Annotated in this window: 104 protein-coding genes, 5 tRNA genes, 3 rRNA genes and 1 pseudogene (1 of these 113 running past the window's edge); 65 read left to right on the top strand and 48 right to left on the bottom strand. The window is 52.2% G+C overall.

Features of this window, described 5'->3' with window-relative positions; all coding sequences use genetic code 11:
- Positions 1-523: 523 nt before the first annotated feature.
- Both crfC and WHR59_RS21825 read left to right on the top strand, forming a co-directional pair.
- Positions 524-2,881 carry a clamp-binding protein CrfC gene (gene crfC / locus WHR59_RS21830; protein ID WP_338843458.1) on the top strand — a complete coding sequence of 786 codons (2,358 nt, stop codon included), beginning with the start codon at positions 524-526 and terminating at the stop codon, positions 2,879-2,881.
- Positions 2,878-3,771, top strand: coding sequence for a diguanylate cyclase regulator RdcB family protein (locus WHR59_RS21825; RefSeq protein ID WP_181230877.1), 894 nt, complete (start codon positions 2,878-2,880; stop codon positions 3,769-3,771). The genes crfC and WHR59_RS21825 overlap by 4 nt, the downstream gene beginning before the upstream one ends.
- 30 nt (positions 3,772-3,801) lie before the next feature.
- Here WHR59_RS21825 and kdgT read toward each other — a convergent pair whose 3' ends face one another.
- Complete coding sequence (gene kdgT, locus WHR59_RS21820; protein WP_043018129.1) at positions 3,802-4,800, bottom strand: 2-keto-3-deoxygluconate transporter; 999 nt, start codon at positions 4,798-4,800, stop codon at positions 3,802-3,804.
- A 699-nt stretch (positions 4,801-5,499) separates the two neighbouring features.
- Between kdgT and proP the strand changes: the two genes are divergently transcribed.
- Together proP and pmrR are read left to right on the top strand one after the other, a co-directional pair.
- Entirely contained in the window at positions 5,500-7,002 is a 1,503-nt protein-coding gene (gene proP / locus WHR59_RS21815) for a glycine betaine/L-proline transporter ProP (protein WP_043018130.1), read from the top strand.
- An 81-nt stretch (positions 7,003-7,083) separates the two neighbouring features.
- Entirely contained in the window at positions 7,084-7,173 is a 90-nt protein-coding gene (gene pmrR / locus WHR59_RS21810) for an LpxT activity modulator PmrR (RefSeq protein ID WP_008321468.1), read from the top strand.
- Here pmrR and pmrB read toward each other — a convergent pair.
- The 7 genes from pmrB to melR all read right to left on the bottom strand — a co-directional run bounded on the left by pmrB (position 7,167) and on the right by melR (position 16,682).
- Complete coding sequence (gene pmrB / locus WHR59_RS21805; protein WP_419144757.1) at positions 7,167-8,198, bottom strand: two-component system sensor histidine kinase PmrB; 1,032 nt, start codon at positions 8,196-8,198, stop codon at positions 7,167-7,169. The two genes, pmrR and pmrB, sit on opposite strands and share 7 nt — an antisense overlap.
- A 51-nt stretch (positions 8,199-8,249) precedes the next feature.
- Positions 8,250-8,918 (bottom strand): two-component system response regulator PmrA, encoded by a 669-nt coding sequence (gene pmrA, locus WHR59_RS21800; RefSeq protein WP_043018133.1) that lies wholly within the window; start codon positions 8,916-8,918, stop codon positions 8,250-8,252.
- Between the two features lie 4 nt (positions 8,919-8,922).
- Positions 8,923-10,560 (bottom strand): phosphoethanolamine transferase EptA, encoded by a 1,638-nt coding sequence (gene eptA / locus WHR59_RS21795; protein ID WP_338843457.1) that lies wholly within the window; start codon positions 10,558-10,560, stop codon positions 8,923-8,925.
- Positions 10,561-10,703: 143 nt separating this feature from the next.
- Entirely contained in the window at positions 10,704-12,041 is a 1,338-nt protein-coding gene (gene adiC, locus WHR59_RS21790) for an arginine/agmatine antiporter (RefSeq protein ID WP_003031853.1), read from the bottom strand.
- A 127-nt stretch (positions 12,042-12,168) separates the two neighbouring features.
- Positions 12,169-12,930 (bottom strand): AraC family transcriptional regulator, encoded by a 762-nt coding sequence (locus WHR59_RS21785; protein WP_087051822.1) that lies wholly within the window; start codon positions 12,928-12,930, stop codon positions 12,169-12,171.
- Between the two features lie 314 nt (positions 12,931-13,244).
- Positions 13,245-15,512 carry an arginine decarboxylase gene (gene adiA, locus WHR59_RS21780; protein ID WP_101706151.1) on the bottom strand — a complete coding sequence of 756 codons (2,268 nt, stop codon included), beginning with the start codon at positions 15,510-15,512 and terminating at the stop codon, positions 13,245-13,247.
- Between the two features lie 237 nt (positions 15,513-15,749).
- The gene (gene melR, locus WHR59_RS21775) at positions 15,750-16,682 is read right to left on the bottom strand and encodes a transcriptional regulator MelR (protein WP_043018137.1); all 933 of its coding nucleotides are present in this window, start codon (positions 16,680-16,682) and stop codon (positions 15,750-15,752) included.
- A 269-nt stretch (positions 16,683-16,951) separates the two neighbouring features.
- Between melR and melA the strand changes: the two genes are divergently transcribed.
- From melA to WHR59_RS21760, 3 genes are all read left to right on the top strand, one after another.
- Entirely contained in the window at positions 16,952-18,307 is a 1,356-nt protein-coding gene (gene melA, locus WHR59_RS21770; RefSeq protein ID WP_100193850.1) for an alpha-galactosidase, read from the top strand.
- A 92-nt stretch (positions 18,308-18,399) separates the two neighbouring features.
- Entirely contained in the window at positions 18,400-19,830 is a 1,431-nt protein-coding gene (gene melB / locus WHR59_RS21765; RefSeq protein ID WP_043018139.1) for a melibiose:sodium transporter MelB, read from the top strand.
- 2 nt (positions 19,831-19,832) lie between these two features.
- The gene (locus WHR59_RS21760; RefSeq protein ID WP_043018140.1) at positions 19,833-20,087 is read left to right on the top strand and encodes a SemiSWEET transporter; all 255 of its coding nucleotides are present in this window, start codon (positions 19,833-19,835) and stop codon (positions 20,085-20,087) included.
- Positions 20,088-20,113: 26 nt separating this feature from the next.
- Here WHR59_RS21760 and WHR59_RS21755 read toward each other — a convergent pair whose 3' ends face one another.
- From WHR59_RS21755 to WHR59_RS21730, 6 genes are all read right to left on the bottom strand, one after another.
- Positions 20,114-20,731 (bottom strand): DUF2238 domain-containing protein, encoded by a 618-nt coding sequence (locus tag WHR59_RS21755; protein WP_338843456.1) that lies wholly within the window; start codon positions 20,729-20,731, stop codon positions 20,114-20,116.
- A gap of 148 nt (positions 20,732-20,879) precedes the next feature.
- The gene (gene fumA / locus WHR59_RS21750; RefSeq protein WP_075145326.1) at positions 20,880-22,526 is read right to left on the bottom strand and encodes a class I fumarate hydratase FumA; all 1,647 of its coding nucleotides are present in this window, start codon (positions 22,524-22,526) and stop codon (positions 20,880-20,882) included.
- Between the two features lie 96 nt (positions 22,527-22,622).
- On the bottom strand, positions 22,623-23,963 hold the full coding sequence (dcuB, locus tag WHR59_RS21745; RefSeq protein WP_003031873.1) for an anaerobic C4-dicarboxylate transporter DcuB: 1,341 nt from the start codon (positions 23,961-23,963) through the stop codon (positions 22,623-22,625).
- 118 nt (positions 23,964-24,081) lie between these two features.
- Positions 24,082-24,384: a hypothetical protein gene (locus WHR59_RS21740; protein WP_141110930.1), complete on the bottom strand. Its 303-nt coding sequence runs from the start codon at positions 24,382-24,384 to the stop codon at positions 24,082-24,084.
- 297 nt (positions 24,385-24,681) lie between these two features.
- The gene (gene dcuR, locus WHR59_RS21735) at positions 24,682-25,401 is read right to left on the bottom strand and encodes a two-component system response regulator DcuR (protein ID WP_043018143.1); all 720 of its coding nucleotides are present in this window, start codon (positions 25,399-25,401) and stop codon (positions 24,682-24,684) included.
- Positions 25,398-27,029 (bottom strand): sensor histidine kinase, encoded by a 1,632-nt coding sequence (locus WHR59_RS21730; RefSeq protein WP_043018144.1) that lies wholly within the window; start codon positions 27,027-27,029, stop codon positions 25,398-25,400. The genes dcuR and WHR59_RS21730 overlap by 4 nt, the downstream gene beginning before the upstream one ends.
- A gap of 601 nt (positions 27,030-27,630) precedes the next feature.
- Between WHR59_RS21730 and WHR59_RS21725 the strand changes: the two genes are divergently transcribed.
- From WHR59_RS21725 to rrf, 4 genes are all read left to right on the top strand, one after another.
- Positions 27,631-29,172: ribosomal RNA gene (locus WHR59_RS21725) — 16S ribosomal RNA — on the top strand.
- An 85-nt stretch (positions 29,173-29,257) separates the two neighbouring features.
- A tRNA-Glu gene (locus WHR59_RS21720) sits at positions 29,258-29,333 on the top strand.
- Between the two features lie 211 nt (positions 29,334-29,544).
- Positions 29,545-32,450, top strand: a 23S ribosomal RNA gene (locus tag WHR59_RS21715).
- Positions 32,451-32,548: 98 nt separating this feature from the next.
- Positions 32,549-32,664, top strand: a 5S ribosomal RNA gene (rrf, locus tag WHR59_RS21710).
- The 16S, 23S and 5S rRNA genes sit together here with 1 tRNA gene alongside, the layout of an rRNA operon.
- Positions 32,665-32,946: 282 nt before the next feature.
- Here the strand turns inward: rrf and WHR59_RS21705 are convergent.
- The 8 genes and pseudogenes from WHR59_RS21705 to aspA form a co-directional block, all read right to left on the bottom strand.
- Positions 32,947-33,042 (bottom strand): annotated as a pseudogene (locus tag WHR59_RS21705) (GNAT family N-acetyltransferase); the annotation flags it as partial.
- Between the two features lie 146 nt (positions 33,043-33,188).
- Positions 33,189-33,264 (bottom strand) — tRNA-Phe (locus tag WHR59_RS21700).
- A gap of 115 nt (positions 33,265-33,379) precedes the next feature.
- On the bottom strand, positions 33,380-35,392 hold the full coding sequence (locus tag WHR59_RS21695; RefSeq protein WP_338843454.1) for a DUF1176 domain-containing protein: 2,013 nt from the start codon (positions 35,390-35,392) through the stop codon (positions 33,380-33,382).
- A gap of 67 nt (positions 35,393-35,459) precedes the next feature.
- Entirely contained in the window at positions 35,460-36,035 is a 576-nt protein-coding gene (locus WHR59_RS21690) for a transcriptional regulator (RefSeq protein ID WP_043018146.1), read from the bottom strand.
- Between the two features lie 36 nt (positions 36,036-36,071).
- A complete protein-coding gene (locus WHR59_RS21685) occupies positions 36,072-37,781 on the bottom strand; it encodes a protein-disulfide reductase DsbD (protein WP_338843453.1) in 1,710 nt (569 codons plus the stop codon).
- Positions 37,757-38,104 (bottom strand): divalent cation tolerance protein CutA, encoded by a 348-nt coding sequence (gene cutA, locus WHR59_RS21680; protein WP_003025447.1) that lies wholly within the window; start codon positions 38,102-38,104, stop codon positions 37,757-37,759. The genes WHR59_RS21685 and cutA overlap by 25 nt, the downstream gene beginning before the upstream one ends.
- Before the next feature lie 132 nt (positions 38,105-38,236).
- On the bottom strand, positions 38,237-39,538 hold the full coding sequence (gene dcuA / locus WHR59_RS21675; RefSeq protein WP_003025449.1) for an anaerobic C4-dicarboxylate transporter DcuA: 1,302 nt from the start codon (positions 39,536-39,538) through the stop codon (positions 38,237-38,239).
- A gap of 115 nt (positions 39,539-39,653) precedes the next feature.
- Positions 39,654-41,090 (bottom strand): aspartate ammonia-lyase, encoded by a 1,437-nt coding sequence (gene aspA, locus WHR59_RS21670; protein ID WP_043018148.1) that lies wholly within the window; start codon positions 41,088-41,090, stop codon positions 39,654-39,656.
- A gap of 338 nt (positions 41,091-41,428) precedes the next feature.
- On the opposite strand from aspA, the gene WHR59_RS21665 reads away from it, so the two are divergent.
- A complete protein-coding gene (locus tag WHR59_RS21665; protein ID WP_043018149.1) occupies positions 41,429-41,908 on the top strand; it encodes an FxsA family protein in 480 nt (159 codons plus the stop codon).
- A 60-nt stretch (positions 41,909-41,968) separates the two neighbouring features.
- Here the strand turns inward: WHR59_RS21665 and yjeH are convergent, their stop codons facing one another.
- Entirely contained in the window at positions 41,969-43,234 is a 1,266-nt protein-coding gene (gene yjeH, locus WHR59_RS21660; RefSeq protein ID WP_100193855.1) for an L-methionine/branched-chain amino acid transporter, read from the bottom strand.
- 274 nt (positions 43,235-43,508) lie between these two features.
- Here yjeH and WHR59_RS21655 point away from each other — a divergent pair, with 274 nt between their 5' ends.
- From WHR59_RS21655 to WHR59_RS21645, 3 genes are all read left to right on the top strand, one after another.
- Entirely contained in the window at positions 43,509-43,802 is a 294-nt protein-coding gene (locus WHR59_RS21655) for a co-chaperone GroES (RefSeq protein WP_000027827.1), read from the top strand.
- A gap of 43 nt (positions 43,803-43,845) precedes the next feature.
- Positions 43,846-45,492 (top strand): chaperonin GroEL, encoded by a 1,647-nt coding sequence (groL, locus tag WHR59_RS21650; RefSeq protein WP_047406775.1) that lies wholly within the window; start codon positions 43,846-43,848, stop codon positions 45,490-45,492.
- 252 nt (positions 45,493-45,744) lie between these two features.
- The gene (locus WHR59_RS21645) at positions 45,745-46,098 is read left to right on the top strand and encodes a DUF4156 domain-containing protein (protein ID WP_003025468.1); all 354 of its coding nucleotides are present in this window, start codon (positions 45,745-45,747) and stop codon (positions 46,096-46,098) included.
- 179 nt (positions 46,099-46,277) lie between these two features.
- On the opposite strand, the gene yjeJ is transcribed toward WHR59_RS21645, so the two are convergent.
- Complete coding sequence (gene yjeJ / locus WHR59_RS21640; protein WP_075145323.1) at positions 46,278-47,141, bottom strand: YjeJ family protein; 864 nt, start codon at positions 47,139-47,141, stop codon at positions 46,278-46,280.
- Positions 47,142-47,324: 183 nt separating this feature from the next.
- The gene (epmB, locus tag WHR59_RS21635; protein ID WP_047406765.1) at positions 47,325-48,353 is read right to left on the bottom strand and encodes an EF-P beta-lysylation protein EpmB; all 1,029 of its coding nucleotides are present in this window, start codon (positions 48,351-48,353) and stop codon (positions 47,325-47,327) included.
- 41 nt (positions 48,354-48,394) lie between these two features.
- On the opposite strand from epmB, the gene efp reads away from it, so the two are divergent.
- The 3 genes from efp (at position 48,395) to ecnB (ending at position 49,407) form a co-directional block, all read left to right on the top strand.
- The gene (efp, locus tag WHR59_RS21630) at positions 48,395-48,961 is read left to right on the top strand and encodes an elongation factor P (RefSeq protein ID WP_003025478.1); all 567 of its coding nucleotides are present in this window, start codon (positions 48,395-48,397) and stop codon (positions 48,959-48,961) included.
- A 57-nt stretch (positions 48,962-49,018) separates the two neighbouring features.
- Positions 49,019-49,153, top strand: coding sequence for a lipoprotein antitoxin entericidin A (gene ecnA, locus WHR59_RS21625; RefSeq protein ID WP_043018154.1), 135 nt, complete (start codon positions 49,019-49,021; stop codon positions 49,151-49,153).
- 107 nt (positions 49,154-49,260) lie between these two features.
- Positions 49,261-49,407, top strand: coding sequence for a lipoprotein toxin entericidin B (ecnB, locus tag WHR59_RS21620; RefSeq protein WP_016151395.1), 147 nt, complete (start codon positions 49,261-49,263; stop codon positions 49,405-49,407).
- 29 nt (positions 49,408-49,436) lie between these two features.
- Here the strand turns inward: ecnB and WHR59_RS21615 are convergent, their stop codons facing one another.
- Positions 49,437-50,036: a LuxR C-terminal-related transcriptional regulator gene (locus WHR59_RS21615; protein ID WP_338843452.1), complete on the bottom strand. Its 600-nt coding sequence runs from the start codon at positions 50,034-50,036 to the stop codon at positions 49,437-49,439.
- Positions 50,037-50,292: 256 nt separating this feature from the next.
- On the opposite strand from WHR59_RS21615, the gene sugE reads away from it, so the two are divergent.
- Positions 50,293-50,610 carry a quaternary ammonium compound efflux SMR transporter SugE gene (sugE, locus tag WHR59_RS21610; protein ID WP_000118520.1) on the top strand — a complete coding sequence of 106 codons (318 nt, stop codon included), beginning with the start codon at positions 50,293-50,295 and terminating at the stop codon, positions 50,608-50,610.
- Here sugE and WHR59_RS21605 read toward each other — a convergent pair.
- The gene (locus WHR59_RS21605; protein ID WP_043018157.1) at positions 50,607-51,140 is read right to left on the bottom strand and encodes a lipocalin family protein; all 534 of its coding nucleotides are present in this window, start codon (positions 51,138-51,140) and stop codon (positions 50,607-50,609) included. The genes sugE and WHR59_RS21605 overlap by 4 nt on opposite strands.
- Positions 51,141-51,233: 93 nt before the next feature.
- A complete protein-coding gene (gene blaCMY, locus WHR59_RS21600) occupies positions 51,234-52,379 on the bottom strand; it encodes a CMY-2 family class C beta-lactamase (protein ID WP_100193856.1) in 1,146 nt (381 codons plus the stop codon).
- Positions 52,380-52,510: 131 nt separating this feature from the next.
- Between blaCMY and ampR the strand changes: the two genes are divergently transcribed.
- On the top strand, positions 52,511-53,386 hold the full coding sequence (gene ampR, locus WHR59_RS21595; RefSeq protein ID WP_043018159.1) for a LysR family transcriptional regulator AmpR: 876 nt from the start codon (positions 52,511-52,513) through the stop codon (positions 53,384-53,386).
- A gap of 40 nt (positions 53,387-53,426) precedes the next feature.
- Here ampR and frdD read toward each other — a convergent pair whose 3' ends face one another.
- From frdD to frdA, 4 genes are read right to left on the bottom strand one after another with little or no spacing between them, the layout of a single operon-like run.
- Positions 53,427-53,783, bottom strand: a complete 357-nt coding sequence (frdD, locus tag WHR59_RS21590; protein WP_338843451.1) for a fumarate reductase subunit FrdD — start codon at positions 53,781-53,783, stop codon at positions 53,427-53,429.
- Positions 53,784-53,793: 10 nt separating this feature from the next.
- Positions 53,794-54,189 carry a fumarate reductase subunit FrdC gene (gene frdC, locus WHR59_RS21585; RefSeq protein ID WP_003025537.1) on the bottom strand — a complete coding sequence of 132 codons (396 nt, stop codon included), beginning with the start codon at positions 54,187-54,189 and terminating at the stop codon, positions 53,794-53,796.
- A 10-nt stretch (positions 54,190-54,199) separates the two neighbouring features.
- Positions 54,200-54,934, bottom strand: coding sequence for a fumarate reductase iron-sulfur protein (frdB, locus tag WHR59_RS21580; protein ID WP_003025540.1), 735 nt, complete (start codon positions 54,932-54,934; stop codon positions 54,200-54,202).
- Entirely contained in the window at positions 54,927-56,717 is a 1,791-nt protein-coding gene (gene frdA / locus WHR59_RS21575) for a fumarate reductase (quinol) flavoprotein subunit (protein ID WP_338843450.1), read from the bottom strand. Before frdA ends, frdB begins: the two co-directional genes overlap by 8 nt.
- A 324-nt stretch (positions 56,718-57,041) precedes the next feature.
- Here frdA and epmA point away from each other — a divergent pair, with 324 nt between their 5' ends.
- Together epmA and yjeM are read left to right on the top strand one after the other, a co-directional pair.
- The gene (epmA, locus tag WHR59_RS21570) at positions 57,042-58,019 is read left to right on the top strand and encodes an elongation factor P--(R)-beta-lysine ligase (protein WP_043018161.1); all 978 of its coding nucleotides are present in this window, start codon (positions 57,042-57,044) and stop codon (positions 58,017-58,019) included.
- 214 nt (positions 58,020-58,233) lie between these two features.
- On the top strand, positions 58,234-59,736 hold the full coding sequence (gene yjeM, locus WHR59_RS21565; RefSeq protein ID WP_193145877.1) for a glutamate/gamma-aminobutyrate family transporter YjeM: 1,503 nt from the start codon (positions 58,234-58,236) through the stop codon (positions 59,734-59,736).
- A gap of 94 nt (positions 59,737-59,830) precedes the next feature.
- Here the strand turns inward: yjeM and mscM are convergent, their stop codons facing one another.
- From mscM to rsgA, 3 genes are all read right to left on the bottom strand, one after another.
- Positions 59,831-63,145, bottom strand: a complete 3,315-nt coding sequence (gene mscM / locus WHR59_RS21560) for a miniconductance mechanosensitive channel MscM (protein ID WP_047406746.1) — start codon at positions 63,143-63,145, stop codon at positions 59,831-59,833.
- Between the two features lie 17 nt (positions 63,146-63,162).
- A complete protein-coding gene (gene asd, locus WHR59_RS21555; RefSeq protein ID WP_016155504.1) occupies positions 63,163-64,131 on the bottom strand; it encodes an archaetidylserine decarboxylase in 969 nt (322 codons plus the stop codon).
- Between the two features lie 92 nt (positions 64,132-64,223).
- Entirely contained in the window at positions 64,224-65,276 is a 1,053-nt protein-coding gene (rsgA, locus tag WHR59_RS21550) for a small ribosomal subunit biogenesis GTPase RsgA (RefSeq protein WP_170928034.1), read from the bottom strand.
- Between the two features lie 105 nt (positions 65,277-65,381).
- Between rsgA and orn the strand changes: the two genes are divergently transcribed.
- The 4 genes from orn (at position 65,382) to WHR59_RS21530 (ending at position 66,707) form a co-directional block, all read left to right on the top strand.
- Positions 65,382-65,927, top strand: a complete 546-nt coding sequence (orn, locus tag WHR59_RS21545) for an oligoribonuclease (RefSeq protein WP_016151407.1) — start codon at positions 65,382-65,384, stop codon at positions 65,925-65,927.
- Between the two features lie 241 nt (positions 65,928-66,168).
- A tRNA-Gly gene (locus tag WHR59_RS21540) sits at positions 66,169-66,244 on the top strand.
- 155 nt (positions 66,245-66,399) lie between these two features.
- Positions 66,400-66,475 (top strand) — tRNA-Gly (locus WHR59_RS21535).
- Positions 66,476-66,631: 156 nt separating this feature from the next.
- A tRNA-Gly gene (locus WHR59_RS21530) sits at positions 66,632-66,707 on the top strand.
- Positions 66,708-66,977: 270 nt separating this feature from the next.
- Here WHR59_RS21530 and queG read toward each other — a convergent pair.
- Entirely contained in the window at positions 66,978-68,117 is a 1,140-nt protein-coding gene (gene queG, locus WHR59_RS21525) for a tRNA epoxyqueuosine(34) reductase QueG (RefSeq protein ID WP_193145878.1), read from the bottom strand.
- Between queG and nnr the strand changes: the two genes are divergently transcribed.
- The 21 genes from nnr to WHR59_RS21420 all read left to right on the top strand — a co-directional run bounded on the left by nnr (position 68,116) and on the right by WHR59_RS21420 (position 90,108).
- Positions 68,116-69,663: a bifunctional ADP-dependent NAD(P)H-hydrate dehydratase/NAD(P)H-hydrate epimerase gene (gene nnr, locus WHR59_RS21520; protein WP_080625824.1), complete on the top strand. Its 1,548-nt coding sequence runs from the start codon at positions 68,116-68,118 to the stop codon at positions 69,661-69,663. The two genes, queG and nnr, sit on opposite strands and share 2 nt — an antisense overlap.
- On the top strand, positions 69,635-70,096 hold the full coding sequence (gene tsaE / locus WHR59_RS21515) for a tRNA (adenosine(37)-N6)-threonylcarbamoyltransferase complex ATPase subunit type 1 TsaE (RefSeq protein WP_008786002.1): 462 nt from the start codon (positions 69,635-69,637) through the stop codon (positions 70,094-70,096). The genes nnr and tsaE overlap by 29 nt, the downstream gene beginning before the upstream one ends.
- Positions 70,097-70,112: 16 nt before the next feature.
- Positions 70,113-71,444, top strand: a complete 1,332-nt coding sequence (gene amiB, locus WHR59_RS21510; protein WP_047406733.1) for an N-acetylmuramoyl-L-alanine amidase AmiB — start codon at positions 70,113-70,115, stop codon at positions 71,442-71,444.
- A gap of 9 nt (positions 71,445-71,453) precedes the next feature.
- Complete coding sequence (gene mutL, locus WHR59_RS21505) at positions 71,454-73,322, top strand: DNA mismatch repair endonuclease MutL (protein WP_193145880.1); 1,869 nt, start codon at positions 71,454-71,456, stop codon at positions 73,320-73,322.
- A complete protein-coding gene (gene miaA / locus WHR59_RS21500) occupies positions 73,315-74,265 on the top strand; it encodes a tRNA (adenosine(37)-N6)-dimethylallyltransferase MiaA (RefSeq protein WP_043018171.1) in 951 nt (316 codons plus the stop codon). Before mutL ends, miaA begins: the two co-directional genes overlap by 8 nt.
- An 84-nt stretch (positions 74,266-74,349) precedes the next feature.
- Entirely contained in the window at positions 74,350-74,658 is a 309-nt protein-coding gene (gene hfq / locus WHR59_RS21495) for an RNA chaperone Hfq (protein WP_003025584.1), read from the top strand.
- A gap of 74 nt (positions 74,659-74,732) precedes the next feature.
- The gene (gene hflX / locus WHR59_RS21490; RefSeq protein ID WP_003025589.1) at positions 74,733-76,013 is read left to right on the top strand and encodes a ribosome rescue GTPase HflX; all 1,281 of its coding nucleotides are present in this window, start codon (positions 74,733-74,735) and stop codon (positions 76,011-76,013) included.
- 187 nt (positions 76,014-76,200) lie between these two features.
- Positions 76,201-77,454: an FtsH protease activity modulator HflK gene (gene hflK, locus WHR59_RS21485; protein ID WP_043018172.1), complete on the top strand. Its 1,254-nt coding sequence runs from the start codon at positions 76,201-76,203 to the stop codon at positions 77,452-77,454.
- A gap of 2 nt (positions 77,455-77,456) precedes the next feature.
- Positions 77,457-78,461 (top strand): protease modulator HflC, encoded by a 1,005-nt coding sequence (gene hflC / locus WHR59_RS21480; protein WP_338843449.1) that lies wholly within the window; start codon positions 77,457-77,459, stop codon positions 78,459-78,461.
- Positions 78,462-78,543: 82 nt separating this feature from the next.
- On the top strand, positions 78,544-78,741 hold the full coding sequence (locus tag WHR59_RS21475) for a DUF2065 domain-containing protein (protein WP_043018173.1): 198 nt from the start codon (positions 78,544-78,546) through the stop codon (positions 78,739-78,741).
- A gap of 102 nt (positions 78,742-78,843) precedes the next feature.
- Complete coding sequence (gene purA / locus WHR59_RS21470; RefSeq protein ID WP_043018174.1) at positions 78,844-80,142, top strand: adenylosuccinate synthase; 1,299 nt, start codon at positions 78,844-78,846, stop codon at positions 80,140-80,142.
- 216 nt (positions 80,143-80,358) lie between these two features.
- Positions 80,359-80,784, top strand: coding sequence for a nitric oxide-sensing transcriptional repressor NsrR (gene nsrR, locus WHR59_RS21465; protein ID WP_003025609.1), 426 nt, complete (start codon positions 80,359-80,361; stop codon positions 80,782-80,784).
- Between the two features lie 154 nt (positions 80,785-80,938).
- Positions 80,939-83,401: a ribonuclease R gene (rnr, locus tag WHR59_RS21460; RefSeq protein ID WP_338843448.1), complete on the top strand. Its 2,463-nt coding sequence runs from the start codon at positions 80,939-80,941 to the stop codon at positions 83,399-83,401.
- Between the two features lie 70 nt (positions 83,402-83,471).
- A complete protein-coding gene (gene rlmB / locus WHR59_RS21455; protein ID WP_003830482.1) occupies positions 83,472-84,203 on the top strand; it encodes a 23S rRNA (guanosine(2251)-2'-O)-methyltransferase RlmB in 732 nt (243 codons plus the stop codon).
- A gap of 124 nt (positions 84,204-84,327) precedes the next feature.
- Positions 84,328-84,732: a YjfI family protein gene (locus WHR59_RS21450; protein WP_043018176.1), complete on the top strand. Its 405-nt coding sequence runs from the start codon at positions 84,328-84,330 to the stop codon at positions 84,730-84,732.
- A 15-nt stretch (positions 84,733-84,747) separates the two neighbouring features.
- Positions 84,748-85,446: a PspA/IM30 family protein gene (locus tag WHR59_RS21445; RefSeq protein WP_338843447.1), complete on the top strand. Its 699-nt coding sequence runs from the start codon at positions 84,748-84,750 to the stop codon at positions 85,444-85,446.
- A 57-nt stretch (positions 85,447-85,503) separates the two neighbouring features.
- Positions 85,504-86,163: a YjfK family protein gene (locus WHR59_RS21440; RefSeq protein WP_043018178.1), complete on the top strand. Its 660-nt coding sequence runs from the start codon at positions 85,504-85,506 to the stop codon at positions 86,161-86,163.
- Between the two features lie 19 nt (positions 86,164-86,182).
- Positions 86,183-86,581 carry a DUF350 domain-containing protein gene (locus WHR59_RS21435; RefSeq protein ID WP_003830474.1) on the top strand — a complete coding sequence of 133 codons (399 nt, stop codon included), beginning with the start codon at positions 86,183-86,185 and terminating at the stop codon, positions 86,579-86,581.
- A 9-nt stretch (positions 86,582-86,590) separates the two neighbouring features.
- Positions 86,591-87,232 carry a DUF1190 domain-containing protein gene (locus WHR59_RS21430; protein WP_043018179.1) on the top strand — a complete coding sequence of 214 codons (642 nt, stop codon included), beginning with the start codon at positions 86,591-86,593 and terminating at the stop codon, positions 87,230-87,232.
- A 2-nt stretch (positions 87,233-87,234) separates the two neighbouring features.
- On the top strand, positions 87,235-88,401 hold the full coding sequence (locus WHR59_RS21425) for a glutathionylspermidine synthase family protein (protein ID WP_043018180.1): 1,167 nt from the start codon (positions 87,235-87,237) through the stop codon (positions 88,399-88,401).
- 84 nt (positions 88,402-88,485) lie between these two features.
- Positions 88,486-90,108, top strand: a complete 1,623-nt coding sequence (locus WHR59_RS21420; protein WP_338843446.1) for an isovaleryl-CoA dehydrogenase — start codon at positions 88,486-88,488, stop codon at positions 90,106-90,108.
- An 85-nt stretch (positions 90,109-90,193) separates the two neighbouring features.
- Here WHR59_RS21420 and yjfN read toward each other — a convergent pair whose 3' ends face one another.
- Entirely contained in the window at positions 90,194-90,469 is a 276-nt protein-coding gene (yjfN, locus tag WHR59_RS21415) for a DUF1471 family protease activator YjfN (RefSeq protein ID WP_016151420.1), read from the bottom strand.
- A gap of 147 nt (positions 90,470-90,616) precedes the next feature.
- The gene (bsmA, locus tag WHR59_RS21410; RefSeq protein ID WP_338843445.1) at positions 90,617-90,946 is read right to left on the bottom strand and encodes a biofilm peroxide resistance protein BsmA; all 330 of its coding nucleotides are present in this window, start codon (positions 90,944-90,946) and stop codon (positions 90,617-90,619) included.
- A 181-nt stretch (positions 90,947-91,127) separates the two neighbouring features.
- Here bsmA and yjfP point away from each other — a divergent pair, with 181 nt between their 5' ends.
- On the top strand, positions 91,128-91,877 hold the full coding sequence (gene yjfP, locus WHR59_RS21405; RefSeq protein WP_338843444.1) for an esterase: 750 nt from the start codon (positions 91,128-91,130) through the stop codon (positions 91,875-91,877).
- On the opposite strand, the gene ulaR is transcribed toward yjfP, so the two are convergent.
- Positions 91,874-92,629, bottom strand: coding sequence for an HTH-type transcriptional regulator UlaR (gene ulaR, locus WHR59_RS21400; protein ID WP_003025646.1), 756 nt, complete (start codon positions 92,627-92,629; stop codon positions 91,874-91,876). The two genes, yjfP and ulaR, sit on opposite strands and share 4 nt — an antisense overlap.
- 107 nt (positions 92,630-92,736) lie before the next feature.
- A complete protein-coding gene (gene ulaG, locus WHR59_RS21395) occupies positions 92,737-93,801 on the bottom strand; it encodes an L-ascorbate 6-phosphate lactonase (protein WP_003025649.1) in 1,065 nt (354 codons plus the stop codon).
- 367 nt (positions 93,802-94,168) lie between these two features.
- Between ulaG and ulaA the strand changes: the two genes are divergently transcribed.
- The 6 genes from ulaA to WHR59_RS21365 are packed head-to-tail and all read left to right on the top strand — an operon-like array spanning position 94,169 to position 98,579.
- Positions 94,169-95,566 carry a PTS ascorbate transporter subunit IIC gene (ulaA, locus tag WHR59_RS21390; RefSeq protein ID WP_043018184.1) on the top strand — a complete coding sequence of 466 codons (1,398 nt, stop codon included), beginning with the start codon at positions 94,169-94,171 and terminating at the stop codon, positions 95,564-95,566.
- A 15-nt stretch (positions 95,567-95,581) separates the two neighbouring features.
- Positions 95,582-95,887 carry a PTS ascorbate transporter subunit IIB gene (gene ulaB, locus WHR59_RS21385; RefSeq protein WP_003025655.1) on the top strand — a complete coding sequence of 102 codons (306 nt, stop codon included), beginning with the start codon at positions 95,582-95,584 and terminating at the stop codon, positions 95,885-95,887.
- A gap of 11 nt (positions 95,888-95,898) precedes the next feature.
- Positions 95,899-96,366, top strand: coding sequence for a PTS ascorbate transporter subunit IIA (ulaC, locus tag WHR59_RS21380; protein WP_006686330.1), 468 nt, complete (start codon positions 95,899-95,901; stop codon positions 96,364-96,366).
- Between the two features lie 12 nt (positions 96,367-96,378).
- Complete coding sequence (gene ulaD, locus WHR59_RS21375; protein WP_100193865.1) at positions 96,379-97,029, top strand: 3-keto-L-gulonate-6-phosphate decarboxylase UlaD; 651 nt, start codon at positions 96,379-96,381, stop codon at positions 97,027-97,029.
- A 9-nt stretch (positions 97,030-97,038) separates the two neighbouring features.
- Positions 97,039-97,893 (top strand): L-ribulose-5-phosphate 3-epimerase, encoded by an 855-nt coding sequence (locus tag WHR59_RS21370; RefSeq protein WP_043018185.1) that lies wholly within the window; start codon positions 97,039-97,041, stop codon positions 97,891-97,893.
- Positions 97,893-98,579, top strand: a complete 687-nt coding sequence (locus WHR59_RS21365) for an L-ribulose-5-phosphate 4-epimerase (RefSeq protein WP_043018186.1) — start codon at positions 97,893-97,895, stop codon at positions 98,577-98,579. The genes WHR59_RS21370 and WHR59_RS21365 overlap by 1 nt, the downstream gene beginning before the upstream one ends.
- Before the next feature lie 132 nt (positions 98,580-98,711).
- Here the strand turns inward: WHR59_RS21365 and yjfY are convergent, their stop codons facing one another.
- Positions 98,712-98,987, bottom strand: a complete 276-nt coding sequence (yjfY, locus tag WHR59_RS21360; RefSeq protein WP_003025668.1) for a DUF1471 family protein YjfY — start codon at positions 98,985-98,987, stop codon at positions 98,712-98,714.
- A 298-nt stretch (positions 98,988-99,285) separates the two neighbouring features.
- Between yjfY and WHR59_RS21355 the strand changes: the two genes are divergently transcribed.
- The 6 genes from WHR59_RS21355 to WHR59_RS21325 all read left to right on the top strand — a co-directional run bounded on the left by WHR59_RS21355 (position 99,286) and on the right by WHR59_RS21325 (position 102,714).
- Positions 99,286-100,050 carry a TSUP family transporter gene (locus WHR59_RS21355; RefSeq protein WP_043018187.1) on the top strand — a complete coding sequence of 255 codons (765 nt, stop codon included), beginning with the start codon at positions 99,286-99,288 and terminating at the stop codon, positions 100,048-100,050.
- A 158-nt stretch (positions 100,051-100,208) separates the two neighbouring features.
- A complete protein-coding gene (rpsF, locus tag WHR59_RS21345; protein ID WP_003025672.1) occupies positions 100,209-100,604 on the top strand; it encodes a 30S ribosomal protein S6 in 396 nt (131 codons plus the stop codon).
- A gap of 6 nt (positions 100,605-100,610) precedes the next feature.
- The gene (gene priB, locus WHR59_RS21340) at positions 100,611-100,925 is read left to right on the top strand and encodes a primosomal replication protein N (protein ID WP_003025674.1); all 315 of its coding nucleotides are present in this window, start codon (positions 100,611-100,613) and stop codon (positions 100,923-100,925) included.
- A gap of 4 nt (positions 100,926-100,929) precedes the next feature.
- Entirely contained in the window at positions 100,930-101,157 is a 228-nt protein-coding gene (rpsR, locus tag WHR59_RS21335) for a 30S ribosomal protein S18 (protein ID WP_000135199.1), read from the top strand.
- A gap of 41 nt (positions 101,158-101,198) precedes the next feature.
- Positions 101,199-101,648, top strand: coding sequence for a 50S ribosomal protein L9 (gene rplI / locus WHR59_RS21330; protein ID WP_003025676.1), 450 nt, complete (start codon positions 101,199-101,201; stop codon positions 101,646-101,648).
- Positions 101,649-101,790: 142 nt separating this feature from the next.
- Positions 101,791-102,714 carry a DMT family transporter gene (locus WHR59_RS21325; protein ID WP_043018189.1) on the top strand — a complete coding sequence of 308 codons (924 nt, stop codon included), beginning with the start codon at positions 101,791-101,793 and terminating at the stop codon, positions 102,712-102,714.
- A 64-nt stretch (positions 102,715-102,778) separates the two neighbouring features.
- On the opposite strand, the gene WHR59_RS21320 is transcribed toward WHR59_RS21325, so the two are convergent.
- Positions 102,779-103,429, bottom strand: a complete 651-nt coding sequence (locus WHR59_RS21320) for a LysM-like peptidoglycan-binding domain-containing protein (protein WP_100193867.1) — start codon at positions 103,427-103,429, stop codon at positions 102,779-102,781.
- Between the two features lie 219 nt (positions 103,430-103,648).
- Here WHR59_RS21320 and fklB point away from each other — a divergent pair, with 219 nt between their 5' ends.
- Both fklB and cycA read left to right on the top strand, forming a co-directional pair.
- Complete coding sequence (fklB, locus tag WHR59_RS21315; protein ID WP_003025685.1) at positions 103,649-104,269, top strand: FKBP-type peptidyl-prolyl cis-trans isomerase; 621 nt, start codon at positions 103,649-103,651, stop codon at positions 104,267-104,269.
- Positions 104,270-104,578: 309 nt separating this feature from the next.
- Positions 104,579-105,988 carry a D-serine/D-alanine/glycine transporter gene (gene cycA / locus WHR59_RS21310; RefSeq protein WP_043018191.1) on the top strand — a complete coding sequence of 470 codons (1,410 nt, stop codon included), beginning with the start codon at positions 104,579-104,581 and terminating at the stop codon, positions 105,986-105,988.
- A 147-nt stretch (positions 105,989-106,135) separates the two neighbouring features.
- On the opposite strand, the gene ytfE is transcribed toward cycA, so the two are convergent.
- Entirely contained in the window at positions 106,136-106,798 is a 663-nt protein-coding gene (gene ytfE, locus WHR59_RS21305; protein ID WP_003025690.1) for an iron-sulfur cluster repair protein YtfE, read from the bottom strand.
- A gap of 244 nt (positions 106,799-107,042) precedes the next feature.
- Here ytfE and WHR59_RS21300 point away from each other — a divergent pair, with 244 nt between their 5' ends.
- Positions 107,043-108,614 (top strand): methyl-accepting chemotaxis protein, encoded by a 1,572-nt coding sequence (locus tag WHR59_RS21300; RefSeq protein ID WP_047406696.1) that lies wholly within the window; start codon positions 107,043-107,045, stop codon positions 108,612-108,614.
- Between the two features lie 61 nt (positions 108,615-108,675).
- Here the strand turns inward: WHR59_RS21300 and WHR59_RS21295 are convergent, their stop codons facing one another.
- The 3 genes from WHR59_RS21295 to WHR59_RS21285 form a co-directional block, all read right to left on the bottom strand.
- Entirely contained in the window at positions 108,676-109,644 is a 969-nt protein-coding gene (locus WHR59_RS21295) for a DMT family transporter (RefSeq protein ID WP_199995009.1), read from the bottom strand.
- A gap of 76 nt (positions 109,645-109,720) precedes the next feature.
- Entirely contained in the window at positions 109,721-110,545 is an 825-nt protein-coding gene (locus WHR59_RS21290) for an AraC family transcriptional regulator (protein WP_087051792.1), read from the bottom strand.
- A gap of 81 nt (positions 110,546-110,626) precedes the next feature.
- A complete protein-coding gene (locus WHR59_RS21285) occupies positions 110,627-111,475 on the bottom strand; it encodes an SDR family oxidoreductase (protein ID WP_338843443.1) in 849 nt (282 codons plus the stop codon).
- An 89-nt stretch (positions 111,476-111,564) separates the two neighbouring features.
- On the opposite strand from WHR59_RS21285, the gene WHR59_RS21280 reads away from it, so the two are divergent.
- Positions 111,565-111,945 carry a winged helix-turn-helix transcriptional regulator gene (locus tag WHR59_RS21280; protein ID WP_043018516.1) on the top strand — a complete coding sequence of 127 codons (381 nt, stop codon included), beginning with the start codon at positions 111,565-111,567 and terminating at the stop codon, positions 111,943-111,945.
- Positions 111,946-111,992: 47 nt separating this feature from the next.
- On the opposite strand, the gene cpdB is transcribed toward WHR59_RS21280, so the two are convergent.
- The gene (gene cpdB, locus WHR59_RS21275; RefSeq protein ID WP_087052268.1) at positions 111,993-113,936 is read right to left on the bottom strand and encodes a 2',3'-cyclic-nucleotide 2'-phosphodiesterase; all 1,944 of its coding nucleotides are present in this window, start codon (positions 113,934-113,936) and stop codon (positions 111,993-111,995) included.
- 188 nt (positions 113,937-114,124) lie between these two features.
- Between cpdB and cysQ the strand changes: the two genes are divergently transcribed.
- On the top strand, positions 114,125-114,865 hold the full coding sequence (gene cysQ / locus WHR59_RS21270) for a 3'(2'),5'-bisphosphate nucleotidase CysQ (RefSeq protein ID WP_043018196.1): 741 nt from the start codon (positions 114,125-114,127) through the stop codon (positions 114,863-114,865).
- Here the strand turns inward: cysQ and WHR59_RS21265 are convergent.
- A protein-coding gene (locus tag WHR59_RS21265) for a YtfJ family protein (RefSeq protein WP_043018197.1) crosses the window boundary here: on the bottom strand, positions 114,855-115,343 show its 3' portion. Its footprint extends 69 nt past the window's final position; only the last 489 of its 558 coding nucleotides appear in the window; the start codon falls outside the window, past its right edge; its stop codon occupies positions 114,855-114,857. The two genes, cysQ and WHR59_RS21265, sit on opposite strands and share 11 nt — an antisense overlap.

The following is a 115,343-nucleotide window of genomic DNA, read 5'->3' as shown; positions in this document are numbered from 1 at the left end:
TCAGCAGGGGCAAATGCGCCCAAAAAATGGCAGATTGCCGAAAAAGGCCGCAATTATACATAAAATCCCTGCATTTGTCGGGACTACTGCGCGATTACGCAAAATGATCTGCTGTAAAGACCCTTTGCTTTCACCTCAATGAAAGTATGGCGGAATATTTTTTAAGGGAAATTGCTACGCTTAGTTATTTAAGATAAGGTGAGGCGAAATATCTGATATTCATAGGTAACAATGCCTACGGATGCCTAAGTCATTGTGATTGAATATCACCAACCCCCTTAATTTTAGTAGGGGGATTAAACTGGCATTTTTTAAAACTGAACTACGCTGTTTATCTTTCTTACTTATTAGATAAGTGAGAGGCATCAGGCCAACGGTTATACGCCAAATTTATTTTAATAATATCAATTGGTTGTTTTAATTTTAATTATTTCTACACGTAATTATAAAAGCCAAAAAATCTATAAATAAAACGATTGGGCTAAATAAAAGCAATGCCATTTGCGTTAAGGAAAAATTTTCCATGCACACACAGACAATATATGAATTAAGTCAGGAAGCGGAACGCTTGCTGATGCTCTCACTTGAACATCTCAGGCAATTGCAAAAATTGCCCATGACGTCGTTGGATGATGTCGCGCTAAAACAAGGAGAGCATAGCCGACAGGTTGTTCAACCCATGCATTTCAGCACGCGTGGCATGGATGTCCAGCAAGCAACGCTCAATAATGAACTGCGTAAGATTACGCGCCTGGAAATGGTGCTGGCGATTGTCGGTACCATGAAAGCGGGAAAATCGACGACGATTAATGCGATTGTGGGGACAGAAGTTTTACCTAATCGTAATCGCCCCATGACGGCGTTACCGACGCTAATTCGCCATACGCCGGGGCAGAAAGAGCCGGTACTGCATTTTTCACATGTCGCACCGATTGATGCCTTAATGAAAGTTTTACAGCAGCGCGTGCGCGAGTGCGATCGCCAGCGTCTTACGCAGACCCTGGAAGTCGATAAGGATATGAATGTCCTGCTGCAGCATATTGAAAACGGCGTGGCATTTGAACGGTATTATCTTGGCGCACAGCCTATTTTCCATTGCCTTAAAAGCCTGAATGACCTGGTGCGTTTGTCAAAAGCGCTGGAGGTCGATTTTCCTTTTGCCGCTTATGCCGCGATTGAGCATATTCCGGTTATCGAGGTTGAGTTTGTCCATTTGGCCGGACAGGCGAGCTATCCGGGGCAATTAACATTGCTGGATACGCCAGGGCCGAATGAGGCCGGGCAACCGCACCTACAAAAGATGCTGAATGAACAGCTGGCGCGGGCCTCTGCGGTGCTGGCGGTGATGGATTACACCCAACTGAAGTCGATTTCCGATGAAGAAGTGCGTCAGGCGATTATGGCGGTTGGTAAGTCAGTGCCGTTATACGCGCTGGTGAACAAGTTCGATCAGAAAGACCGTAATAGTGATGATGAAGAGCAGGTGCGGGCGTTAATTTCCGGCACGCTGATGCAAGGCGGCATTGCCCCGGAGCGAATCTATCCAGTTTCCTCGATGTGGGGGTATCTGGCGAACAGGGCGCGTCATGAGCTGACGACCCGCGGGCGGCTGCCGGATCATCAGGTACAACGTTGGGTACAGGATTTTGCCGAAGCGGCGCTTGGCAGACGCTGGCGCACCACCGATCTTGAGGATACGGAGCACATCCGCCATGCCGCCGATCTGTTGTGGGAGGATTCGCTGTTTGAGCAGCCGATTCAGAAAGTGATTCATGCCGCTTACGCCAATGCTTCACTGTATGCGCTACGCTCAGCGTCGCATAAGTTATTGAATTATGCGCAAAGCGCGCACGAATATCTGGAGTTTCGCTCCCACGGATTAACGGTTGCCTATGAAAAATTGCGGCTGAACATCACGCATATTGAAGAGGATATGCAACAGTTAGAAGTGAGTCAGGGGCGGGTCAGCGATGAAGTCAGCCATGAGGTCGAGTTGGCGCTGGAGGCTGCTGCGGGCTATCTCAATGATCAACAGACTGAGATTCTGTGCGGCATCAACACGTTCTTTGTCAAAGAAAACGTCCTGATGATGTCACAACATGGCCTGGGTGCTGGCGTCTCCTCGGCAGAAATGGTCGGAGAAATGCTGGTGCTGCACGATGAAGGCCAGGCCAAAATCGTGCTGGATAAAATGCGTTCGTCCTGTGAAGTGGTCTTGCTGGCGGCGCAGGAAAGCATCAGCCGGGACTTAGCCCTGCGCTTTGAACAGCTTGAGTCGACACTGTCCCGGGCGCTTAATGATGCCATGCGCCCTATTGAACAGCGGGTGAAAGAGGAACTGAATCACGCGGGTTTTCGGGCGCGGATCCGTTTTCCGGCGTTTCATGCGGCGATGTTTAACTTCAATACCCGCCAGTTGTTTAACGAGGCCATTGAACAGGATATTCCGGCGGAGAATACACCGTCTCCTGGCGGCGTGGTGCGTGATACCTTCTCGCGTTGGCTGAATCAACCCAACTGGGGATGGAATGATTACGTTGAAACGAAAACGCGTTATCTCATTGATATGGGCGCACTGCATAATAACCTTGTGCATTACGTCACCCAGTTTTGCCAACAAATTCGTAAAGCTTTAGCCGCTCAGGTCGATATTTCCGTTACGGCAGGCATGGCCACGTTTTTTGCTGATTTTTCACAGTGTTTGACGCAATTACAGGCGAGCCTGCGTGAGAGTCTGACCGTGCGCCAGCAAAATGAATCTGCGGTGAATGCCTTGAATGAACAGTTGCAGCATCGCATTACGACTGCGGCATGGCTTTATGAAGATTCCCGCTTGCTGCGCGACGATATCAATACCCTTTTTGCAACCGAGCACACATGACTAACGTGTTACTGGAAGGCCCCGGGCGGACGCTGGAGTGTGTCTACCCGAAGTTTATGGTCGATCTGGTTCAGGGAGATGAAACCAAACGTTCCGGCGGTTTTCTGCAACAGCAGCAGCGCCTGCGTGCGCGCCTGACGCAGGAAGTATTATCCCAAACGCAACTGCGTGCGTGGGTGATGGCGGGAGTGTCCAGCGAGCATCTGGTGATGCGTCTCAAGCTGGTAGAGAAGCTGGCGGGCATGATCGACCCGGGTCATCTGGCGCTGGTGCGCATTGCCGAAGGGCTGAGGTTTTTACAACAAACCGAACAGCCTCGCGGGCTGCCCACGCCCGGCCTGATGCAGCAGGTGAGTGCGCTCACTGACTGGTTTACCCAGCGCGGTGCTTATAAAGAGAAAGCGCTGACGCAACGCGGTCTGACGGTGCAAGCTGGCGAACACAGCGAGCAAATCTTTACCCGTTGGCGGGCTGGCGCGTATGACGGCTGGTCGTTGCCTGGACGCTGTTTTGTTGCGCTGGAGGAGTTACGCTGGGGAGCCTTCGGTGACGCCTGCCGGTTAGCGAATGCCGATGTGGTGTCAATGCTAAAAGACAACCTGAGAACCATGGCTGCGCAGGCGCTGGCGGACAGCGTGAATGCGGCACCCGCCACGCGTCATTACTATCATCATTGGCTCAGCACGCCAGTTGTCGGCGGCTCGGGCGAGCACAACGATATGTTAAGCTGGCTGGGGGATTGGTGCGATGCGCAGCGTCATCCGGTGAGCTGGTCGGTGACGCAGCGTTGGCAAAATGTAGCGTTGGGAATGCCGCGATTGTGTTCGGCTAAACGGCTGGTTGATGCGATGGTTGAGGAGATTTTTGCACCGCCCCCGCTCATCAATTGAGCAGGAACGGTGAGTGGGATAAAGGCAGGTTTAGTGGTGCAGGGAGTCTGCCGGGGTTGCCGCAGCCTCATTGACGACCAGATTTTTATTAAAACGTTTGGCATACAGCGCGGTGATAATCGGCACCAGAATGGCGGTGACAATCACGCTGGCGGCAACCAGCGCCGTTGCGGATGCGGCAACCGGTTCGAACGCCGGGTTAATCTGGGCGATAATCACCGGGTTTGCTACCGCAGCGCCTGCTGCGGAAGAGGCGGCTACGCCCGCTGTACCGTTCCCACCGCCAATAACGCGGTCAGCAATAATCAGTGGGATACCGGTGATAACGATAACCGCGACACCCAGCAGGATACCCAGCAGGCCTGTATCAACGATTACGCTCAGGTTAATTGTGTTGCCCAACGCGAAGCCGAAGAACGGGATCAGCACCGGCGTGGCTTTGCTGAAGAAAGAACGCAGGTCGTGATCCAGGTTACCCAACGTAAAACCAATCAGGAAGGGTAATACCGCGCCGATAAAATGGTGTGGCTCGAAGGAGGCCAGACCTGCGGAGCCGAGGATCACCATGGTCATTAACGGACCGGATTCCAGAGACATCAACACAAATGCGCCGGACTCTTCTTTGGTTCCATACTGGTTCATCAGGCTGGCGTACAAACCGCCGTTGGTCATGTCCATCGCTGAAACAATTGCCAGCACGGAAAGACCGGCAAAGAACCCGGTTTGAATACCGGTATCAGGAATAAAGGAAGCAGCAATCATTGCCACTACCCACGCCACGGCTATTTTGGTTATTACCAACGTACCGGACTTGCGTAATACCGTGCCGGTTGCCCGTAAATCAATAGATGCACCGATACAAAAAAACCATACAGCCAGAATCGGTACCGTTCCGCTGATCATTCCTTTGGTAAACGAACCGAAATACGCACCGGTATCCGGAGCTAACGTATTTAACACTGCGCCTAATAACAGGGGAATCAACATCATTCCGCCGGGGATGCGTTCAATCGTGGCTTTAATTTTCATAAACGTCCTCATGTCTTGTCGCAGCTAATACTCGCGCAAGAAAGTAAAAATTAATAAATTCAAATGGTTACTAATGTCTTTTAACAAAGAAAATCGCTATCTCTTTGTTTTATAAAATCTAACGCGGCATACGTTGAGCGTGTTGCTGCTCCCAGGGATATTGCGTCTGGAATTAGTGTGCATTCATGGGAACGTTGATTCAATCAAAATAAAACGATGTTTTAGTTATCTTCATCACATATTCCGCGCAAAATTTCTTAAACGCTCTGATTATTAAAAAAGCTGTGATCTTTTTGTGAAGGGATTAGGTGATTTTTTTGCTAGCAGAATAATAGTGACTATTGTGATTGTTGGCGCAACAAAGCGATTTATTCTTGTATTTAATTGCCAGCAAATCGCAAGCATGACATGTAAAAAAGTTGACTCAGAATGACCTGATTTACGCAGGTTGACGAAACGGAAAACTATATGTGAAGTTGATCACAAATTTAAACACTGTTAGGGTAAAGAGGTCATTAACCGCCCAATCAGGCGTCAACAGGTTCGGTTGTACTGCGTGTTTCTCGTCAGTGTAAGTAAACCTGCTACGCTTGTTACAGGGAATGCGTCTGTGCGTTCCCCGCTCGGTGATGACCCTGACGCATGGGCGTTAGGGGACTCGAACTGTAGCGTGACAGGGCTAAGTCTATGAGGACGGGTATGTTAAAAAGGAAAAAAATAAAACCAATAACGCTGCGCGACGTTACCATCATTGATGACGGTAAATTGCGAAAAGCCATTACCGCGGCGTCGTTAGGTAATGCGATGGAGTGGTTTGATTTTGGTGTTTATGGGTTTGTTGCTTACGCATTAGGTAAAGTGTTCTTCCCGGGGGCTGACCCCAGCGTGCAGATGGTTGCCGCACTTGCTACTTTCTCTGTTCCCTTTCTGATTCGACCGCTTGGCGGATTGTTCTTCGGTATGCTTGGCGATAAATACGGTCGTCAGAAGATACTCGCTATCACCATTGTGATTATGTCGATAAGTACCTTCTGTATCGGTCTTATTCCCTCGTATGCCTCGATTGGTATCTGGGCGCCGATTCTGCTGTTGCTGTGTAAGATGGCGCAGGGGTTCTCGGTCGGCGGAGAGTATACCGGGGCGTCGATTTTTGTCGCAGAGTACTCGCCAGACCGTAAGCGCGGGTTTATGGGCAGCTGGCTGGACTTCGGCTCAATTGCCGGGTTTGTGCTGGGTGCGGGCGTGGTGGTCCTGATTTCAACTATCGTCGGCGAGGACAACTTCCTTGAGTGGGGCTGGCGTATTCCGTTCTTCCTGGCGCTACCGTTAGGGCTGATTGGTCTGTACCTGCGCCATGCGCTGGAAGAGACGCCGGCGTTCCAGCAGCACGTGGATAAACTGGAGCAGGGCGATCGTCAGGGGCTGCAGGAAGGTCCTAAGGTCTCGTTTAAAGAGATTGCGACCAAACACTGGCGTAGCCTGTTGGCATGTGTTGGTCTGGTGATTGCCACCAACGTTACCTACTACATGCTGCTCACCTATATGCCGAGTTATCTGTCGCATAACCTGCATTACTCTGAAGACCACGGCGTGTTGATTATTATCGCCATCATGATTGGTATGCTGTTTGTGCAGCCGATTATGGGTTTGCTCAGCGACCGCTTCGGGCGTCGTCCGTTTGTAATCATGGGCAGTATTGCGCTGTTTGTGTTGGCGATTCCGGCATTTATTCTGATTAACAGTAACGTCATCGGCCTGATTTTCGCCGGATTGTTGATGTTGGCGGTGATCCTCAACTGCTTTACCGGGGTGATGGCGTCAACGTTACCGGCGATGTTCCCGACGCATATTCGCTACAGTGCGCTGGCCGCCGCGTTTAATATCTCGGTATTGATCGCCGGTCTGACTCCGACATTGGCCGCATGGCTGGTGGAAAGCTCGCAGAATCTGATGATGCCTGCTTATTATCTGATGGTGATTGCGGTGATTGGTTTAATTACCGGCATGACCATGAAAGAGACCGCCAATCAACCGCTGAAAGGGGCCACGCCTGCCGCTTCGGATATTCAGGAAGCGAAAGAGATCCTTGGCGAGCACTACGATAATATCGAGCAGAAAATCGAAGATATCGATCAGGAAATTGCCGATCTGCAGCTCAAGCGTACGCGCCTGGTGCAGCAGCATCCACGTATCGATGAGTAACCTTTTTCTGTAGGTCATGCCTTAAGGTTGACTTAATCTGTGTCTGGCAAACTCTCCTCCATAGTATCGGAGGAGAGTGTTATGAAAACCCGCATTTATGAAAGTTTGACCACCGTGTGCAGCCTGCTGATCGTCAGCAGCTTTTTGTACGTATGGGTGAGTTCTTACTGACCTTTCGCTAATTCCACCCAGGCGCGAGTGCCGGTGGTTCCCTGACGATTTTGCAAATAGAAATGCCCGTGATGTAACTGGGTGATACGACTGACAATGCTCAGCCCCAGCCCAATCCCGCCAAAACGGCTGTCCATACGCACAAACGCTTTGCTCAACTCCCCGCATTTACTTTCATCAATGCCGGGTCCTTCATCTTCAACGGCCAGGACGGCATCATGCCCGGTATTCAGGCTAATCGTAATATTAGTGCCTTCCGGACTGTAACGATGCGCGTTTTCTACCAGGTTTCTCAGTAACATTCGCAATAGCGTAGCATCGCCACGTACGACAACGTCCGCCGCGCTTTGCGGCAGGAGCAACGTCTGCTGGCGCAGCTCCAGCATGGTGCTGAGTTCATCGTAGGAGGGCAGAATAACGTCCTCCAGCAGTTTGACGTGCTGGTAGCTCCCGGCCGAAAACGACTGTCCGACGCGGGCAAGTTGCAGCAGTTGCGACACGCTGTCCATCATTTGGTCAAGACGGGCAATTAACGGCGTAACGTCGACCTTATGGGTTTTTGACAGTAATTCCAGATGCAGGCGAACGCCCGACAGCGGTGTACGCAGTTCGTGGGCGACATCGGCGGTAAATAAGCGTTCGTTTTCGATAGTGGTGGTGAGCCGCGTTACCAGCTCGTTGAGTGCTGAGACGACCGCCTGGATCTCAACGGTTGAACTGTGAACTTCAATCGGCGCCAGGTTATCGGCGGCCCGCGTTTCTAACTCTTTTTGCAGATCCGCCAGTGGGCGAGTGATTCGCCGTACCGCCTGGTAACAAATCAGCAGCGTCAGGCTGACCATAAAGATGCCGGGGACGATCAGGCTGGCGATAGCTTCGCGGATTTCATGCAGGATGTGGCGATCGTTATTTCTATTTTCGCGTAACGCCTGCTCGAACAACTGTATTTGCTCGGTGCTTTCGTGCCACAACCAGAAGGTGCTTATCAACTGAAAGACCAGCAGAATAAGACCGATCGTCAGCATCAGGCGATGACGAAGCGGGAGCGGTTGTTTTAGAAATTGCAGCAGCTTCACTTAGCTTTCCTCAGTGGCAACCAGCATATAGCCAAATCCCCTGACCGTGCGGATCCGTGATTTGCCCACTTTGTCACGCAGGTTGTGAATGTGTACTTCCAGCGTATTGGTCGACGGTTCGTTATCCCAGCTGTAGATGTCGTTATACAGGATTTCCCGGTGTACCGGGCTGCCGGCTTTGAGCATCAGGCGTGACAGGAGCGCGTATTCTTTCGGCGTTAAGATGACCTCTTGTCCATCCATCCACACCTGGCGACGACCGATATTCAGCGTCAGATTGCCGACAATTAATTCACTTTCGCCCTGATTGTTATGACGACGCAGCAGCGCCCGGATGCGGGCGTGCAGTTCTTCCAGCGCGAAGGGTTTGACCAGATAGTCATCGGCACCCACGTCCAGCCCGCTGACCCGGTCTTTCACCGTGTCGCGCGCGGTGAGAATAAGCACCGGCACGGTGTATTTTTTCTGCCTGATGCGGTTCAGGAAATGCAGGCCGTCTTCATCCGGTAAACCCAGGTCCAGAACCACCAGGCTGTAATGTCCGGTCTCCAGACACTGCTCTGCTGCACGGGCCGTTGATACGCCGTCACAGGCATAACCTTCTGTTTGCGCGGCGAGTATCAGTCCCTGTAATAACAACGTATCGTCTTCAACAATCAGAATTTTCATTCGTTTAGCCTCCCCGGCAGGGTTGCAGAATATCATCTGCCGCCTGATATTTCTGTGTTTGCACGCCCGTTAATCCCAGCAGGGTGGAGAAGAGATTATCCTGCGAGAAATTCTCTGAGCTTGCCCGTTTTTGCAAACATGTCTGAGAGACCTGATAGCGTTGCTGATAATCTTCTGAGAGCCACAGCAGCATCGGCACATGTTTTTGCGTATCTGGCGCAATCGAATACGGCAGGCCGTGTAAATAGACGCCATTTTCCCCTAAGGATTCGCCGTGATCGGAAAGATAAACCAGGCTGGTGGTGAAATTATTCTGGTGCTCTTTCAGTATATTGATTGCTTTATCAACAATATAGTCAACGTAAAGAATGGTGTTGTCGTAAGTATTGACCAACTGTTGCTGTGAACAGGTCTGGATTTCGTTGGTGTCGCAGGTTGGCGTAAATTTCTTGAACTGCGCAGGATAGCGGTTGTAATAGGTCGGACCGTGGCTGCCGATGGTGTGCAGCACAATCACCCCGTCGCCTTGCAGGTTATTGATGTACTCTTCCAGCCCGTTGAACAGCACGTCATCGTAGCATTCACCGTCAATACACTGCCCTGGCAGGTTCAGCTTAGTCATATTCTGGTGCGGTACCCGATCACAAGCCCCTTTGCAGCCACCGTCGTTATCGTTCCACAGCACGTTAATTCCCGCCCGTTGAATAATGTCGAGCACGCCTTCCTGATGCTGCGCCAGTTCCTCGTCGTAGTGCGCGCGCGGCATATCGGAGAACATGCAGGGCACCGACACCGCCGTCGCCGTTCCGCAGGAAGTGGTGTGGGGGAAATAGACCACATCATCTTTTTCCAGCAGCGGGTTGGTCTGGCGCGAATAGCCGGATAGCGAGAAGTTATCGCCGCGTGAGGTCTCGCCGAGAACCACAATCGTCAGGTTCTTACGCTTTTCTTTCACCATCAACGGATTGCGATGGGCATCTTCACCAATGCGCACCAGCGGCAGATGGGCCAGCCTCTGATGCGAATACCAGGAAGACGTCGCCACAATGCTGTTAGATGGGCTGAGGGATTTCACCAGTTCTTTGTTGTTGCGAAACAGTGAGGCGTAATCTTTATAGAAGAACGCGGCGACCAGCACGATCAGCAGCGCGGAGACCAGAATGTTCGCGCCACGAAACAGTACGCTGCGCAGCGCCGGAGAAATGGGCTTGATTCTTACCCAGCAGGCAATGAGCGCGGCCAGAATGCCGCTCACCCCGAGCGTGATGAGCATTTGCGGCGTCAGCAAAGCGAAGGTTTCAGCGGGCGTGGTGTCCATCATGTTGGCGATCATCGAGCGGTCGATGATGATGCCGTAGGTCATGATGAAATATTGAGCCGATGCGCCAACCAGAATGAAAATGCACGCCACCAGGCGATTTAGCCACAGGAATGAGGCCAGCGTCAGCACAATATTCATGACGCTAAATGCGACGATCGGCATTGATAAAAACACCAGCACGCTGCGCACGGAGTCCAGTGGCAGGTCTTGCAGAACTTGTTTATAGAACGCAATGTTCAGGAAGGTCGCAAGATAAAATGAGATCAGCAGAAGCCAACTGATGAGCCCGAGAGTGGGCCTTTTAAACAGGAGCTTTAACATTAAGGGGGTTCCATCGACTAAGTGGCGCAAATCCTCTCAAAGTAAAATTAAGCCAACCTTAAGTTCTTAATGTTGATTTCAAGAATAACGGGGGAAGGCGTCAGCCCGATGATCCTATGCCATCGGGCTGACGACTGTTTGCGTTAGTTATTGTTTACCGGGGCATCCAGTGGATACGGGTTTTTATGGATCCGATTGTAGTTCAGTGCGTACAGCGCGGTGATGATCATCAGCGTAACGAACGACCACATCACCTCTTTGGCGCCGGAACCGACTACCGCCCAGATGCAGTAGACAAAGGCGATAAAGGTCACCAGTAAGTACATCGGACGCGCTTTACCGAAGTGGCCATGGCCGAGCAGCAGCAGCGCGGCGCAGGTGTAAAGATACGGCACCAGGGTGAAGATAACGGAGACCGAAGAGACCAGACCAAACTCTTTCGCTGCGTTCGGCGACATACTGCTGAACTGGAAGATGGTCATCAGGATGCCGACGATAATTAATCCGGCAACTGGCGTACCCGCTTTGTTCACGCGGGCAAAAATGGGTGGGAACAGGCCGTCATCGGCTGCCGCTTTGGCGGTTTGCCCGGCAAGCAGCGTCCAGCCGCCCAGAGAACCAAGGCACCCGGCCGCGGCACAGAAGGAGACAATCGCCCCTGCGGTGTCACCCAGCGCCATACGTGCGGCATCACCGAACGGAGAAGCTGAAACACGCAGCGCCGCGTTAGGGATCATACCCATAATCGCCGTGGTGGAGAGCACATAGCACACGGCGGCAATCAGCACGCCGCCCATAGTGGCGATAGGCACGTTACGTTTGGGATTTTTAACCACGCCTGCCGCGACGGAGGCGCTTTCCACCCCGATAAATGACCACAAGGTGACGTTCAGAGTGCTTTGAATCGCGCCGAAGGTGTTCATGCCGCTGACGTTCCAGGCCGCCATATAGGTTTCACCGCGGAACCAGAACCAGCCGAAAACGGCAATACCGACAATTGGCACCAGCGCCAGTACCGTTGCGACGGCCTGCACACGGGTGATCATTTTCGGTCCGACAATGTTCAGCAATACGAAGATCCACAGCACCACGACGCAGGTCAGCGTCAGGACCAGCGGATCTTTTAAGATGGGGAAGAAGTAGCTCAGATAACCGACGCCAATGACCACCATGGCGATGTTACCAATCCAGCACGCCAGCCAGTACAGCACGTTGGTCTGATAGCCTAAAAAAGGACCGAAACAGCGGCGGGCATAAGCATAAGAACCACCGGGACTGGAGTCTAAGGACGACATTTTTGCGTACACCATCGACAGTGCTAAAGCACCGATAATAGTGACCAACCATCCGTAGATTGCAATCCCGCCAGTTGACGCAAGGTTTGCGGGTAGCAGGAATACACCGGAACCCATAATATTCCCCGACACCATAAGGGTGACGGGGATTAAGCCCACTTTGTGAGCATCAGCATCCGTCGACATATTTTTTAACTCCTGATAAGGATAAATGACGGTTAATCATACCTCTTCAGAAGACTATTTTATGGTGACGGACTGGGGGTATCGCTAATGCTGATATTATTATGGCTTATCGCTATCTGATTAAAAATCAGGCAGCGGATGGCTCCCTATGTTGACTGACATAATGCAGTGGCGTCATTCCATAGAACTCTTTGAATACAGAAATAAAGTATGAAGTACTGTTATATCCGCACAGTTGAGATACCTGGGAAATGTTTTTGCCGTCCATCAATAACTGATTGACGGCATAACGCATGCGACATGTAGTAATTATTTGGCTGTAACTTGTATTTTCACTTTTGAGCTTTTTCTTTAACAAACTGGGACTCAGACATAAGCAACTGGCGACCATGCTTAAATTCCAGTCTTTATGTATATCGCTCTCAATAATGTGATAGACGCTGTCGCTGATACGACTACGTAGTATATGCATGAGCAGAGAAATAAACTTTTTGCTGCCGAGAAAACGTGATAACACCGTGAACAGTAGCGAGCGTGTGCGCTCACTTTCACCTTCGTCCACTGTGTCCATAACGCTGTGTTGGGCGGCAATACGGAAGACATCCGGCGTCAGACACGCGGCGGTCATCACTGGGTTGGCACTCCGTTGCCAGAGTGGAATCTGTGAAAGGTCTTTATTTAAAAATCGCAGATAGTCTTTAATGATATCGCGACTGATATGTACGACCAGTGCGTTATTAAGTGATGAGAAATCGATAATATTATTATCGCATGCCACCAACGCCATATGATTAGTTTTTAAGCTGATGGCTTCTTTACCGTTAATCCTTAACCAAACATCCTTCTCCGCTAATACAACAACACAAGCTGCTCTGCTGCAAACCCTCATACCCAAACTCCAGGAATATGAACATAAAACACCGTAGCCCATCATCAGATGAACCATATCGGCTAAATTGAAATTGTATGATGAAACCAGGACTGCAATAAAATAACGTGTCTGAAATTAATTACAATGTTTGCGGGATTTTTCTTATGTACACAATTTTGTACGCAAGTGGAAACGTGCTATTTGCGTATAAAAAAAGCGCGGGGTGGTCCCGCGCAAAAAGGTATGACAATGTTATTGTTTTGCAGCAATACTCAGGAATTACTCAAGAATGACATGTCTACCTTAAACATCGGACTATCTATAAAGCGACATTATGCTTTCACGCACATGACGTGATAAACACCGTCAATAATTTCCGTTCCTTCGGTTTCATGTTCAAATCCAGGGAAGTGGTGGTCCCAGGACTGCAACGAACGTAGATAACTAATCTGCGGGCTATTGGCGTCGCCAAAGTTTTCCCCGGACAGCAGCATTGGAATTCCCGGTGGGTAAGGAATCACGGAATTCGCCGCTATACGACCCGGCAGATTTTCAATGGCGACCATCTCAACGTTATCGCTGACTATCGCGTTATAGGCTTCACGCGGGGTGATGTCAGCAACAGGCAGGCCGGAGTAGGCCGCGTTGAGTCGGCTGCCAGGGTTGTTCTCCTTCAGCCAGGCAAACATGGTGTCGCCCAGATCGTGAATGCCCATATTGGCGTAAGTTTCAGGATGTTCCTCAACCAGTTCCGGCATCACCTGCGCCAGCGGTGTATTGGCATCGTAATGGTGTTTGAATGAGCACAGGGTGTTGATTAGCGTGCCCCATTTCCCACGAGTAATCCCCATTGAGAACAGGAACATAATCTGGAAATCAGTGGTTCGGGTCGGTACGATACCGTGGCGGCCAAGCCAGGCGGTGACCAACGCTGCCGGTACGCCGCTCTCTTCCAGTTCGCCATCGTCGCCCATCCCCGGCGCCAGAATGCTGACTTTGATCGGGTCCAGCATGCTCCAGTTATCCGGCAGGTCTTTAAACCCGTGCCAGGATTCACCCGGACGCATCACCCAGCAGTTCTGGTCAGTGGTCAGGAGTTGGGTTGGCGCATCGGCAAAGTCATAGGTTTTGCCGGTCTGCGGATCGGTTACCACTTCTTTGTTCCACGGTTTGAAGAACCAGTCGCCTTCGGCGGTGAATTCTTTATACAACCGTGCCATGGCCTGACGGAAATCGACCGCTTCGTCGATCACTTCCTGAGTCAGCGACAGACCGCTGTTGCCGTCCATCATGGAAACCGCCACGTCGTTTGATGCGCAAATGGCATACAGCGGAGAGGTGGTGGCGTGCATCATGTACGCCTGGTTGAAGCGTGAGAAGTTCACGGCCCCACGACCTTCACGGACGTGAATGTAAGATGCCTGAGAGAGCGCATTCAGCAGTTTGTGGGTCGAGTGGGTGGCAAAAACGGTAGGACCGTTATGATCGCCCGGCGCGCCACGCATGGCGTAGTGATCGGCATAAATTGGGTTGAAGCGGGCATAGCCGTACCAGGCCTCATCGAAGTGGATGCGATCGCTGGTTTGCGCGAGCAGGTCCTGAGCCTCTTTGGCGTTATAACAAACACCGTCATAGGTACAGTTGGTCACCACGCTGTAAGACGGTTTTTGCCCGGCTTTGCCTTTGGTCAGCGGGCTTTCGCTGATTTTTTTCTGTAACGTTTCAGGCTGCATTTCCTGCGGGTAGATAGGCCCGATAATGCCGTACCGGTTGCGGCTTGGCACCATGTACACCGGTTTTGCTCCGGTAAGGATTAGCCCCTGCTCGATAGATTTGTGGCAGTTACGATCCAGCACCACGACGTCGTTGTCGGTCATGCAAGCCTGCATAATGGTGCGGTTAGAGCCGGAAGTCCCGACCACAACGGACCAGGAGCGGTCAGCGCCAAACACGCGGGCGGCATATTTTTCGCTCTCGCCAAACGCGCCGGTGTGATCCAGCAGCGAGCCAAGGGATGCGCGTTCGATACCCATGTCGCTACGGAATAAATTTTCGCCGTAATAATCATGGTAAAAACGACCGGCCGGCGTTTTGGTGAATCCGACGCCGCCCTGGTGGCCTGGCGCGGCCCAGGAGTATTCATGGATGTCGCCGTACTTCATCAGCGCGCTAAACAACGGCGGCAGAAGCTGCTGGCGGTAACGGGTCATCGCCGCAACGGCACGCCCGGCGATAAAGTCTGCGGTATCTTCCAGAATCCAGGCGAATTCATCGACAAGCTCCAGCAGGTCGCGATCCAGCGATGCGGTGGCTTTTTCGCGATCGCCGAGCAGGAAAACGGGAACGTTTTGCTGGCGCTCGTGGAGCTTGCCGATCAATTGCCTGACGTTCAGGTGCTCGTCTTGTTGTTCCATTTGATAGCTGAACATCAGGCAATCAATGGCTTCATTGGCGGCGAGGATTGCGTAACCATCGTCGAATGAGGTGGACTTAATGACGGTAACATTTTGGCGGCTTAATGCGTCAGCCAGACGTTCGACAGCGCTACCGATCCAGGTGTCCTGATGCAGAAACTCACTTTCAACAATTAATACTTTCATCATCTTTTACCCGGTTGTGGAAAGGTTGCAATTTATGGATTGCAGACACACCGTATGAATGTGACGCAGGCAAGTATTATCCTGACAAAATGAGCTGTAAAGCGGATGAAAAATAGGCTGATTTGTATTTAATTTGTTTTTAAACAAGTGGTTATGTTCGCTTGTTGGCGGTTTTTCACCGCCGTTTATCGACAGGGGGAATATTTTTTTGGCTGATACTGATATTGGCGAATGATATCAGCCAGCCATTGTTTGCCGACGCTGCTGGCTCAGTTTGCGGTACTGCTGCGGCGACATGCCGACAAACTTGCTGAAGGTGTCATAAAAACGGCTACTGGATCGGAATCCGGCGGTCAACGCAACGTCGAGAATGGTTTTATCGGTATCGCTAAGCAATGCGCGGACGTGATTGATGCGCATCGCGGTGATGTACTGCTTCATGGTGAGTTGCATCACGCGCTGGAAAATCCCCATTGCGTAGTTGGCGTTGAGCTTCACGTGCTCCGCGACGTCGTTGATCGTGAGCGCCTGGTCGTAGTTATCGGCAATAAAACTCAGCATTTGGCTGACGTAAAACTGGGCGTGCCGGGACACGCTGTTTTTGTGTGTCCGCGAGGTTTTATTGACCAGGATAGGCTGCCAGCCGGAAAGGCTAAACCGCTTGAGCATCAGACCAATTTCATCAATGGCGAGCTGGCGAATTTGCTCGTTCGGGTTGCTCAGTTCCTGTTGCCAGCGCTGAACTTCAAAGGTGCTCAGCTGCTGCGACGCCAGCGATTTGATGACCATGCCATGAGTAACGTGGTTGATCAGTTCGCGATCCAGCGGCCAGGAGAGGAAAAGGTGCATCGGTAAATTGAAGATAGCCATGCTTTGGCAACTGCCTGGACGCGTGAGCTGATGCGGCGTACAGGCCCAGAATAGCGTGATGTGTCCCTGTTTTATCTGCACCACTTCGTTGTTGATAAGATACTCGACGTCGCCATCAAACGGCACATTGATCTCCACCTGCCCATGCCAGTGGCTGGCAGGCATTGCATGCGGTGAGCGCAGCTCAATGTCCATCCGTTGATATTCTGAGTACAGCGACAATGGGCTGCGAGTTTGTTCTTCATCGCTACTGCACATGTGCGGATCGGGGGGAAGAGGCGATGTCGGTAGTGTACTCATGGTTGCTCCATTTCCTGAATTATCAGAATCATGTCATTTACTGCGCATTAAGGCTGAGAATCAGGACACAAATCGGACCGATATCATTGAGCATAGCGAGATTTTGGGACCGCATACTCTGCTTTTTGGGCAATTTTGTCCCATAAACTCAGATCCACTAGCGGGCAAAGAGGCGATCTGAGTTTATGGGAATGCTCGCCAGGGAAGTCGGAAGTTTTCAGCTATGCGCTGTGCCACCATGACTGTGTTCACTAATGTTCTGGAGAGTCATGATGTCTGCACCCAAAATTACCTTTATCGGCGCCGGTTCCACGATTTTCGTCAAAAATATCCTTGGAGACGTTTTTCATCGCGATGCGCTTAAATCTGCGCATGTCGCCCTGATGGACGTTAATCCTACTCGGCTGGAAGAGTCACACATTGTTGTGCGTAAGTTGATGGACTCAGCGGGCGCGTCCGGAAGAATTACCTGCTACACCGATCAAAAAGCGGCATTACAGGACGCCGATTTTGTGGTGGTGGCTTTCCAGATAGGCGGTTATGAACCTTGTACCGTCACCGATTTTGCGGTGAGTAAACGTCATGGTCTGGAGCAGACGATTGCCGACACGTTGGGGCCTGGCGGTATTATGCGCGCACTGCGCACTATCCCGCATTTATGGCAGATTTGTGAGGACATGACCGAAGTTTGTCCGCAGGCTACCATGCTTAACTACGTTAACCCGATGGCGATGAACACCTGGGCAATGTATGCACGCTATCCGCATATTAAGCAGGTTGGACTGTGTCATTCGGTGCAGGGAACAGCGGAGGAGCTGGCCCGCGATTTGAACATCGACCCGGCCTCTTTGCGTTATCGCTGCGCCGGGATCAACCATATGGCGTTTTATCTGGAACTCGAGCGCAAAACGGCTGACGGTGCCTATGTGAATCTTTATCCGGAACTGCTGGCGGCTTATGAATCCGGTCAGGCGCCTAAACCGAATATTCACGGAAATACGCGTTGCCAGAACATTGTGCGCTATGAAATGTTCAAAAAACTCGGCTATTTCGTCACCGAGTCGTCGGAGCATTTCGCCGAATATACGCCATGGTTTATCAAACCCGGGCGTGAGGATCTGATTGAGCGCTATAAGGTTCCACTGGATGAGTACCCAAAACGCTGCGTGGAACAGTTGGCGAACTGGAACAAAGAGCTGGAGGAGTACAAAACGGCGGCGCGAATCGATATTAAACCGTCGCGCGAATATGCCAGCACTATCATGAACGCTATCTGGACCGGTGAACCGAGCGTGGTATACGGCAACGTTCGTAATGACCATTTGATCGATAACCTGCCGCTAGGCTGTTGTGTGGAAGTGGCTTGCCTGGTCGATGCGAATGGTATCCAGCCAACGAAGGTGGGTACTCTCCCGTCGCATTTGGCGGCTATGATGCAAACCAATATCAATGTTCAGACTCTGCTGACGGAAGCCATCCTGACAGAAAATCGCGATCGTGTTTATCACGCGGCGATGATGGATCCGCATACCGCTGCGGTATTGGGGATTGAGGAAATTTATGCGCTGGTGGATGACCTGATCGCGTCTCACGGCGACTGGCTGCCGGCCTGGTTACACCGTTAACACACAATCACGCCGGGCAGAGTATCCGGCGTTTAACCTCTGACGTTTCCTCTTACAGAAGGCGGGCGCTGGTAACAGCGACCCGATACCCTATGAGCATCTCTCTGACAACAAAACTCAGTTATGGATTTGGAGCGTTTGGTAAGGATTTCGCCATCGGTATCGTGTACATGTACCTGATGTATTACTACACCGACGTGGTGGGATTATCGGTAGGCGTCGTTGGAACGTTGTTCCTGGTGGCAAAAATATGGAATGCGTTTAACGATCCGGTGATGGGTTGGATAGTGAATGCCACCCGGTCGCGTTGGGGAAAATTTAAACCCTGGATCTTACTCGGCACGTTGGCGAACTCGTTGGTGCTGTTTTTGCTTTTTAGCGCACACCTGTTTGAGGGGACGGCGCAAATCGTATTTGTTTGTGTGACGTATATATTATGGGGAATGACTTACACCATTATGGATATTCCATTCTGGTCGCTGGTCCCCACCATTACGCTGGATAAACGCGAGCGTGAACAACTGGTGCCGTTCCCCCGTTTCTTCGCCAGCCTTGCCGGGTTTGTCACCGCGGGCGTGACGCTGCCTTTTGTGAGCTATGTTGGCGGGGCCGATCGCGGCTTCGGTTTCCAGATGTTTACGTTGGTGCTGATTGCATTCTTCATCGCGTCGACGCTCGTCACATTACGCAACGTTCATGAAGTTTATTCCTCCGACAGCGAGGCAACGGCGGACAGCAGTCGTCTACCGCTAAAAACGATTCTCGGGCTGATTTACAAAAACGATCAGCTTTCATGCCTGTTAGGGATGGCGCTGGCTTACAATGTTGCGGCCAATATTATCACCGGATTTGCGATCTACTATTTTACCTATGTTATTGGCGATGCAGATCTTTTCCCGTATTACCTGTCATATGCCGGCGCAGCGAATTTATTAACGCTGATCCTCTTCCCACGTCTGGCGAAAGCGCTTTCTCGTCGAATACTCTGGGCTGGCGCTTCAGTGATGCCTGTTTTGAGCGCAGGCGTATTGCTGATTATGGCTCTGGCGGAGTACCACAATACCTTCCTGATCGTTACCGCGGGGATTTTCCTGAATATCGGTACTGCGCTTTTCTGGGTGTTGCAGGTCATTATGGTGGCGGACACCGTCGATTACGGTGAATACAAATTCAATATTCGCTGTGAGAGTATTGCCTATTCGGTTCAGACCATGGTGGTTAAAGGGGGATCAGCGTTTGCAGCATTCTTCATTGCAGTGGTACTTGGGCTGATTGGTTACGTACCCAATATGCCTCAATCAGCGGAAACAATTCTCGGAATGCAGTTCATTATGATTGTCCTGCCCACATTGTTTTTTATCGTCACACTGCTGCTCTATTTCCGTTTTTACCGACTTAACGGCGATACGCTGCGCAGGATCCAGATCCATTTATTGGATAAGTACCGTAAGGTGCCGCAGCACGATGAGCAACCGGATATCCCGGCTATTGCGGTAGCCGCTCCAGGCGATATGAAGGCGTAACTATGGAATGGCATTCGTGGATTGGGTATTTGGCAGCCTGCCTGACGACGCTCTCTTTCTTACCGCAAGCGATTAAGGTCATTACCACCCGCAACACGCAGGGTATCTCCGGTTTAATGTATGTGATGTTTGTGTGTGGGCTGGTTTTGTGGCTGATTTACGGATTATTGATTGAAGATACTGCCGTCAGCATGGCGAACTTTCTGACCCTGTTGTTCGCCTTGCCGATTCTGGTTATCAAATCTCGTAATGGGTAGGGCAGACTGCCGGATAAGCGTGAGCGCTATCCGGCAGTTTTTAACTGTCTGTTGTGCCAGCCAGCCAATAACAGCACCGTTGTCAATGTGCCGAGCAGAGCGCAGAACATATCTGACTGGGTATCCCACGGGTCGCCCTGCGTACCAAGAAAATCATCCGCCCCCTGGCCCATTGCCAGCGCCGCCCACCATTCGATCAGTTCATACATTGCGCTAATCGCCAGCGCTACGCAGCAGACCAAAAATGCCAGCATTTTTCGGCCACGAACAATACTACCGCGCACTAAGATCTCTCTTGCCGTCAGGGCAGGCACCAGCCCCTGGAAGAAGTGACCCAGCTTGTCATAGGGGTTACGACTGAGATCCAGCCATTCCTGAACCTGAAAACCGACGGGAACTTTAGCGTAGGTATACATACCGCCGACCATCAGAATGATGGCGTGCAAGAAAATGAGCGTGTAGAGCAACGGCGTCAGCGGGTAGCGCTTAACGGTCACCAGCAGCAACGGGACAACAATAATGACCGGCGTGACTTCCATCAGCCAGGTTATTTTCTCCGAGGCGGAGATTCCGGTGTAGATAAGAATCAACGCCAGGAACAGCGCGCCAGAGTACAAAATTGTGGGGTTCAGTGTGCGGAGCATTGCGAATTCACAAGTAATGGAAAAGGTTACTATTCCCTGTGAGCGGTAAAAATTCAACGCCAGTAAATGGGGGGATAAAGTTGGCCCGGGGGGATCACTGGACTGACGCCAAAAAAACAGGTGTCAGTCCAGTGCCGGGCCGAATGGGTTACCTGGCGCAGTTAGCGCATTGTTTGCTGACGATTTGCTGGAAGAAATCGTTGCCTTTGTCATCGACCAGAATGAAAGCCGGGAAATCTTCTACTTCGATTTTCCAGATAGCTTCCATACCCAGCTCCGGGTATTCCACGCATTCCAGATGCTTAATGCTCTGCTGCGCCAGTACTGCTGCCGGACCACCAATGCTGCCTAAATAGAAGCCGCCGTGTTTGTGGCAGGCGTCAGTCACCTGCTGGCTTCGGTTACCTTTTGCCAGCATGATCATGCTGCCGCCGTGAGACTGCAGCAGGTCAACATAGGAGTCCATACGACCCGCGGTGGTTGGCCCTAAAGAGCCGGACGGATAACCAGCAGGTGTTTTGGCCGGACCCGCGTAGTAGATCGGATGATCTTTCACGTACTGCGGCAGGCCTTCGCCGGACTCAATACGTTCTTTCAGCTTCGCGTGAGCAATATCGCGACCAACAATGATGGTGCCACTCAGCGACAGGCGGGTAGAGACCGGGTACTGAGAGAGCTGGGAGAGGATCTCTTTCATTGGGCGGTTGAGGTCAACTTTAACCACTTCACCTTCGCCCGCCTGGCGCAGGGATTCCGGAATGTACTGAGCTGGGTTATGTTCCAGTTTTTCGATCCAAATCCCTTCGCGGTTAATCTTGGCCTTAATGTTACGATCTGCGGAGCAAGAGACGCCCATACCGACCGGGCAGGACGCGCCGTGGCGAGGCAGGCGGATCACGCGGATATCGTGCGCGAAGTATTTCCCGCCAAACTGGGCGCCGAGGCCGAGTTTTTGCGCTTCTTCCAGCAGTTCCTGTTCCAGTTGTAGATCGCGAAACGCCTGGCCGTGAGCATTACCTTCAGTCGGCAGTGCGTCATAGTAATGCGTGCTGGCCAGCTTCACCGTTTTAAGGGTGCTTTCCGCTGACGTGCCGCCAATGACGAATGCGATGTGGTACGGCGGGCAAGCTGCGGTACCCAGCGTGCGCATTTTCTCAACCAGGAAGTTTTTCAGTTTGCCGGGAGTCAGCAGCGCTTTGGTTTCCTGATACAGGTAGGTTTTGTTCGCTGAACCACCGCCTTTAGCCACGCACAGGAATTTGTATTCGTCACCGTCCACGCTGTACAGATCAATTTGCGCGGGCAGGTTGGTGCCGGTATTCACTTCTTTGTACATATCCAGCGCCGCGTTTTGCGAGTAGCGCAGGTTATCTTCGATATAGGTATTAAATACGCCTTTGGAGAGGGCCGCTTCATCGCCGCCGCCGGTCCATACGCGCTGACCTTTTTTACCCATGATAATTGCCGTACCGGTGTCCTGGCAGGTTGGCAACACGCCTTTGGCGGCGATTTCGGAGTTTCTCAGGAACTGCAGCGCCACGTACTTATCGTTTTCGCTGGCTTCGGGATCATGGAGAATTGAGGCGACTTGCTGTTGGTGTTCAGGGCGGAGCATGAAGGAGGCATCGTGGAAGGCTTGCTGGGCCAGTAGCGTAAGTGCTTCAGGGGCTACTTTCAGAATTGTTTCGCCTTCAAACTCGCCGACGCTGACGTGATCGGATGTCAGCAGGTAGTACTCAGTTTTGTCTTCCCCCAGTGGGAAAGCCGCCTGGTAAGTGAATTCAACTTTTGACATTTGCTTCCAGCCTTTTCATTTTTCTCAGGAATTTTAAAATTCTCTGTGTCTTAACGGTGGCGTGCCGTACCAACGTGGACGGCACGCGAACTGTAATTACAAGAAACCGTACATTGCGGCGAAGATCCAACCAAAGACACAGGATACGCTTACGCCGATCAAACCAGGCAGAATAAAGCTGTGGTTGATAACGAAGCGGCCGATGTGGGTCGTACCGGAACGGTCAAACTGAATAGCCGCCAGGTCGCTCGGGTAGGTCGGCAGAATGTAGTAACCGTAACATGCAGGAGCGGAAGCCACGATGTACGCTGGATCAACCCCGATTGCCAGCGCGACCGGAACAATCGCTGCCAGCGCCGCTGCCTGTGAGTTTACAAATTTGGAAACCAGCAGCAGAACAATTGCATAGGCCCACGGATACTCTTTCACCATATTGCCCAGCACACCTTCGATTTCTGTCATGTGCGCGCCGAACATTGTTTCGGCCATCCAGGCAATACCGTATACCGCCACAATCGCGATCATACCGGAACGGAAGACTTCGTTTTTAGATATTGAAGCGGGATTGGTCTTCGTCAGGATAATAATCAGCGCACCGGTCAGCAGCATGAACATCTGGATGACCAGTACCATTGACAGCGGTTTGCCGCTGAAGGTAGGACGCAGCTCAGAGAACGCGCCGAGCACGGCAACCACGGCGATTGCGGCAAGGAAGATCCACATGGCCAGCCAGTTGCTTTTCGGCAGTTTTTTGTCTAACAGCGTGGCGGTATCGCCATACACATAGTTGTGGTTTTCAGGTACGGAAATGAACTTCTGGAACTCTTCATCTTTATCCAGATCTTTACCGCGAAACCAACTGAAGATACCGATCGCCAGGATACCTAGCAGGGTAGATGGGATGGTGATGCTGAGCAGATCGAGGAATTCGAGATGCTTGCCTTCAAACGTGACGTTCCCCAGCATTGCCACCAGTGACACAACGGCGACGGAAACCGGGCTGGCGATAATCCCCATCTGCGCACCGATAGAACTCGCCGCCATCGGACGTTCCGGACGAATATTGTTCTTAATGGCAACGTCATAAATGATTGGCAGGATGGTGTATACCACGTGGCCAGTACCGCAGAGAATCGTCAGGGTGCAGGTCACGAACGGGGCGACGATGGAAACGTATTTTGGGTTACGACGCAGCAGCTTTTCAGCGATTTGCAGCATAACGTCAAGGCCGCCGGAGGCCTGCAGGGTTGCCGATGCGGCCACCACGGCAATAATAACCAGCATGACATCTACAGGTGGTTTACCCGGCTGGAGATGGAAAACGAAAACCAGAATGACCAGGCCGATACCGCCTAATAAACCCAGCGCGATACCGCCCTTTCTGGCACCATAAAACAAACATATTAATATTATGAGAAGTTGTATACTAAATAACATTTTATTTACCCTCGCGAAAAACCCAGTCAATTTTTTGAAAAATGGATCTGTGCCACATTCTTTTTTGCCAGAATAGGCATCAAAAAATGGTCAGTATTCGATATGTCCGTATTTGCGATTAATGTTCAAATGTCTTGCTAGAATGTTTATTTAAAGTTATGGCGATATTTTGCTTTTTTCTGTGGCTTTGATCAGAGGAGAGAATCCTCAGGCGATGGGAAGCAGAGCTGGACATAGAGAGCTGCGGTTGACGCTGTAATTTATCTGTTTTGCGTTTTCCGCTATTACGTGAACCACCGACAGAATGAGTGAGTGGGTTATTTATGTGATCACGCTCACGCCATTTCATGATTTGATGGGGTTGGCGTGCGGATACTTTTATTTGCTCACAAAAATGTACGGTGTCCATGGTACGTAGCATGGTCTCCATTGCTACCAGTCTAGATTTTGTATGTCTGGTTAATTTCAGACTAATCCTTTATGGGTAAAAATACACACTCTGCGAGTTAGATAATACTTAATTAACTTTTGTTAGCGATTTTGAAATTAAAAACAGTGTGACATTAATCAATATTAAAATAATACATTTAACATGCCGGATACAAATATATTTGATCTAACGCAAATTTATAATTCTGCAGCATGAACCAGTAAAATAGGGATTTTTCATTATTTTAATAATTGTTACCTTCAAATAACAAATAATCCCCAATTGTTTTTATTGGCAATATTGTTTAAGCAATGAGTAATGTTCCGCCTGAACGCGGTAACGATAAACCGGTCGACCGGTTACGCCATAATGGATGCTGGTAAATAAAATGTGACAATTGACGAGCCAGATAAGATATTTGCGGCAAGAGACGCGCGAGATATTGACCTCGTTGGCCAGTTCATCGGTGGAGAATTCCTGATCCTGATGCTCATCAATCCACTGGCACAGCGTGCGTAATGTTTGTGGCGTTAATCCTTTGGGTAGGCGCCGCACTTCCTGCTCATTAGAGGAGCTACCGTGAATCAACTGGTCAAGCTCAGACTGTTCATAGTACTGATGCTTTTCCATTTCAGTTTTCTTCTGTAGCCAGCCGGTTAGCGCCTCTTCAAAACGGGAAGCCTGGAAAGGTTTGATTAGGTAGTCAACGACACCATAGTGGAGAGAGTCTTTGATGGTGGTCGCGTCGGCGGCGGAAGAGATGACAATGACATCACACTTGCAACCTTCGCTGTGCAGAACAGGCAACAGATCCAGACCGTTTTCTTTTTGCATGTAAATATCAAGCAAAATCAGGTCGATATGATGACCGCTATGAAAGATTATCTCTTTTGCTTTCTCCAGCGTGGAAGCTGTGCCGCAGCAATGAAAACCGGAGAGTTGCGCGACATAACGGCGGTTTAATTCCGCTACCATTGCATCGTCATCGACAATTAAGACATTGATCATCTGCTGGCCCTCTCACCATTCCACGGTAACTGTACAAAAAATTGGGTGAAGATCCCAGGTTCAGACTCGACGGATATATTACCGCCAACGTTTTCAACCTGTTGTTTAACAAGCGCTAAACCTACGCCCCGTTCGGTTCCTTTTGACGAAACGCCCTTCTCAAAGATGTGCTCAATGTGTTCGGGGGCGATCCCCGGACCATCGTCATTCACTTCGCAATGCAACCAGCCGTGTCGATAATGCAAGGATACGCTGATCTCACCGCCAGGTTCTTGACCTAGCGCCTCCAGGGCGTTTTCAATCAGATTCCCCAGAACGGTAATCAGCACCGCCACCTGATCTTCGTTGCTATTTTCTGGCAACTGGCTTTCATTACTGATCACCAGGCTATGGCCTAAATCAGAGGTACGATTAATCTTACTGAGTAAAAATCCTGCGATCACCGGAGATTTTATTTTTCCTAACAGTGAGCCAATCTCTTCCTGGTAATTGTTCGCGGTCTTCAGGATGTAATTTTCAAGCTGCTTATAACTTTTCAGATGCAATAATCCCAGAATCACGTGCAATTTATTCATGAATTCGTGGGATCGTTCACGAAGTGCATCGGCATAGTTGACCATGCCGTCCAGCCGTTGCATCAGTTTTCGCACTTCAGTCTTATCTCTGAACGTTGAAATGGCCCCGATGATTTTACCGTTGCTGAGTACCGGAACGGTGTTAATTAAGAGTAGCCGATCCTTAACCATGATCTCTTCATCGCGACGCGGCGTTCCGTCATGCAGTACCTGTGAAAAATCGACTACCTGTGACCACGCGTGGCTGAGCGTGGAGAGCTGGGCATCGTCTTGCGACTTGTGGTAATCGAGCAACTCCTGCGCTGCCTGGTTTATCAGCGTCACTTCACCGCACTCGTCAACGGCAATGACGCCTTCTTTTATTGAGTGCAGCATCGCCTGGCGTTGTTCGAACAGATTGGAGATTTCATAAGGTTCCAGACCAAACAGAATGCGCTTGAGGACCTTAACGAATATCCATGTACCGAGCAGCCCAACCAGCACGCCAAATAAGATGGACCAGATGATGCTGCCGCGGCTGTTATTGATCTGTTCAGCAACTCTGCTTAGCTCAAGACCGATCGCCACCACGCCAATTTGCCGGTGATGTTCGTCATATATAGGAGTGAACACCCGCAGGGCTTTAGCCAGAAATCCGCGATTAATGGCGACATTCTCTTTACCTTGTAGGGCCAGCAAAATGTCATCGCCTTTAAACGGCTGACCGATGCGCTGTGCTTCGGGGTGGGAGTAACGAATACTTTGCATATCGGTGACGACGATGAACAAAAAATCGTTGCTCTTATTCACCGCCTGAGCAATCGCCTGAATGCCGCTTTCCGCAGGCTTTTTCATTAGCCCCTGGCGGATCTCCGGGGAGTTTGCCAACGTTCGTGCGACCGCAAGCGCTTTACCTGCTAACGCATCACGCGTCATATTGCTGATCTGTGAGAAATAAATCAGATGAACGACAAGCAGCACGGAGAAGAGTACCGCACTGACCATGAGGATCACGGTAGTGCCGAGCTTCATCGGGCGTTTGCGTATAGCAGTACGTTGCAGAGAGTGTCTCATCACGGTCCTGGAATCACGGTTTGTACGGGTATTATCGCCTGATGGGATGCGTAATTCAAAGGTGGTAGGGATGATGGGGCATGGACTACCTGTGCATTCCTTCTTTATATACCGTAGAGCGAGTTTCTTTCTATATAGCGATTTCCTTATTCGTTTTCTCTTCTTTTCAGGGATGTTGACCGCTAATTTTCTTACGATTGTGGATAACTCTGTGTGTAAATGGGTATAAGGCGGGGTTTTGCTGTGGAATGCAGCACTCAGTCATTTTTCTGTCATTTAAGGGTTGCGGGCCGCAGGAAACTCCCTATAATGCGCCTCCATCGACACGGCAGATGTGAATCACTTCACACAAACAGCCGGTTGATTGAAGAGAAAAATTCTGAGATTCAGGGTTGACTCTGAAAGAGGAAAGCGTAATATACGCCACCTCGCGACAGAGCGCTAAAGCGCGTCGCAACTGCTCTTTAACAATTTATCAGACAATCTGTGTGGGCACTCGAAGATACGGATTCTTAACGTCGCAAGACGAAAAATGAATACCAAGTCTCTTGAGTGAACATACGTAATTCATTACGAAGTTTAATTCACGAGCATCAAACTTAAATTGAAGAGTTTGATCATGGCTCAGATTGAACGCTGGCGGCAGGCCTAACACATGCAAGTCGAACGGTAGCACAGAGGAGCTTGCTCCTTGGGTGACGAGTGGCGGACGGGTGAGTAATGTCTGGGAAACTGCCCGATGGAGGGGGATAACTACTGGAAACGGTAGCTAATACCGCATAACGTCGCAAGACCAAAGAGGGGGACCTTCGGGCCTCTTGCCATCGGATGTGCCCAGATGGGATTAGCTAGTAGGTGGGGTAACGGCTCACCTAGGCGACGATCCCTAGCTGGTCTGAGAGGATGACCAGCCACACTGGAACTGAGACACGGTCCAGACTCCTACGGGAGGCAGCAGTGGGGAATATTGCACAATGGGCGCAAGCCTGATGCAGCCATGCCGCGTGTATGAAGAAGGCCTTCGGGTTGTAAAGTACTTTCAGCGAGGAGGAAGGCATTAAGGTTAATAACCTTAGTGATTGACGTTACTCGCAGAAGAAGCACCGGCTAACTCCGTGCCAGCAGCCGCGGTAATACGGAGGGTGCAAGCGTTAATCGGAATTACTGGGCGTAAAGCGCACGCAGGCGGTCTGTCAAGTCGGATGTGAAATCCCCGGGCTCAACCTGGGAACTGCATCCGAAACTGGCAGGCTAGAGTCTTGTAGAGGGGGGTAGAATTCCAGGTGTAGCGGTGAAATGCGTAGAGATCTGGAGGAATACCGGTGGCGAAGGCGGCCCCCTGGACAAAGACTGACGCTCAGGTGCGAAAGCGTGGGGAGCAAACAGGATTAGATACCCTGGTAGTCCACGCCGTAAACGATGTCGACTTGGAGGTTGTGCCCTTGAGGCGTGGCTTCCGGAGCTAACGCGTTAAGTCGACCGCCTGGGGAGTACGGCCGCAAGGTTAAAACTCAAATGAATTGACGGGGGCCCGCACAAGCGGTGGAGCATGTGGTTTAATTCGATGCAACGCGAAGAACCTTACCTACTCTTGACATCCAGAGAACTTAGCAGAGATGCTTTGGTGCCTTCGGGAACTCTGAGACAGGTGCTGCATGGCTGTCGTCAGCTCGTGTTGTGAAATGTTGGGTTAAGTCCCGCAACGAGCGCAACCCTTATCCTTTGTTGCCAGCGGTTAGGCCGGGAACTCAAAGGAGACTGCCAGTGATAAACTGGAGGAAGGTGGGGATGACGTCAAGTCATCATGGCCCTTACGAGTAGGGCTACACACGTGCTACAATGGCATATACAAAGAGAAGCGACCTCGCGAGAGCAAGCGGACCTCATAAAGTATGTCGTAGTCCGGATTGGAGTCTGCAACTCGACTCCATGAAGTCGGAATCGCTAGTAATCGTGGATCAGAATGCCACGGTGAATACGTTCCCGGGCCTTGTACACACCGCCCGTCACACCATGGGAGTGGGTTGCAAAAGAAGTAGGTAGCTTAACCTTCGGGAGGGCGCTTACCACTTTGTGATTCATGACTGGGGTGAAGTCGTAACAAGGTAACCGTAGGGGAACCTGCGGTTGGATCACCTCCTTACCTTAAAGAAACGTTCTTTGTAGTGCTCACACAGATTGTCTGATGAAAAGTAAATAGCAAGGCGTCTTGCGATTGAGACTTCAGTGTCCCCTTCGTCTAGAGGCCCAGGACACCGCCCTTTCACGGCGGTAACAGGGGTTCGAATCCCCTAGGGGACGCCACTTGCTGGTATGTGTGAGTGAAAGTCGCCGACCTTAATATCTCAAAACTGACTTCCGAGTCATGTTTGAGATATTTGCTCTTTAAAAATCTGGATCAAGCTGAAAATTGAAACGACACACTGTGTCTGTTCTCCGTAATAAGAACAGATAAGCGGTGTGTTCGAGTCTCTCAAATTTTCGCAATCAGAAGTGAAACATCTTCGGGTTGTGAGGTTAAGCGACTAAGCGTACACGGTGGATGCCCTGGCAGTCAGAGGCGATGAAGGACGTGCTAATCTGCGATAAGCGTCGGTAAGGTGATATGAACCGTTATAACCGGCGATTTCCGAATGGGGAAACCCAGTGTGATCCGTCACACTATCATTGCGTGAATACATAGCGTAATGAAGCGAACCGGGGGAACTGAAACATCTAAGTACCCCGAGGAAAAGAAATCAACCGAGATTCCCCCAGTAGCGGCGAGCGAACGGGGAGCAGCCCAGAGTCTGAATCAGCATGTGTGTTAGTGGAACGGTCTGGAAAGTCCGGCGATACAGGGTGATAGCCCCGTACACAAAAGTGCATATGTTGTGAACTCGAAGAGTAGGGCGGGACACGTGGTATCCTGTCTGAATATGGGGGGACCATCCTCCAAGGCTAAATACTCCTGACTGACCGATAGTGAACCAGTACCGTGAGGGAAAGGCGAAAAGAACCCCGGCGAGGGGAGTGAAAAAGAACCTGAAACCGTGTACGTACAAGCAGTGGGAGCCTCTTTATGGGGTGACTGCGTACCTTTTGTATAATGGGTCAGCGACTTATATTCTGTAGCAAGGTTAACCGAATAGGGGAGCCGAAGGGAAACCGAGTCTTAACTGGGCGTTAAGTTGCAGGGTATAGACCCGAAACCCGGTGATCTAGCCATGGGCAGGTTGAAGGTTGGGTAACACTAACTGGAGGACCGAACCGACTAATGTTGAAAAATTAGCGGATGACTTGTGGCTGGGGGTGAAAGGCCAATCAAACCGGGAGATAGCTGGTTCTCCCCGAAAGCTATTTAGGTAGCGCCTCGTGAATTCATCTTCGGGGGTAGAGCACTGTTTCGGCTAGGGGGTCATCCCGACTTACCAACCCGATGCAAACTGCGAATACCGAAGAATGTTATCACGGGAGACACACGGCGGGTGCTAACGTCCGTCGTGAAGAGGGAAACAACCCAGACCGCCAGCTAAGGTCCCAAAGTCATGGTTAAGTGGGAAACGATGTGGGAAGGCACAGACAGCCAGGATGTTGGCTTAGAAGCAGCCATCATTTAAAGAAAGCGTAATAGCTCACTGGTCGAGTCGGCCTGCGCGGAAGATGTAACGGGGCTAAACCATGCACCGAAGCTGCGGCAGCGACACTATGTGTTGTTGGGTAGGGGAGCGTTCTGTAAGCCGTTGAAGGTGTGTCGTGAGGCATGCTGGAGGTATCAGAAGTGCGAATGCTGACATAAGTAACGATAATGCGGGTGAAAAACCCGCACGCCGGAAGACCAAGGGTTCCTGTCCAACGTTAATCGGGGCAGGGTGAGTCGACCCCTAAGGCGAGGCCGAAAGGCGTAGTCGATGGGAAACAGGTTAATATTCCTGTACTTGGTGTTACTGCGAAGGGGGGACGGAGAAGGCTATGTTAGCCGGGCGACGGTTGTCCCGGTTTAAGCATGTAGGCGGAGGTTCCAGGTAAATCCGGTACCTTATTAACGCTGAGGTGTGATGACGAGGCACTACGGTGCTGAAGTAACAAATGCCCTGCTTCCAGGAAAAGCCTCTAAGCATCAGGTAACACGAAATCGTACCCCAAACCGACACAGGTGGTCAGGTAGAGAATACCAAGGCGCTTGAGAGAACTCGGGTGAAGGAACTAGGCAAAATGGTGCCGTAACTTCGGGAGAAGGCACGCTGATGGTAGGTGAAGTGACTTGCTCATGGAGCTGAAATCAGTCGAAGATACCAGCTGGCTGCAACTGTTTATTAAAAACACAGCACTGTGCAAACACGAAAGTGGACGTATACGGTGTGACGCCTGCCCGGTGCCGGAAGGTTAATTGATGGGGTTATCCGTAAGGAGAAGCTCTTGATCGAAGCCCCGGTAAACGGCGGCCGTAACTATAACGGTCCTAAGGTAGCGAAATTCCTTGTCGGGTAAGTTCCGACCTGCACGAATGGCGTAATGATGGCCAGGCTGTCTCCACCCGAGACTCAGTGAAATTGAACTCGCTGTGAAGATGCAGTGTACCCGCGGCAAGACGGAAAGACCCCGTGAACCTTTACTATAGCTTGACACTGAACACTGGTCCTTGATGTGTAGGATAGGTGGGAGGCTTTGAAGCGTGGACGCCAGTCTGCGTGGAGCCAACCTTGAAATACCACCCTTTAATGGCTGGTGTTCTAACGTAGACCCGTTACCCGGGTTGCGGACAGTGTCTGGTGGGTAGTTTGACTGGGGCGGTCTCCTCCTAAAGAGTAACGGAGGAGCACGAAGGTTAGCTAATCCTGGTCGGACATCAGGAGGTTAGTGCAAAGGCATAAGCTAGCTTGACTGCGAGAGTGACGGCTCGAGCAGGTGCGAAAGCAGGTCTTAGTGATCCGGTGGTTCTGAATGGAAGGGCCATCGCTCAACGGATAAAAGGTACTCCGGGGATAACAGGCTGATACCGCCCAAGAGTTCATATCGACGGCGGTGTTTGGCACCTCGATGTCGGCTCATCACATCCTGGGGCTGAAGTAGGTCCCAAGGGTATGGCTGTTCGCCATTTAAAGTGGTACGCGAGCTGGGTTTAGAACGTCGTGAGACAGTTCGGTCCCTATCTGCCGTGGGCGCTGGAGAATTGAGGGGGGCTGCTCCTAGTACGAGAGGACCGGAGTGGACGCATCACTGGTGTTCGGGTTGTCATGCCAATGGCATTGCCCGGTAGCTAAATGCGGAAGAGATAAGTGCTGAAAGCATCTAAGCACGAAACTTGCCCCGAGATGAGTTCTCCCTGAGACTTTAAGTCTCCTGAAGGAACGTTAAAGACTATGACGTTGATAGGTCGGGTGTGTAAGTGTAGCGATACATTGAGCTAACCGATACTAATGAACCGTGAGGCTTAACCTTACAACGCCGAAGATGTTTTGGCGGATTTGAGAAGATATTTTCAGCCTGATACAGATTACATCGACATGCCCAAGAGGTGTGTTGATAAACAGAATTTGCCTGGCGGCTGTAGCGCGGTGGTCCCACCTGACCCCATGCCGAACTCAGAAGTGAAACGCCGTAGCGCCGATGGTAGTGTGGGGTCTCCCCATGCGAGAGTAGGGAACTGCCAGGCATCAAATAAAAGCGAAAGGCCCGGTCGAAAGACCGGGCCTTTTGTTTTATGTTTGGTCTGTCGGTGAGCGCTCTCCTGAGGAGGACAAATCCGCCGGGAGCGGATTTGAACGTTGCGCAGCAACGGCCCGGAGGGTGGCGGGCAGGACGCCCGCCATAAACTGCCAGGCATCAAACAAGTGAAGAAGCCCATCCTGACGGATGGGCTTTTTTGCGTTTGTACGGAGTGAAAACTGCCGGATGCGGCGCAAACGCCTTATCCGGCCTGTAAAAGCTTGTCCTGCTACCCACGCTCGAGGTTGAGTAACGGGTACGGCCGTCCGAGATCGACCACTTCTGTACGTCCTGTCACGTTAAATCCCATCTTCTTATAGAGCCCAGATGTCTTCTTGTTAACAGGCATGGCTATCTTACATATGGGTTTTGTGCGGGGAAGCGCTGTGAGGATATTGAGAGATGACCGGTTGGAAAGTATCAGAAACTATAAAAGCAAAAACCCGCCTTTAGGGCGGGTTCTTTAAATAGTGGTGCCCGGACTCGGAATCGAACCAAGGACACGGGGATTTTCAATCCCCTGCTCTACCGACTGAGCTATCCGGGCAACGGGGCGCATTAAACCGTAATCCGGACACCCCGTCAACCAAATTTCTCGCTTTTTCGGTTGGTTGCTTAACTATGCAGCGATTTCGCTGTTTTCTCGAGGATTTTGCTCAAAATTACAGCCCACCGTTATCGCCTTCGCGAAGAATCCATTCACTTTTAATGGATGCTACATGGCGTGTGCCGGTAACTGAATACTCTCCGACAATATCCTGATCTTTTGGCGAAACGAGAGTGATGAACTCTCCTCTACCAAAATAACTCTCGACAGAACCGATAAGGCACTCCCCATTTACCCAGACAGGAATAGCTGCGACAGGTTCAGACGTATAGTTCCCTGCAATCCCTGAACTGTAATTGTCCGCGTCTTCCTGCAACGTACCAGCAGGGATTGGGCAGATTGGGGAAACGCCGTCGCTTGCCTGTTGGTTTTGTAAAAGCATGCTTTGCATTTTATTCAGTTCGGTAATGAGCTTTGTTTTGTCTTTGGTATTCAATTTCGGGAGTAGGGGTTGTCCTTCTTCCCGTGGTTCGATTGAATTCATATCGTATTCATAGCGATAGTGGACGGCTACGACGGGAGCCTTCTCGTCTGGGTTAAATGGACGCAGCAGATAAAGCTTCTCTTCATTATATAAGCCGTTGTACCAGAGAGCGTAAACCTTACCGTTGATGCGCACCCATTGGCTCCACTGGTTGGCGCCGCGCCCATTCTCCGAAAATAGCGCCCCGGGTACACCAAAGTCATCGTCATCCTGTTTGCCATTAACGACGACGAAGGCATTATCACCGCGTTTGAGTACGCCGGTGTAGCTGAATAATCCTGTGCCACCAACGTAGCTGTTGATGATGAGATCGCGTTTACCGTCGTCATCCAGATCAATGAGCGTAAAGTTCACGCCTCCATTTTCCGAATCGACACTAAACGTTGTGCGAGAAAATGCCTGCCACTCATCATCGCTAATCTCAGGGGAGGGTTTCGCGGTTGGTTCTGTTGAGTCTTCAGCGTAAGAGATCCTGAAATCAGTGATTTGACCGGTTAATGGAAACTGACTGGCGATTTTGCTCAGTTCCAAGCCCGGATCGCTTTTTTGCATGCTCTCTACAGCGCTATGTAGCGTTTTTAGGGCCGTGTTATCCGTATCTACATCAGACTGAGAACGTACGATGCTGACGAACGTAGGGAGCGTCCAGACACCGCCAACAGAAAGGTTTCCTTGTCCGCCGCTGCGGTATTCGTCGCGCAAGGTGAAGTTGTTACCCTCCCAGACCCAGAGCTGAATGGGATCGCTGAAACGGGCTATCTCACCGTTCTCATATTCACTGGCATCACTCGTGATTAGTTTAGGCGAAGCCGTTAGTTCAGTATTGGTTAGCCAGAGGATGGTGCGTGAGCTATCAAAGCATTCGGTTTGAATGAGTACATGTTGTTTATCCACCGGGATGCGGTAATAAATGCGTTCCTGACCCTCTTCCAGTTCGCGGCAATTCATCTCGGGAGTGACCCTGATTTTGGGTTCTATTTTTTGTCGCTGCGCGGTCGTTAACGGTTCCACGTCCGGCGTGCGGATGACGGGGTGGGTGATGATAAGTGGGGCAGGCTCAGCGTTAAGCACATCATTACTGTTTTTATCTCCTGGATGCAGCACAGCGCTTTGGGTATTGATGCGTTTCTGGAATTCATCCATTTTCAGCAGCACAGCGCTCGAACCTGCATTAGAAAGCAGTAATCGTTCGCCATTTGCAGCAAACTCAATGGTATTGTCCTGACGTAAGGCGTCCAGAAACACCTTTCGCTGTTGGTAGTTGAGTTTAAAATATCCCTCTGCGGAAAACGTTAGCGCGCCTTGCTTTTGACCATCAATAAAAAGCGTGGCGTCTTTCTGGGAGGCTTGATTCGCCGTACGCTGTGCAAAAGCAACCTCGACATACACGCTGGTGTCGGGGCCAGCCGCACGTGTGAGCAGTACGCTTACCGCATGGTCACTATAACCTGCCGCTCGACAGGTACCCGTATTATCACACGCAACTTCCCAGTCTTTATGTGCAAACGAAAAACCGTTTAATGGATTGGCATACAGGGGGGCTGAGATAAAACCTGCGAGGAGAATGCAGTGCGCGAGACGCATATAATTCCTTTTAATATGTCGGTGTTGCCGAAATTATATGCGGTTCATAAAAGTTACGAAATCCGAATTAAGTCAGCGCCCCGCCCATACGGCACTGAGCAAAGCGCAGGATATCTTCAGCCAGGCGGTGTGCCGTTTCCACATCAGCATGACTACGATTCACCAGCATGCGGCTCAGGCAGCCTTCCAGCACCAGTTCCATTTGTTTAGCGACCATTGCCGGGTCGTCAACTTCCAGCGTGGTCAGCAGCTCATGGGTGAAGTCATGCGCCGCCTTTTTTTGCTGATCGGCTAACTGATGGATCGGGTGCCCGGGATCGGGGTAAAACGTACAGGCGGCGATGAACAGGCAGCCTGGATAGCGATTATTGCTCACGCATTCGGACAGCGCGGTGTAGCGCGCCAGTAATTTCTGCTCGACGCTCAAGGTGTCATCCAGCAAAAGCTGACGCCGCCAGATATCCACCCGCTGGCTGAGGTAACGTAGCGCATCGTACAGAATGGCCTCTTTATCGGGCCAAAAGCGCTGCAGTTCATCCAGAGGATAATCGATACGCTCGGCCACCATTTCCAGCGTGGTATTGGCTATCCCTTGAACCTCAAGTAATTTAAGGGCTTCTCCCAGGACATCTTCACGTTGCACGGTATTCTCCTCCGTATTTCCTGTTGCAAGTGTCGCTCACGGTTGGCGATCGCGCAAATGTGCGCTGAAGGTCGCGGCATCCATAAAACCCGTTACCCGGGCATCCGGGTGCTCTTTCCCCTCAGCGTCAAAGAACAAAATAGTCGGCAAACCTAAAACCTGAAGATGTTTCAGCAGAGCAACATCCTGGGCGTTGTTTGCGGTCACATCCGCCTGCAAAAGCACCGTGTCGCCTAGCGCTTGCTGAACCTGCGGATTGCTGAACGTATACTTCTCAAACTCCTTACAGGCCACGCACCAGTCGGCATACAGATCCAACATTACAGGCTTACCTTTGGCTTGTGCCAGCGCCTGATTTAGCGCATCTACCGAAGCCACCGGCGTGAAGTTAAGGTGTGTCTGGGGTTGAGCATGCGGCGCACCGAACGCCCAGTCCTGCAATGGCCGTACGCTTACCAGCGCTGCAGCTAACAGGACAATCTGCACGATGCGCATCCAGGCGTGCTTTGCCTGCAGACTGGTAATGAATGCCCAGCTAAAGAACGCGACGCCCAGCAGTGACCACAGGCGCACTCCCCATTCGTCGCCGATGATGCGTTCAAGTAAGAAGACGGGAAGCGCCAGAATGACAAAGCCAAAAGCGGTTTTGACATGCTCCATCCATGGGCCGCTTTTAGGCAGCAGGCGGTTGCCGAATACGGTAATCAGCATCAGGGGTAATCCCATCCCCAGCGCGTACAGATACAGCGTGCCACCTCCCAGCCACATGTTTCCGCTCTGAGCGATATACAGCAAAATCGCGCTTAGCGGGGCTGTGGTACAAGGGGAACAGATGAGGCCGGCAATCGCGCCCATTGCACAGACGCTGCCGGGAGAGCCGCCTTGCTGGCGGTTGCTCATCAAGGTAAGGCGCGTTTGCAGTGATGAAGGGAGCTGCAGCGTGAACAAACCAAACATCGACAACGCGAGCAGTGTAAAGATGACGGCAAGGCCAATCAGAACGTAAGGATGCTGTAGTGCAGCCTGGAACTGCAATCCGGCGGCCGCAACAACCAGACCCAGTGCGGTATAGGTGAGTGCCATCCCCTGGACGTAGATAAACGTCAACAGCAGCGCGCGTCCGGCTGATAAGCGTTGTTTGCCACCCAGCACGATGCCGGAAATCAGCGGATACATCGGCAATACGCAAGGCGTAAACGCGATGCCTATTCCGATCAGCAATGCCCACAGCGCCGAGAAAGGAAGTTGGGCTGCGGGCGGCGTTATCTCTTGCTGAGCATTGCTGGCAGGCACTGGCCCAGGCGTCGCCTGGATATCGGCAGACACTTCACTTAAGGGCACCGTTTTCGTTTCTGGAGGATAGCAAAAACCGGCGTCGGCACAGCCCTGATACGTGACAGTTAATGTGGCGCCAGATTTAGCCTGATTGACCGTGACTGGGATGGTCAGCTGTTTACGGTAAATCTCACTTTTGCCGTAAAACTCATCTTCATGCCAGACGCCAGGCGGCAGTTTTACCTCGGCAATATCGGCCTGAGATGGCGTAATGCTTATCTGTTTGCGATACAGATAGTAGCCATCTTTAACCTGCCATGTGAGGTTCAGATCGTGTTGGTTTTGCTGGAAATCAAAAATAAACGCCCGATCGGCAGGTACAAACTGCGAGCGGCCAGGCGCGTCAAATAATCCGGCAAAGGTAGATGTGCTGCACAGCAGCAGGATCAGCGTAAGGATGCGTTGAGCCATGAGCGGTAATCAAAGTCTCCGTGAGTGACGGGTAAAACCAGAAGTTCAGGCGTTTGATACGGATGATGTGACTTCAGGCAATCGAGAAGGGCTTGCTGGTGTGTAACGGTGGTTTTTAAAATCATCTGGACTTCATATTCCTGCTCAAGTTTACCTTCCCAATAATAGAGGGAGGTAGCACCAGGCAGTAGCGTCACGCAGGCAGCCAGCTTTTCCGCCAGCACTTTGGCGGCGAGATCCTGGGCGGTTGCTTCATCCGGTGCGGTACAGAGCACCACAACGGTATCGGGGATGGAAATATCCTGACTCTTAACATCAAGCATAAACACCTCGAAAGAACAGAGTAACCAGCTAAAGAGTGGTCACTATACAACGGACGAGGGAAGGATGTTAGCTAAAGCGGGGGTGATGAAGAAGAGGAACTGCAGGGCGCGAAGGCACCCTGCAGTGAAGTCTTACAGCATGAAGCTGCCCAGCAAGAAGCCGAAGCAGACAGCCAGAACCACACCCAGAGTACCTGGGATGAAGAACGGATGGTTAAAGACGAATTTACCGATGCGGGTTGTACCGGTGTCATCCATCTGAACCGCCGCAACCAGAGTTGGGTAAGTTGGCAGAATGAACAGGCCAGAAACCGCTGCGAAAGATGCAACAGCAGTCAGAGGGGAAACGTTCAGAGCCAGAGCCATCGGCATCAGTGCTTTAGCGGTTGCAGCCTGAGAGTACAACAGCGCAGAAGCAAAGAAGAAGATGACAGCCAGCAGCCACGGATGACCCTGAATTACGCTACCTGCAGTATCTTTGATCCAGTCAATGTTGTGAGATACGAAGGTATCACCCAGCCATGCAACACCCAGGATACAAATACAGGCGCTCATACCGGCTTTGAAGGTGCTGGAGTTCAGGATGGAGTCAGTTTCAACGCGGCAGACGATCGTCGTCAGCGTCGCGACGCTCAGCATGATGATCAGGATTGCGTTGGTGGTGTTCATCAGCGGTTTAGCGACCAGGCCAAGGCTTGGGCTGTTGATGATGGCGTATACAACGACGCAAACCACGCCCAGCAGGAACAGCCAAACGGAGGTTTTCGCGCCAGCTTTGATTTCAACTTGTCTTTCACCGCGCAGTTCAACCAGGCCTTCTTCCAGACGCTTACGATAAATCGGGTCGTCAGACAGTTTGGAGTTGAACAGTGCGGTGATCAGGAAGGACATCACCAGAACGGCCAGCAGGGTGGACGGAATGACCACGGACAGCAGGTGAATATAGCTGATGCCATGACCTTCCATGACGGAAGACATGTAAACCACGGCTGCGGAGATTGGCGATGCCGTAATCGCAATCTGTGCAGAAACTACTGCGGTGGAGAGCGGACGGCAAGGCTTGATACCTTGTTCCTTCGCGACTTCAGCGATAACCGGCAGAGTTGCCAGAGAGATGTTGCCGGTACCGGCAAAGATAGTCAGGAAATAGGTCACGATGGGTGCAAGGATCGTGATGTATTTCGGGTTTTTACGCAGCAGTTTTTCAGTTTGATGAACCAGATAGTCCAGACCACCTGCAATCTGCATAGCAGAGATGGCAGCGATAACCGCCATGATAATGGAAATAACGTCGAACGGAATATTACCCGGTTTTACGCCTATAGCGGCAAGAACCAGAACACCCAGCCCACCTGCAAATCCAATACCGATACCCCCAAGTCTGGCACCTAAAAAGATTGCCAGCAAAACGATGATAAGTTCTAAAACTATCATATTAGCCTTCCTTGTTGTTTAACAAGTTGATATTAAATTGTTGTTTTTAAGTAACTTCGAGTAAGAAAAAAGGCACGTCATCATGACGTGCCTTCTCCGGTACTACCCTACACGATTACTGTTCGCTTTCATCAGTATAACGTTTTGCTTTATAAGCAGGGTGCATCAGGTTCTGTGCAGAGAAGATATCGTCCAGTTCAGACTCGGTCAACAGACCGCGTTCCAGGACAACTTCACGTACGCTCTTACCTGTTTCGGCACAAATTTTACCGACGATGTCGCCGTTGTGGTGACCGATGAACGGGTTGAGGTAAGTAACGATGCCGATGGAGTTGAATACAAACGCTTCACAGACTTCTTTGTTAGCAGTGATACCACTAACGCATTTTTCCAGCAGGTTGTAGCAAGCGTTGCTCAGAATGTGAATGGATTCAAACATTGCCTGGCCAATGACCGGCTCCATTACGTTCAACTGCAGCTGACCAGCTTCAGATGCCATGGTAACAGTGATGTCGTTACCGATGACTTTAAAGCAAACCTGGTTTACGACTTCCGGAACAACCGGGTTCACTTTTGCTGGCATGATAGAGGAACCAGCCTGCAGTTCTGGCAGGTTGATTTCATTCAGGCCGGCACGTGGGCCAGAGGAGAGCAAACGCAGGTCGTTACAGATTTTGGACATCTTAACAGCCAGACGTTTCAGCGCGCCGTGCACCATAACGTATGCGCCGCAGTCAGAAGTCGCTTCAATCAGGTCTTCAGCCGGAACACAGGCGAAGCCAGTGACTTCAGCCAGTTTCTGTACAGCCAGCGGAGAGTACTCTTTCGGCGTGTTCAGACCCGTACCGATTGCAGTTGCGCCGAGGTTAACTTCCAGCAGCAGCTCAGCGGTACGACTAATGTTTTTCACTTCTTCTTTCAACAGTATGCTGAAAGCATGGAATTCCTGACCGAGGGTCATCGGTACAGCATCCTGCAGCTGGGTACGGCCCATTTTCAGGATGTCCTGGAATTCAACAGCTTTTTGTTCGAAGCCTTCACGCAGTTGGTTCAGCGCATCGATCAGTTTGATGATGGAAGCGTATACCGCGATACGGAAGCCAGTAGGGTAAGCGTCGTTGGTAGACTGACATTTGTTAACGTGGTCGTTCGGATTCAGGTACTGATATTCACCTTTCTGGTGACCCATCAGTTCCAGACCGATATTGGCCAGCACTTCGTTGGTGTTCATGTTGACGGAGGTACCCGCACCACCCTGGTAAACGTCTACCGGGAATTGATCCATGCATTTTCCGTTATTCAGGACTTCATCACACGCCGCGATGATGGCATTTGCCACACTCTTAGGAATGGTTTGCAGCTCTTTGTTGGCCATTGCCGCTGCCTTTTTAACCATTACCATACCGCGAACAAATTCAGGAATGTCGCTGATTTTGTTGTTGCTAATGTAGAAGTTTTCAATCGCTCTCAGAGTGTGAACACCGTAGTAAGCGTCCGCTGGAACTTCCCTGGTACCCAACAAGTCTTCTTCGATACGAATGTTGTTTAACATGTGAACCTTCTTTTTCAAGCTGCCAATGATTTGACTAAACACACAGGATATATGTGATTTCGATTGTTTCTCGACCGACGATTATCCCCTGCATCGGTCTGATACCCGAGATCATATGCTGGTTAAGGATTTCTACCGTAATCTGGATCACTTAAAGCGTGGAATTTACCCCTTATTTATTATTCTGTGAAATGGATCACCCCTTTGTGATTAACCCCAAATATTAGTGTACAAGCCACTTGAAATTTTGCTAACCACCACAATATCAAATCGATGCGATTAACATAATTTTTCGAACAGAAGTTGAACAAAACGGCTGTTATTAACAGGAGATCCCTTTGCGCTGGATACCATTGCTTGCCATTTTTCTCTATGTTTACATAGAGATATCTATTTTTATTCAGGTTGCCCATGTGATGGGCGTCCTGATGACGCTGATTTTGGTTATTTTTACGTCGGTTATCGGTATGTCTCTGGTTCGTAACCAGGGGTTTAAGAACTTTTTACTGATGCAACAGAAAATGGCGGCTGGTGAAAGTCCGGCTGCAGAAATGATCAAAAGCGTATCGCTGATTATTGCCGGCCTGCTGTTGGTGCTGCCTGGTTTTTTCACCGATTTTCTCGGTCTTCTTCTTCTATTACCTCCGGTGCAAAAACATCTGACGATGAAACTGCTGCCGCATTTGCGTTTTTCGCGTATGCCGGGCGGGGGGTTTAGTGCCGGAACCGGCGGCGGTGAGACCTTTGATGGTGAATTTCAGCGCAAGGATGACGATCGTAACCGTCTTGATCATAAAGATGACGATCGCCGTGACTGACCCTGTAAGCCTGGCCAGTATGTAGGCCGGATAAGCGTTAGCGCCATCCGGCAAAAGTGTTTATATGCCGGATGATGGCGTCAACGTTGCCTTATCCGGCCTGCGGGGTAAAAACAACCACAGCCCTGCCAGCATAATCAGCGCGTACAGGCTCTTCCAGCCAACCATCGCCAGCAGCAACAGACACAGCAGACCGCCAATGACCGCCAGCGCGCGATAATGCCCTTTCAGTAATCGACATCCCGCCAGCATGCACAGCAAATAAATCATAATAAAGATGCCGTTGGCATATACGATTAACGCATCGAGATTGATTTGCAGCATATAGATGCACAAGGTGCTGACTACGCAGCAGCCCAGTACGGCATTTAGCGCATTGCGCGGAAGGTGGCGGGGAGACAGACGAGCCAGATAACTCTCCGGCTTATATTGCGCCTGCGACCAGACCAGCCGGGCAAAACTTTGAATATAAATGTTGAGGCTGGCAAAACAGGCCAGATAACCAATGATGCAGGCCACCCACAGTGCCTGTACGCCAAACAGCTGCACGACGATTTCAGGCAATGATGCCGCCGCCGCCATTTGCTCGCCGTAAGCGCCAAAATGAAGCACCACGACGGTACATGCCCAATAAACAGACCCCGCCAGCAGCAGGCCGATCATCAGCGCGCGTGGGAAGTCCCGCTCCGGATTTTTGAATTCAGACGCCAGATGGGCAAACGCTTCAAGGCCGACAAAACACCAAAACATCACCGACAACGCGGCGAACAGACCGGGAAGCTTAATATCGGTAATCGCAGGGAAGGGGATTTCGCCAGGCTTCAGATCGCCCGCCCACCAGATAGCGACAATGAGGGCAACAATCAGTCCGGCAATGACCGTTTGCAGATTCGCGCTGGAGCTTGCGCCGCGGGAGCCGATATACCAAACCAGTCCCAGCGTACCGAGCTCTGCCAGCAGCAGTTGCTCGTCATGCCAGCCAAACATCGCCTGACCGAATCCGGCGGCGATATGTAATGCCGCGGGCAAGCCGACGGGAATCACCGACAAAAACAGCCATCCGGTGACGCGCTCCAGCCGTGAACCAAAGGCCATGCCGACAAAATGCGCCACGCCGCCCGCGCTGGGAAAATGGCGACCCAGTATGGCAAAGACGATCGCCACGGGAAAAACTAAAACAATCAGCACCGGCCAGGCCCACAAACTGTTGTTGCCGGCCACGAGCGCAGCCAGCGCAGGGACGGCGAAAACGCCTGTACCTAACAATGATGTCGACAACAGGCCAACGCCCTGAGCCAGTCCCAGCTCTTGTTTCAGTCCGCTCATAAGTTGTTATCCGGTTATGCCCAATGACGGGCTACAGCGCAGATTTTTGATGGTATCACAATCGAATTTGCTTATGACGACGCGACTGAAATCGTTATGAAATGTGAGGCGCGTCGGCGTTTTGACGGGATTTTCTGCTGATAAAAAATTTTTTTCGCTTGCCCCCTTGAAGGGACAAAACCCCATCCCCATCTCTCTGGTCACTAGCCGGGAAACCGTTTACGGGCCGGCGTCACCCATAACTGATAAAGACTTTCTCAAAGGAGAGCTATCAATGAGTATTCGTCCGTTACATGATCGTGTGATCGTCAAACGTAAAGAAGTTGAATCAAAATCTGCTGGCGGCATCGTACTGACCGGTTCTGCAGCAGGTAAATCAACTCGTGGCGAAATCATCGCTGTCGGTAAGGGTCGCATCCTGGACAACGGTACCGTACAGCCGCTTGACGTGAAAGTCGGCGATATCGTTATTTTCAACGATGGCTACGGTGTTAAATCTGAGAAGATCGACAATGAAGAAGTGTTGATCATGTCTGAAAGCGACATCCTGGCAATTGTTGAAGCCTAATCCGCGAACGACACTGAACATACGAATTTAAGGGAAAGAGAAAATGGCAGCTAAAGACGTAAAATTCGGTAACGACGCTCGTGTGAAAATGCTGCGCGGCGTAAACGTACTGGCAGATGCAGTGAAAGTTACCCTCGGTCCAAAAGGCCGTAACGTAGTTCTGGATAAATCTTTCGGTGCACCGACCATCACTAAAGATGGTGTTTCCGTAGCTCGTGAAATCGAACTGGAAGACAAGTTCGAAAACATGGGTGCGCAGATGGTGAAAGAAGTTGCCTCTAAAGCGAACGACGCTGCAGGTGACGGTACCACCACTGCAACCGTACTGGCTCAGTCCATCATCACTGAAGGTCTGAAAGCCGTTGCTGCGGGCATGAACCCGATGGATCTGAAACGTGGTATCGACAAAGCTGTCGCTGCTGCTGTTGAAGAACTGAAAGCACTGTCCGTACCGTGCTCCGACTCTAAAGCGATTGCTCAGGTTGGTACCATCTCCGCTAACTCCGACGAAACCGTAGGTAAACTGATCGCTGAAGCGATGGACAAAGTCGGTAAAGAAGGCGTGATCACCGTTGAAGACGGTACCGGTCTGCAGGACGAACTGGACGTGGTTGAAGGTATGCAATTCGACCGTGGCTACCTGTCTCCTTACTTCATCAACAAGCCGGAAACTGGCGCAGTAGAACTGGAAAGCCCGTTCATTCTGCTGGCTGACAAGAAAATCTCCAACATCCGTGAAATGCTGCCGGTTCTGGAAGCTGTAGCGAAAGCAGGTAAACCGCTGCTGATCATCGCTGAAGATGTTGAAGGCGAAGCGCTGGCAACTCTGGTTGTTAACACCATGCGCGGTATCGTGAAAGTGGCTGCGGTTAAAGCACCAGGCTTCGGCGACCGTCGTAAAGCAATGCTGCAGGATATCGCTACTCTGACCGGTGGTACCGTTATCTCTGAAGAGATCGGTATGGAGCTGGAAAAAGCAACTCTGGAAGATCTGGGCCAGGCGAAACGCGTTGTTATCAACAAAGACACCACCACCATCATCGATGGCGTGGGCGACGAAGCTGCAATCCAGGGTCGCGTGACTCAGATTCGTCAGCAGATCGAAGAAGCAACTTCCGACTACGACCGTGAAAAACTGCAGGAGCGCGTAGCGAAACTGGCAGGCGGCGTGGCAGTTATCAAAGTTGGTGCTGCAACTGAAGTTGAAATGAAAGAGAAAAAAGCCCGCGTTGAAGATGCCCTGCACGCAACTCGTGCTGCGGTAGAAGAAGGCGTGGTTGCTGGTGGCGGTGTTGCGCTGATTCGCGTCGCGTCTAAAATTGCCGACCTGAAGGGTCAGAACGAAGACCAGAACGTGGGTATCAAAGTTGCGCTGCGCGCAATGGAGTCTCCGCTGCGTCAAATCGTGCTGAACTGCGGCGAAGAGCCGTCTGTAGTAGCTAACACCGTGAAAGCCGGTGACGGTAACTACGGTTACAACGCTGCAACTGAAGAATACGGCAACATGATCGACATGGGTATCCTGGATCCAACCAAAGTAACTCGTTCTGCTCTGCAGTACGCGGCTTCTGTTGCGGGTCTGATGATCACCACCGAGTGCATGGTTACCGACCTGCCGAAAGGCGATGCGCCTGACTTAGGTGCTGCTGGTGGTATGGGCGGCATGGGTGGAATGGGCGGCATGATGTAATTGCCCACACCCTGCATCCTTCAGGCTGCAGATGCGTTGGCTGCGTTTGCTAACCCCAGTCACTTACTCGAGTAAGCTCCTGGGGATTAACAAACTGGCCGCCTTCCTGCAACCAGAATGATTTGGGTGCTCATCTCCCAGAATTGAGAAACCCTCGGGCAGAAATGTCCGGGGGTTTTTCTTTTGGTCATCTTTTTAGTATATGATTCAGCTACGGACATAAGGTCCAACTAATTGATTATGGGGAATGACATGCACGTGAAATATTTAGCAGGGATCGTTGGTGCCGCGCTACTGATGGCGGGTTGTAGCTCCAGCAACGAACTGAGTTCAGCCGGACAAAGCGTACGCTTTGTCGAAGACAAGCCTGGCGCAGAGTGCCAACTGATTGGCACTGCAACTGGTAAGCAAAGCAACTGGCTTTCTGGCCAGCACGGCGAAGAGGGTGGCTCTATGCGTGGCGCAGCAAACGATCTGCGTAACCAGGCTGCTGCAATGGGCGGTAACGTGATTTATGGCGTCAGCAGCCCATCACAGGGAATGCTGTCCAGCTTTGTTCCTACCGCCAGCGAGATGATTGGACAGGTTTATAAGTGCCCTAACTGATTACACTTCATCCTTCAACCAGCCTCTTTGTTGGCTGCGCTGTGAAACCCCAGTCACATAGTTATCTATGCTCCTGGGGATTTTCTTCGCTTGCCGCCGCGATGCAGATTGAATGATTTTTTGTAATAAAGTGGCCTGGACAGGCTCATGCAATCGTAGGCCTGATAAGCGTAGCGCCATCAGGCATTCTGAGTCTTATGCGCAGACTGAATGCGTAAATGATGCAGCGCGCGCAGGCACTGATCCTGATTGAGCTTTTGCGCTTTATCACCCGTTAACGTCCTGACAAACACCTGACACGGTACACCGGCAAGTTTTTTCAGCCGTGGGCTGAAATCGAGCAGACGGCGAGTAATGGCTTCGGCCTCTTTGCTGCCGGAAGCGGCGCGAGTTTTTACTACCGAACCACAGAACTGAGCTTTTCCTTTATCATCCGTATAGCGGTAAATAATCGCCAGATAATGATTAAACAGGTTATGTTTCCATTCGGGTTGTGTATAAGAATCGTATTCCAGATTATCGTTTTGCTGGCAATCAACATCGTACAGCGGCAGGAAATCCAGCAGCGATGTGATTCGTAACGCTAATTCCTGCATGCCAGCGTTATTTATTGCATGAATAACAGCATGAGCCAATACCCGAATCTGAAGTTCATTAATCAGTAATTCACACGTTTGCCCATCATGCAGTGTCAGTGAAAATGTTAAGTTTTCCCCTTTGTCATCCACTAACATCAGCGAATTAATACGGCGATTAATATCCGCATTTTTTAACTCATTCTCTTGAATTAAGGGGATATTTTCGTACATCTTTTTGCCGGCTTTCTCGCATTCCTTCTCATATTGCGCACGCTCGTCTTCGCTAAGCTGATGTTTAGCAGAGAGCCTGCTTTCCAGGGCGATAAGCAGGTCTCTTAGCCCAAGCGGAGAAAGGAAAAATAACGACTCTTTATTTCTGGGTTCTTTTATCTTTAATGCCAAAGCAATAAATTCATTCTTTTGGCGAATAACTCCGGTATTAATGCCCTTAATACTTATAGCCATAACAGGTTCTCCCTAACCATATATTTATTAATGTTCTGGATTTGATTTTATTGATACAACTTGCGAATGAATAATCGCACAGCGCTAATTAAAATAGCACAGATTAAAAGCATGGCTCCACCTGTGTGGATTTAAATAATAAGTAATCGTGTTGAGTGTCCGGAATCGGACACTCAATAAAGGCTATTGTTGGCGTAGCTGCAGATCCAATGGCGTTTTACTTGGCTCTCCGCCAATTTCACGCGCCAGTTTGGGGACCATATAGCCGGAAACCAGCGTCAGCAGTTCGCGCATAATTTGACGCGCTTCATCGTCGCTGACCATAAAGTGGGAGGCGCCCTGCACTTTGTCCAGTACGTGCAGGTAATAGGGCATCACACCCGCATCAAACAACGCGTTGCTAAGGTGAGCCAGCGTTTGCGCGTTATCGTTCACGCCACGCAGCAAAACGCTTTGGTTGAGTAGCGTGACGCCGGCGATACGCAGTCTGACCATGGCCTGGCGAAATGTCTCATCGACCTCATTGGCGTGGTTAATGTGATTGACCAGCAGAATCTGCAAGGAGGAGTGCGCAAAGCGCTGGGCCAGTCCTTCTGTAATGCGAGCTGGGATCACAATCGGTAAACGGCTGTGGATACGCAGACGCTTAATATGCGGGATGGCTTCCAGTTGCGTGAGCAACCAGTCCAGTTCGTGGTCCTTGGCCATTAACGGATCGCCACCGGAGAAGATAATCTCATCCAGCTCAGGATGCGCGCTAATGTAGTCCAGGGCGACCTGCCAGTTGCGCTTATTGCCCTGGTTTTCGGCGTACGGGAAGTGGCGGCGGAAGCAATAGCGACAATTAACCGCGCAACCGCCTTTAACCAACAGCAGCGCACGGTTGCGATATTTATGCAGCAAACCGGGAACCACGCTGTGCTGTTCTTCCAGCGGATCGGTCGAGTAGCCGGGGGCGGAAACAAACTCTTCCTGGGAGGTAAGTACCTGACGCAAAAGCGGATCGTCAGGGTTGCCTTTTTCCATGCGCGCAATAAACGCACGCGGCACGCGCAGGGCGAAAAGCCGTCTCGCGTCGCGTCCGGCCAACAGTTTTTCATCTGCGTCTATATTCAAAAGATGCAGAAGTTCATCGGGATCGGTCACAACATCGGCAAGTTGCGATAACCAATCTTCTCTGGATGGGGTATTTAGGGTTACAATATGCGCCATTTTGTGGCTTAGCTACCAGTTAACAATTTTCAGAGGGCCTAATGGCAACGTACTATAGCAACGATTTTCGTGCTGGTCTTAAAATCATGTTGGACGGCGAACCTTATGCGGTTGAAGCCAGCGAATTCGTTAAACCAGGTAAAGGCCAGGCGTTTGCGCGCGTTAAGCTGCGCCGCCTGCTGACCGGTACTCGCGTAGAGAAAACCTTCAAGTCTACCGACTCCGCTGAAGGCGCAGACGTAGCCGACATGAACCTGACCTTCCTGTATAGCGACGGTGAGTTCTGGCACTTCATGAATAACACCACTTTCGAACAGCTGGCTGCAGACGAGAAAGCGGTAGGCGATAACGCTAAATGGCTGCTGGACCAGGCTGAATGCATCGTGACCCTGTGGAACGGTCAGCCGATCTCCGTGACTCCGCCGAACTTCGTTGAGCTGGAAGTCGTTGAAACCGACCCAGGTCTGAAAGGCGATACCGCTGGTACTGGCGGCAAACCGGCAACCCTGTCTACCGGCGCAGTCGTTAAAGTTCCGCTGTTCGTACAGATCGGCGAAGTGATCAAAGTGGATACTCGCTCCGGCGAATACGTTTCTCGCGTAAAATAAGATATCTATTTGATCTTATGGCGCAGGTTGCTGCGCCATACTTTTTCCAGGGCAGGAATGATGAAACGTCTTCTCGGTCTTGTAATGCTCATCCTATTTACCAGCACCCTGCTGACGGGTTGTAATACCGCGCGCGGTTTCGGTGAAGACATCAAACATCTTGGCAATTCAATCTCTCACGCCGCCAGCTAATCCTCTCTCATAATCTTAAAAACGCTTGTTTATCCATCACACTTGCAGATCTTGTCTATTATTAATTAGCTATACACAAACAATATTGGCTAGAAAAGGAAGACGTTATGGTTAAGAAGACAATTGCTGCGATCTTTTCTGTGTTGGTTCTTTCTTCAGTGTTGACTGCGTGCAATACAACGAAAGGTGTTGGGCAGGATATCTCTGAAGGCGGTAGCGCAATCTCTGGTGCAGCGACAAAAGCTCAGCAATAATCATGAACGGTACGACGCCTGTCGTACCGTTAATTCCCTTTTCCGGGTAGCGAGAGAAACGGTGAGAAGCGGTTCCCCAGGTGCAGTTTAATGCGGATATTCCGTTTATAGGTGTAGACCGTCTTGCCATGAATGCTCAGTGCGGCGGCGATCGCATTGTTACTGATCCCATCCATCCACATCGATAATACTTTCTCCTCCTGCGGCGTAAGCAGTGGAGTCGCATTTTCGACTATTTCTAATGGCGGGCGAAGCTGTAGCGCCTCCTGAATTGTGTGTGAGAGAGCGTTCAGCGTGGTGTGCTTGGTCAAAACCGAATGGACGACGGATTGAGGGGAAGTCGTAGAAGTGTGCTGTCTTTCTACTGATTGCAATAGAATCAGTGGGATGACGCCGCAGCTCATAAATAAGGGCTTAATTGGCGGACTGGAGTGTGTCTCGCTGATAAAACTGTATAAATCCGCGATCACCAGATGCGGTTTCCACTGCAAAATATGCTCTTTTGCTAACAGGAGATTATTGATCCCTGATACCAGAAATGAGGAGCTGAACCTGCCAGAATGATTAAGCAAGGCCTCAATCCCTGTACGGGTAAAGTGGCACCGGTCAATCACTAAAATTTTAAGCATAACCTTTTCGCATTCAGAAGAGAGGCAATCGACTTCCTGGATTCAGAAAGCCCTTCATCATAGAGAACTCCGATGAGTGCCAAATGCGGGAACTACGCCGCTAATTATGCTTAATTCTTGCTTTTAGTATGCAACGAATAAAAAGGTTGAAATTCATTTTCTCTCGGGCAAAAATGCCATTTCACACATTAGCTTTGCAGGACGACCTGCAAACGCTTCTTTCACCGGGGACGGCCCCATTGTTCTGGAGCCTGATATGTCCTGGATCGTTTTATTAATTGCAGGTCTGCTCGAAGTTGTCTGGGCGATTGGCCTGAAATATACCCACGGCTTTACGCGTTTGACGCCAAGCATTATCACCATTGCGGCGATGATCGTCAGTATCGCCATGCTCTCCTGGGCAATGCGCACGTTGCCTGTAGGAACCGCCTATGCCGTCTGGACCGGTATCGGCGCCGTCGGGGCGGCTATTACAGGAATTTTGCTGCTCGGTGAATCTGCCAGCCCGGCGCGTTTACTTAGCCTCGGGCTGATCGTTGCCGGCATTATTGGTCTGAAGCTGAGCACCCACTAAGCGCCGGGCTGTTTTACCCAAATCAGCTTATTCACTTCAAACCCTTCCCGGGTCGCGACGGCCAGCATTTGCTGTTTCATTTCGTCTGAAATAGTAGGGGTCCGTGAAAGGATCCACAGGTAATCGCGATCCGGCCCGCAAACCAACGCGTGACGATATTCCCGATCGAGGGCAATCACGTTATAGCCGCCATAGAAAGGACCAAAAAACGAGACCTTGAGCGCAGCGCGGTTTGGGTCGCCGGTGAAGTAGGCTTTACCCTCTGTTTTCTGCCACATTCCCCTGTCCGGGTTATAGCCCTTGTTAATCACGTTGATACCGCCGTCGTCGCGCAGGCTATAGGTGGCGGTCACTTTTTCCAGTCCACGTTCGAATCGATGGTCGAAACGCGCTATTTCATACCAGGTGCCCAGATAACGTTTGGCATCAAAGTTATTGACTACGGTAACGCCTTTCGGCGGTGTAGGGGAGCTGCAAGCTACAACCAGGAATGCAGCCGTAACTGCAGCAACGACGGGCAGAATGCGCATAAGATTTTCCTTGCTGGATTTTTGTTAAGTGTAGATGACAGCAGGAAAAAAAGAGAAAGAAAGGAAGCCCGATATCCCGGGCCTCCTTATTCGTTACTGCAGTTTTTCAAGAATGCGCCAGGCGGCCTCGACGCGAGCAGGGTTTGGATAGCTCTTGTTTGCCAGCATCACAATGCCAAGGTTTTTTTCTGGAACGAAAGCAACGTAGCTGCCGAATCCGCCAGTGGAGCCCGTTTTATGCACCCATGATGCTTTCACAGCAGGCGCGGGCGGGTTTACCTCAACGGCGGGAAGCGCTGCCAGCGCCACTTTGCTGTCGCTACCGTTAATTATCGAGTCGGCTTTCAGCGGCCAGTTCAGCATCTCCCAGCCCAGACCCTGGTACATATCGCCAATACGCCAGTAACGTGACTGCGCAAGCTTGATTCCCTGCTGGAGCGTTTTCTCCTGAACCTGGCTGGCATCCATGTTGGCCTGGACCCAGCGGGTCATATCGACAACGCTTGATTTTACCCCATAGGCTTCGGCATCAAGTTGGCCAGGGGATACATGCACAGGCTTTCCTTCGCGATAGCCCCATGCATAATCTTTTTGTTCGCTCTGTGGAACCGTAATCCATGTATGCGCCAGTTTTAAGGGCTGCAGGACGCGGGTGGTCATCGCCTCTTCGTAGCTCATGCCCGAAGGTTTCACCGCCAGTGCGCCAAACAGACCAATGCTGGAGTTAGCGTAAAGACGTTTAGCGCCCGGTGCCCATTGTGGCTGCCAGTTTTGATAAAAACGCAGTAAGGCGGCTTTATCCGTGACGTCGTCGGGAACCTGAAGCGGCAGGCCGCCTGCCGTGTAGGTCGCTAAGTGCAGCAGGCTGATACCCTGCCACTGCTTACCCGTCAGCTCAGGCCAGTATTGCGTGACCGGATCGCTGAGCTTGATTTCGCCGCGAGCGATAGCATCGCCGCCCAGCACGCCGTTGAACGTTTTACTGACCGAGCCGAGTTCAAACAGCGTTTGCTGAGTGACTGGACGGTTATTGGCGATATCAGCTTTACCCCAGGTAAAGTAATAAGGTTTTCCCTGGTAGATAATCGCAACGGCCATACCCGGAATAGCCTGCTCCTGCATCAGTGGTGTGATGGTGCGGTTAACAATATCGGCAATTTGTTGTTCTGTTTTTGCGGCGGCAAAGGTGGAAAAAGAGGCTGTCAGCAACAGTGCGCAGCATATCGATTTTTTCATCATGAAATTATTTCCGTCATTAAATGCGTAAGGGTGTCCGGGCCCGTCAGACGCAATCAGTGTGTTTGATTTGCATCGTGTTGACAAACGGTTAAATTTAGCAGCAGGTATAAGTTTTTCTAACAGGCCAGATAATGACGCGTAGCTATATCCCCCTAAACTCGCTGCGGGCTTTTGAAGCAGCGGCCAGACATCTTAGTTTTACCCGCGCTGCGATTGAGCTCAATGTGACGCATTCTGCCATCAGCCAGCATGTAAAAGCGCTGGAGCAACAGCTGAATTGTCAGCTTTTTGTGCGTGGCTCTCGAGGATTAATGCTGACGACTGAAGGAGAGAGTCTGTTACCTGTACTTAATGACTCTTTCGATCGTATGGCCGGGATGCTGGATCGTTTTGCCACAAAACAGACTCAGGAAAAACTTAAAATTGGCGTAGTGGGGACTTTTGCGGTCGGCTGTCTTTTCCCGCTGCTGAGCGATTTTAAGCGCAACTGCCCGCATATTGATTTACATATTTCCACCCACAATAATCGTGTGGATCCCGCCGCCGAAGGGCTGGATTATACCATTCGCTACGGAGGGGGAGCCTGGCACGATACCGACGCGCAATATTTGTGTAGCGCGCCGATGTCTCCGCTGTGTTCGCCAACGTTGGCCTCGCAGATTAAAGCGCCAGCGGACATCCTGAAATTTCCGTTATTGCGATCGTATCGACGTGATGAATGGACGCTTTGGATGCAGGCCGCCGGAGAAGCGCCTCCGTCACCGACGCACAACGTGGTGGTGTTTGACTCGTCCGTCACCATGCTGGAAGCCGCGCAGGCGGGGATCGGTGTGGCAATTGCACCGGTCAGAATGTTCAGGCACTTGCTTGGCAGTGAACGTATCGTTCAGCCGTTTTTAACGCAGATTGATCTGGGGAGCTACTGGATGACGCGTTTGCAATCTCGTCCGGAGACACCCGCGATGCGCGAATTTTCCCGTTGGTTAACCGGGGTGCTGCACCAATAAAAAGGCCCGCCAATGGCGGGCCTGATAATTACGCATGCGATTAGATGGTCAGAATACCAATAGCCGTTACAACGGTCAGGATAGCTGCCAGTCCGTAGAATACCCATTTGCCAGCAGGCACGTGGATTTTCAGGTCATGCATCGCGTGGTGCATACGGTGTAAACCGCACCACAGCGGCAGAACGATCATCAGGAACAGAAACGCACGTCCGATGAAGCTCTGCGCGAATGCCAGTACGCGTTCATAGCTGAAAGCATCAGGAACAAAGCTCAGCGGCAGCATAATGCCTACCAGCAGGATCATCACCGGCGCAATGATAGCGCTCCACATACCGCCTGCACCAAACAGGCCCCAGAATACGGGTTCGTCAGAGCGTTTTGGATTTGGATTAATCATTCCGGACTCCTTACCAGAACAGGGCAACAAACAGTATTACTACTGTCGCAACCACAGTGACTGCCCAGAGACCTTTGATGATCGGCTCTGGCCCCATTTTTTCGTCTTTTACGATGATGTTGGCCGCTTTTGGCGCCAGCTCAAACCAGGTTTTGGTATGCAGCAGCGCTGCAGCCAGGGCGATAATATTAAGGATTACCACCACCGGGTTTTGCAAAAAGGCGACAAAGCCCATCCAGGACTCTGCACCATGCTTGAGTGCAAACAGGCCGATAATCAGTTCAATGCTGAACCAGACTGCCGGAACTGCCGTGCCTTCACGCAGCATGTAAAAACGATAAAATGGCAGCTTTTTCCACCAGGTGGACGTCATTGGCCGCACATAGGCTTTGCGTTTAGTCGTCATCGTGCACTCCTTAGCGTGGTTTCAGGGTAGCGATAAGAAAGTCTTTTGAACTTTCAACTTTACCCTGCTGAATGGCCGCAGCCGGATCGACGTGTTTCGGGCAGACTTCGGAGCAGTAGCCCACGAAAGTACAGGTCCAGACGCCGTTCGGGCTGTTCAACTGAGCCATACGCTCCTTCTTACCGTGGTCGCGGCTATCTTCGTTGTAGCGATGCGCCAGCGTAATCGCAGCCGGTCCAATGAACTCTGGGTTCAGGCCGAACTGCGGGCACGCGGCATAGCACAGACCACAGTTGATGCAACCGGAGAACTGATGATACTTCGCCATCTGCGCCGGAGTTTGGGTGTTTGGACCCTGATCCGGTGTACGCGGGTTACCGATGATGTACGGTTTGATCGCTTCCAGGCTTTCGATAAAGTGCGTCATGTCGACGACCAGATCGCGCTCAATCGGGAAGTTGCCCAGCGCTTCAACCTTCATGCCGTTGGTGTAATCACGCAGGAAGGTTTTGCACGCCAGTTTCGGTACATTGTTGACCATCATGCCGCAGGAGCCACAGATTGCCATACGGCAGGACCAGCGGTAGCTCAGATCCGGTGCCAGGTTATCCTTGATGTAGCCCAGCGCATCCAGCAGCGACGTGGTTTCATCATAAGGAACTTCGTAGAAAGCACTGTGCGGCGCGGTATCGGTTTCCGGGTTATAGCGCACCACCTCAACTTTCAGGTTTTTCATCTCAGCCATTCGCCTTCTCCTTCTTATCGGCTGCTTCCGCTTCGCCACCGTAAACACGTTTAGCCGGTGGCAGAGTGGTGATTTTCACGTCGCTGTATTCCAGACGAGTCGTGCCGTCAGCATCGCGGAAGGCGAGGGTGTGTTTGAGGAAGTTCACATCGTCACGCTCGGTGCAGCCTTCATCCAGACGCTGGTGCGCGCCGCGGGATTCTTTACGCGCCAGAGCAGAGTGAGCCATACATTCTGCAACGTTCAGACCGTGACCCAGTTCGATGGTGTACAGCAGGTCGGTGTTGAAGACGCTGGAGGTATCAGTGATACGTACGCGCTTGAAGCGTTCCTGCAGTTCCGCCAGCTTATCAACGGTTTTCAGCATGAGTTCCGGCGTACGGTAGATACCGCAACCTTCTTCCATGGACAGGCCCATTTCGTCACGGATCTTAGACCAGTTTTCGTTACCTTCCTGGTTAACCAGATCTTTCAGACGTTTTTCAACGCCAGCAACCTGCGCATCGAGCGCGGCGCTGTTTGCTGCGCCAGCCGTTGCAGCGCGTTCTGCAGCCTGTTCACCGGCCATACGACCGAAGACCACCAGTTCTGCCAGGGAGTTAGAACCCAGACGGTTAGCGCCATGCAGACCAACAGAGGAACATTCGCCGACAGCGAACAGACCTTTAATGCGGGTTTCACAGTGCTGATCGGTTTCGATACCGCCCATGGTGTAGTGCGCGGTCGGACGTACCGGGATCGGTTCTTTAACCGGATCGACACCCACATAGGCTTTCGCCAGTTCGCAGATGAACGGTAAACGTTCGAGCAGTTTTTTCTCGCCGAGATGACGCAGGTCGAGGTAAACCACATCGCCACGCGGAGTGGAAATGGTGTTGCCTTTGCGCCATTCGTGCCAGAAAGCCTGAGATACTTTGTCGCGCGGACCGAGTTCCATGTATTTGTTTTTCGGCTCGCCCAGCGGAGTTTCCGGACCCATGCCGTAGTCTTGCAGATAACGGTAGCCGTTTTTGTTGACCAGGATACCGCCTTCACCACGGCAGCCTTCCGTCATCAGGATACCGGAGCCTGGCAGACCCGTCGGGTGATACTGAACGAATTCCATATCACGCAGCGGAACGCCGTGGCTCAGCGCCATGCCCATACCGTCGCCGGTTACGATGCCGCCGTTGGTGTTGTAACGGTAAACACGACCTGCGCCGCCCGTTGCCATCACGACTGCGTTAGCACGGATTTGCACCAGCGTGCCTTCCATCATGTTCATGGCAACCAGGCCGCGAGCATGACCATCGTCAACCAGGATATCCAGAACGAAGTGTTCGTCAAAACGCTGAATCTGCGGGAACTGCAAAGATGTCTGGAACAGCGTATGCAGCATGTGGAAGCCGGTTTTATCCGCGGCAAACCAGGTGCGCTCGATTTTCATACCGCCGAAGCGACGTACGTTGACGCTACCGTCTTCACGACGGCTCCATGGGCAGCCCCATTGTTCCAGTTGCGTCATTTCAGTTGGGCAGTGGTGGACAAAGTAATCCACGACATCCTGCTCACACAGCCAGTCTCCGCCTGCTACCGTATCGTGAAAATGGTAGTCAAAGCTGTCATGATCCTGCGCGACAGCAGCAGAGCCGCCTTCGGCAGCAACGGTATGGCTGCGCATTGGGTACACTTTTGAGATCAGTGCGATTTTAGCGTTGGGATTTGCTTGTGCGGCAGCAATTGCAGCACGTAATCCCGCGCCACCGGCGCCTATAATGGCAAGATCGGCTTGAAAGGTTTGCACGACATTCCTCCAGATTGTTGTTATTTCATTCCTGCCTGAAATCAGATGCTTCATCGGCTTCAAACAGGTTATGAACGCGTTTCCACTGCTCCTTTATAGGTACAATAGTATAGTCTTAGGGATGTGCGGGAAATTTGACGTGTTCGATTTTTTTAGCGTATCTAAGGGGGGAATTATCATTGAATTTGATTAATTTAATTACTAAACCACCCCCTGTCGCTTTTTTTATCCTATTGCCAGCGCTGATTACTGGTGCGCGAAATTTGTCTCGTTAACGCGATACGAGTAGACTTCGTGCCCTTGTCTTAAATCGGAGAAACAAACATGAGCGAAACGGCAACCTGGCAGCCGAGCGCGTCCATCCCCAATCTGTTAAAACGTGCTGCAATTATAGCGGAGATTCGCCGCTTTTTTGCCGATCGTGGCGTGCTTGAGGTTGAGACTCCTTGTATGAGTCAGGCAACGGTAACGGACATTCATCTGTTCCCGTTCGAAACGCGTTTCGTCGGCCCTGGACATTCCCAGGGAATGAATCTCTATTTAATGACCAGCCCGGAATACCATATGAAGCGCTTGCTGGTGGCAGGGTGCGGCCCGGTGTATCAACTGTGCCGCAGCTTCCGTAATGAAGAGATGGGGCGCCATCATAACCCTGAATTCACCATGCTTGAGTGGTATCGTCCGCACTACGATATGTATCGGCTGATGAATGAGGTGGACGATTTACTCCAGCAGGTGCTGGACTGTTCGCCTGCGGAAAGCCTCTCTTACCAGCAAGCCTTCCAGCGTCATCTGGAGATAGACCCGCTGTCTGCGGATAAAACCCAACTGCGGGAAGTGGCGGCGAAGCTGGATCTCAGTAATATCGCAGATACCGAAGAAGACCGGGACACCTTGCTGCAGCTGCTGTTTACGATGGGCGTTGAGCCGCATATTGGTAAAGACAAACCGACGTTTGTGTATCATTTCCCGGCCAGCCAGGCATCACTGGCACAAATCAGCACCGAAGATCATCGCGTGGCTGAACGTTTCGAGGTTTACTACAAAGGTATTGAGCTGGCGAATGGTTTCCATGAACTGACCGACGCGCGCGAACAGCAGCAACGGTTTGAACAGGATAACCGCAAACGTGCCGCTCGTGGCTTGCCGCAGCAGCCTATTGATACCAATCTGCTTGAAGCGTTAAAAGTGGGCATGCCGGATTGCTCTGGCGTGGCGCTTGGCGTTGACCGTCTGGTGATGCTGGCGCTGGACGCAGAGAGCCTGGCTGAGGTTATCGCATTCACCGTCGATCGCGCATAACTTACGCTTCTGTAATACAAAGTGGCGGTAAAATAGCCACTTTGTAGCATATTTTTTCATTTTCCCTCTAATAGCCACAATTTACTCCTGGATATTTGGTATCGTTCAGGTATCAATTCTGTGTTGATTTTTCTATCGCTGAACTCTGTAAAGAGAGCAGTGCCAATCGGTGAGCGGCGTTTGTTAAACGCTTGCCAGAGTAAGGGATGGTTTGATGACCCAAACAATAAAAAAGATGAGCCTGATTGGTCTCATCCTCATGATATTTACGTCTGTTTTCGGTTTTGCTAATAGCCCCTCCGCGTTCTATTTAATGGGGTATAGCGCGATTCCGTGGTATATATTTTCTGCATTATTATTCTTTATCCCATTTGCTTTAATGATGGCGGAAATGGGATCGGCTTATCGCAAAGAAGAGGGCGGAATCTATTCGTGGATGAATAATAGCGTTGGGCCACGCTATGCATTTATCGGCACGTTTATGTGGTTTTCTTCCTATGTGATATGGATGGTAAGCACCGCGGCGAAAGTCTGGGTACCTTTTTCAACCTTCTTATTTGGCGCAGACATGACGCAACACTGGCGTATCGCGGGGCTTGAGCCTACGCAGGTCGTGGGGCTGCTTGCCGTCGGCTGGATGATTCTGGTGACCTGCGTGGCATCTCGGGGAATTAATAAGATTGCTCGCATTACGGCTGTAGGCGGAATTGCCGTAATGTGTCTTAATTTAGTTCTGTTGTTAGTTAGTGTCGCCATTTTGTTATTAACTGGTGGCCACTTTGCACAGGATATTAATTTTATCTCTTCGCCTAACCCAGGATATCAGTCCGGGCTGGCAATGTTGTCATTTGTTGTGTTTGCCATTTTTGCTTACGGCGGAATAGAAGCCGTGGGTGGATTAGTTGATAAAACTGAAAAGCCAGAAAAGAACTTTGCGAAAGGAATTGTCTTTGCCGCTATTGTCATTTCTGTCGGTTATTCACTGGCTATATTTTTATGGGGCGTTAGCACCAACTGGCAGCAGGTATTAAGCAATAGCTCGGTTAACCTCGGGAATATTACCTATATCCTGATGAAAAGCCTCGGGATGACGTTAGGTAACGCGCTGCATCTTTCCCCTGAAACTGCGATGGCGATGGGCGTGTGGTTCGCGCGTATCACCGGGCTTTCTATGTTCCTCGCCTATACCGGCGCTTTTTTCACGCTCAGCTACTCGCCGTTGAAAGCGATTATTCAGGGAACGCCAAAGGCGCTGTGGCCCGCGCCGATGACCAAACTGAATGCGGTGGGGATGCCGACGACGGCAATGTGGTTGCAGTGCCTGCTGGTGAGCCTGTTTATTCTGCTGGTTTCGTTTGGCGGCGATACGGCTTCAGCGTTCTATAACAAACTGACCCTGATGGCGAACGTCTCGATGACGCTGCCGTATCTGTTCCTCGCGCTGGCGTTTCCGTTCTTTAAAGCCCGTGTGGGTTTGGAAAGACCGTTTGTGGTCTTTAAAACCCGGGCAGCGACGTTACTGGCAACCGGCGTGGTCGTACTGGTGGTGACGTTTGCCAACGTGTTCACCATCATCCAGCCGGTGATTGAAGCTGGGGACTGGAACAGCGCATTGTGGATGACCGGCGGCCCGATCTTCTTCTCGCTGCTGGCGATGGCGATTTATCAGAGCTACAGCCGCCGCACGGCCAACAATCCTGAGTGGGCGGTGGAATAAACGACCTGCCTAATCCGGCCGACAAAGAGGCATCTTCGTAGGCCGGATAAGACCCAACGGGTCGCCATCTGGCATTTCTTGCCAGGATCATGCGCTACAAACTACCCGCCGGGCGACTGCCTCTGCCCGCAGAACTTAACGTTCTCCCTGTTTGCTTACCGCCGAGGCTCTCCAGACGCATCTGGAACGGTGGGAACGGCATATCAATACCGTGCTCGCGGAAACCAGCCAGAATCAGTTGGTGGATCTCGTGGCGCAGCGGCATGCGATGCCCCATTTCAGCGGCATAAATACGCAGTTCGAAGATTTGAATCCCTTGCTGCAGGTCAACCAGGAAGACTTCTGGCGCCGGGTTATCGATAACCAGCGAGCAACGGTGTGCAGCAGTCAGCAAGATCTGCGTAACCTCCTCGCTGTTAGCCTCCGATGGCGCCGGGATGGTTAATACCACACGGGTGACCGAATCGGACAGCGACCAGTTGATGAACTGCTCGGTGATAAAGGCCTTATTGGGCACGATGATCTCTTTGCGGTCCCAGTCGCTGATGGTAGTGGCGCGGGTATTAATTTTCGTCACGCTACCGGTAAGATCGCGAATCGTCACCGTGTCGCCAATGCGGATTGGTTTTTCAAACAGGATAATCAGGCCGGAAATAAAGTTGGCGAAGATCTCCTGCAAACCAAAGCCCAGACCAACACCGAGAGCCGCCACCAGCCATTGCAGTTTGGACCATTCAATACCGATCATCGAGAAGCCAACCAGACCGCCAATCAGCATCAGCAGATACTTTGTGATGGTGGTGATGGCGTAACCGGTGCCGGGGGTTAAATCCAGATGTTGCAGCAGCGCCAGCTCCAGCAGTGCGGGCAGGTTGCGCACTAGCTGGGTGGTGATAATAAATACCAGTATTGCGATGAGCACCGCACCCAGCGTTATCGGCTCCAGGCTTTCCACACCCTGCACCGTGGAGGTGACATCCCACAACGAAATGTTTTCCAGAAAGCCGAAAGCGGAATGAATTTCTGACCACAGCACAATGACCGAGAGCAGGGCGATAAGCATCAGGATAGAGCGCACCAGGCGCAACGATTGCGCGCTGATCGCATCCAAATCCACTTCGCTTTCATCAACATCAATCGCGCCTTCAAGGCTGGTGGAATGCGGTGGTTCTTCCTCACCCCGCGCGCGCTGCGCCAGCATTTCGGCGCGTCGATGCTTAGCGCGGTCAAACGCCAGGCGGCGGCGCTGAATGAGCATCCAGCGGCGAATGACGTGATACACCACCAGTAATAAGAACCAAATCGCCACGGACGTTTCCAGACGCGCCAGCAAAGCTTGTGACGTGGCAAGATAACCCACAGCTGCGGCGAGAATAGCAATCAGCGGCGCGCCCATCAGCATATTCCACAGCATGCTATTGACCATATTATCGCTGTTGCCCTCTTTATCGAGGTATAGCGGTATCCCGGCGCGTTTCAGGCTCAGGGTCACGACCGCCAACGCACCGCAAATCAGAATAAAGCACAGACGTCCCAATGAGGCGGAGAATTCCCGGTCATTGAGGTTATCAAACATAATCACCGCCATGATCAACGGGACAATCAGCCCGATGCTCATCAGGTAGTAGTGCATGGCTTTCGCGACGCGGTTCCGCGGCCAGCCGAAATGGGCAATGAACAAACCGTTGGGGCGCGCAAAGGTGGCGCAAATCATTACCGCCCACAGCATGGGCACCGTGGCGGTTACGCCATCGCCGATAGCAACAGCCAACGGATAAGGCCAGGCTTCCTGCAGTCCGTAACCGAGCGTTGCCCACAGTACCGGCAACGGCGAGGCGACGAGTATCGACCAGAACACTGTGCGTATTGTCAGCCAGAAATGGTCCTGGGTGACTTTCCCGACCCGCGCTGATGAGCGCTCCAGAAAACGGGTAAAGTGCTTGCGAGAGTAGAGGCTAAATCCAACCAGCACCAGCGCACCGAATAGAGGTAGCAGCGTTTCCTTGCTGGTCAGCATCATGATGCTGGCTTTACCTAACTGATTAAACGTATCTAATGAGATCAGACGCCGTAGATCCTGAACGATGTCGACAGGCCAGGAGAGCGAGATAGGGCTAACGTCTGACGTCCAGAACAGATAGCGGTGCGTTGCTTCATTGACCTCTTTTAGCGCATCTTCCAGTTGGCTGTTGGAGACTTTGAGCTTGGTCAGCTCAAGGATCAACGTATCGCCGCCCTGTAACAAAGAGTTCAGCAGTTCACGCTGGGTGCGTAGCTGGGCGTTGAGAATGCTGCTCTGTTCAGCGGTCAGCGGTTGTCCATCGGCCTGATGAATCTGACGCAGTTGCGGCTGTTTGTTGAGGAGGTCCTCATAGCGCATGCGGTGTACGCGAAGCTGCGCCATTTCGGTATCCAACTGCTGAGGCTTAGGCATTTCCGGTAAACGGGATACCTGCGCTCGTAGCGCTTCACCCAGCATATTTGAGACCCCAAGCCACTGAGACTGCTCTCGCAGCGTATTCAAGGCCTGGCGGACCTGCAGCGTTTGGCTGGCAGCCTGACGCTGCTGAGAGGCGACCAGGTCCATACGTTGCGCCTGCTGGTTCAAGGCCTGAGACAGCTCGCGGTTAACCTTGAACTGATCGACAATACCTTCCGGCAGTCCCGCGCTGTTTTCCGCCAGCAGTTCGGTGCTTTCCAGCGCTCGCTCTGCTTCACGCTGACGCTGACTGTTAAGTTGGTTGCGTAATGCCTGCAGGTAAGCGTCGAGTTGTTGACTCTGTTTTTCTGCCAGTTCGGAACGCATACGCGCCAGTTCCTGGCGGTTATTGGCGGAAAGCTGCGCCAGCTCCAGCTCATCGACCTGGGCTTTGAGTTTGGCGGATTCAGCCTGCATCGCCTGATTTTGCGCGGAGTTACCGTTGGCGGTACCAATGCGTCGCTCAAGCTCATTTAGCTGGCGGCGGGCATCGGTTTGCTGTTGAGGAAGTTGGCTTAATGAGTCGGCGATTTCCCGAGCGCGGTCCTGCTCCTGTTGGGCCTGACGACTTTTTTCCAACAGTTGGCTGCTTACCTGCAGGATCTCCTGGTTTAACGCATCGGTAGTGAGTCCGGTTGGCACATTGCGCGGTTCATCGCGCAGGTTGCTAAGCTGCGCGCGTAATGTTGCGGACAGCTTGGGGAAGTTATCAATAACCTGCTGATATTGCTGGGCACGCTCAAGAGAGCCTTTACGCTCCTCAAGGGCATTCAGCGCGGACTGGAGCGCCTCGACGGTTTCTGGCTGAGCGGGTTTTGCCGCCTTTGCCTGCTCCAGTTCCTGGGTGAGTTGTTTGGCATCGGGGGCCGTCGCAGCGTACGCCCCCAGGCTGAGGCACCAGGCCATCAGAAACGTGATAATCAGGCGCACAGCAGCGATTCCTATGTTTAACTTTCGTCTTTTTTGTCGTCAACCAGCGGGCTGGCGTCGTGTTCTGCTTCGATCTCTTCTTTCGCCAGCGGGGCCGGTTCTGCCTCTGGCGTCACGAAAGTCTCGGTTGAGATGGCCATTGGCTGACCGATTTTCGTTACTGAAAGGTCCTGCAACTGCTCAACCAGATTAACTTTGCCAGGTGCGAACAGGTTGATGACGGTTGAACCGAGCTTAAAGCGGCCCATTTCCTGACCTTTCAACAGTGCCACCGACCCTTCGCTTTCGCCTTCCGGCCAGGTCCAGCGTTTGATGACGCCTTCACGCGGTGGGGTAATGGTGCCAGCCCATGCGGTTTCAATACTGCCGACGATGGTCGCACCGACCAGAATCTGCACCATCGGGCCAAATTCGGTATCAAACAGGCAGATTACGCGTTCGTTGCGTGCAAACAGGTTCGGAACGTTTTGCGCAGTCAGGATGTTTACAGAGAAGAGATCGCCTGGCACGTACATCATTTCACGCAGGATACCGTTACACGGCATATGTACACGGTGGTAATCGCGTGGAGACAAGTAAGTGGTTACAAACGTACCGTTGCGGAATTTGTCCGCCATCTGGTAGTTGCCAGCCAGCAGGGCTTCAAGGGTATAGCTGTGCCCTTTAGCCTGCAGAAGCTTGTCTTCTTCGATGTTGCCTAACTGGTTAATCACGCCGTCAGCGGGCATGACCAGTACGTTTGGATCGGTGTTAATCGGGCGAACGTCGTCGCGCAGCGGGCGAACAAAGAAGTCGTTAAAGGTGCGATAGCTGGCGGTGTCCGGCTTTTGCGCCTCTTTCATATCGACCTTGTAGTATTTCACGAACAGATCGATAACCAGTTTAGTCAGCCATCCCGCTCGTTTGCTCGCACCCCAACCCGCCAGGCGAGTGAGCCATAGTTTCGGCAGAATGTATTGTAGCGAAAGCTTAAATGAGTTTAACAAGGTAGCCTCCAGGCCATAATTTGTTCCCGATCCGGCATACGGGCCGGATCCTGAAAAAAGGGGGACGATTCTAGCGATGCTTAGCTTAGTTGTCAGTTGTCTGTATCAGAAAAGTTTTTACGCGTTTTTACCTGCGCCATGCTTTCCAGGATGCGGTGATAATTTTCAAACCGGGTTTCGGCAATGGTCCCTTTTTCTACCGCCTCACGGATAGCGCAGCCTGGATCGGTATCATGCTTGCAGTCGCGGTATTTGCAATGGCCCAGGTAGTCATGGAATTCGACAAAGCCATGCGTGATTTGTTCCGGTTCCAGATGCCACAGCCCGAACTCACGTACGCCAGGGGAGTCGATAACGTCGCCGCCGTGCGGGAAGTGATACAGGCGAGAGGCCGTGGTGGTGTGCTGTCCAAGGCCGGAGTTGTCGGAGACATCGTTGGTCAGGATCTCTTCCTGCAGGCCGAGAAGATTATTGAGCAGGCTCGATTTACCCACGCCCGACTGACCAGCAAAAATGCTGATACGATCGGTTAATGCTTCTTCAAGCGGCTTCAGGCCGTCTTTAGTGCGGCTTGATACCATCAACACGCGATAGCCAATGTTGCGATAGATATCCATCTGTTCGTTAACGAAAGCCATGCCTTCGTCATCCAGCAGATCGATTTTATTCAGTACGATAATCGGTTCGACGTGTAGCGTTTCGCAGGCTACCAGATACCGGTCGATAATATTGAGTGACAGCTCGGGTAAGATGGCTGAGACAATAACGATCTGGTTGATGTTGGCGGCGATGGGTTTTACCCCGTCGTAAAAGTCGGGGCGTGTCAGAACCGAGGTACGTTCGTGTACTGCCTCAACGATGCCTTTGACATTCACGCCTTCTGCTGCCGCTTTACCCGGGCGCCAGACGACGCGATCGCCGGTAACCAGCGAGCGAATTGTTCTGCGGATGTTGCAGCGGTGAATCTCGCCGTCAGCAGATTCTACGTCGGCATGCATGCCAAAACGGCTGATAACGATGCCTTCAGCGGTTTCGCCAAACAGGTTGTCGTCGTAGTCTGGCTTCTCCGCGGACGTTTTCAGACGACGCTGGTGATTGGCGTTCACACGGCGCTGTTGGCCTTTGGAGAGTTTATTCTTACTCAATCGGACTGGCTCCTGGTCGCCCATGATGGGCAAAACATTTATGATACACACAATTTTAGATCAATGTAGTCACACTGAATGTGACGCTGAAGGGTGGAAAATAGCATGAGTGCCAATGAAAACAACCTGATTTGGATCGATCTGGAAATGACAGGTCTGGATCCCGAGCGCGATCGCATTATTGAGATCGCCACGCTGGTGACCGATGCCAACCTGAATATTCTGGCTGAAGGACCGACAATTGCGGTGCACCAGTCAGACGAACAGTTGGCATTAATGGATGACTGGAACGTACGTACGCATACCGGTAGCGGGCTGGTGGATCGCGTGAAGGCGAGCACCATGGGCGATCGTGAAGCTGAACTGGCCACGCTGGCTTTTTTGAAAGAGTGGGTTCCGGAAGGGAAATCACCCATCTGTGGCAACAGCATCGGTCAGGATCGTCGTTTCCTGTTTAAATACATGCCGGAGCTGGAGGCGTATTTCCATTATCGCTATCTTGACGTTAGTACGCTCAAAGAACTGGCGCGTCGTTGGAAGCCGGAGATCCTGGCTGGCTTCACCAAGCAGGGAACGCATCAGGCGATGGACGACATTCGTGAATCTGTTGCTGAGCTTGCTTACTATCGCGAACATTTTATTAAGCTTTGATTTTGTGGATTGCCGGGTGGCGGCTGCGCCTTACCCGGCCTACGAAAATCGTTCCTGCGAGCTTGCACTAAGTCAGGATTGTCGCTAAATTAAACGACTTGCCGATAAATTCAGCACTTAAACGAAAAAACAAGAAAATCGCTTTTAGGGGGGTTGCAGCTAAACGGATTTCTCGTATAATGCGCCTCCCGTAACGACAGAGAATTACGCGTTACGGCAGCAACAAAAGCAGTACAGATTTGCGGGAATAGCTCAGTTGGTAGAGCACGACCTTGCCAAGGTCGGGGTCGCGAGTTCGAGTCTCGTTTCCCGCTCCAAAATTTGAAAGTGCTTGTTAAGCACAGACCACCAATCGCAGGATTTCGAATTGCGACAAGGCGGCAACTGAATGAGACTCAGGAGCTTACTGAAGTAAGTGACTCAGGCGAATGAAGGCAGCCAACGCAGTAGCGGTTCGAAAGACGAAGATTATGCGGGAATAGCTCAGTTGGTAGAGCACGACCTTGCCAAGGTCGGGGTCGCGAGTTCGAGTCTCGTTTCCCGCTCCAAAATTTGAAAGTGCTTATTAAGCACAGACCACCAATCGCAGAATTTCGAATTGCGACAAGGCGGCAACTGAATGAGACCTCAGAAGCTTACTGAAGTAAGTGACTCAGGCGAATGAAGGCAGCCAACGCAGTAGCGGTTCGAAAGACGAAGATTATGCGGGAATAGCTCAGTTGGTAGAGCACGACCTTGCCAAGGTCGGGGTCGCGAGTTCGAGTCTCGTTTCCCGCTCCAAATTCTTACCTCGATAAAAAATATCCACAACGAATAATCGCGTTGGGGACGTTTTGTTTTGTCATTGACATACTCTTGTAAACAGACTTATCCACAGGTTCGGGTATTATTCCTGGAATGCAAAAAACTTCGCTGGGTGAATAGTATCATTTTAACTGCTTGAAATTATTGATTTAATTATCATTTCAAATTGTTAATGCGATCACTTGACGATTTTTTCCCTCTTGAATATCAATGTGTTTTTATTTTTATACACAAGCTGTGGATGACTTAAGCGTCGCGCGGCAGACCCTTTTCAATGACCCTGACCAAACGTTGTTTCTTCGGTAACTGCACCTCAACTACGCAGGCATTTCGCTTCTCGATTTGCTGAGCAACCGCCCAGTCTATGTGTTCGTCGAGAAGTGTGTACTCACCTCTGCGACTTTCCAGCGCGTGAATAACAGCGTCATCCCAGGGGGCATTACCCAACGCAACGGCGATATTTCGCAGCCAACGCAGGTGGCCAATACGACGAATGGCAGACCCCTCTGTGACTTTTAAAAACCACGCTTCGCTCCAGCTAAACAGCTCTATTAACTCTGGAGCATGAAGCTGCTTGCGCGGGCTGAAGTCATCCTCTGCCGTCAACTGCGAATAGCGATTCCACGGGCAAATAAGCTGGCAATCATCGCAGCCGTAAATTCGATTCCCCATCAAGGGACGAAATTCTTCCGGGATCGCACCTTCCAGTTCGATCGTGAGATAAGAGATACAGCGGCGCGCATCCACCGTGTAGGGTTCAACGATGGCCCCGGTGGGACAGATGGTCATGCAGGCGACGCATTTCCCGCATCCTTCTTCTACTGGTTGGTCGACCGGCAAGGGTAAATCGATCAGTAATTCCCCGAGGAAGAAAAATGATCCGGCTTCACGATTGAGGATAAGTGAGTGCTTACCTGTCCAGCCAAGCCCGGCTTTTTCCGCTAACGGGCGCTCAAGAATGGGCGCAGAATCGACAAAAGGTCTAAAATTCAGCGAAACGCAGTGCTGTTGAATCTTCTCCCCCAGCTTTTTTAAGCGGTTACGCAGCAGCTTGTGATAGTCGCGGCCAAGCGCATAACGGCTGACGTAACCCAGCGAAGGGTTTTTCAATGTGCTGGCAAAGGCCGCTTTGGCAGGAAGATAGTTCATACGTACGCTGATGACTCGTAGCGTACCGGGCAATAATTCGTGAGGTCGGGCGCGCATCATGCCGTGACGGGCCATCCAGTCCATCTCGCCGTGATAGTGTTTATCCAGCCAGGCCTGCAGTTTGGGTTCCGCTTCGCTGAGGTCGGTATCGGCAATACCGACCTGCTGAAAGCCAAGCTCCAGCCCCCACTGCTTAATATTTTGCGCTAACTGATTGAGATCGAGGGGCTCTGACATGACGGACCATACAATGAAGAAAAACCCCGCAAGTATACCACACTCCATCTGGCACGCCGATGACATCAGGCGGATGGAGCGAGAGGCGGCAGACAGTTTAGGGCTGACGTTGTACGAACTGATGCAACGGGCGGGAGAGGCGGCGTTTCAGGTCACCCGCGAGGCATATCCGAACGCCCGACACTGGCTGGTGTTGTGTGGTCATGGCAACAACGGCGGAGATGGATACGTAGTGGCAAGGCTTGCCAAAGCGCAGGGTCTTGATGTTACGTTACTGGCGCAGGAGAGCGATAAACCGCTCCCCGGGGAAGCGCAGCAGGCCCACGACGCCTGGCTTAACGCCGGTGGCGTCATTCATGCTGTAGATATCAACTGGCCAGATAGCGTGGACGTCATTATTGATGCGCTGTCAGGCACTGGCTTAAAACATGCGCCGCGAGAGTCCCTTTCGGCAGTGATCGAGCGTGCCAACAGCCATCCTGCTCCTGTTGTGGCGATAGACATTCCATCCGGTCTGCTGGCGCAAACAGGGGCGACGCCGGGAGCGGTCATCAACGCTGCGCACACCGTCACCTTTATTGCGCTCAAGCCAGGTCTGCTAACGGGTAAAGCGCGCGATGTCACCGGATGCCTGCATGTTAACGCACTCGGGCTGGATGACTGGCTGGCGGGGCAGAACGCGCCGCTGCAGCGTTTTGATGCTCAACAGCTTGCGCACTGGCTAACGCCGCGTCGACCCACCTCGCATAAAGGCTCCCACGGTCGGCTGGTGATTATCGGCGGTGACCACGGTACGGCAGGCGCAATACGCATGGCCGGTGAAGCGGCGCTGCGTGCAGGAGCCGGGCTGGTCAAAGTGCTGACCCGCAGTGAAAACATTGCGCCTATTCTGACTGCCAGGCCGGAACTGATGGTTGATGCGCTGACGCCGCAGACGCTGGAAGAGAGCCTGGCATGGGCGGATGTTGTGGTGATAGGGCCTGGGCTTGGTCAGCAGGAGTGGGGTAAAAAAGCGCTGCAAAAGGTCGAGAATTTTCGCAAACCGATGCTCTGGGATGCGGATGCGCTGAACCTGCTGGCAATCAATCCCGATAAACGTCACAATCGCGTGATCACGCCGCATCCGGGTGAAGCCGCGCGACTGCTGGGCTGTTCCATTGCAGAAATTGAAGACGATCGCTTACTTTGTGCACAACGTCTGGTAAAACGGTACGGAGGCGTCGTGGTGCTGAAAGGCGCGGGTACGGTTGTTGCCGCTGAACAGGCTGAGTTGGGTATTATTGATACCGGCAATGCAGGAATGGCCAGCGGCGGAATGGGTGATGTGCTTTCCGGTATTATTGGCGCATTGCTCGGACAGAAGCTTACCCCGTATGATGCAGCATGTGCGGGATGTGTTGCGCACGGTGCGGCGGCGGATGTACTGGCGGCGCGTTTTGGTACGCGCGGCATGCTGGCGACAGATCTCTTTACCACGCTACAGCGTATTGTTAACCCTGATGTGATTGACGTTTATCATGATGAATCGAGTAATTCCACTACCTGATGAGCAGGCGACTTTAGACCTGGGACTGCGGGTAGCTAAAGCCTGTGATGGCGCGACGGTAATTTATTTGTACGGCGACCTGGGGGCGGGTAAAACCACTTTCAGCCGGGGATTCCTGCAAGCGTTAGGTCATAAAGGTAATGTAAAAAGCCCCACCTACACGCTGGTTGAACCCTATTCGCTCGATAACTTGATGGTATATCACTTCGATCTGTACCGACTTGCGGACCCGGAGGAGCTGGAGTTTATGGGGATCCGCGATTATTTTGCCAATGATGCCATCTGCCTGGTGGAATGGCCGCAACAAGGTAAAGGTGTACTGCCAGACCCGGACGTCGAAATACACATTGAATACCAGGCGCAAGGTCGAGAGGCGCGCGTAAGTGCAGTCTCCTCATCGGGTGATTTATTGCTGGCGCGTTTAGCCGATTAACCTTAAGGGTGGCGGGATGATTTATCGCATCAGAAACTGGCTGATGGCAACCCTGGTCCTGCTGTGCGCGCAGGCAGGGGCTGCCAGCCTCTCCGATCTTCAGGTATCTAATGGCGATCAACAGGCGCGGATTACGCTGAGCTTTATTGGCGATCCTGAATACGCCGTTTCGCAGGACGGGAAACGAACCGTCGCGCTGGATATTAAACAAACCGGTGTGATTCAGGGATTACCGCTGCTGTTTAGCGGCAATAATCTGGTGAAATCTATCCGTTCCGGCACGCCAAAGGATGCGCAGTCTCTGCGCCTGGTGGTGGATTTAACCGAGAATGGCAAAGCCGATGCCGTAAAACGCCAGAACGGCGGCAATTATACCGTCGTGTTTACCATCAAGGCTGATGCGCCACCGCCGCCGCCTCCACCGCCAGTGGTTGCGAAGCGTGTTGAGGCGCCCGTTATCGCCACGCGTCCTGCCGAGCCTGCGCGTAACCCGTTTAAAGCGGAAAACGATCGCACTACCGTGGTGACCAACAGTAATACCTCCACACGACCTGCGGCGCGCGCCAGCACAGGTAGCGGCGAAAAAGTGGTTATCGCTATTGATGCCGGTCACGGTGGACAGGATCCTGGCGCTATTGGTCCTGGCGGCACGCGTGAGAAAAACGTCACGATTGCCGTGGCGCGCAAACTGCGCAGTTTGCTCAATGATGATCCGATGTTTAAAGGCGTACTCACCCGTGATGGTGATTACTTTATCTCGGTGATGGGGCGTTCAGACGTCGCGCGTAAACAAAACGCTAATTTCCTGGTCTCTATTCATGCGGATGCCGCGCCAAACCGGGATGCCACAGGCGCTTCCGTCTGGGTATTGTCAAACCGTCGGGCAAACAGTGAGATGGCCGGCTGGCTGGAACAGCACGAGAAGCAATCGGAGCTGTTGGGCGGGGCGGGCGATGTGCTGGCAAACAGCCAGTCCGATCCTTATCTCAGCCAGGCCGTTCTGGATCTGCAGTTCGGTCATTCGCAACGCGTCGGGTATGATGTGGCGACCAGCATGATCGGCCAGTTAGAACGTATTGGCTCGATGCATAAGCGTCGCCCGGAACACGCCAGCCTTGGGGTATTACGTTCGCCTGATATCCCGTCAGTACTGGTCGAAACCGGTTTTATCAGTAACAACAGCGAAGAGCGTCTGTTGGCGAGTGATGACTACCAGCAGCAACTGGCCGAGGCAATTTACAAAGGATTGCGTAACTATTTCCAGGCGCACCCGATGCAAAGCGGGCCGCAGGGCGCACCGGCGCAAACCGCCAGTGCGGTATCACCTGGTAACACGTTAACAAATTAAGGATTAGCCATGCCGATTCAGGTTCTACCGCCACAGTTGGCGAACCAGATTGCCGCAGGCGAGGTGGTAGAACGGCCTGCGTCAGTGGTGAAAGAGCTGGTGGAAAACAGTATCGATGCCGGTGCGACGCGCATTGATATTGATATTGAGCGCGGTGGCGCGAAGCTTATCCGTATTCGTGACAACGGTAGCGGGATTAAAAAAGACGAGCTGGCGCTGGCTCTGGCGCGTCATGCCACCAGTAAAATTTCTTCGCTTGACGATCTTGAGGCGATCGTAAGCCTCGGGTTTCGCGGCGAAGCGCTGGCCAGTATCAGCTCCGTTTCTCGTTTAACCCTGACGTCGCGGACGCAAGAACAACCCGAAGCCTGGCAAGCCTATGCCGAAGGGCGCGACATGGATGTGACGGTCAAACCTGCCGCGCATCCGGTGGGAACCACGCTGGAGGTGTTAGATCTGTTCTACAACACCCCGGCACGGCGCAAGTTTATGCGCACCGAGAAAACCGAATTTAATCATATCGATGAGATTATCCGCCGCATCGCGCTGGCGCGTTTTGATGTGACGATTAATTTGTCCCACAACGGCAAAGCGGTGCGCCAGTATCGCGCAGTGGCTGCGGATGGGCAGAAAGAGCGCCGACTGGGCGCGATTTGCGGTACGCCGTTTCTGGAACATGCGCTGGCGATTGAATGGCAGCATGGCGATTTAACACTGCGCGGCTGGGTGGCCGATCCTAATCATACGACGGCGGCGCTGGCGGAAATCCAGTATTGCTATGTGAATGGTCGAATGATGCGCGACCGCCTGATCAACCATGCTATCCGTCAGGCCTGTGAAGATAAGCTGGGGGCCGATCAGCAGCCCGCTTTTGTGCTGTATCTGGAAATCGACCCACATCAGGTGGATGTTAACGTACATCCTGCCAAACATGAGGTCCGTTTTCATCAATCTCGCCTGGTGCACGATTTTATTTACCAGGGCGTGTTGAGCGTCCTGCAGCAGCAGCTTGAAACGCCGCTGTCGTTGGCTGACGACGACGAGCCCGCCCCAAGGCACATCCCGGAAAACCGCGTTGCTGCCGGACGTAACCATTTTGCCGATCCGGCTCCCGCGCGTGAACCTGCGACGCCGCGGTACTCAGCATCCGCTGGCGCTGGAAGCGGCAGCAGTGGTGGTCGTCAGGCGGGGGTTGGTTGGCCTCATGCCCAATCGGGATATCAAAAGCAGCAGGGTGAGATTTATCAGCAACTGCTGCAGACGCCGATTCCGCCGCGTAAAACGCCGGCCACTGAAACGCCATCGGCACCTCTGAGTGGCAACGGCCAGGGCTTTGGGCGAGTGTTAACGATTGTCGGTACGGACTGCGCGTTGCTTGAGTGCGATGGCCAGATTCGGTTGCTGGCATTACCAGTGGCGGAACGTTGGCTACGTCAGGCGCAGTTAACGCCGGGCGAGGGAGGCGTTTGCGCCCAGCCGTTGCTGATCCCTTTACGTCTAAAAGTGACCGCTGATGAAAAAGCGGCCCTGCAAAAAGGGCAGAGCCAACTGGCTGAATTGGGCATTGAATTTCAACTGGATGCGCAGCATGTGACCATCCGGGCGGTGCCTTTACCCTTACGCCAACAAAATTTACAAATCTTGATTCCTGAACTGATAGGCTACCTGGCGCAGCAGTCCGTATTCGAACCGGGCAATATTGCACAGTGGATTGCACGTAACCTGATTAGCGAGCATCCGCAGTGGAGCATGGCTCAGGCGATTACGCTGTTAGCGGATGTTGAGCGGCTCTGCCCACAACTCGTGAAGGCACCGCCGGGTGGTCTGTTACAATCTGTTGATTTACATTCGGTAATGAATGCCCTGAAACATGAGTGATACCCGTAAGGCGAGCCTGCCAAAGGCGATTTTTTTGATGGGGCCAACGGCCTCCGGTAAAACGGCTCTCGCAATTGAATTGCGTAAAGTTTTGCCCATAGAGTTGATAAGCGTTGATTCCGCCCTTATTTACAAGGGGATGGATATCGGTACTGCCAAGCCTGATGCAGATGAATTACAGGCCGCGCCGCACCGATTGCTGGATATCCGCGATCCGTCGCAAGCGTACTCCGCCGCTGATTTTCGCCGCGATGCGTTAGCCGAGATGGCCGATATCACCGCTGCGGGGCGTATCCCGCTGCTGGTGGGCGGCACAATGTTATATTTCAAAGCCTTGCTTGAAGGGCTGTCGCCGTTACCGTCGGCGGACCCGCAAGTCAGGGCCAGAATTGAGCAGCAGGCGGCAGAGCTCGGGTGGGACGCGTTACACCGACAGCTTCAGGAAATCGATCCGGTGGCTGCGGCGCGTATTCATCCAAATGATCCGCAAAGACTTTCCCGGGCACTGGAAGTTTTTTTCATTTCGGGTAAAACTTTAACGGAGCTGACGCAAACGTCAGGAGATGCTTTGCCGTATCAGGTGCATCAGTTTGCAATCGCCCCGGCGAGCCGTGAACTGCTCCATCAGCGAATTGAGCAGCGTTTTCATCAGATGTTGGCTTCAGGTTTTGAAGCAGAAGTCCGGGCGCTTTTTGCCCGTGGAGATTTGCATACGGATTTGCCTTCCATTCGTTGTGTAGGGTATCGCCAGATGTGGTCATACATTGAAGGCGAAATTTCATACGATGAAATGGTTTATAGAGGTGTTTGCGCCACGAGGCAGTTGGCGAAGCGACAGGTAACCTGGTTGCGTGGTTGGGAAGGGGTGCACTGGCTTGACAGTGAAAAGCCTGACCAGGCGCGAAACGAAGTATTACAGGTTGTTGGTGCTATCGCGAACTGAATGTGTACAATTGAAACGTATCGTGCGCAATTTTTCAGAATCGAAAGGTTCAAAGTACAAATAAGCATATAAGGAAAAGAGAGAATGGCTAAGGGGCAATCTTTACAAGATCCGTTCCTGAACGCACTGCGTCGGGAACGTGTTCCAGTTTCTATTTATTTGGTGAATGGTATTAAGCTGCAAGGTCAAATCGAGTCTTTTGATCAGTTCGTGATCCTGTTGAAAAACACGGTCAGCCAGATGGTTTATAAGCACGCGATTTCTACTGTTGTCCCGTCTCGCCCGGTTTCTCATCACAGCAATAATGCCACCGGCGGCACTGGCAGCAACTACCATCACGGTAGCAACGCGCAAGGTTCATCTGCGCAACAGGACAGCGAAGAAACCGAATAAGGTTGTTAGCTGTTTTACCCACGGGGAGCCAGCGATCCTGCGTTCCCCGTTGATATATATTAAGGGGTTGACGCTTGTTTGACCGTTATGATGCCGGTGAGCAGGCGGTACTGGTACACATCTATTTTTCGCAAGACAAAGATATGGAAGACCTCCAGGAGTTTGAATCTCTGGTTTCTTCCGCCGGTGTCGAAGCAATGCAGGTGATTACCGGGAGCCGTAAAGCACCGCACCCGAAGTATTTTGTTGGTGAAGGTAAGGCAATCGAAATTGCCGAAGCCGTAAAAGCGACTGGCGCTGCGGTGGTGATTTTTGATCATGCTCTAAGCCCCGCCCAGGAACGTAACCTGGAACAATTATGCCAGTGTCTTGTTATCGACAGGACCGGTCTTATTTTAGATATTTTTGCCCAGCGTGCGCGCACCCATGAGGGTAAATTGCAGGTTGAGCTGGCGCAGTTGCGCCATATGGCTACGCGTCTGGTCCGTGGCTGGACCCACCTTGAAAGGCAAAAGGGCGGGATTGGTTTGCGCGGTCCGGGTGAAACCCAGCTCGAAACCGACCGTCGTTTGCTGCGTAATCGCATTTTGCAAATACAGTCGCGCCTGGAAAAAGTTGAAAAGCAACGTGAGCAGGGGCGGCAGTCGCGCAAGAAAGCGGATGTCCCAACCGTATCACTGGTGGGATATACCAACGCCGGAAAATCCACCCTGTTCAACCAGATCACCGAAGCCCGGGTTTACGCAGCGGACCAGCTGTTTGCGACCCTGGATCCAACGCTGCGCCGCATAGACGTAGCGGACGTTGGTGAAACCGTGCTGGCGGATACCGTAGGGTTTATCCGCCATTTGCCGCACGACCTGGTGGCGGCATTTAAAGCCACCCTGCAGGAAACACGTCAGGCGACATTGCTGCTGCACGTTATTGATGCTGCAGATTTTCGTGTGCAGGAAAACATCGAGGCCGTCGACACGGTGCTCGAAGAGATCGATGCACACGAGATCCCGACCCTGCTGGTGATGAATAAAATCGATATGCTGGATGATTTTGAACCGCGTATTGACAGAGATGAAGAGAATAAACCCATTCGCGTTTGGGTTTCAGCGCAAACGGGTATTGGCATACCACAGCTTTTTCAGGCTTTGACAGAGCGTCTTTCCGGTGAGGTTGCGCAGCATACGTTGCGTTTGCCGCCGCAGGAAGGGCGTCTGAGAAGCCGGTTTTACCAACTTCAGGCAATAGAAAAAGAGTGGATGGAGGAAGACGGTAGCGTAGGTCTGCAAGTACGTATGCCGATCGTAGACTGGCGTCGCCTCTGTAAACAAGAACCGGCACTGGAAGACTATGTTGTCTGACCTGACGGATATGGCCTGAAGATTTTTTCGCCTCTATTCCTTGTGGTTTTGTGCGGCAGGAAGGCGGCAAGTTCTGAAATATCCCGAAGCATAGTCAACTATGTGACGGGGGTGAGGAACGTAGCCAACGCATCTGCAGCGCAAAAGACGCAGGTATAGCATCGCATAACAAATATGGAGCACAAACATGGCGTGGAATCAGCCCGGTAATAACGGACAAGACCGCGACCCGTGGGGAAGCAGCAAACCTGGCGGCAACCCTGAGGGAAATGGAAACAAAGGCGGTCGCGATCAGGGACCTCCCGATCTGGATGATATTTTCCGTAAACTGAGTAAAAAACTCGGTGGTCTGGGTGGCGGTAAAGGTACGGGTTCCGGCGGCGGTAGTTCATCGCAAGGTCCGCGTCCGCAACTGGGTGGTCGAGTCTTTACTATCGCAGCGGCAGCTATTGTCATTATCTGGGCGGCCAGCGGTTTCTACACCATTAAAGAAGCGGAACGCGGCGTGGTGACACGCTTCGGTAAATTCAGCCATTTGGTTGAACCGGGTCTGAACTGGAAACCGACCTTTATCGACGAAGTGACTCCGGTCAACGTGGAAGCCGTGCGTGAACTTGCCGCATCCGGCGTCATGCTGACCTCTGACGAAAACGTCGTGCGCGTTGAAATGAACGTGCAGTACCGCGTGACCGATCCGCAGCGTTACCTGTTTAGCGTAACCAGCGCGGATGACAGTCTGCGTCAGGCTACCGACAGCGCCCTGCGCGGGGTTATCGGTAAATACACCATGGACCGTATCCTGACCGAAGGGCGTACCGTTATTCGTAGCGATACCCAGCGTGAACTGGAAGAAACGATCCGCCCGTACAACATGGGTATCACTCTGCTGGACGTCAACTTCCAGGCAGCACGTCCGCCGGAAGAAGTAAAAGCCGCGTTTGACGATGCCATTGCCGCACGTGAAAACGAGCAGCAGTACATCCGTGAAGCAGAAGCGTACACCAACGAAGTTCAGCCGCGTGCTAACGGTCAGGCGCAGCGTATTCTGGAAGAAGCGCGCGCTTACAAAACGCAAACCATCCTGGAAGCTCAGGGTGAAGTGGCTCGCTTCGCAAAAATTCTGCCGGAATATAAAGCCGCACCGCAAATTACTCGCGAGCGTCTGTATATCGAAACCATGGAAAAAGTGCTGAGCAATACCCGCAAAGTCCTGGTTAACGATAAGGGTAGCAATCTGATGGTTCTGCCGCTGGATCAAATGCTGAAAGGCGGTAGTGCGCCAGCAGCCAAGAGCGACAGCAGTTCAAACCTGCTGCGTTTGCCGCCAGCAACGACTTCCGGCTCTGGAGCAAGCAACACTTCGTCCACCAGTCAGGGCGATATTATGGACCAACGCCGCGCGAACGCGCAGCGTAACGACTACCAGCGTCAGGGGGAATAACGATGCGTAAGTCAGTTATTGCGATTATCATCATCGTTCTGGTAGTTCTGTTCATGTCCGTCTTTGTGGTCAAAGAAGGCGAGCGTGGGATTACTCTGCGCTTTGGTAAAGTTCTGCGTGACGATGAAAACAAGCCGCTGGTCGTTTCACCAGGCCTGCACTTCAAGATTCCGTTTATTGAATCTGTGAAGATGCTGGATGCGCGTATTCAGACCATGGACAACCAGGCCGATCGCTTTGTTACCAAAGAGAAGAAAGATCTGATCGTTGACTCCTACATTAAGTGGCGCATCAGTGACTTTAGCCGTTACTACCTGGCAACGGGCGGTGGCGATGTTTCTCAGGCTGAAGTCCTGCTGAAACGTAAGTTCTCTGACCGTCTGCGTTCTGAAATTGGTCGTCTGGACGTCAAAGACATCGTTACCGACTCCCGCGGTCGTCTGACCCTGGAAGTGCGTGACGCGCTGAACTCCGGTTCTGCTGGCACGGAAGATGAAGTCGCGACACCGGCGGCAGATAGCGCGATTGCCGAAGCGGCTGAGCGTGTTCAGGCTGAAACGAACGGTAAAGTACCGGTCATCAACCCGAACAGTATGGCGGCATTGGGCATCGAAGTGGTTGACGTGCGTATTAAGCAAATCAACCTGCCTGCTGAAGTATCTGAGGCTATCTACAACCGTATGCGCGCTGAGCGTGAAGCGGTAGCGCGTCGCCATCGTTCACAAGGTCAGGAAGAAGCGGAAAAACTGCGTGCAACGGCGGACTATGAAGTGACTAAAACGCTGGCAGAATCTGAGCGTCAAGGCCGCATCATGCGCGGTGAAGGCGATGCGGAAGCGGCTAAACTGTTTGCCGATGCGTTCAGTCAGGATCCTGACTTCTACGCCTTCATCCGTAGCCTGCGTGCTTACGAGAAGAGCTTCGAAGGCAACCAGGACGTGATGGTCATGAGCCCGGACAGCGATTTCTTCCGCTACATGAAGACACCGAATACCGCAACACGCTAAGAGCAGTCCAGCGGTTTTAAAGCAGCAAAACCACCGGCATCTCCAGGGATGCGGTGGTTTTCTTTTTATTTAAGGGCGATGGATGAATTCAACAATTTTGCTGGCGCTTGCGCTGGTTTTGGTCCTTGAAGGCCTGGGGCCGATGCTTTATCCCAATGCGTGGAAGAAAATGATCTCCGCGATGGCCCAGCTTCCAGAAAATACTTTGCGTCGTTTTGGTGGAGGTCTTGTGGTTGCGGGCGTTGTGGTCTACTACATGTTGAGGAAAACGATTGGCTGATCAATAAGTAGCCTATTTTGCGGATTTTCGCATGCAAAAAGTGCTGTATATCTGAAAAAGCGGTGGTAGAATCCATTTTTAAGCAAACGGTGATTTTGAAAAATGGGTAACAACGTCGTCGTACTGGGCACCCAATGGGGTGACGAAGGTAAAGGGAAGATTGTTGATCTTCTGACTGAACGGGCTAAATATGTTGTGCGCTACCAGGGTGGACACAACGCAGGCCATACTCTCGTAATCAACGGTGAAAAAACCGTCCTCCATCTTATTCCATCAGGTATTCTTCGCGAGAATGTCATCAGCATCATCGGTAACGGTGTTGTACTGTCTCCGTCCGCGCTGATGAAAGAAATGAAAGGACTGGAAGATCGTGGTATCCCGGTTCGCGAGCGCCTGCTGTTGTCTGAAGCTTGTCCGCTGATCCTTGATTATCACGTTGCGTTAGATAACGCTCGTGAGAAAGCGCGTGGCGAGAAAGCGATCGGTACTACCGGTCGTGGTATCGGTCCGGCTTATGAAGACAAAGTAGCTCGTCGCGGTCTGCGCGTTGGCGATCTGTTTGATAAAGCAACCTTCGCTGAAAAACTGAAAGAAGTGATGGAATATCACAACTTCCAGCTGGTGAATTTCTATAAAGTTGAAGCAGTTGACTACCAGAAAGTGCTGGATGATGTAATGGCGATTGCCGACATCCTGACCGCTATGGTTGTTGATGTTTCCGATCTGCTGGACCAGGCGCGTAAGCGTGGCGATTTCGTCATGTTCGAAGGCGCGCAGGGTACCCTGCTGGATATCGACCATGGTACCTATCCGTACGTAACGTCTTCCAACACCACCGCGGGTGGCGTGGCGACCGGCTCCGGCCTGGGCCCGCGTTATGTGGACTACGTTCTGGGTATCATCAAAGCTTACTCTACTCGTGTCGGTGCGGGTCCATTCCCGACTGAGCTGTTTGATGACGTTGGCGAGTTCCTGTGCAAACAAGGTAACGAGTATGGCGCGACCACCGGTCGTCGTCGTCGTACCGGTTGGCTGGACTCCGTGGCCGTACGCCGTGCAGTACAGATTAACTCCCTGTCTGGCTTCTGCCTGACCAAACTGGACGTACTGGACGGTTTGAAAGAGGTGAAAATCTGTGTCGCTTACCGTATGCCGGATGGCCGTGAAGTAACGACTACTCCGCTGGCAGCTGACGACTGGAAAGGTATCGAGCCGATTTACGAAACCATGCCGGGCTGGTCTGAATCTACCTTCGGCGTGAAGGAGCGTAGCGGTCTGCCGCAGGCAGCACTGAACTACATCAAGCGTATTGAAGAACTGACCGGTGTGCCGATTGATATTATCTCAACTGGCCCAGACCGTACTGAAACCATGATCCTGCGCGACCCGTTCGACGCATAATTCTGGTTATAGCGTAGCGTCAAACGGCGCTGCGCTTGCACTAATTTAGGCCGGATGAGGCGTTTTGCATCAGAATCCGGCTTAAAATCACGTAAGTTCCTCGCTTTTTTCCTTCCCGAACTGAAATAAATTAGCGACCTGGCTGGTGGCTGGTTTATCATCAATGTAATTAATACCACCAGGTTTATCCGTTTTATCCCTTTTCCTGAGGTTGATGTGCAGTTAACAAGTTTCACCGATTACGGATTACGTGCGCTAATCTACATGGCGTCACTTCCCGAAGGACGTATGACCAGTATTTCTGAGGTGACAGAAGTCTACGGCGTGTCCCGTAATCATATGGTCAAAATAATCAATCAACTTAGCCGGGCGGGCTTTGTTACTGCTATTCGTGGAAAAAATGGCGGTATCCGCCTGGGTAAACCCGCTAAGGATATTGGTATTGGTGATGTGGTTCGCGAGCTGGAACCCTTATCGTTGGTCAACTGTAGCAGCGAGTTTTGCCACATTACCCCGGCCTGTCGACTCAAACAGGCGCTTTCTAAAGCAGTGCAAAGTTTTCTCACGGAACTGGACAACTACACACTTGCTGATTTGGTTGAAGAGAATCAACCGCTTTATAAATTATTGCTGGTGGAGTAATGAAGTCCAAAGTATTTCGCGTCGCATCGCGGCGGCAACTGAGCGACCCCAGGAGCTTACAAAAGTAAGTGACTGAGGGGAGCAAAGGCAGCCAACAAAGAGGCGTCGTGAAAGACGAAGGAATTCCATCAGAGATGACAATGGAGGAACCTCGATGTCACAAGATCCTTTCCAGGAACGCGAAGCTGAAAAATACGCGAACCCTATCACGAGCCGGGAATTTATCCTCGAACATTTAACTAAACGTGAAAAACCGGCCAACCGCGATGAGCTGGCCGCTGAACTCAACATTGAAGGTGAAGAACAGCAAGAAGCGCTGCGTCGCCGTCTGCGCGCGATGGAGCGTGACGGACAACTGGTCTTCACCCGTCGTCAGTGCTACGCGCTGCCGGAACGTCTCGACCTGCTGAAAGGTACCGTTATTGGCCACCGTGATGGCTACGGCTTTCTGCGCGTTGAAGGCCGCAAAGATGACCTGTACCTGTCCAGTGAGCAGATGAAAACCTGCATACATGGCGATCAGGTGCTGGCGCAGCCGTTGGGCGCGGACCGTAAAGGTCGTCGCGAAGCGCGTATTGTGCGCGTATTGGTGCCGAAAACCAGCCAGATTGTTGGTCGCTACTTCACCGACGCTGGCGTCGGGTTTGTCGTTCCTGACGACAGCCGCCTGAGTTTCGATATCCTGATCCCACCTGAAGAAGTGATGGGCGCTCGCATGGGCTTTGTGGTCGTGGTTGAGCTGACCCAGCGTCCGACTCGTCGCACCAAAGCGGTGGGTAAAATTGTTGAAGTGCTGGGCGACAACATGGGAACCAGCATGGCCGTGGATATGGCACTGCGTACCCATGAAATCCCGTATATCTGGCCTCAGGCGGTTGAAAAGCAGGTCGCCGGGCTGAAAGAAGAAGTGCCGGAAGAGGCGAAAGTCGGGCGTGTCGATCTGCGCTCCCTGCCGCTGGTTACTATCGATGGCGAAGATGCGCGTGACTTTGACGATGCGGTCTACTGCGAGAAGAAACGCGGCGGCGGCTGGCGTTTATGGGTAGCGATTGCTGACGTAAGCTATTACGTTCGTCCGCCGACTCCGCTGGATCAGGAAGCGCGCAGCCGTGGCACATCTGTTTATTTCCCGTCGCAGGTTGTTCCAATGCTGCCGGAAGTGCTGTCTAACGGATTGTGTTCGCTCAACCCGCAGGTGGACAGGTTGTGTATGGTCTGTGAAATGACCATTTCGTCGAAAGGCCGCTTAACCGGCTTTAAATTCTACGAAGCGGTAATGAGCTCCCATGCGCGTCTGACTTACACCAAAGTCTGGCATATGCTGCAAGGCGATCAGGAGCTGCGTGAACAGTACGCGCCGTTGGTTAAACACATTGAAGAGCTGCATAACCTCTACAAAGTACTGGATAAAGCCCGTGAAGAGCGCGGCGGTATCTCGTTTGAGAGTGAGGAAGCGAAGTTTATCTTCAATGCTGAACGCCGTATTGAGCGTATCGAGCAGACGCAGCGTAACGACGCGCACAAGCTGATTGAAGAGTGCATGATCATGGCGAACATCTCCGCGGCGCGATTCGTTGAGAAAGCCAAGGAGCCGGCGCTGTTCCGTATTCATGATAAGCCGACGACCGAAGCGATTAACTCGTTCCGTTCGGTGCTGGCGGAACTGGGACTGGAGCTGCCTGGCGGCAATAAACCTGAACCGCGTGATTATGCTGAACTGCTTGAGTCGATTGCTGACCGCCCTGACGCTGAAATGCTGCAGACTATGCTGCTGCGTTCAATGAAGCAGGCGATTTACGATCCGGAAAACCGCGGGCACTTTGGTCTGGCGCTGCAATCTTATGCGCACTTTACCTCACCAATCCGTCGTTATCCGGACCTCTCCTTGCACCGGGCGATTAAGTATCTGCTGGCGCAGGAGCAGGGCCATAAGGGTAACACCACGGAAACCGGTGGCTACCATTATTCGATGGAAGAGATGCTGCAACTGGGTCAGCACTGTTCGATGGCCGAGCGCCGTGCGGACGAAGCGACGCGCGACGTTTCTGACTGGCTGAAGTGCGACTTCATGCTGGATCAGGTAGGGAATGTCTTCAAAGGCGTGATCGCCAGCGTGACCGGGTTTGGCTTCTTTGTCCGTCTTGATGAGCTGTTTATCGACGGTCTGGTGCATGTCTCCTCGCTGGATAACGACTACTATCGTTTTGACCAGGTTGGGCAGCGACTGACGGGGGAATCCAGCGGTCAAATGTATCGCCTGGGCGATCGCGTGGAAGTTCGCGTGGAAGCGGTTAACATGGACGAGCGTAAAATCGACTTCAGTTTGATCTCCAGCGAACGTGCGCCGCGCAATGAAGGTAAAACCGCGCGCGAAAAAGCGAAAAAAGGCGATGCAGGTAAAAATACCGGTAAGCGTCGTCAGATGGGCAAAAAGGTGAATTTCGAGCCGGACAGCGCTTTCCGCGGCGAGAAGAAAGGCAGAGCCAAACCTCAGCCGGAGAAGAATGCGGCTGAGAAGAAAGGCGACAAAAAAGCGAAAAAGCCATCGGCTAAAACGCTTAAAATCGCTGCCGCCACCAAAGCTAAACGTGCGGCGAAAAAGAAAGTCGCACAGTAACAGCCATAAACAGTAAGTCGGGCAACTTCGCGTTGCCCGCGTTACGCATAAACTATTAACGAGTACATTCATGAGTGAAATGATTTACGGCATCCATGCGGTGCAGGCTCTGCTGGAACGTGCGCCTGAGCGCTTCCAGGACGTCTTTATTCTCAAAGGTCGTGAAGATAAACGCCTGCTGCCGCTGATCCACGCACTGGAAGCACAGGGTGTTGTCATTCAGTTGGCTAATCGCCAGTTCCTGGATGAGAAAAGCGAGGGTGCGGTACATCAGGGAATTATTGCTCGCGTGAAGCCGGGTCGTCAGTATCAGGAAAACGATCTGCCGGATCTGATTGCTACGCTCGATCAACCCTTCTTTTTGATCCTTGATGGCGTCACCGATCCACATAACCTGGGGGCGTGCCTGCGTAGCGCAGATGCTGCCGGCGTACATGCTGTTATCGTACCGAAGGATCGTTCTGCACAGTTGAATGCGACGGCGAAAAAAGTGGCCTGCGGGGCGGCAGAAAGCGTACCGCTGATCCGTGTGACCAACCTGGCGCGCACTATGCGTATGCTGCAGGAAGAGAATATTTGGATCGTCGGAACCGCAGGTGAAGCCGACCATACTCTCTACCAGAGCAAAATGACCGGGCGTCTGGCGCTGGTGATGGGCGCGGAGGGGGAAGGTATGCGCCGTCTGACCCGTGAACACTGTGACGAACTGATCAGCATCCCGATGGCAGGTAGCGTTTCGTCGCTGAACGTTTCGGTTGCAACGGGCATCTGCCTGTTTGAAGCAGTCCGCCAGCGCGGCTAAACTTACTTTTCAGACAAAGCCACTCGGATTCGGGTGGCTTTTTTTTATTTTAAACGAGTATGATAAAGGCTAGAAAATGATATTCATTTTATTTATTACTAATTAAATTATATATGGATAATATATGGCATGGACACCGCAGTTACTTGCTGAAGCACTACAAACTCGCCCTGAATTAAATATAGATATTGAATATGATGAGCAATCATTAATCGTTAAAATGAATGATTATGGCGATTTACCGCTCAATATTGTGTTTACTTCTCGCCAGATTATTATTGAAACAGTTATTTGTCCTGTTAGTAGTATTCATCAGCAGGATGAATTTAATATTTTCTTATTACGTAATCAGAAACTCCTTCCACTCTCTTCCGTAGGGATTTCCCGCGTTCAGCAGGATGAATATTACGTCGCATTTGGGGCTCTTTCGCTTAATTCATCGTTGAATGATGTGCTGCTCGAGATGACGACGCTTGCGGATAACGCGTTGGATCTGGCTGAAATCACAGAAGAATACACTCACGAATAACAAGGAACGCTATTTATGGGAATTTTAAAAAGCCTGTTTACCCTCGGCAAGTCCGTACTTTCTCAGGCGGAAGAGTCAATTGAAGAAGCGCAGGGGGTCCGCATGCTGGAACAGCATATCCGTGATGCGAAAGGTGAGCTGGATAACGCTGGAAAATCACGAGTAGACCTGCTGGCGCGCGTGAAGCTGAGCCATGACAAGTTGAGCGATCTGCGTGAGCGTAAATCCAGTCTGGAAACACGAGTGCTGGAAGCGCTGAGTAAAAATGCTAACCCGTCACTGATCAACGAAGTTGCAGAGGAAATTGCCCGCCTCGAGAATGTCATTGCTGCAGAAGAGCAAGTACTCGCTAACCTTGAAGTGTCGCGGGATGGCGTTGAAAAAGCGGTGAGTGCAACCGCACAACGGATTGCACAGTTTGAACAGCAGCTTGAGGTGATAAAGGCGACGGAAGCGATGCAGCGCGCCCAGCAGGCAGTGACCACCTCGACCGTCGGCGCGTCTTCCAGCGTGTCTACAGCCGCAGAGTCGCTCAAGCGTTTGCAAACGCGACAGGCAGAGCGTCAGGCCCGTCTGGATGCCGCTGCACAGCTGGAAAAGGTTGCGGATGGGCGTGACCTGGATGAGAAGCTGGCTGAAGCCGGCATTGGGGCGAGCAATAAAAGTTCGGCTCAGGATGTTCTGGCACGACTGCAGCGTCAACAAGGTGAGTAAACGTCGGCGAAATGCGTCAGCCTCGAAAGAAGGTTGGCTGGTCATAAAGGGAAAATGATGATGAGTTTTTTCCAGCGTTTATTTGGTAAAGCCGCTGCTGTTGCGCCGGCTCGCGGGCCGTTGGGGTTACATCTGAATGCCGGATTTACGCTTAACACGCTGGCATTTCGTCTGCTTGAAGAGTCTCTATTAATCGAATTACCCGGTGAGGAGTACACCGTTGCAGCCGCCAGCCACATTGATTTAGGCGGCGGAAGCCAGATTTTTCGCTACTACACGTCCGGAGAAGAGTTTCTGCAAATCAATACCACGGGCGGCTCAGACATTGATGATATCGATGATATCAAATTCTTTGTTTATGCGGAAAGTTACGGGATTTCGCAGAAAAAACACTGGCAGTCTGCCATTAGCCCTTCTGCAATAGGGACCCCGGCGCTGAGCTGGCAGGAAGAGCGTTGGCAGCGCTTTTTTAACGAGGAAGAACCCGGGAACATTGAGCCGGTTTATATGCTGGAAAAAGTAGAAAATCATCAGCATGCCACATGGGATGTACATAATTTTACCATGGGCTTTCAGCGACAGGTTACAGAGGATACATGGGAATACCTGCTGTTGAACGGCGAAGAGTCGTTTAATGAGCAGGGAGAGCCAGAGTGGGTATTCTCACGGGCGCTGGGTGTAGATATTCCATTAACATCACTTAATGTAATTGGTTAATTTCAGGGAAGGTTACACAATGCACATACTGGATTCATTACTGGCTTTTTGCGCCTATTTTTTTATTGGCGCGGCCATGGTGATCGTTTTTCTGTTTATCTACTCAAAAATCACCCCGCACAACGAATGGCAACTGATTAAAAATAATAATACGGCAGCGTCACTGGCCTTTAGCGGCACGTTGCTGGGCTACGTTATTCCATTATCCAGCGCGGCAATTAACGCCGTCAGCATCCCGGATTATTTCGCCTGGGGCGGTATCGCGCTGGTGATACAACTCGTCATTTACGGCGGTGTGCGTTTATACATGCCGGCACTGAGTGAAAAAATTATTAATCATAATACTGCAGCGGGATTATTTATGGGGACTGCTGCCCTGGCGGGGGGCATTTTTAACGCCGCCTGTATGACATGGTAATGGACGATCATGGCAAGAAAACGTAAATCTGGAAACAAAAACAGGGTGCCAGGGCATTCTGCCATCACGCGAATTGGACGCCCGGCGAACCCCTTTGCAAAAAAACGCAGCCGATACAGCGGAAAATACCTGACGCTGGCCATTATGGGCGGAGCGGCATTTTTTGTCCTCAAAGGATGTGCTGATGACGGCAATACCGATAACGATGGTGACGGTACTTTTTACTCGGCGGTGAGTGAATGCATTGACGATGGCAATAGCGCCACCGTTTGTGCCGATGGCTGGAACAATGCGAAAACAGAGTTCTACTCCAGCCTGCCAAAGCAAATGAACAAGCAGAGCTGTCAGACGCAGTTTGGCGACTGCTATCTCGATAGCACCGATCAAAGCTGGGTGCCGGTATTCACCGGTTTTTTACTCAGCCGCGTCATTCGTAAAGATCGCGACGAACAGTATGTTTACAGCAGCGGTGGTTCTTCCTATGTTTCGCGCCCGGTCTGGCGTACGACTTCCGGGGATTACAGCTGGCGTTCCGGTAGTGGAAAAAATGATACCGCAACCAGCCATAGCTATACGACGAAGAAAGTCTCGACGGTTTCACGCGGCGGCTACGGACGTTCGTCCAGCGCGCGTGGGCACTGGGGAGGTTAACGATGCTGCGACATGATGTCCCTGTTCGCCCCGATCTGGACAGGATCGCCTACGATCACGGCTTCGATTTTCATATTATCGATAACGAAATTTACTGGGATGAGAGTCGGGCATACCGCTTCACGCTCCGGCAAGTGGAAGAGCAGATCGAAAAACCTACTGCGGAACTGCACCAGATGTGTCTGGATGTCGTCGAACGGGCAGTTAACGACGAACTGATTATGCAGCAACTGGCGATCCCACCGCTGTACTGGGATGTTATTGCCGAAAGCTGGCGCCATCGCGATCCCTCCCTGTACGGCCGCATGGATTTTGTCTGGTGCGGAAATAACGCCCCGGTCAAGCTGCTGGAGTACAACGCGGATACGCCAACGTCGCTCTATGAGTCAGCCTATTTCCAGTGGTTATGGCTGGAAGATGCGCGTCGCAGTGGGGTGATACCACGCGACGCCGACCAGTACAACGCCATTCAGGAGCGGCTGATCTCCCGTTTTGCTGAGCTTTATAGTCCGGATCCCTTCTATTTCTGCTGCTGCGAAGATACCGATGAAGATCGTACCACGGTGTTGTATTTGCAGGACTGTGCGCAGCAGGCCGGGCAAGAATCACGGTTTATTTACGTGGAGGATCTGGGGCTTGGCATTGGCGGCGTTCTCACTGACCTTGACGATAACGTCATTCGTCGCGCCTTTAAGCTCTATCCCCTGGAGTGGATGATGCGAGATGAGAATGGCCCCTTGCTGCGCCATCGCCGCGAACAGTGGGTTGAGCCGTTGTGGAAGAGCGTACTCAGCAATAAAGGGTTGATGCCTTTACTGTGGCGATTTTTTCCTAACCATCCCAATCTGCTGCCCGCCTGGTTTGACGGTGAAACGCCACAAGTTGCGGCTGGGGAAAGCTATGTACGCAAACCGATATTTTCCCGCGAGGGGGGAAACGTCACCATTTTTGATGGTCAGCAGCAGATTGTGGAGCATGCTGAGGGTGACTACGCCGAAGAACCGATGATCTATCAGGCATTTCAGCCGTTACCGCGCTTTGGCGACAGCTACACGCTGATCGGCAGTTGGATCGTGGATGATGAAGCCTGTGGTATGGGGATCCGCGAGGATAATACCTTGATCACTAAAGATACTTCTCGTTTTATTCCTCACTATATTGCGGGCTAACCGTACTTTTGTGATCTTCCTCCGTCGCGAATAATGTGGTTCTGGCCATACTTAAGGCGACGGCCATTGACGGAGGGAGACACAATGCACTGGCAAACGCATACCGTTTTTAACCAACCTGTACCACTCAATAACAGCAACTTATATCTGTCCGACGGCGCGCTGTGCGAAGCGGTTATCCGTGAAGGCGCTGGATGGGATAGCGATCTTCTCGCCAGTATTGGTCAGCAGCTAGGGACTGCCGAGTCGCTCGAACTGGGCCGTCTGGCCAATGCTTTTCCACCTGAACTGTTGCGCTACGACCCGCAGGGGCAGCGGCTGGATGATGTGCGTTTTCATCCTGCCTGGCATTTGCTGATGCAGGGATTATGCGCCAACCGCGTACATAATCTGGCCTGGGAAGAAGACGCGAGGCAGGGAACATTTGTTGCACGGGCGGCGCGTTTCATGCTGCATGCGCAGGTAGAAGCGGGCACGTTGTGTCCGGTTACTATGACCTTTGCCGCCACGCCGCTGTTACTTCAGATGTTGCCTGCAACCTTTAACGACTGGCTGACGCCGCTGCTTAGCGACCGCTATGACTCGCATTTACTGCCCGGTGGGCAAAAGCGTGGGCTGCTGATCGGCATGGGAATGACCGAGAAGCAGGGTGGGTCAGATGTGCTGAGCAATACCACCCAGGCAGAACGTCTTGCAGACGGCTCGTATCGGCTGGTGGGGCATAAGTGGTTTTTCTCCGTGCCGCAAAGCGACGCCCATTTGGTGCTGGCTCAGGCAAAGGGGGGATTATCCTGCTTTTTTGTACCGCGATTTTTACCTGATGGGCAACGTAATGCTATTCGTCTTGAGCGACTGAAAGATAAGTTAGGCAACCGCTCCAACGCCAGCTGCGAGGTTGAATTCCACGATGCGATTGGCTGGCTATTGGGTGACGAAGGGGAAGGTATACGCCATATCCTGAAAATGGGCGGGATGACGCGTTTTGACTGTGCGCTCGGCAGTCACGCCATGATGCGACGTGCTTTTTCCGTCGCGATTTATCATGCGCACCAGCGACAAGTTTTTGGCAAACCATTGATTGAACAGCCGATGATGCGTCAGGTATTAGGCCGGATGGCGCTCCAACTGGAAGGTCAGACGGCGCTACTGTTTCGACTGGCGAGGGCCTGGGACCGTCGCGCGGATACCAAAGAAGCGTTGTGGGCCAGATTGTTCACGCCAGCGGCGAAATTCTCCGTGTGCAAAAGCGGGATGCCGTTTGTTGCAGAGGCGATGGAAGTGCTGGGAGGGATTGGCTATTGCGAGGAGAGTGAGCTGCCGCGCCTGTATCGGGAGATGCCGGTAAACAGCATCTGGGAAGGCTCCGGCAACATTATGTGTCTCGATGTATTGCGGGTACTGACAAAACAACCCGGCATATACGATATGCTCAACGAAGCCTTTGCGGAGGTAAAAGGGCAAGACCGACATTACGATCGAATGGTACGTCAGCTACAGCAGCGTTTACGCAAACCCAGCGAGGAGATGGGACGGGAGATTACGCAACAGCTTTTCCTGCTCGGTTGCGGAGCGCAAATGTTGCGCTATGCCTCTCCGCCAGTGGCGCAGGCCTGGTGTCAAATAATGCTTGATACGCGTGGCGGACTACGATTGTCTGAACAGTCGCTAAGCGACTTGCTCCTGCGGGCAACGGGGGGATTACGGTAATAATATGCCTGATGGCGACGCTGGCGCGCCTTATCATGCCTACGTTCAATGTAGGCCGGATAAGTTTACGCCATCCGGCAATCTGTTAAGCATAGAGTATGGCCTGTACGCGCCAGTTGTCGGGCTGCTGGTCTTCGTACATCTGAATGATCCGATACCATGAGGCACCCTGTTCATCCGCTTTTAACGCGACTACTCGTTCTACATCCTGCGGATTTCCTGCAATGTTACTGACAGATATCAGGCCAATTTCGTTCAGGCCCGTAACGCAGTCAGCACTGGCGAACTCGGCAGACTGCGCCGTAGTACCTACCAGTCCGGCAGAAAGCAGCAGTGAGGATAAGGCAAGTGATTGTTTCATCGTCAGCTCCATTATTCGTACCCCTACACACGGCAGGGCATTCCATCGCGATAATAAACCTCAAGCTTCCTGCTGTTGGTTTATTGTGCACAGGTAAACGCATAGGGGCGCAAAGCAATGTAAAACTGACTAAATTTCAACCCAATGTTATTTACGATACAAAATAGCTTGTGAATACCATTGGCCTGTCACGATGGTTTCATCCACTAATAAAACCACGTAGTAATCAGCTTTAGCCGCGACAGCTTTGGCACGGATTTCTGCCAGCGCATCATCCGGAGAGCCTCTTACCAGTGCGCTAACCGTCCCTAATCGCTGTAACCCATTACTCTGGTCACGGCGGATCTCCTGCGGGTGGTCGGCAACGGGCGGTGTAGGTTGCGGCGTTCCCTGTAGCACGCTACAGGCGCTTAAAAACATCACCAGTAATAAAGAGGCAAACCGACGCATAACTCTATCTCGTTTCCTGATAGCCATAGTGTAGTGCCTTATCAATTTCCCTTTAGGGGAATGTTCCCGAATTGTTATCTCTCACGCGATTTTCGAATGAAAATGTTGCGAAAGCGTAACCCAGTTCTCAACATTATGAATCATTGCCGAACACATTCGCTTGCGTTAAGTATTGCTGCATGGCATACCAGAAAGAAAGAGGCGACAAATGATCGAAATTGAAACACGACAGTTGGCGGGTATCCCTGTCCTGCACGCCGTTCCGGCTGGCAAACGCGAATGTTCACTCCCTTGTATTATTTTCTATCACGGGTTTACCTCTTCAAGCCTGGTCTACAGCTATTTTGCCGTTGCTCTGGCTCAGGCTGGATTCCGCGTCGTTATGCCTGATGCGCCCGACCATGGTGCGCGCTTCACGAGTGACGCCCAGGGGAGAATGCACCGCTTCTGGCATATTTTGCAGCAAAATATGCAGGAGTTTACGACGTTACGTGCGGCGCTAGTGGCAGAAAATTGGCTATCAGATGAACGACTTGCCGTCGGAGGGGCGTCGATGGGAGGAATGACCGCACTGGGCGTTATGGCCCGCCATCCCGAGGTTAAATGTGTAGCCAGCCTGATGGGATCGGGCTATTTTACCCATCTTGCGCAGACGCTTTTTCCGCCTTTACGGGTTCAGACACCAGAGCAGCAGGCGGAGTTCGATGCCGTCATCGCACCGCTCGCCGAATGGGACGTTACGCATCAACTGCAGCGCCTGGCCGACAGGCCGTTACTACTGTGGCATGGACAGGATGATGATGTGGTGCCGGCCGTTGAAACCTTCCGTTTACAGCAGGCGCTGATTCAGGCAGGGCTGGACAGCAATCTAACCTGCCTGTGGGAAGCGGGCGTGCGCCACCGCATCACGCCAGAAGCGCTGGCTGCGACGGTAACGTTTTTCCGCCAGCACCTTTAAACGCGCATAATGCTTACGCCCTGAGCTTCAAGCTGTTGCAGAATCTCAGGGTTTGCGTTTTTACCGGTAATGAGCATATCGATTTGATCGGCTCGACTGAACAGCATCCCCGCGCGTTCTCCGACTTTGCTGCTATCGACCAGCACCACCAGTTTACCCACCACGTTAAGCATCTTTTGCTCGGCCATCGCGGTCAGCATATCGGTTTTATACAGTCCGTCCGCGGTTAATCCTTTGCCGCTGGTAAACATCCAGTGTCCGGCGTACAGGCTATTTTCACTGCCCTGCGGGCTGAGTGTGATGGACTGACTTTTGTTATATTGCCCTCCCATGATGATCACGCTGTCATGCTCCTGGTCGATCAGATAGTTTGCCAGCGGCAGATAATTGGTGATGATCTGCACCGGCTTGCCGCACATTTCGCGACCCAGCAGAAAGGCGGTCGATCCGCAGTTGATCACCACGCTTTCACCTGCATTCACAAGCTGGGAGGCCGCCTTGGCAATACGAACTTTTTCATCGTGGTTCTGTGCCTGGTGCAGATTCATTGGCGTCCAGCGCGGACGCTGTTGGGTAATGGCTTCTGCGCCGTTGCGGACTTTCTTGAGTTTGCCGCTTTCGTCGAGCTTGTTGATGTCCCGGCGCGCTGTGGCGGGTGAAATCCCCAGGCGCTCAATTACGTTCTCAACGGTAACAAAGCCCAACTGCGCCAGCATATCCAGCAATATTTGATGTCTTTGTGCTTCAGTCATGAGCTATTCCGATACAAATTGATTTGAAAAGATGATATTTGAAATAGCCTGGAAATACTAAAGTAAATGGGAAAAAAATGCCGGGATGGCCCGGCATTTTGTGTGTATCACAAGAAGGATTTAAACGGTAAATCCGGTTCAATCGTGAAGCAGTCATCAAAGCCGCGCGGATAGTGATATTCAAAGTTATCTTTGTCCAGCGGCCAGGTGAACTTGCCGCCTACCTGCCAGATAAACGGCTTAAAGCCATACTTCAGCCGATCTTTTTTCATCTCCCACAGTACACGGATCTCCTGAGGGTCGGCCTGGAAGTTTGACCAGATGTCATGATGGAAAGGGATCACCACTTTTGTATTCAGCGCTTCCGCCATTCGCAGCATGTCGGAGCTGGTCATTTTGTCCGTAATCCCACGCGGGTTCTCACCGTACGAGCCGAGCGCGACGTCGATCTGGTGCTCGTTGCCATGTTTTGCATAGTAGTTGGAATAGTGCGAGTCTCCGCTGTGGTACAGCGTACCGCCCGGCGTTTTGAACAGGTAGTTTACCGCGCGAGCATCCATACCATCCGGCAGCACGCCAGCCGCTTTTTGATCGGCAGGGAGCGTAATCAATGCCGTACGATCAAACGCGTCAAGCGCATGAATTTCAATATCTTTCACTTTCACTACATCGCCTGGTTTTACCACGATACAGCGTTCTTTCGGCACACCCCAACCGATCCATAGATCCACACAGGTTTGCGGCCCGATAAAGGGCACGTCATCGGCGCAGTTCTGCATGACGGCGGCTGCGACATTGACGTCGATGTGATCGTTATGATCGTGTGTCGCTAACACCGCATCGATCTGTCGAATTGCAAACGGATCAAGAACAAACGGCGTGGTGCGCAGGTTAGGCTGCAGTTTCTTCACCCCCGCCATACGTTGCATCTGGTGACCGGTTTTCATCAGCGGGTTACCGTGACTTTGTTTACCCGTTCCGCACCAGAAATCGACGCAGACGTTAGTCCCACCTTCCGACTTCAGCCAGATTCCGGTACAGCCAAGCCACCACATAGCGAAAGTGCCAGGTGCGACCTGTTCTTGTTCGATCTCTTCATTCAGCCAGCTTCCCCACTCCGGGAATGTGCTCAGGATCCATGATTCACGCGTGATGCTTTTTACTTTACTCATCGCAATTACCTTCATGTTTGTTCAAGTTGAATCAAATTGTGATTTGTTTTGATTGATACTGACATCATTTTATCAAGAAGGCAATGCGCTGATTTTTGGTGTTGAATAGAAAAGTGTGAACAAATTACAGCGTGACAAGATGGTTTACATGAAATGTATTTTTGTATTTTATTGTTTTAAAGGGAGTTATTTTGGATTTGAAGAATTCGAAGGAAATCCACGCTGCAAGTAAGAGAATTATTTGCGTACTGCATCACATTTAATCAAATTCAATCTTGTTGTGATTACTTTTGAAAACTAGAGTGAGAGCACAACATCCTGGGCATCTGTAATGAATGTTCAGCAACTTCGTCTACTGGAGATCGTTATGGAGATCCTCTACAACATCTTTACCGTCTTTTTTAATCAGGTTATGACCAATGCACCGTTGCTGTTGGGTATTGTGACCTGTCTTGGTTATATCCTGCTGCGTAAAAGCGTCAGCGTTATTATTAAAGGCACGATCAAAACGATTATCGGTTTTATGTTGCTGCAGGCGGGATCGGGCATTCTGACCAGCACGTTTAAACCGGTGGTGGCGAAGATGTCTGAGGTTTACGGTATCAATGGCGCGATCTCTGATACCTATGCCTCCATGATGGCAACCATCGAACGCATGGGTGATGCCTACAGTTGGGTAGGGTACGCCGTACTGTTGGCGCTGGCGCTGAACATTTGTTACGTACTGCTACGGCGTATTACCGGCATTCGCACCATCATGCTGACCGGGCACATTATGTTCCAGCAGGCTGGCCTGATTGCCGTCTCTCTCTACATCTTTGGTTATCCAATGTGGACCACGATCATCTGCACTGCGGTGCTGGTGTCGCTCTACTGGGGCATTACGTCCAATATGATGTACAAGCCGACACAGGAAGTGACTGACGGCTGCGGTTTTTCCATCGGTCACCAGCAGCAGTTCGCCTCCTGGATTGCTTACAAAGTCGCGCCGTATCTGGGTAAGAAAGAGGAGAGCGTGGAAGATCTCAAGCTGCCTGGCTGGCTGAATATCTTCCATGACAACATCGTTTCAACCGCGATTGTTATGACTATCTTTTTCGGCGCGATCCTGCTCTCTTTCGGCATTGATGTGGTTCAGGCGATGGCGGGTAAAACCCACTGGACGGTCTATATCCTGCAGACCGGTTTCTCCTTCGCCGTCGCTATCTTCATCATCACCCAGGGTGTACGTATGTTCGTCGCTGAACTTTCAGAAGCGTTCAACGGTATCTCTCAACGTCTGATTCCCGGTGCGGTACTGGCTATCGACTGCGCGGCGATTTATAGCTTTGCTCCCAATGCGGTGGTCTGGGGCTTTATGTGGGGCACCATCGGCCAACTGATTGCGGTGGGCATCCTGGTGGGCTGCGGCTCTTCCATCCTGATTATCCCAGGCTTTATTCCGATGTTCTTCTCGAACGCCACTATCGGCGTGTTTGCTAACCACTTTGGCGGCTGGCGCGCGGCGCTCAAGATTTGTCTGGTGATGGGGATGATTGAAATCTTCGGCTGCGTCTGGGCGGTGAAACTTACCGGTATGAGCGCCTGGATGGGCATGGCGGATTGGTCAATTCTGGCGCCGCCGATGATGCAGGGCTTTGCCTCCATCGGCATCGTGTTTATGGCCGTCATTATTCTGATTGCACTGGCTTATATGTTTTTCGCAGGACGCACGTTGCGCGCTGAGGAAGACGCAGAAAAACAACTGGCAGAACACTCTGCTTAATAAGGAGTTCCGATTATGACCGTACGTATTCTGGCTGTGTGTGGCAATGGGCAGGGCAGTTCCATGATCATGAAGATGAAGGTGGATCAGTTTTTAACCCAGTCAAATATTGACCATACGGTGAACAGCTGCGCAGTAGGTGAATACAAAAGTGAGCTGAGCGGCGCGGATATCATCATCGCTTCTACCCATATCGCCGGTGAGATTACGGTATCTGGCAATAAATATGTTGTTGGCGTACGCAACATGCTGTCCCCTGCCGATTTTGGACCAAAACTGCTGGAAGTGATCAAGGCGCATTTCCCACAGGATGTGAAGTAAGGAGGCGGCATATGAAATTACGTGATTCGCTGGCAGACAATAATTCCATCCTTTTGCAAGCCGAAGCCAGTACCTGGCAGGAAGCGGTAAAGCTGGGCGTGGATCTGCTGGTTAAGGCTGATGTGGTTGAGCCACGCTACTACCAGGCCATCCTCGATGGTGTCGAACAGTTTGGCCCGTACTTTGTCATTGCGCCCGGCCTGGCGATGCCGCACGGCCGTCCGGAGGAAGGGGTCAAGAAAACCGGTTTTGCGCTGGTGACGCTGAAAACACCGCTGGTGTTTAACCACGAAGATAACGACCCGGTCGACATTCTGATAACGATGGCGGCAGTAGATGCTAACACGCACCAGGAAGTGGGCATCATGCAGATCGTGAATCTCTTTGACGACGAAGCCAATTTCGACCGTTTACGCGCCTGCCGCACCGCGCAGGAAGTGCTGGATTTAATTGATAACGCCACTGCGGCGGCTGTTTAAAAGGATACCAAAATGTCATTACCTATGTTGCAGGTTGCGCTGGATAACCAATCAATGTCTTCCGCATATGAAACAACGCGTCTGATTGCCGAAGAGGTCGATATCATTGAGGTGGGCACTATTCTTTGCGTGGCAGAAGGCGTACGCGCCGTACGCGATCTGAAGGCGCTTTACCCGCATAAAATTGTGCTGGCGGATGCGAAAATTGCCGATGCGGGCAAAATCCTCTCCCGCATGTGTTTTGAAGCCAACGCTGACTGGGTCACCGTCATCTGCTGTGCGGATATCAACACTACCAAGGGGGCGCTGGAGGTAGCGAAAGAATTTGACGGCGACGTGCAGATTGAACTGACCGGTTACTGGACCTGGGAGCAGGCGCAGGAGTGGCGTGACGCAGGGATTGGGCAAGTTGTATATCATCGCAGTCGCGATGCGCAGGCGGCGGGCGTGGCGTGGGGAGAAGCGGATATCAGCGCAATCAAACGCCTGTCCGAGATGGGCTTTAAAGTCACCGTCACCGGCGGTCTGGCGCTGGAAGATCTGCCGCTGTTCCAGGGAATTCCGATTCACGTCTTTATTGCCGGCCGCAGTATTCGCGATGCCGCCTCTCCGGTGGAAGCGGCCCGTCAGTTCAAACGTTCTATCGCCCAGCTGTGGGGATAAGGAGCGACTATGTTGTCGAAACAGGTCCCGCTCGGTATTTATGAAAAAGCGCTCCCCGGCGGGGAGTGCTGGCTGGAACGCTTGCAGCTGGCGAAGGAACTAGGCTTTGACTTTGTCGAAATGTCGGTTGATGAAACCGACGCTCGCCTGGCGCGTCTTGACTGGAACCGCGAGCAGCGTCTGGCGCTGGTGGCCGCTATCGCCGAGACAGGGATACGGGTCCCGTCCATGTGCCTGAGCGCCCATCGTCGTTTCCCGCTGGGTAGTGAAGATGATGCGGTGCGCGAACAGGGGCTGGAGATCATGCGTAAAGCCATTCAGTTTGCGCAGGATATCGGTATTCGCGTTATTCAACTGGCGGGTTACGACGTCTATTACCAGCAGGCAAATAACGAAACGCGTCGTCGGTTTCGCGATGGGCTGAAAGAAAGTGTGGAGATGGCGAGCCGCGCGCAGGTGACGCTGGCGATGGAAATCATGGATTATCCACTGATGAACTCGATCAGCAAGGCGTTGGGGTACGCCCACTATCTCAACAATCCGTGGTTCCAACTGTATCCCGATATTGGCAATTTGTCGGCGTGGGATAACGACGTGCAGATGGAGCTGCAGGCGGGGATGGGTCATATCGTTGCCGTACACGTGAAGGATACTAAACCCGGCGTATTCAAAAATGTGCCGTTTGGTGAAGGGGTTGTCGATTTTGAACGTTGTTTCGAAACGCTCAAACAGAGTGGTTATTGCGGACCGTATCTGATTGAGATGTGGAGTGAAACGTCGGACGACCCGGCACGTGAAGTGGCGAAGGCGCGCGACTGGGTGAAAGCGCGTATGGCCAGCGCGGGTCTGGTGGAGGCGGTGTAATGCAAAAACGTAAACAGCAGGTGTTCGAGGCTAACATGGATCTACCGCGCTATGGGCTGGTGACGTTTACCTGGGGTAACGTTAGCGCCATCGACCGCGAACGCGGGTTGGTGGTGATTAAGCCCAGCGGCGTCGACTACCAAACAATGACAGTGGATGACATGGTGGTTGTGGATCTGCACGGCAACGTGGTGGAAGGACGCTATCGTCCTTCTTCCGATACCGCCACCCATCTGGCGCTGTATCGCCGCTATTCATCGCTCGGCGGCGTGGTGCACACCCACTCAACCCACGCGACGGCATGGGCGCAGGCGGGTCTGGCAATACCTGCGCTTGGTACGACGCATGCGGATTACTTCTTTGGCGATATTCCCTGTACCCGGGCTTTAACTGAAGCTGAAGTTCAGGATGAATATGAGCTGAATACCGGCAGGGTGATTGTTGAAACGCTGGGGGAGGTGGAACCTTTACATACGCCTGGCGTAGTCGTGTACCAGCATGGTCCGTTTGCCTGGGGCAAAGATGCTCACGACGCGGTACATAACGCCGTGGTGATGGAGGAGGTGGCAAAAATGGCATGGATCGCGCGTGGCATTAATCCGGCTCTCAGCCCCATTGACGGTTATCTGATGAATAAGCACTTCATGCGTAAGCACGGTCCAAACGCCTATTACGGACAGAAGTAACGGCTAAGTCCTGGAGCCAAACTATTCAGGGGATGTTATCGATCTGGCTTCGGGACTTTTTTGCAAAAAAAGCCCCCGGTGAAGGGGGCAAATCAAACTGTGGCAATGTTCTCGTTGGTTATTTGCGGGTAGCTAGCGATAAATATCTGCACTGGCGTGCATATTTCCGTTACTACCGGGTTCCCTGGTGAGGATCACATGGTAGTAGGTTGCGCCTTGCGCATCTGTCTCTTCATTCAGGGCCTGAGTGGCTTCACTTTCAGTGGCGAAGTTATGATTTATGTAAATGACGCCTAAGCTCTGCACATCATCCATATTCCTGGCCTGATGATTGTCAATTTTGATGGCTGCCGTTGCATTTGCACTGAGCAAAAGCACAGCCAGAAGGGTCAAAACACGGGCTCGCATATGTACCTCCTCGACTGCGGTCTCTGGTTGCTTCTCTCCTGTGAGTGATTAGCTGCTGATGTAATTTTAACCGCTACTGGCGTAGTCGATAGCGACCATTTCTGATGCAGTTGTTCAAAAAATTACCGCATAGCCATCTTTTCTTTAATTAACAGTCTGCTGGTGTTTACCGCTGCGGTGAAAAATACCTGTCTTTCGCGCATAAGCTCTTACCAAATAGTCAATTTAATCGGCTGAGTACGCCGTTTATAGTGAGCTGGATAATTAATATAACTTTATGATAATAAGGCAAAAAGTTATGGATACTTCATTCATGGATTTCAGCTACTTTGTGATTATGTTCATGGTCGCGCTGGTGGCAGGCTTTATTAACGTGGTGTCAGGCGGCGGCGGTTTTCTCTCTATTGGCGCACTATTAATTTCTGGTTTACCCCCGGCTAATGCGCTGGCAACCAATAAAATTCAGGCGTTGGGCAGCTCGCTGACCTCCGGAATTTACTTTTTACGCCGGGGACATATCAACGTGCAGGAGCACAAGTATGTGTTTTTATCTGCCTTTATCGGTTCGGCGCTGGGAACGACGCTTATCCAGTTTATTGAACCGGAACTGCTGAAGAAACTGCTGCCAATCCTGATTATCGCGGTCGCCATCTACTTTATTTTTGCGCCAAATCTTAGCGAACCGAAAAGAAAGCGGCAGGTATCCCTGTTTCTCTTCTCATTGATCGGCGGGGGATGTATTGGTTTTTATGACGGCTTTCTCGGTGCCGGGGCTGGCTCCTTTTATACGCTCAGCTATATCCTGCTATGGGGATACAGTATCGATAAGGCGCAAATCCACTCGAATTTTATTAACCTGGCGTCGAACATCGCTTCGATTTTGTTTTTCATTTTCGGCGGTAAAATGATCTGGTCACTGGGGCTGGTGATGTTTGCCGGGCAGTCCCTCGGCGCACGTCTTGGCGCGACGGTCGTACTGACGCGCGGCAAGAAAGTTATCCGGCCGATGATTGTCATTGTCTCCATTTGCATCAGTATCAAAATGCTGCTGGATATGTATTAATGGCGGCATGGCAAATAATCGTACAATCACCTTGAGTTTACCTGCTGACCCCAGTATTATGACGCGTCATTTTTCAGCCGACCTTTAACACGTTCCTTGCCTCCATGGGCCTCGGCTGACCCAGACAGGAGGCTGAATAATCCGTAAGGAGCAATTCGATGCGTCATTACGAAATCGTTTTTATGGTCCATCCTGACCAGAGCGAACAGGTTCCGGGTATGATCGAACGCTACACTGCTGCCATCACTGGTGCAGAAGGCACGATCCACCGTCTGGAAGACTGGGGCCGCCGTCAGCTGGCTTACCCGATCAACAAACTGCATAAAGCTCACTACGTTCTGATGAACGTTGAAGCGCCGCAGGAAGTGATCGATGAGCTGGAAACTACCTTCCGCTTCAACGATGCCGTTATCCGCAGCATGGTTATGCGTACTAAACACGCTGTTACCGAAGCATCTCCGATGGTTAAAGCGAAAGACGAGCGCCGTGAGCGTCGCGATGATTTCGCAAACGAAACCGCAGATGATGCTGAAGCTGGGGATTCTGAAGAGTAATTTCTGATGACCAACCGTCTGGCGTTGTCCGGCACCGTGTGCAGGGCTCCCCTTCGAAAGGTCAGTCCATCAGGAATTCCTCATTGCCAGTTCGTGCTTGAGCATCGTTCTGTGCAGGAGGAAGCCGGATTTCACCGGCAGGCGTGGTGCCAAATGCCCGTTATTATTAGCGGACACGAAAACCAGGCCATTACTCACAGTATAACGGTCGGTAGCGCAGTGACCGTTCAGGGGTTCATCTCTTGCCACAAGGCAAAGAACGGCCTGAGCAAAATGGTTCTGCATGCCGAGCAGATTGAATTGATAGATTCTGGAGACTAGCCATATGGCACGTTATTTCCGTCGTCGCAAGTTCTGCCGTTTCACCGCGGAAGGCGTTCAAGAGATCGACTATAAAGATATCGCTACGCTGAAAAACTACATCACCGAAAGCGGTAAGATTGTCCCAAGCCGTATCACCGGTACCCGTGCAAAATACCAGCGTCAGCTGGCTCGCGCTATCAAACGCGCTCGCTACCTGTCCCTGCTGCCGTACACTGATCGTCATCAGTAATCGGTCACGGTCCATTAATACGACTTTGAGAGGATAAGGTAATGCAAGTTATTCTGCTTGATAAAGTAGCAAACCTGGGTAGCCTGGGTGATCAGGTTAACGTTAAAGCGGGCTACGCTCGTAACTTCCTGGTACCACAGGGTAAAGCTGTTCCTGCTACCAAGAAAAACGTTGAATTTTTCGAAGCGCGTCGCGCTGAACTGGAAGCTAAACTGGCTGACGTTCTGTCCGCTGCTGAAGCTCGTGCTGAGAAAATCAACGCACTGGAAACCGTAACCATCGCGTCTAAAGCTGGCGACGAAGGTAAACTGTTCGGTTCCATCGGTACTCGCGACATCGCTGACGCTGTAACTGCAGCTGGCGTTGAAGTAGCTAAGAGCGAAGTTCGTCTGCCGAACGGCGTTCTGCGTACCACTGGCGAGCACGAAGTGAGCTTCCAGGTTCACAGCGAAGTGTTTGCTAAGCTGACTGTAAACGTAGTTGCAGAATAAGTTTTTATTCTGATGACCGCGTAAAAGCGCCGGCCCTGTGCCGGCGTTTTGCTTTTCTGTTCCCCCGCTTTTCTCTCTGGCTATTCTTTATCCTTTTCGGGATAATCACAAAAATAAAACATTATTTCAAAGTGGTGATGGAATGGAACCAACGCACCAACCTCTGTTTGCGCGTAAAAATGTTGTCTACCTGAGCGCGGCGTTCTGCTGCCTGCTGTGGGGGAGCGCCTATCCGGCGATCAAAAGCGGATATGAGATCTTCCAGATTGCCACGGATGACATTCCCTCAAAAATTGTCTTTGCCGGCTATCGCTTCCTGTTTGCAGGATTATTGCTGCTACTGCTGGCGGTGGCGCAGCGTAAACCGATTGGCCGGTTAAGCCCGCGTCAATATGGTCAGCTCACGCTGTTGGGGCTGACGCAAACCTCGCTGCAATACATCTTCTTCTATGTTGGCCTGGCGTTCACGACGGGGGTGAAAGGGTCCATCATGAACGCGACAGGGACCTTCTTCAGCGTACTGCTGGCGCATTTCATCTACCATAATGACAAACTGAGCTACAACAAAGCGCTGGGTTGTATCCTCGGCTTTACCGGCGTAATGGTGGTGAACTTTAGCAGCGGAATGGATTTTAGCTTCAGCCTGTTAGGGGATGGCTCAGTGGTGATGGCGGCCTTTATTCTCTCTGCCGCCACGTTATACGGTAAACGTATTTCTCAGACGGTGGACCCGACGGTAATGACAGGGTATCAACTGGGCGGTGGCGGTCTGGCGCTGGTTATCGGTGGTTACGCTTTTGGCGGCACGCTGACCGTTCACGGCGCGTCTTCGGTGGCGATTCTGGGCTACCTGACGTTACTCTCTTCGGTCGCCTTTGCTTTGTGGAGTATTCTGCTCAAGCATAATCGCGTGGGGATGGTAGCGCCGTTTAACTTCCTGATCCCGGTGTCGGGGGCGGTGCTGTCGGCGATTTTCCTCGGCGAGAACATTCTTGAATGGAAATATGCGCTGGCGCTGGTGCTGGTCTGCTCGGGGATCTGGTGGGTGAACAAGGTGAAGCGTTGACGCTTCACCTTGATGCCTTATGGCGCTATCGCTCATCAGGCCTGGAATCGCGGGGCCACGGCGGTTAACGGGCGCGAATAAAACTGCCGTTAGGCTGGCGGGTAAACAGTACCTGCCGGCCATTGCCGGTATCAATGGTTAATCCCGTCACCACGCCGCTGGCATTCTGCCTGATCTGCACCATCTGACCGTCTTTCAGGTTACTCAGCGGTTTTCCGGCGCCTTCAACCTGCGCCATCGCGTATACATCGGTTGGCGGGAGGTTATGGTCACGGAATACCTGCGCCAGCGTTTTGCCTGAATCAACGCGATAGGAACGCCACTGCTGGTCAATTCCGCTATCCTGTTGGAAAGGCTGCGTTTGCGGCTGAGATTGCTGAGCCTGAGGCTGCGCGTCAGGTTCTCCTTCCTGGATTGGTTCCGGGGCAACCGGAGCGACCTGGCCTGGATCGTTTTGCGGCGCGACGAGCTGTGCCTGCAGCTGAGCCTCGGTCGGCGGCTGCGACTGCGACTGTAAATCCAGCTGAGCAGTACGCGTAACCACAGGGGCATCGCTGGTGTCACTGGAAGGGAGCAGGAAACCTATCACCAGCACGATAGCAGCAATAATAATGCCGCGGCGGTGCATAGGCGGTAGCGGATCCATAATGCGAAAATTGTCCGGTGCATGCCAGATTTTCGCCAGGGTTGGTTTTAATTCAAAGCGCCCGGGCATGGCTTTCCTCCTGCTCCGCGTCTCGTTCCTCGATCATAGAGTATAGATGGCTAACGCTATGATGTTCGTCATATTACCCGCTTTCGTGACGTCAACGCGGGATATTCCTATTGTTTATGTTTCCTCGCGATTTGTCATCTGTTCCCGAGACAAAGTTTTACCGGATGCGGCATGGCTGATATGCTGCCCGCTACTTTACATCCGATGAAAGGAAATATGATGGCTAACCCGACTTTTGACACTATCGAAGCGCAAGCAAGCTATGGCATTGGTTTGCAGGTAGGACAACAGCTGAGCGAATCCGGACTGGAAGGACTGTTGCCTGAAGCGCTGGTAGCGGGTATCGCTGACGCGCTGGAAGGTAAGCACCCGGCAGTGCCTGTTGATGTTGTGCATCGCGCGCTGCGTGAAATCCACGAACGCGCTGATGCAGTACGTCGCGAACGTTTCCAGGCTATGGCGGCTGATGGCGTCAAATATCTGGAAGAAAACCGTGAGAAAGAGGGTGTGAACAGCACTGAATCCGGTTTGCAGTTCCGTGTTCTGACTCAGGGCGAAGGTGCTATTCCGGCGCGTACTGACCGCGTTCGCGTGCATTACACCGGTAAACTGATCGACGGTACCGTGTTTGACAGCTCTGTCGCACGCGGCGAACCGGCTGAATTCCCGGTTAACGGCGTCATCCCTGGCTGGATTGAAGCGCTGACCCTGATGCCAGTAGGTTCCAAATGGGAACTGACTATTCCTCAGGAACTGGCTTACGGCGAGCGTGGCGCTGGCGCGTCCATTCCTCCGTTCAGCACGCTGGTGTTCGACGTTGAGCTGCTTGAAATCCTGTAAGCAGTGACTTCTGTTCCCCCCGAGGCCGGGGGGAGCAAAAAAATAGCGAGAAAAGCTATAGTTACGCCGTTGTCGATATATTATCTTGCAAATACCGCGCTAGCGTGTATTTTTGTGAGCTAATTCGCGCTATCAGAGTGATATGACACTCACTTTAAACATTAAATTAACATTATATCTAAATCTTAGTATTCATCCCGCCAATTCTTACCTAATATCGATGAGTCCTGATAACAGGATCGTCGTATCATAGACACACTAAAGGCCGTAGAGCCTGAACAACACAGACAGGTACAGGAAGAAAAAAACATGGTAGATCAGGTAAAAGTCGACGCCGCTGAAGAGGCATCGTCTGAACAGTCGCTACGGCGCAATCTCACAAACCGTCATATTCAACTTATTGCCATTGGTGGCGCTATCGGCACCGGCCTGTTTATGGGCTCCGGTAAAACCATCAGTCTCGCCGGACCGTCGATCATCTTTGTTTATATGATCATCGGTTTTATGCTGTTTTTCGTCATGCGAGCAATGGGGGAATTGCTGCTCTCGAATCTGGAGTACAAATCGTTTAGTGATTTCGCCTCCGACCTGCTCGGGCCATGGGCCGGGTATTTTACCGGCTGGACCTACTGGTTCTGCTGGGTCGTTACCGGAATGGCAGACGTTGTCGCGATTACCGCGTATGCGCAATTCTGGTTTCCCGAACTGTCAGACTGGGTCGCCTCGCTGGCGGTGATCGTGCTGCTGCTGAGCCTCAACCTTGCCACTGTAAAAATGTTTGGTGAGATGGAGTTCTGGTTTGCGATGATCAAAATCGTCGCCATCATCGGCCTGATTGTCGTCGGTCTGGTGATGGTGCTGACGCACTTCCAGTCGCCAACCGGCGTTCAGGCATCGTTCACGCATCTATGGAATGACGGTGGCTGGTTCCCGAAAGGTCTGAGCGGCTTCTTTGCCGGCTTCCAGATAGCCGTGTTCGCGTTTGTGGGTATTGAGCTGGTGGGAACGACCGCTGCGGAAACCAAGGACCCGGAGAAATCTCTGCCGCGCGCCATTAACTCGATTCCGATCCGTATCATCATGTTCTACGTTTTTGCGCTGATCGTGATTATGTCCGTAACGCCATGGAGCTCGGTAGTACCAACCAAGAGCCCATTCGTTGAACTGTTTGTGCTGGTTGGTCTGCCTGCTGCGGCGAGCCTAATCAACTTTGTGGTACTGACTTCAGCGGCCTCTTCTGCAAACAGCGGCGTGTTCTCTACCAGCCGTATGCTGTTCGGCCTGGCGCAGGAGGGCGTTGCGCCTAAAGCGTTTGCCAAACTCTCAAAACGCGCAGTTCCGGCGAAGGGTTTAACCTTCTCCTGTATCTGCCTGCTGGGCGGCGTGGTGATGCTGTACGTGAATCCGAGCGTGATTGGCGCGTTCACCATGATCACCACCGTGTCGGCGATTCTGTTCATGTTCGTCTGGACCATCATTCTTTGCTCGTACCTGGTGTACCGCAAGCAACGTCCGCACCTGCATGAAAAATCAATCTACAAGATGCCGTGGGGTAAGCTGATGTGCTGGGTATGTATGGCGTTCTTCGTCTTCGTACTGGTACTGCTGACGCTGGAAGATGATACCCGTCAGGCGCTGATTGTCACGCCGTTGTGGTTCATCGCGCTGGGTCTGGGCTGGTTGTTTATCGGTAAGAAACGTATGGCAGGCGTGCGTTAATCGCTAAGACGTGAGATGTAGGCCGGATAAGGCGTTTACGCCGCATCCGGCACTATGCTGGCGGGATTGCCTGATGCGGCTTCGCCTTATCAGGCCTACGTTCGAGGTCGTTGTAGGCCCGGTAAGCGCTAGCGCCACCGGGCTTTTTTATTCACCTGCGAGGGCACGCGGGAACAACACATTGTTTTCCAGGCTGATGTGTTCCATCAGGTCGTCGATCATCTCGTTGATGCCGTTATACATGGCTTTCCAGGTGGTGCAGGCTTCTGGCGGCGGCGTCACGTTATGGGTGATGTGTTTGATCACTTCGACCAGTTCACCCGCATCGTCATGTTCGCTTTCCATCACGCTGATTGGCCCCATCGCCTGGCTACCCATGCCCTGTTTGATCATCGGGAACAGGATCTGCTCTTCTTTCATCATGTGGCTGGACAGCTCTTCATGCAGCATGGTCAGGTTTTTCGCCAGACCGCGCGGTACGTTCGGTTTGTCTGCATGAACGCGTTCAACTTTAGTGGCCTGCAGGATCAACTCCGGCAACTGTTCGCGGTGTCTGTCGTGATAACGCACGATGATATGGTCGATGATTTCAGCCAGAGCCACGGTACGCCAGTCTTTCTCCAGCGGTTGTTCAGCCAGCTGCGCGAGCTGCGCCTCAATAACGTCTAAATCCAGCTCTTTACGCGCGGCAGCGCGTGCCAGCGTTTGCTTACCGCCGCAGCAGTAATCCATATCGTATTTACGAAACAGGGCCGAAGCGCGAGGAATAGAGAGCGCCAGTTCACCTAAAGGTTGATCGCGATAAGACATTGCCGTTACCTCATTCTCAATAATATAAGATGTATTTTAAATGCAACTTATGGCGAAGGATATAACCCTTTCGGGGTGGGGTGTTTTGTGATGAACATCACGAAAATTTCTTATTTCGTTAAGGTGCTGAATCTTATTGGAAAGGAGGGAGACGGCGAAAAAAGCCGCGTCACAGGATTAAATAAGCGCACGCCGCTGCCGATAGTTAGACCTCAGACAATACCTGCATAATAAAAGGCTACAGATGTTTAAACGAATCAAAGTGATAACCTTACTTATCACCGTGTTACTCGCCCTGGGCGCAATGCAGCTCATCTCCGCGGGCGTCTTTATTGGCGCGCTCAATAACGATAAGCAAAACTTCAACGTTTCTCAGCTTTCCAGCCAGAACGTGGCCGAGTTTACCGATGCGTGGATTAGCCTGAACCAGGCTCGCGTCACGCTCAACCGTGGGATGCTGCGTTTACAGGGAACGATGGCCAGCGATATTAACGGCGGTCAGTTGAAGGAGTTGGTGAACACGGCAAATCGCCTGTTGGCCGAGTCGAAAGCGCATTACGATAAATACTACGCTCTGCCGGAAACGCCGGGGCTGGATGAGCATCTGGCCGATCGACTGGAAGAGCAATATGGCATCTATTCTGCGACGCTGGCAAAAATGAACGCGCTGCTGGCTGAAGGAAAGCTGGAAGAGATGTTCAAGCAGAATGCCGAGCAAAAGCAAACGGCCATGCAGGAAGTTTATCGGCAATGGCGTAGCGCGCAAACGGCGCTGGCCACTGCTGGAGTGCAGGACAATGAGAGTGATTATCAGAAGATAATCTGGCTGCTGTCTGCGGTGATGCTGATTGTCGTCACCGTGATTATCGCCAGTTGGCTGGCAATGCAGCGGGTGCTGCTCAAGCCGCTGCATGAGGTGATGGGACATATTCGCCATATTGCCGCAGGTGATCTGACGCACCGCATCAACGCCGATGGCAGTAATGAAATGGCGCTGCTGGCAGGCAACGTCCGCGACATGCAGCGGGCGTTGGCGAACACGGTCAGCGTGGTGCGTGACGGGGCTGACACCATTTATACCGGCGCGGGTGAAATTGCTGCTGGCAGTAACGATCTCTCTTCACGTACCGAACAGCAGGCCGCCTCCCTGGAAGAGACCGCAGCCAGCATGGAACAACTCACCGCGACCGTGAAGCAGAACGCGGATAACGCGCGTCAGGCGACCAGTCTGGCAAAAAACGCTTCACAAACAGCGCAAAAAGGCGGAAACGTGGTCGATGGCGTGGTACGTACGATGGATGAAATCGCCACCAGTTCCAGCAAAATCGCGCAAATAACCAATGTTATTGACGGCATTGCCTTCCAGACCAACATCCTGGCGTTGAACGCTGCGGTGGAAGCGGCGCGGGCGGGCGAGCAGGGGCGCGGGTTTGCCGTGGTCGCCGGTGAGGTTCGTACGCTGGCGCAGCGTAGCGCTCAGGCGGCGAAAGAGATTAAGGCGCTGATTGATGACTCGGGAAATCGGGTCAATGCGGGTACGGCGCTGGTGCATGAAGCGGGCGAAACGATGGCGGAAATTGTTAGCGCCGTGACTCGCGTGACCGATATCATGGGCGAGATTGCCTCGGCCTCTGATGAACAGAGTCGGGGTATCGATCAGGTAGGCCAGGCGGTTGCCGAGATGGATCGTGTCACGCAGCAAAACGCCTCACTGGTGGAGGAGTCCGCTTCCGCCGCCGCCGCGCTCGAAGAGCAGGCTGCACGGCTGAATCAGACCGTGGCGGTGTTTAAAGTGTCGCGCCGGATGGCGGCGTAAACGCCTTATCCGGCCTACATGAGATCGTACAGTCCTTGTAGGCCTGATAAGCGCAGCGCCATCAGGCATCCCCTGAAACCGGCACTACCGCCGGTTTCTGCGGTTTTGACCGCACAGCAATTACCACGCCTATTACCAGCAGCGCAATGCCGCTTACCGTCAGCAACGGCGGAAATTCCTGACGCAGGATAAAGGTATATAGCAGGCCCGCCAGTGTTTCAAAGACAATCAGCGGGCCGAGGATCACCGTCGGCAGCTTCTGGCTGGCGACGTTCCAGCACAGTGCGCCAACCCATGAGCACAATACCGCAATGGCTATCATCAGGCCGATAAACACACCAGGGCGCGGGCCGAAGGGCAGAGCGAAGTCCGGCGTTTGCCCATGCAGCCACAGACACGCTGCAACATACCCCAGCAGAGAAACGGGCAGCGTCACCAGCGCCTGAGCCGTCGCCCACATCATCGGGTGCTTATCTGGATTCTCGCGCAGCCAGCGGGCATTACGCAGTGCATACCACGCCCAGCACACCACTGAGACAAGCGCCAATACGATACCGGAGCCATAACGCCAGCCGCTAAAGTTAGGTAACCCTTGATTCAGCTCCGAGATATTCACGCACAGCAGACCTATGCCAATCAACACCAGCGCAGGCGCCAGACGCCACCATGATAATTTGCCGTCACGCTGGCTGTAGAGCAGGTTGGCGAAAACCGGGATCACCACCGGCAATGTACCGATAATCATCGTTGAAACCGGCGCACCGGTGCGTTGAATAGCGCTTGCCAGGCAGACGTAATAAATCAGATTACCCATCATCGTTAGCGCCAGCGCCGTTATCCAGTCTTTACGCGCCAACTGGCGCAGACGCACACGCCCCAGCCAGGCAATCGGCAACGCTATCAGCCCCAGCGCCAGATAGCGCCCCATCGACTGCAATACCGCCGGGTATTCCGGTACGATCAGCGGTCCAACAAAAATTAATCCCCACATCAGCCCGGCCAGCAGGGCATACAACACGCCGCTAATCATTTTTGACATCCACATCGCTTAACAATCAGTCGAGTGTAGGCAGGAAAAATGCCGCCGTATTGTATGAGATTGCTGATCAACGCCGGACGACTTGTTTCTGATAACGCACTGGCGTAATGCCGTAGCGATGGGTAAACGCGCGGGTGAGATGCGACTGGTCGGTGAGGCCGGTTGCGGCGGCGACCTCTGCGGCGGGCATTCCGTGAGTGAGAAAACCTTTGGCTCGCCACAGGCGGATCGCCATCAGCATCTGGTGCGGCGTGACGTGGAAATGAGACTTAAACTGACGCTGAAAATGCCAGGGACTCAGCGATGCAACCCGGGCCAGTTCATCGAGCGTGACAGGATGCATATAATTATCATGCAGATACTCGCGCACCCGTTCAAAGCGATGCGCGCCCTCCGGCAATACCGGCGCATGACGGGCCAGCGGCTGGAACGTGTCGATCAGATCGAGCAGGAGTCCTTTTTGCGCCAGCGGATCCTCAGTGTTCCACAGACCGTGGATCAGCGAGCAGAGCTGGCGTGAGCGCAGCGGATCGTGACGCGTTACGTCATGAAACCACCAGTGGCGGATCCCGGTGACCTCTTCCAGAAGAGAGGGGTCGAGATAAATCATTCGATAGCGCCAGCCGTCGGCGGTTTCGGCTTCGCCAGTATGCAGCTCATCGGGATTCATGGTGACGACAGAATGGGCGGGAGCCACGTACTGCGAGCCGCGATAGCGAAAACGTTCGGCGCCGGCTTCTATCGCGCCGATACCAAACGCTTCATGGGTATGTGGTTCAAAGGCGTAACGTGAGATGTGCGCATGATACAGCTCAACGCCCGGCACCTGCGCCAGATGGCGAAAGCGGGCGCTGTCTTTCTCATCAATAAACTGCTCAGGTACACCTTGCACGTTTTCTCTCCCCACGCATCATCCTGTCATTATCAGAGAGGATGCGCGGGGATGCCACCACAATTAACTAATTTTTAACACTTACACGATGCCTTTGACGCTGTCAGCCAACGAGGTGGTCGGGCGACCAATCAGTTTGCTCAGCGTATGGCTGTCGTCGAACAGGCCGCCTTTGGAGGCGCCAGTGTCTGAGTCAGCCAGCATGTCCGCCAGTCCGGCAGGCAGGCCCACACCTTTTAGCGCGGCGGCAAAATCAGCTTCGCTCAGGTTCTGATACACCACTTTTTTACCGCTCTGTTTTGCCAGTTCGGCAGCCAACTGGCTCAGGGTCCAGCCTGCGTCGCCCGCAAGCTCATAGGTTTTACCGGCATGACCGTCTTCACTGATGACGCGCGCGGCGGCAGCGGCATAGTCGGCGCGGGTCGCTGAGGCGATTTTGCCTTCACCAGCAGCCCCGATAAACACGCCATGTTCCAGTGCAGCCGGTGCGCTGGCGAGATAGTTCTCTGTGTACCAGCCGTTACGCAGCAGCGCGTACGCGATACCGGATTCAGCCAGCATCTTCTCGGTTGCGACATGCTCATCAGCCAGCCCCAGCGGGGAGGTGTCGGCGTGCAGCAGGCTGGTGTAGGCGATAAATTTCACGTGGGCCGCCTGTGCCGCGTTAATCACGTTGCGATGCTGCGGGGCGCGTTGTCCCACTTCGCTGGAGGAGATCAGCAGTAGCTTGTCGATACCCTGTAAGGCAGTCGTCAAGGCGGCTTCATCGCTGTAATCCGCCTGACGAACGGTAATGCCCTGCTGGCTAAGCGTCGTCGCTTTCGCGGGATTACGCACAATAGCCACAATCTGGCTGGCAGGAACGGTTTTCAGCAGAGATTCAATAACGTGTTGGCCCAGTTGGCCGGTGGTGCCGGTAATCGCGATCATGGGTGACTCCTTGGTATTGGTCTTGTGTTTAATCACGCTAACACCTAAACTAACTTTTAGTAAGTACGTACAAAAAGGTTAGTATGAAAATGACAGCTACGACGCTTTCCCAGCAATTACGCGATGGCAACCTGTTTGCCGAACAGTGTCCCTCCCGCGAGGTGTTAAAACACGTCACCAGCCGCTGGGGCGTGTTGATCCTGGTGGCGCTGCGCGACGGTACGCACCGTTTCAGCGATTTGCGCCGTAAGATGGGCGGCGTCAGTGAAAAAATGTTGGCGCAATCCCTGCAGGCGTTAGAGCAGGACGGGTTTATCAATCGGGTGTCATATCCGGTGGTGCCGCCGCACGTGGAGTATAGCCTGACGCCGTTGGGTGAGCAGGTGAGCGATAAAGTCGCCGCGCTGGCGGACTGGATAGAACTGAATTTGCCGCAGGTTTTGGCGCAGAGGGACGAGCGGGCTGCGTAGTATTGTAGGCCGGATAAGACGCGAGTGCGTCGCATCCGGCACTGAAGTTACTTACTCAAATCCAACTGATAAATGGCAAAACCAATGTCATCGGTCGCGACTTTCTTCAGCGGATACTGGCCTTTCTCTTTGATAAATACAGCGGCTTTTTCAGACGGTGAGGTTTCAAAGCGAATATCCAGAGGTGTCTCGCTGTGAATCGGCGCCAGACGCCAGTTGTTATCTGCCGCCGGGTGAATTTCACCGGCACGCTTCGTCTGCGCACCAATCCAGGCCGCCAGCACCGAGCGGTTTTCATCGGGAGATGCAAACGCGATGTGGCTGTCGCCGGTTCCGGCAAATTTACCGCCGTAGGCGCGGTAGTTGTTGGTCGCGACGAGGAAGGTAGCATTCGGATCGACAGGCTTGCCGTTAAAGGTCAGATTTTTAATACGCTCCGCTTTCGGGTTAATGGTCTGACATTCCCCGTCGTAGCGGGCGGGTTGTGAAACATCAATCTGATAATTCACGCCGTCAATCACGTCGAAGTTATAGGTACGGAAACCATCCCAGTTGATCAACGACTGTGGTTTGCTGCTGTGGATGTCAATCTGATTGAACTGTCCGGCGGAACATTCCAGCCACTCCTTCACCTCTTTACCGCTGGCTTTCACCACCACCAGAGTGTTGGGGTAGAGATACAAATCAGCGGCGTTCCGGAAGGTTAACTGACCTTTTTCGACTTCTACGAAGCTTGCTGGATCGTTTTTACGTCCACCAACCTTAAACGGCGCGGCGGCGGAAAGTACCGGCAGTTTTGCCAGGTCCGGATCGCCCTGGATAAAGTGTTCCACATAGGCTTTCTGGGCGTTGTTCACCACCTGTACGGTCGGGTCATCCTGAACCAGTGCCAGGTAGCTGTACATGTTGTCGGCGGATTTACCGATCGGTTTGCTGACAAACTCACGCGTGGCGTCGTGATCGGCTTTCAGGATCTCAACGATTTTTTTGTCTTCTGCTGCCAGTGATTTTTTGCCCGCGGCGTCATAAATTGGGCGCGCCTCGGCTTTTGCCTGGGTGACCTGCCATTTACCGCTGTCATTATTCAACACAAGATCCACCACGCCCAGGTGATCGCCCCACATACCCGGCATCACCGCAGGAACCCCATTCAGCGTACCTTTTGCGATATCTGCGCCTTTAATATTGGCAAAATCTTTACCCGGGAAGACGGCGTGAGCGTGACCAAACATAATGGCATCCACGCCCGGTATTTCGCTGAGGTAGTAAACGGAGTTTTCCGCCATCGTTTGATACGGGTCGGCAGAAAGCCCGGAGTGAGCAACCACCACCACGACATCGGCGCCTTTTTCCCGCATTTCCGGGACATACTTACGCGCGGTTTCGGTGATGTCGTTCACCGTTACTTTGCCGCTGAGGTTGGCTTTATCCCAGGTCATAATCTGTGGTGGCACAAAGCCGATATAGCCAATCTTCAGCGTCTGCTTGTTCCCTTGCTGGTCGACCACCTCTGTATCTTTGATCAAATAAGGCGTAAACAGCGGCTTTTTGGTCTTAACGTCGATGATATTGGCGTTAACGTAAGGGAATTTCGCCCCGGCCAGCGCGTTGTGCAGATACTCCAGACCATAGTTGAATTCATGGTTGCCGAGGTTACCCACCGCGTAATCCAGGGTATTCAGCGCCTTATATACCGGGTGAGTTTCGCCCGCTTTCAGCCCTTTGGCCGCCATGTAATCCCCGAGCGGGCTGCCCTGAATCAGATCGCCATTATCAACCAGCACGCTGTTTTTGACTTCACCTCGCGCAGCGTTGATCAGACTTGCCGTACGTACCAGACCGAATTTTTCTGTTGGTGTATCTTTGTAATAATCGAAATCCATCATATTACTATGTAAATCAGTGGTTTCCATTATACGCAGATCGACGGTCGCGGCATTGACGCTGGCTGCAATCAGCGTTGCCAGAAGCGTTGCACTAAACTTAATCATCAGGGGCATCCTTTTAAGATCTAAGCCACAAAAGAAAATGTATATAAATCTTCTTGCTTACAGAACTGTGAATCATGACATGAATATAGCGTTTAAAACCGCAGACGCTATCACAGTTGGCGGATCCCCTGACGATCGGGTATAAGTAAAACAACGAGTTAACACCACTGATATAAACGAGGTGGAGAATGCTAGAACATGTATGCCAGCTTGCACGGAACGCGGGCGATGCCATTATGCAGGTCTACGATGGAATCAAACCGATGGAGATTACCAGCAAGCAGGACGATTCTCCGGTCACGGCGGCGGATATCGCCGCGCATACGGTGATCCTCGAAGGATTACTGGCGCTGACGCCGGATATTCCAGTCCTGTCTGAAGAAGCGCCTCCTGGCTGGGATGTTCGCCAGCACTGGCAGCGCTACTGGCTGGTAGACCCGCTGGACGGTACCAAAGAGTTCATTAAGCGTAACGGTGAATTCACCGTCAATATTGCGCTGATCGAGAAGGGAAAACCGGTACTGGGCGTGGTTTACGCGCCGGTAATGAAAGTGATGTACAGCGCGGCTGAAGGTAAAGCGTGGAAAGAAGAGTGCGGCGTGCGCAAACAAATCCAGGTTCGTGACGCGCGTCCGCCGCTGGTGGTGATTAGCCGCTCACATGCCGACAATGAGTTAAAAGAGTATCTGCAGCAGTTGGGCGATCACCAGACCACCTCGATTGGCTCATCGCTGAAGTTCTGCCTGGTGGCGGAAGGGCACGCGCAACTGTATCCGCGTTTTGGGCCAACTAACGTCTGGGATACTGCCGCGGGCCACGCCGTTGCCGCCGCAGCCGGAGCGCACGTTCACGACTGGCAGGGGAAAACGCTGGATTACACCCCACGTGAATCGTTCCTCAACCCCGGCTTCCGCGTCTCTATTTATTGAGCAATTTGTGCAGCAGGGCAATCACCTGCTGCACTTCTTCCTGCGTTAACGCCCCATCTTTTGCCCACTGAACGCGTCCGTCCTTGTCGAGTACGGCAATAGCGGAGCTCTCTTCATCCAGTTGCCAGGCCTTACGCGCAACGCCATTGCTGTCGACAATAAATTGTGACCACGGGTAGAGCTTCTTATTGCTCTCCAGACTGCTACGCACAAACATACCGGAACCGGGAATGGCGTCATCCGTGTTGACGATAGTGGTGGTCTGGTATTTGTCATGCGGCAGGTTGGCCGTCTTGATTGCCTCGATCAGCGTTGCATTTTTCTCTTTGGCGGAGGTGCGCCCGGCAATGTGTTGCACAATTCGCACTTTCCCCGGCAACTGTGCGCTATTCCAGCTTTTGTAGCTAAACTTATCGTTATCGAGAATCAGTTCGCCGCGATCGGCGATCCCCACCGGCGGTACGCGCTGGTTAGTCTC

Source organism: Citrobacter europaeus (assembly GCF_037482245.1).
Taxonomy (GTDB): Bacteria; Pseudomonadota; Gammaproteobacteria; order Enterobacterales; family Enterobacteriaceae; genus Citrobacter; species Citrobacter europaeus.
The sequence above is the reverse complement of the archived record's forward strand: the minus strand, read 5'-3'. Positions and strand labels throughout refer to the sequence as shown.

Coding starts and splice junctions, on each gene's coding strand:
- pmrB (WP_419144757.1), bottom strand. CDS start 8,198: ATGCTGACGATCGGTCTTATTCTGCTGGTCTTTCAGTTGATAAGCACC.
- purA (WP_043018174.1), top strand. CDS start 78,844: ATGGGTAACAACGTCGTCGTACTGGGCACCCAATGGGGTGACGAAGGT.
- frdD (WP_338843451.1), bottom strand. CDS start 53,783: ATGATTAATCCAAATCCAAAACGCTCTGACGAACCCGTATTCTGGGGC.
- ulaR (WP_003025646.1), bottom strand. CDS start 92,629: ATGACTGAAGCACAAAGACATCAAATATTGCTGGATATGCTGGCGCAG.
- cpdB (WP_087052268.1), bottom strand. CDS start 113,936: ATGATTAAGTTTAGTGCAACGCTTCTGGCAACGCTGATTGCAGCCAGC.
- cycA (WP_043018191.1), top strand. CDS start 104,579: ATGGTAGATCAGGTAAAAGTCGACGCCGCTGAAGAGGCATCGTCTGAA.
- WHR59_RS21295 (WP_199995009.1), bottom strand. CDS start 109,644: ATGATTAGCGGCGTGTTGTATGCCCTGCTGGCCGGGCTGATGTGGGGA.
- WHR59_RS21760 (WP_043018140.1), top strand. CDS start 19,833: ATGGAATGGCATTCGTGGATTGGGTATTTGGCAGCCTGCCTGACGACG.
- pmrA (WP_043018133.1), bottom strand. CDS start 8,918: ATGAAAATTCTGATTGTTGAAGACGATACGTTGTTATTACAGGGACTG.
- WHR59_RS21435 (WP_003830474.1), top strand. CDS start 86,183: ATGCACATACTGGATTCATTACTGGCTTTTTGCGCCTATTTTTTTATT.
- cutA (WP_003025447.1), bottom strand. CDS start 38,104: ATGCTTGATGTTAAGAGTCAGGATATTTCCATCCCCGATACCGTTGTG.
- efp (WP_003025478.1), top strand. CDS start 48,395: ATGGCAACGTACTATAGCAACGATTTTCGTGCTGGTCTTAAAATCATG.
- pmrR (WP_008321468.1), top strand. CDS start 7,084: ATGAAAACCCGCATTTATGAAAGTTTGACCACCGTGTGCAGCCTGCTG.
- frdC (WP_003025537.1), bottom strand. CDS start 54,189: ATGACGACTAAACGCAAAGCCTATGTGCGGCCAATGACGTCCACCTGG.
- WHR59_RS21730 (WP_043018144.1), bottom strand. CDS start 27,029: ATGAGACACTCTCTGCAACGTACTGCTATACGCAAACGCCCGATGAAG.
- ulaD (WP_100193865.1), top strand. CDS start 96,379: ATGTCATTACCTATGTTGCAGGTTGCGCTGGATAACCAATCAATGTCT.
- ulaB (WP_003025655.1), top strand. CDS start 95,582: ATGACCGTACGTATTCTGGCTGTGTGTGGCAATGGGCAGGGCAGTTCC.
- WHR59_RS21785 (WP_087051822.1), bottom strand. CDS start 12,930: ATGAGGGTTTGCAGCAGAGCAGCTTGTGTTGTTGTATTAGCGGAGAAG.
- ulaA (WP_043018184.1), top strand. CDS start 94,169: ATGGAGATCCTCTACAACATCTTTACCGTCTTTTTTAATCAGGTTATG.
- hfq (WP_003025584.1), top strand. CDS start 74,350: ATGGCTAAGGGGCAATCTTTACAAGATCCGTTCCTGAACGCACTGCGT.
- WHR59_RS21420 (WP_338843446.1), top strand. CDS start 88,486: ATGCACTGGCAAACGCATACCGTTTTTAACCAACCTGTACCACTCAAT.
- WHR59_RS21605 (WP_043018157.1), bottom strand. CDS start 51,140: ATGCGCATTCTGCCCGTCGTTGCTGCAGTTACGGCTGCATTCCTGGTT.
- ecnA (WP_043018154.1), top strand. CDS start 49,019: ATGATGAAACGTCTTCTCGGTCTTGTAATGCTCATCCTATTTACCAGC.
- WHR59_RS21450 (WP_043018176.1), top strand. CDS start 84,328: ATGGCATGGACACCGCAGTTACTTGCTGAAGCACTACAAACTCGCCCT.
- rnr (WP_338843448.1), top strand. CDS start 80,939: ATGTCACAAGATCCTTTCCAGGAACGCGAAGCTGAAAAATACGCGAAC.
- yjeM (WP_193145877.1), top strand. CDS start 58,234: ATGACCCAAACAATAAAAAAGATGAGCCTGATTGGTCTCATCCTCATG.
- WHR59_RS21430 (WP_043018179.1), top strand. CDS start 86,591: ATGGCAAGAAAACGTAAATCTGGAAACAAAAACAGGGTGCCAGGGCAT.
- epmB (WP_047406765.1), bottom strand. CDS start 48,353: ATGGCGCATATTGTAACCCTAAATACCCCATCCAGAGAAGATTGGTTA.
- melB (WP_043018139.1), top strand. CDS start 18,400: ATGAGCATCTCTCTGACAACAAAACTCAGTTATGGATTTGGAGCGTTT.
- dcuB (WP_003031873.1), bottom strand. CDS start 23,963: ATGTTATTTAGTATACAACTTCTCATAATATTAATATGTTTGTTTTAT.
- mutL (WP_193145880.1), top strand. CDS start 71,454: ATGCCGATTCAGGTTCTACCGCCACAGTTGGCGAACCAGATTGCCGCA.
- yjfN (WP_016151420.1), bottom strand. CDS start 90,469: ATGAAACAATCACTTGCCTTATCCTCACTGCTGCTTTCTGCCGGACTG.
- WHR59_RS21365 (WP_043018186.1), top strand. CDS start 97,893: ATGCAAAAACGTAAACAGCAGGTGTTCGAGGCTAACATGGATCTACCG.
- queG (WP_193145878.1), bottom strand. CDS start 68,117: ATGTCAGAGCCCCTCGATCTCAATCAGTTAGCGCAAAATATTAAGCAG.
- WHR59_RS21370 (WP_043018185.1), top strand. CDS start 97,039: ATGTTGTCGAAACAGGTCCCGCTCGGTATTTATGAAAAAGCGCTCCCC.
- ulaC (WP_006686330.1), top strand. CDS start 95,899: ATGAAATTACGTGATTCGCTGGCAGACAATAATTCCATCCTTTTGCAA.
- yjfP (WP_338843444.1), top strand. CDS start 91,128: ATGATCGAAATTGAAACACGACAGTTGGCGGGTATCCCTGTCCTGCAC.
- ecnB (WP_016151395.1), top strand. CDS start 49,261: ATGGTTAAGAAGACAATTGCTGCGATCTTTTCTGTGTTGGTTCTTTCT.
- fumA (WP_075145326.1), bottom strand. CDS start 22,526: ATGTCAAAAGTTGAATTCACTTACCAGGCGGCTTTCCCACTGGGGGAA.
- cysQ (WP_043018196.1), top strand. CDS start 114,125: ATGCTAGAACATGTATGCCAGCTTGCACGGAACGCGGGCGATGCCATT.
- WHR59_RS21655 (WP_000027827.1), top strand. CDS start 43,509: ATGAGTATTCGTCCGTTACATGATCGTGTGATCGTCAAACGTAAAGAA.
- WHR59_RS21755 (WP_338843456.1), bottom strand. CDS start 20,731: ATGCTCCGCACACTGAACCCCACAATTTTGTACTCTGGCGCGCTGTTC.
- WHR59_RS21425 (WP_043018180.1), top strand. CDS start 87,235: ATGCTGCGACATGATGTCCCTGTTCGCCCCGATCTGGACAGGATCGCC.
- miaA (WP_043018171.1), top strand. CDS start 73,315: ATGAGTGATACCCGTAAGGCGAGCCTGCCAAAGGCGATTTTTTTGATG.
- bsmA (WP_338843445.1), bottom strand. CDS start 90,946: ATGGCTATCAGGAAACGAGATAGAGTTATGCGTCGGTTTGCCTCTTTA.
- aspA (WP_043018148.1), bottom strand. CDS start 41,090: ATGTTAAACAACATTCGTATCGAAGAAGACTTGTTGGGTACCAGGGAA.
- adiC (WP_003031853.1), bottom strand. CDS start 12,041: ATGTCGACGGATGCTGATGCTCACAAAGTGGGCTTAATCCCCGTCACC.
- priB (WP_003025674.1), top strand. CDS start 100,611: ATGACCAACCGTCTGGCGTTGTCCGGCACCGTGTGCAGGGCTCCCCTT.
- nnr (WP_080625824.1), top strand. CDS start 68,116: ATGACGGACCATACAATGAAGAAAAACCCCGCAAGTATACCACACTCC.
- kdgT (WP_043018129.1), bottom strand. CDS start 4,800: ATGAAAATTAAAGCCACGATTGAACGCATCCCCGGCGGAATGATGTTG.
- groL (WP_047406775.1), top strand. CDS start 43,846: ATGGCAGCTAAAGACGTAAAATTCGGTAACGACGCTCGTGTGAAAATG.
- epmA (WP_043018161.1), top strand. CDS start 57,042: ATGAGCGAAACGGCAACCTGGCAGCCGAGCGCGTCCATCCCCAATCTG.
- rplI (WP_003025676.1), top strand. CDS start 101,199: ATGCAAGTTATTCTGCTTGATAAAGTAGCAAACCTGGGTAGCCTGGGT.
- crfC (WP_338843458.1), top strand. CDS start 524: ATGCACACACAGACAATATATGAATTAAGTCAGGAAGCGGAACGCTTG.
- WHR59_RS21300 (WP_047406696.1), top strand. CDS start 107,043: ATGTTTAAACGAATCAAAGTGATAACCTTACTTATCACCGTGTTACTC.
- WHR59_RS21325 (WP_043018189.1), top strand. CDS start 101,791: ATGGAACCAACGCACCAACCTCTGTTTGCGCGTAAAAATGTTGTCTAC.
- WHR59_RS21355 (WP_043018187.1), top strand. CDS start 99,286: ATGGATACTTCATTCATGGATTTCAGCTACTTTGTGATTATGTTCATG.
- fklB (WP_003025685.1), top strand. CDS start 103,649: ATGGCTAACCCGACTTTTGACACTATCGAAGCGCAAGCAAGCTATGGC.
- WHR59_RS21285 (WP_338843443.1), bottom strand. CDS start 111,475: ATGATCGCGATTACCGGCACCACCGGCCAACTGGGCCAACACGTTATT.
- WHR59_RS21645 (WP_003025468.1), top strand. CDS start 45,745: ATGCACGTGAAATATTTAGCAGGGATCGTTGGTGCCGCGCTACTGATG.
- melR (WP_043018137.1), bottom strand. CDS start 16,682: ATGAGTACACTACCGACATCGCCTCTTCCCCCCGATCCGCACATGTGC.
- ytfE (WP_003025690.1), bottom strand. CDS start 106,798: ATGTCTTATCGCGATCAACCTTTAGGTGAACTGGCGCTCTCTATTCCT.
- dcuA (WP_003025449.1), bottom strand. CDS start 39,538: ATGATAGTTTTAGAACTTATCATCGTTTTGCTGGCAATCTTTTTAGGT.
- rpsR (WP_000135199.1), top strand. CDS start 100,930: ATGGCACGTTATTTCCGTCGTCGCAAGTTCTGCCGTTTCACCGCGGAA.
- dcuR (WP_043018143.1), bottom strand. CDS start 25,401: ATGATCAATGTCTTAATTGTCGATGACGATGCAATGGTAGCGGAATTA.
- WHR59_RS21825 (WP_181230877.1), top strand. CDS start 2,878: ATGACTAACGTGTTACTGGAAGGCCCCGGGCGGACGCTGGAGTGTGTC.
- WHR59_RS21695 (WP_338843454.1), bottom strand. CDS start 35,392: ATGCGTCTCGCGCACTGCATTCTCCTCGCAGGTTTTATCTCAGCCCCC.
- yjeJ (WP_075145323.1), bottom strand. CDS start 47,141: ATGGCTATAAGTATTAAGGGCATTAATACCGGAGTTATTCGCCAAAAG.
- adiA (WP_101706151.1), bottom strand. CDS start 15,512: ATGAAAGTATTAATTGTTGAAAGTGAGTTTCTGCATCAGGACACCTGG.
- hflK (WP_043018172.1), top strand. CDS start 76,201: ATGGCGTGGAATCAGCCCGGTAATAACGGACAAGACCGCGACCCGTGG.
- WHR59_RS21440 (WP_043018178.1), top strand. CDS start 85,504: ATGATGAGTTTTTTCCAGCGTTTATTTGGTAAAGCCGCTGCTGTTGCG.
- WHR59_RS21685 (WP_338843453.1), bottom strand. CDS start 37,781: ATGGCTCAACGCATCCTTACGCTGATCCTGCTGCTGTGCAGCACATCT.
- hflC (WP_338843449.1), top strand. CDS start 77,457: ATGCGTAAGTCAGTTATTGCGATTATCATCATCGTTCTGGTAGTTCTG.
- tsaE (WP_008786002.1), top strand. CDS start 69,635: ATGATGAATCGAGTAATTCCACTACCTGATGAGCAGGCGACTTTAGAC.
- ulaG (WP_003025649.1), bottom strand. CDS start 93,801: ATGAGTAAAGTAAAAAGCATCACGCGTGAATCATGGATCCTGAGCACA.
- melA (WP_100193850.1), top strand. CDS start 16,952: ATGATGTCTGCACCCAAAATTACCTTTATCGGCGCCGGTTCCACGATT.
- amiB (WP_047406733.1), top strand. CDS start 70,113: ATGATTTATCGCATCAGAAACTGGCTGATGGCAACCCTGGTCCTGCTG.
- rlmB (WP_003830482.1), top strand. CDS start 83,472: ATGAGTGAAATGATTTACGGCATCCATGCGGTGCAGGCTCTGCTGGAA.
- WHR59_RS21280 (WP_043018516.1), top strand. CDS start 111,565: ATGACAGCTACGACGCTTTCCCAGCAATTACGCGATGGCAACCTGTTT.
- ampR (WP_043018159.1), top strand. CDS start 52,511: ATGACGCGTAGCTATATCCCCCTAAACTCGCTGCGGGCTTTTGAAGCA.
- yjeH (WP_100193855.1), bottom strand. CDS start 43,234: ATGAGCGGACTGAAACAAGAGCTGGGACTGGCTCAGGGCGTTGGCCTG.
- eptA (WP_338843457.1), bottom strand. CDS start 10,560: ATGTTAAAGCTCCTGTTTAAAAGGCCCACTCTCGGGCTCATCAGTTGG.
- WHR59_RS21740 (WP_141110930.1), bottom strand. CDS start 24,384: ATGCTACGTACCATGGACACCGTACATTTTTGTGAGCAAATAAAAGTA.
- yjfY (WP_003025668.1), bottom strand. CDS start 98,987: ATGCGAGCCCGTGTTTTGACCCTTCTGGCTGTGCTTTTGCTCAGTGCA.
- blaCMY (WP_100193856.1), bottom strand. CDS start 52,379: ATGATGAAAAAATCGATATGCTGCGCACTGTTGCTGACAGCCTCTTTT.
- sugE (WP_000118520.1), top strand. CDS start 50,293: ATGTCCTGGATCGTTTTATTAATTGCAGGTCTGCTCGAAGTTGTCTGG.
- proP (WP_043018130.1), top strand. CDS start 5,500: ATGTTAAAAAGGAAAAAAATAAAACCAATAACGCTGCGCGACGTTACC.
- WHR59_RS21615 (WP_338843452.1), bottom strand. CDS start 50,036: ATGCTTAAAATTTTAGTGATTGACCGGTGCCACTTTACCCGTACAGGG.
- orn (WP_016151407.1), top strand. CDS start 65,382: ATGAGTGCCAATGAAAACAACCTGATTTGGATCGATCTGGAAATGACA.
- WHR59_RS21320 (WP_100193867.1), bottom strand. CDS start 103,429: ATGCCCGGGCGCTTTGAATTAAAACCAACCCTGGCGAAAATCTGGCAT.
- rpsF (WP_003025672.1), top strand. CDS start 100,209: ATGCGTCATTACGAAATCGTTTTTATGGTCCATCCTGACCAGAGCGAA.
- WHR59_RS21475 (WP_043018173.1), top strand. CDS start 78,544: ATGAATTCAACAATTTTGCTGGCGCTTGCGCTGGTTTTGGTCCTTGAA.
- WHR59_RS21445 (WP_338843447.1), top strand. CDS start 84,748: ATGGGAATTTTAAAAAGCCTGTTTACCCTCGGCAAGTCCGTACTTTCT.
- frdB (WP_003025540.1), bottom strand. CDS start 54,934: ATGGCTGAGATGAAAAACCTGAAAGTTGAGGTGGTGCGCTATAACCCG.